General features: G+C 50.9%; 90 protein-coding genes. 62 read left to right on the plus strand and 28 right to left on the minus strand.

Annotated features, from left to right (window positions below; translation table 11 throughout):
• The first annotated feature begins 302 nt into the window (after positions 1-302).
• The gene (locus P1P86_10585) at positions 303-1,157 is read left to right on the plus strand and encodes a hypothetical protein (protein ID MDF1575621.1); all 855 of its coding nucleotides are present in this window, start codon (positions 303-305) and stop codon (positions 1,155-1,157) included.
• Here the strand turns inward: P1P86_10585 and P1P86_10590 are convergent.
• Both P1P86_10590 and P1P86_10595 read right to left on the minus strand, forming a co-directional pair.
• Positions 1,129-1,377: a hypothetical protein gene (locus tag P1P86_10590; GenBank protein ID MDF1575622.1), complete on the minus strand. Its 249-nt coding sequence runs from the start codon at positions 1,375-1,377 to the stop codon at positions 1,129-1,131. The two genes, P1P86_10585 and P1P86_10590, sit on opposite strands and share 29 nt — an antisense overlap.
• A gap of 199 nt (positions 1,378-1,576) precedes the next feature.
• Complete coding sequence (locus P1P86_10595; GenBank protein ID MDF1575623.1) at positions 1,577-3,733, minus strand: elongation factor G; 2,157 nt, start codon at positions 3,731-3,733, stop codon at positions 1,577-1,579.
• A gap of 357 nt (positions 3,734-4,090) precedes the next feature.
• On the opposite strand from P1P86_10595, the gene rpsL reads away from it, so the two are divergent.
• The 36 genes from rpsL (at position 4,091) to P1P86_10775 (ending at position 26,716) form a co-directional block, all read left to right on the plus strand.
• Positions 4,091-4,468, plus strand: a complete 378-nt coding sequence (gene rpsL, locus P1P86_10600; GenBank protein ID MDF1575624.1) for a 30S ribosomal protein S12 — start codon at positions 4,091-4,093, stop codon at positions 4,466-4,468.
• Between the two features lie 49 nt (positions 4,469-4,517).
• On the plus strand, positions 4,518-4,994 hold the full coding sequence (gene rpsG / locus P1P86_10605) for a 30S ribosomal protein S7 (GenBank protein ID MDF1575625.1): 477 nt from the start codon (positions 4,518-4,520) through the stop codon (positions 4,992-4,994).
• A gap of 46 nt (positions 4,995-5,040) precedes the next feature.
• Positions 5,041-7,143 (plus strand): elongation factor G, encoded by a 2,103-nt coding sequence (gene fusA / locus P1P86_10610; protein MDF1575626.1) that lies wholly within the window; start codon positions 5,041-5,043, stop codon positions 7,141-7,143.
• Between the two features lie 11 nt (positions 7,144-7,154).
• Positions 7,155-7,460 carry a 30S ribosomal protein S10 gene (rpsJ, locus tag P1P86_10615; protein ID MDF1575627.1) on the plus strand — a complete coding sequence of 102 codons (306 nt, stop codon included), beginning with the start codon at positions 7,155-7,157 and terminating at the stop codon, positions 7,458-7,460.
• Between the two features lie 21 nt (positions 7,461-7,481).
• Complete coding sequence (gene rplC / locus P1P86_10620; protein ID MDF1575628.1) at positions 7,482-8,099, plus strand: 50S ribosomal protein L3; 618 nt, start codon at positions 7,482-7,484, stop codon at positions 8,097-8,099.
• A complete protein-coding gene (gene rplD, locus P1P86_10625; GenBank protein ID MDF1575629.1) occupies positions 8,099-8,722 on the plus strand; it encodes a 50S ribosomal protein L4 in 624 nt (207 codons plus the stop codon). Before rplC ends, rplD begins: the two co-directional genes overlap by 1 nt.
• Before the next feature lie 12 nt (positions 8,723-8,734).
• Entirely contained in the window at positions 8,735-9,025 is a 291-nt protein-coding gene (gene rplW / locus P1P86_10630) for a 50S ribosomal protein L23 (GenBank protein MDF1575630.1), read from the plus strand.
• Between the two features lie 6 nt (positions 9,026-9,031).
• Positions 9,032-9,865, plus strand: a complete 834-nt coding sequence (gene rplB, locus P1P86_10635; protein MDF1575631.1) for a 50S ribosomal protein L2 — start codon at positions 9,032-9,034, stop codon at positions 9,863-9,865.
• Between the two features lie 7 nt (positions 9,866-9,872).
• On the plus strand, positions 9,873-10,139 hold the full coding sequence (gene rpsS, locus P1P86_10640; protein MDF1575632.1) for a 30S ribosomal protein S19: 267 nt from the start codon (positions 9,873-9,875) through the stop codon (positions 10,137-10,139).
• Positions 10,140-10,157: 18 nt separating this feature from the next.
• Entirely contained in the window at positions 10,158-10,598 is a 441-nt protein-coding gene (rplV, locus tag P1P86_10645) for a 50S ribosomal protein L22 (protein MDF1575633.1), read from the plus strand.
• Entirely contained in the window at positions 10,599-11,324 is a 726-nt protein-coding gene (gene rpsC / locus P1P86_10650) for a 30S ribosomal protein S3 (GenBank protein MDF1575634.1), read from the plus strand.
• Positions 11,325-11,367: 43 nt separating this feature from the next.
• Positions 11,368-11,790 (plus strand): 50S ribosomal protein L16, encoded by a 423-nt coding sequence (gene rplP, locus P1P86_10655; protein ID MDF1575635.1) that lies wholly within the window; start codon positions 11,368-11,370, stop codon positions 11,788-11,790.
• Between the two features lie 35 nt (positions 11,791-11,825).
• Positions 11,826-12,032 carry a 50S ribosomal protein L29 gene (gene rpmC / locus P1P86_10660; GenBank protein ID MDF1575636.1) on the plus strand — a complete coding sequence of 69 codons (207 nt, stop codon included), beginning with the start codon at positions 11,826-11,828 and terminating at the stop codon, positions 12,030-12,032.
• Positions 12,033-12,037: 5 nt separating this feature from the next.
• Positions 12,038-12,298: a 30S ribosomal protein S17 gene (gene rpsQ / locus P1P86_10665; protein ID MDF1575637.1), complete on the plus strand. Its 261-nt coding sequence runs from the start codon at positions 12,038-12,040 to the stop codon at positions 12,296-12,298.
• A 2-nt stretch (positions 12,299-12,300) separates the two neighbouring features.
• Positions 12,301-12,666 (plus strand): 50S ribosomal protein L14, encoded by a 366-nt coding sequence (gene rplN, locus P1P86_10670; protein MDF1575638.1) that lies wholly within the window; start codon positions 12,301-12,303, stop codon positions 12,664-12,666.
• 20 nt (positions 12,667-12,686) lie between these two features.
• Complete coding sequence (rplX, locus tag P1P86_10675) at positions 12,687-13,010, plus strand: 50S ribosomal protein L24 (GenBank protein MDF1575639.1); 324 nt, start codon at positions 12,687-12,689, stop codon at positions 13,008-13,010.
• Positions 13,010-13,570: a 50S ribosomal protein L5 gene (gene rplE, locus P1P86_10680; GenBank protein ID MDF1575640.1), complete on the plus strand. Its 561-nt coding sequence runs from the start codon at positions 13,010-13,012 to the stop codon at positions 13,568-13,570. Before rplX ends, rplE begins: the two co-directional genes overlap by 1 nt.
• A gap of 4 nt (positions 13,571-13,574) precedes the next feature.
• Entirely contained in the window at positions 13,575-13,844 is a 270-nt protein-coding gene (gene rpsN / locus P1P86_10685; GenBank protein ID MDF1575641.1) for a 30S ribosomal protein S14, read from the plus strand.
• Between the two features lie 34 nt (positions 13,845-13,878).
• Positions 13,879-14,274: a 30S ribosomal protein S8 gene (rpsH, locus tag P1P86_10690; GenBank protein MDF1575642.1), complete on the plus strand. Its 396-nt coding sequence runs from the start codon at positions 13,879-13,881 to the stop codon at positions 14,272-14,274.
• Positions 14,275-14,294: 20 nt separating this feature from the next.
• Entirely contained in the window at positions 14,295-14,852 is a 558-nt protein-coding gene (rplF, locus tag P1P86_10695) for a 50S ribosomal protein L6 (GenBank protein MDF1575643.1), read from the plus strand.
• Between the two features lie 50 nt (positions 14,853-14,902).
• Entirely contained in the window at positions 14,903-15,259 is a 357-nt protein-coding gene (gene rplR / locus P1P86_10700; GenBank protein MDF1575644.1) for a 50S ribosomal protein L18, read from the plus strand.
• Positions 15,260-15,267: 8 nt separating this feature from the next.
• Positions 15,268-15,783, plus strand: a complete 516-nt coding sequence (gene rpsE / locus P1P86_10705) for a 30S ribosomal protein S5 (protein MDF1575645.1) — start codon at positions 15,268-15,270, stop codon at positions 15,781-15,783.
• A gap of 12 nt (positions 15,784-15,795) precedes the next feature.
• Complete coding sequence (gene rpmD / locus P1P86_10710) at positions 15,796-15,978, plus strand: 50S ribosomal protein L30 (GenBank protein ID MDF1575646.1); 183 nt, start codon at positions 15,796-15,798, stop codon at positions 15,976-15,978.
• A gap of 22 nt (positions 15,979-16,000) precedes the next feature.
• Positions 16,001-16,447, plus strand: a complete 447-nt coding sequence (rplO, locus tag P1P86_10715; protein MDF1575647.1) for a 50S ribosomal protein L15 — start codon at positions 16,001-16,003, stop codon at positions 16,445-16,447.
• A 24-nt stretch (positions 16,448-16,471) separates the two neighbouring features.
• The gene (gene secY / locus P1P86_10720) at positions 16,472-17,812 is read left to right on the plus strand and encodes a preprotein translocase subunit SecY (protein ID MDF1575648.1); all 1,341 of its coding nucleotides are present in this window, start codon (positions 16,472-16,474) and stop codon (positions 17,810-17,812) included.
• Between the two features lie 19 nt (positions 17,813-17,831).
• On the plus strand, positions 17,832-18,617 hold the full coding sequence (gene map / locus P1P86_10725; GenBank protein MDF1575649.1) for a type I methionyl aminopeptidase: 786 nt from the start codon (positions 17,832-17,834) through the stop codon (positions 18,615-18,617).
• On the plus strand, positions 18,618-18,836 hold the full coding sequence (gene infA, locus P1P86_10730) for a translation initiation factor IF-1 (GenBank protein MDF1575650.1): 219 nt from the start codon (positions 18,618-18,620) through the stop codon (positions 18,834-18,836).
• 6 nt (positions 18,837-18,842) lie between these two features.
• Positions 18,843-18,959, plus strand: a complete 117-nt coding sequence (gene ykgO, locus P1P86_10735) for a type B 50S ribosomal protein L36 (GenBank protein ID MDF1575651.1) — start codon at positions 18,843-18,845, stop codon at positions 18,957-18,959.
• Between the two features lie 27 nt (positions 18,960-18,986).
• Positions 18,987-19,373, plus strand: a complete 387-nt coding sequence (gene rpsM, locus P1P86_10740; protein ID MDF1575652.1) for a 30S ribosomal protein S13 — start codon at positions 18,987-18,989, stop codon at positions 19,371-19,373.
• 13 nt (positions 19,374-19,386) lie between these two features.
• Entirely contained in the window at positions 19,387-19,776 is a 390-nt protein-coding gene (rpsK, locus tag P1P86_10745) for a 30S ribosomal protein S11 (protein ID MDF1575653.1), read from the plus strand.
• Between the two features lie 60 nt (positions 19,777-19,836).
• Entirely contained in the window at positions 19,837-20,445 is a 609-nt protein-coding gene (gene rpsD / locus P1P86_10750; GenBank protein MDF1575654.1) for a 30S ribosomal protein S4, read from the plus strand.
• 16 nt (positions 20,446-20,461) lie between these two features.
• A complete protein-coding gene (locus P1P86_10755) occupies positions 20,462-21,454 on the plus strand; it encodes a DNA-directed RNA polymerase subunit alpha (GenBank protein ID MDF1575655.1) in 993 nt (330 codons plus the stop codon).
• A 5-nt stretch (positions 21,455-21,459) separates the two neighbouring features.
• Positions 21,460-22,149 carry a 50S ribosomal protein L17 gene (rplQ, locus tag P1P86_10760; protein ID MDF1575656.1) on the plus strand — a complete coding sequence of 230 codons (690 nt, stop codon included), beginning with the start codon at positions 21,460-21,462 and terminating at the stop codon, positions 22,147-22,149.
• Between the two features lie 211 nt (positions 22,150-22,360).
• Positions 22,361-23,632 (plus strand): phosphopyruvate hydratase, encoded by a 1,272-nt coding sequence (gene eno / locus P1P86_10765; GenBank protein ID MDF1575657.1) that lies wholly within the window; start codon positions 22,361-22,363, stop codon positions 23,630-23,632.
• A 256-nt stretch (positions 23,633-23,888) separates the two neighbouring features.
• A complete protein-coding gene (locus P1P86_10770) occupies positions 23,889-25,238 on the plus strand; it encodes a citrate (Si)-synthase (protein MDF1575658.1) in 1,350 nt (449 codons plus the stop codon).
• A 662-nt stretch (positions 25,239-25,900) separates the two neighbouring features.
• A complete protein-coding gene (locus P1P86_10775; GenBank protein MDF1575659.1) occupies positions 25,901-26,716 on the plus strand; it encodes a SpoIIE family protein phosphatase in 816 nt (271 codons plus the stop codon).
• On the opposite strand, the gene P1P86_10780 is transcribed toward P1P86_10775, so the two are convergent.
• Positions 26,688-28,391, minus strand: coding sequence for a response regulator (locus tag P1P86_10780; protein MDF1575660.1), 1,704 nt, complete (start codon positions 28,389-28,391; stop codon positions 26,688-26,690). The genes P1P86_10775 and P1P86_10780 overlap by 29 nt on opposite strands.
• A 134-nt stretch (positions 28,392-28,525) precedes the next feature.
• Between P1P86_10780 and P1P86_10785 the strand changes: the two genes are divergently transcribed.
• From P1P86_10785 to hutH, 4 genes are all read left to right on the plus strand, one after another.
• A complete protein-coding gene (locus tag P1P86_10785; GenBank protein ID MDF1575661.1) occupies positions 28,526-29,224 on the plus strand; it encodes a hypothetical protein in 699 nt (232 codons plus the stop codon).
• Between the two features lie 21 nt (positions 29,225-29,245).
• The gene (locus P1P86_10790) at positions 29,246-30,103 is read left to right on the plus strand and encodes a hypothetical protein (protein ID MDF1575662.1); all 858 of its coding nucleotides are present in this window, start codon (positions 29,246-29,248) and stop codon (positions 30,101-30,103) included.
• An 11-nt stretch (positions 30,104-30,114) separates the two neighbouring features.
• Entirely contained in the window at positions 30,115-31,482 is a 1,368-nt protein-coding gene (gene hisS, locus P1P86_10795; protein MDF1575663.1) for a histidine--tRNA ligase, read from the plus strand.
• A gap of 63 nt (positions 31,483-31,545) precedes the next feature.
• Positions 31,546-33,117: a histidine ammonia-lyase gene (hutH, locus tag P1P86_10800; protein MDF1575664.1), complete on the plus strand. Its 1,572-nt coding sequence runs from the start codon at positions 31,546-31,548 to the stop codon at positions 33,115-33,117.
• A 5-nt stretch (positions 33,118-33,122) separates the two neighbouring features.
• On the opposite strand, the gene P1P86_10805 is transcribed toward hutH, so the two are convergent.
• From P1P86_10805 to P1P86_10820, 4 genes are read right to left on the minus strand one after another with little or no spacing between them, the layout of a single operon-like run.
• Entirely contained in the window at positions 33,123-33,659 is a 537-nt protein-coding gene (locus P1P86_10805; protein MDF1575665.1) for a hypothetical protein, read from the minus strand.
• 17 nt (positions 33,660-33,676) lie between these two features.
• Positions 33,677-34,102, minus strand: a complete 426-nt coding sequence (locus tag P1P86_10810) for a hypothetical protein (protein MDF1575666.1) — start codon at positions 34,100-34,102, stop codon at positions 33,677-33,679.
• Positions 34,103-34,151: 49 nt separating this feature from the next.
• Positions 34,152-34,691, minus strand: a complete 540-nt coding sequence (locus P1P86_10815; GenBank protein MDF1575667.1) for an RNA polymerase sigma factor — start codon at positions 34,689-34,691, stop codon at positions 34,152-34,154.
• A gap of 57 nt (positions 34,692-34,748) precedes the next feature.
• Positions 34,749-36,167, minus strand: a complete 1,419-nt coding sequence (locus P1P86_10820) for a VWA domain-containing protein (protein MDF1575668.1) — start codon at positions 36,165-36,167, stop codon at positions 34,749-34,751.
• A gap of 210 nt (positions 36,168-36,377) precedes the next feature.
• Between P1P86_10820 and P1P86_10825 the strand changes: the two genes are divergently transcribed.
• Both P1P86_10825 and P1P86_10830 read left to right on the plus strand, forming a co-directional pair.
• Positions 36,378-38,471, plus strand: a complete 2,094-nt coding sequence (locus P1P86_10825) for a histidine kinase (GenBank protein ID MDF1575669.1) — start codon at positions 36,378-36,380, stop codon at positions 38,469-38,471.
• On the plus strand, positions 38,468-39,217 hold the full coding sequence (locus tag P1P86_10830) for a LytTR family DNA-binding domain-containing protein (protein MDF1575670.1): 750 nt from the start codon (positions 38,468-38,470) through the stop codon (positions 39,215-39,217). The genes P1P86_10825 and P1P86_10830 overlap by 4 nt, the downstream gene beginning before the upstream one ends.
• A 57-nt stretch (positions 39,218-39,274) precedes the next feature.
• Here the strand turns inward: P1P86_10830 and P1P86_10835 are convergent, their stop codons facing one another.
• Both P1P86_10835 and ychF read right to left on the minus strand, forming a co-directional pair.
• Complete coding sequence (locus tag P1P86_10835; GenBank protein ID MDF1575671.1) at positions 39,275-40,843, minus strand: M14 family zinc carboxypeptidase; 1,569 nt, start codon at positions 40,841-40,843, stop codon at positions 39,275-39,277.
• Positions 40,843-41,940, minus strand: coding sequence for a redox-regulated ATPase YchF (gene ychF, locus P1P86_10840; GenBank protein ID MDF1575672.1), 1,098 nt, complete (start codon positions 41,938-41,940; stop codon positions 40,843-40,845). Before ychF ends, P1P86_10835 begins: the two co-directional genes overlap by 1 nt.
• A 104-nt stretch (positions 41,941-42,044) precedes the next feature.
• Between ychF and P1P86_10845 the strand changes: the two genes are divergently transcribed.
• The gene (locus P1P86_10845; protein MDF1575673.1) at positions 42,045-44,084 is read left to right on the plus strand and encodes a transketolase; all 2,040 of its coding nucleotides are present in this window, start codon (positions 42,045-42,047) and stop codon (positions 44,082-44,084) included.
• A 43-nt stretch (positions 44,085-44,127) separates the two neighbouring features.
• Positions 44,128-45,777, plus strand: coding sequence for an alkaline phosphatase family protein (locus P1P86_10850; GenBank protein MDF1575674.1), 1,650 nt, complete (start codon positions 44,128-44,130; stop codon positions 45,775-45,777).
• Here P1P86_10850 and P1P86_10855 read toward each other — a convergent pair.
• The 6 genes from P1P86_10855 to mutY all read right to left on the minus strand — a co-directional run bounded on the left by P1P86_10855 (position 45,770) and on the right by mutY (position 50,929).
• Entirely contained in the window at positions 45,770-46,513 is a 744-nt protein-coding gene (locus P1P86_10855; protein ID MDF1575675.1) for a geranylgeranylglyceryl/heptaprenylglyceryl phosphate synthase, read from the minus strand. The genes P1P86_10850 and P1P86_10855 overlap by 8 nt on opposite strands.
• Positions 46,510-47,097, minus strand: a complete 588-nt coding sequence (locus tag P1P86_10860; GenBank protein ID MDF1575676.1) for a 4'-phosphopantetheinyl transferase superfamily protein — start codon at positions 47,095-47,097, stop codon at positions 46,510-46,512. Before P1P86_10860 ends, P1P86_10855 begins: the two co-directional genes overlap by 4 nt.
• 99 nt (positions 47,098-47,196) lie before the next feature.
• Positions 47,197-47,904, minus strand: a complete 708-nt coding sequence (gene gldD / locus P1P86_10865; GenBank protein MDF1575677.1) for a gliding motility lipoprotein GldD — start codon at positions 47,902-47,904, stop codon at positions 47,197-47,199.
• Between the two features lie 68 nt (positions 47,905-47,972).
• Positions 47,973-49,253, minus strand: coding sequence for a gliding motility-associated protein GldE (gene gldE / locus P1P86_10870; protein ID MDF1575678.1), 1,281 nt, complete (start codon positions 49,251-49,253; stop codon positions 47,973-47,975).
• Positions 49,254-49,294: 41 nt separating this feature from the next.
• Positions 49,295-49,810 carry a single-stranded DNA-binding protein gene (locus P1P86_10875; GenBank protein MDF1575679.1) on the minus strand — a complete coding sequence of 172 codons (516 nt, stop codon included), beginning with the start codon at positions 49,808-49,810 and terminating at the stop codon, positions 49,295-49,297.
• Between the two features lie 30 nt (positions 49,811-49,840).
• Positions 49,841-50,929: an A/G-specific adenine glycosylase gene (mutY, locus tag P1P86_10880; protein ID MDF1575680.1), complete on the minus strand. Its 1,089-nt coding sequence runs from the start codon at positions 50,927-50,929 to the stop codon at positions 49,841-49,843.
• 155 nt (positions 50,930-51,084) lie between these two features.
• Here mutY and P1P86_10885 point away from each other — a divergent pair, with 155 nt between their 5' ends.
• From P1P86_10885 to P1P86_10910, 6 genes are all read left to right on the plus strand, one after another.
• Positions 51,085-51,369, plus strand: coding sequence for an integration host factor subunit beta (locus P1P86_10885; protein ID MDF1575681.1), 285 nt, complete (start codon positions 51,085-51,087; stop codon positions 51,367-51,369).
• Positions 51,370-51,574: 205 nt separating this feature from the next.
• On the plus strand, positions 51,575-53,134 hold the full coding sequence (locus tag P1P86_10890) for an Rne/Rng family ribonuclease (GenBank protein ID MDF1575682.1): 1,560 nt from the start codon (positions 51,575-51,577) through the stop codon (positions 53,132-53,134).
• A gap of 58 nt (positions 53,135-53,192) precedes the next feature.
• Complete coding sequence (locus tag P1P86_10895; protein ID MDF1575683.1) at positions 53,193-55,268, plus strand: cytochrome c biogenesis protein CcdA; 2,076 nt, start codon at positions 53,193-53,195, stop codon at positions 55,266-55,268.
• 25 nt (positions 55,269-55,293) lie between these two features.
• A complete protein-coding gene (locus P1P86_10900) occupies positions 55,294-55,983 on the plus strand; it encodes a response regulator transcription factor (GenBank protein ID MDF1575684.1) in 690 nt (229 codons plus the stop codon).
• 4 nt (positions 55,984-55,987) lie between these two features.
• On the plus strand, positions 55,988-57,739 hold the full coding sequence (locus tag P1P86_10905) for an ATP-binding protein (GenBank protein ID MDF1575685.1): 1,752 nt from the start codon (positions 55,988-55,990) through the stop codon (positions 57,737-57,739).
• A 517-nt stretch (positions 57,740-58,256) separates the two neighbouring features.
• Complete coding sequence (locus P1P86_10910; protein ID MDF1575686.1) at positions 58,257-59,354, plus strand: hypothetical protein; 1,098 nt, start codon at positions 58,257-58,259, stop codon at positions 59,352-59,354.
• Here P1P86_10910 and P1P86_10915 read toward each other — a convergent pair.
• On the minus strand, positions 59,318-59,827 hold the full coding sequence (locus P1P86_10915) for a flavin reductase (protein ID MDF1575687.1): 510 nt from the start codon (positions 59,825-59,827) through the stop codon (positions 59,318-59,320). The two genes, P1P86_10910 and P1P86_10915, sit on opposite strands and share 37 nt — an antisense overlap.
• 38 nt (positions 59,828-59,865) lie before the next feature.
• Complete coding sequence (gene lnt, locus P1P86_10920) at positions 59,866-61,518, minus strand: apolipoprotein N-acyltransferase (GenBank protein MDF1575688.1); 1,653 nt, start codon at positions 61,516-61,518, stop codon at positions 59,866-59,868.
• Positions 61,519-61,677: 159 nt separating this feature from the next.
• Here lnt and P1P86_10925 point away from each other — a divergent pair, with 159 nt between their 5' ends.
• The 3 genes from P1P86_10925 to P1P86_10935 all read left to right on the plus strand — a co-directional run bounded on the left by P1P86_10925 (position 61,678) and on the right by P1P86_10935 (position 65,470).
• The gene (locus P1P86_10925; protein ID MDF1575689.1) at positions 61,678-63,483 is read left to right on the plus strand and encodes a GNAT family N-acetyltransferase; all 1,806 of its coding nucleotides are present in this window, start codon (positions 61,678-61,680) and stop codon (positions 63,481-63,483) included.
• Between the two features lie 61 nt (positions 63,484-63,544).
• Positions 63,545-64,801, plus strand: coding sequence for a dipeptidase (locus P1P86_10930; protein MDF1575690.1), 1,257 nt, complete (start codon positions 63,545-63,547; stop codon positions 64,799-64,801).
• A gap of 24 nt (positions 64,802-64,825) precedes the next feature.
• Positions 64,826-65,470 (plus strand): YdcF family protein, encoded by a 645-nt coding sequence (locus P1P86_10935; protein MDF1575691.1) that lies wholly within the window; start codon positions 64,826-64,828, stop codon positions 65,468-65,470.
• 591 nt (positions 65,471-66,061) lie between these two features.
• On the opposite strand, the gene P1P86_10940 is transcribed toward P1P86_10935, so the two are convergent.
• Positions 66,062-66,661 carry a superoxide dismutase gene (locus P1P86_10940; protein ID MDF1575692.1) on the minus strand — a complete coding sequence of 200 codons (600 nt, stop codon included), beginning with the start codon at positions 66,659-66,661 and terminating at the stop codon, positions 66,062-66,064.
• A 310-nt stretch (positions 66,662-66,971) separates the two neighbouring features.
• Here P1P86_10940 and pruA point away from each other — a divergent pair, with 310 nt between their 5' ends.
• Both pruA and P1P86_10950 read left to right on the plus strand, forming a co-directional pair.
• On the plus strand, positions 66,972-68,603 hold the full coding sequence (pruA, locus tag P1P86_10945) for an L-glutamate gamma-semialdehyde dehydrogenase (protein MDF1575693.1): 1,632 nt from the start codon (positions 66,972-66,974) through the stop codon (positions 68,601-68,603).
• Positions 68,604-68,742: 139 nt separating this feature from the next.
• Complete coding sequence (locus P1P86_10950; protein MDF1575694.1) at positions 68,743-69,072, plus strand: septum formation inhibitor; 330 nt, start codon at positions 68,743-68,745, stop codon at positions 69,070-69,072.
• Positions 69,073-69,081: 9 nt separating this feature from the next.
• On the opposite strand, the gene P1P86_10955 is transcribed toward P1P86_10950, so the two are convergent.
• The 3 genes from P1P86_10955 to P1P86_10965 all read right to left on the minus strand — a co-directional run bounded on the left by P1P86_10955 (position 69,082) and on the right by P1P86_10965 (position 72,399).
• On the minus strand, positions 69,082-70,437 hold the full coding sequence (locus P1P86_10955) for a glycosyltransferase (GenBank protein MDF1575695.1): 1,356 nt from the start codon (positions 70,435-70,437) through the stop codon (positions 69,082-69,084).
• Positions 70,437-71,051, minus strand: a complete 615-nt coding sequence (locus P1P86_10960; GenBank protein ID MDF1575696.1) for an OmpH family outer membrane protein — start codon at positions 71,049-71,051, stop codon at positions 70,437-70,439. The genes P1P86_10955 and P1P86_10960 overlap by 1 nt, the downstream gene beginning before the upstream one ends.
• 331 nt (positions 71,052-71,382) lie before the next feature.
• The gene (locus P1P86_10965) at positions 71,383-72,399 is read right to left on the minus strand and encodes an NAD-dependent epimerase/dehydratase family protein (protein ID MDF1575697.1); all 1,017 of its coding nucleotides are present in this window, start codon (positions 72,397-72,399) and stop codon (positions 71,383-71,385) included.
• Positions 72,400-72,678: 279 nt separating this feature from the next.
• Here P1P86_10965 and P1P86_10970 point away from each other — a divergent pair, with 279 nt between their 5' ends.
• Both P1P86_10970 and P1P86_10975 read left to right on the plus strand, forming a co-directional pair.
• On the plus strand, positions 72,679-72,993 hold the full coding sequence (locus P1P86_10970; GenBank protein MDF1575698.1) for a helix-turn-helix transcriptional regulator: 315 nt from the start codon (positions 72,679-72,681) through the stop codon (positions 72,991-72,993).
• Positions 72,987-74,297 carry a type II toxin-antitoxin system HipA family toxin gene (locus tag P1P86_10975; protein ID MDF1575699.1) on the plus strand — a complete coding sequence of 437 codons (1,311 nt, stop codon included), beginning with the start codon at positions 72,987-72,989 and terminating at the stop codon, positions 74,295-74,297. Before P1P86_10970 ends, P1P86_10975 begins: the two co-directional genes overlap by 7 nt.
• Here P1P86_10975 and P1P86_10980 read toward each other — a convergent pair whose 3' ends face one another.
• Positions 74,298-75,830 (minus strand): sugar transferase, encoded by a 1,533-nt coding sequence (locus P1P86_10980; GenBank protein ID MDF1575700.1) that lies wholly within the window; start codon positions 75,828-75,830, stop codon positions 74,298-74,300.
• A 46-nt stretch (positions 75,831-75,876) separates the two neighbouring features.
• Positions 75,877-76,998, minus strand: a complete 1,122-nt coding sequence (locus tag P1P86_10985; protein ID MDF1575701.1) for a DUF354 domain-containing protein — start codon at positions 76,996-76,998, stop codon at positions 75,877-75,879.
• A gap of 50 nt (positions 76,999-77,048) precedes the next feature.
• Here P1P86_10985 and cysQ point away from each other — a divergent pair, with 50 nt between their 5' ends.
• From cysQ to P1P86_11005, 4 genes are read left to right on the plus strand one after another with little or no spacing between them, the layout of a single operon-like run.
• A complete protein-coding gene (cysQ, locus tag P1P86_10990) occupies positions 77,049-77,843 on the plus strand; it encodes a 3'(2'),5'-bisphosphate nucleotidase CysQ (GenBank protein ID MDF1575702.1) in 795 nt (264 codons plus the stop codon).
• A 56-nt stretch (positions 77,844-77,899) separates the two neighbouring features.
• A complete protein-coding gene (locus P1P86_10995; protein ID MDF1575703.1) occupies positions 77,900-78,457 on the plus strand; it encodes a sigma-70 family RNA polymerase sigma factor in 558 nt (185 codons plus the stop codon).
• Complete coding sequence (locus P1P86_11000; protein MDF1575704.1) at positions 78,450-79,781, plus strand: PKD domain-containing protein; 1,332 nt, start codon at positions 78,450-78,452, stop codon at positions 79,779-79,781. The genes P1P86_10995 and P1P86_11000 overlap by 8 nt, the downstream gene beginning before the upstream one ends.
• A gap of 29 nt (positions 79,782-79,810) precedes the next feature.
• Complete coding sequence (locus P1P86_11005) at positions 79,811-80,863, plus strand: nucleotidyltransferase family protein (GenBank protein ID MDF1575705.1); 1,053 nt, start codon at positions 79,811-79,813, stop codon at positions 80,861-80,863.
• On the opposite strand, the gene cysC is transcribed toward P1P86_11005, so the two are convergent.
• The 5 genes from cysC to P1P86_11030 form a co-directional block, all read right to left on the minus strand.
• Positions 80,864-81,460, minus strand: a complete 597-nt coding sequence (cysC, locus tag P1P86_11010; protein MDF1575706.1) for an adenylyl-sulfate kinase — start codon at positions 81,458-81,460, stop codon at positions 80,864-80,866.
• A 45-nt stretch (positions 81,461-81,505) separates the two neighbouring features.
• Positions 81,506-83,161: a hypothetical protein gene (locus tag P1P86_11015; protein ID MDF1575707.1), complete on the minus strand. Its 1,656-nt coding sequence runs from the start codon at positions 83,159-83,161 to the stop codon at positions 81,506-81,508.
• 7 nt (positions 83,162-83,168) lie between these two features.
• Positions 83,169-84,401: a lactate racemase domain-containing protein gene (locus P1P86_11020; protein ID MDF1575708.1), complete on the minus strand. Its 1,233-nt coding sequence runs from the start codon at positions 84,399-84,401 to the stop codon at positions 83,169-83,171.
• A complete protein-coding gene (locus P1P86_11025; protein ID MDF1575709.1) occupies positions 84,386-85,393 on the minus strand; it encodes a PorP/SprF family type IX secretion system membrane protein in 1,008 nt (335 codons plus the stop codon). Before P1P86_11025 ends, P1P86_11020 begins: the two co-directional genes overlap by 16 nt.
• A gap of 217 nt (positions 85,394-85,610) precedes the next feature.
• Complete coding sequence (locus tag P1P86_11030) at positions 85,611-85,856, minus strand: gliding motility-associated C-terminal domain-containing protein (protein MDF1575710.1); 246 nt, start codon at positions 85,854-85,856, stop codon at positions 85,611-85,613.
• Positions 85,857-86,043 lie beyond the last annotated feature (187 nt).

Genomic DNA, 86,043 nt, shown 5'->3' on the forward strand with positions numbered 1-86,043 from the left:
CCCAGCTTGTTTTTGCCCAAAAATTCCTTGATAATGCTCCAAATCAATTGTTTTTTCATGGTAAAGGATATTTACTAACTAGTTAAAGTATTTTATAGATGCTAAATTAGATATTATTTATCCATTCAAAGATAATTAGTATCCATATATGACATTTTATCATGAATTATGAAGATATTATTTATCCCTGAGTTCTTTTTTATACAGCCCCGGCTACGATAAATCTCCGGTTTACCACATTTACAAATACAAAGGTCACTGCGATACCTGACGAGAATACCGGGAAACCTGCCGTAAACACAATGAAACTGATCAAACCATCAGAGATCTCAGCCAAGATTCTCACATTGCTTGATGAGAGCAATGAAAGAGTCATTCTGGTATCTCCCTATATGAAGATTTCGAAATGGTATAAACTCCTGCATAAGATCAATAGATTGAAAAAGAGAAGGATCCTCACAGAGATATATGTCAGAGAAGATCCTGACAACACAGCCACCTATCGTGACCTGGATCAATTGACATTGCAATATATAAAGATTCCTCACCTGCACAGCAAACTCTACATGAATGAAAAATACGGCATCGTAACTTCCATGAATTTGCTATTGAGCTCAGAAATCAATTCTCTTGAAATTGGATATTTGACGGAAACCCAGACAGAATACAAGGAATTACTTCACTACTATCAAAGATATATTTGCAGCAAACTACAGGTACACAATGATACTTTCGCTGGTCAGTCTGCTGCAGACCTGAAAGAGATGATGTATAACATCAGGGAAAAACTCAAAGAAACAGGGATAAATTCATGGCTCTGGTTTGCGGAAAATACCTTGCATATCTGCACTGGCAGGAATAATTATAAAGTTATGCTCAATGATGGACACCTGAGGATCACAGCTTGTCTGAGCACTGTTCCCGGGGTAAAGCAGCAAAGCATTCAGCGTTCCTTATTGATCTTGAAAAAGATAGGAGATCTAAGCGCCATGAAGATCGAAATGCATGTCGGCCCTCAGCCTGACATTCTGCAATTGTCGGGACAGGCACAGTACGCATTGAAAAGTACTTGTATTACAGGGATCCTGGAAACAGAATCGGTTTATCTGATGGAATCTGTGGTAAGGTTCATTGACGCCTTGGACGACCAGAAATGAAACGAAGCACTAAATAGCTCCTGAAGCCCAACTTGCATAGTACAACATTGTTCTTTCCAGGAAGCGGGAACGGGTGAGAGATCCCGGGCAGAACCCAGGCCAGGATCCCGGGCAGAACCCAGGCCAGGATCCGGGGCAGAACCCTGATCAGTATCCCGGGCAGAGTGCCGCTAAAAGCCGCCCGGGGTGTCCCGATGATGAAAACAGGAAACAGATCCATAGCCTTTAGCCACTCAGATTACAGTTTTTTAGTATGGACTGCAACAGCTTGAGGAATAATACGAAAGGCTAATAAAAGAAAGGGGGCCTACATTGCCCCCTATAATTAATTATGCTTTCTGCTGCGAAATAACCTTTATGTAGGCCCCTGCAATATTTTGCGTAGCAAAAGATTTAAGGGCTGAATAAAGGTTATGAGCTTAATCATCGTCCTGTTCAGCAGCGTAGGCTTTCAGCAGCTCGTCCTGGATCTCTCCCGGTACCTGCGCATACTCGTCAAACTTCATCGAGTACATGGCACGGCCGCTGGTCAGTGAGCTCAGCGCGGTGGAGTATTTGTTCATCTCTGCCAGGGGCACCTTGGCCGTGATCTTTTCAAAACCCTTCTCACTGGCCATTCCCTGTACGATGGCACGGCGTCCCTGCAGGTCGCTCATCACATCACCCATGTAGTCGGAAGGTACCAGCACCTCCACTTCGTAAACCGGCTCCATGATTTTCGGACCGGCCTCTTTAAAGGCTTTACTGAAAGCGTTCCGGCCTGCCAGCATAAAGGAGATCTCATTGGAGTCCACCGGGTGCATTTTGCCGTCATAGACATAGACGCGGATATCACGGGCGTAAGAACCTGTAAGCGGTCCCTCATCCAGTTTCTCCATGATCCCTTTCAGGATAGCGGGGAGGAAACGGGCATCGATCGATCCGCCCACAATACAGTTTACAAACTCCAGTTTACCACCCCAGCTTAACTGGTGGGTGTCCACTCCGCGATTGGCCATTTTATACTCTTTCCCGTTCAGCTTGAACATGGGTTTAGGCTCGCTGCCTTCCGTATAAGGTTCGATGATCATATGCACCTCGCCAAACTGCCCGGAACCTCCCGACTGCTTCTTGTGACGGTAGTCGCTCTGGGCCGCTTTGGTGATGGTCTCCCGGTAGGGAATCCTGGGCGCCACAAATTCGGTCGACACCTTAAAGAGGTTGTCAAGCTGCCACTTAACAATATTGAGGTGGTACTCGCCCTGGCCGGAAAGAATAATCTGTTTCAGCTCCTTGCTGTATTCAATCCGGACGGTAGGATCCTCCTGGTTGATTCTGGTCAGCGCCTCGCCCAGCTTCTCCTCGTCTCCTTCCGTCAGGGTCTTGATGGCGGTCCTGAACTTGGGCTCCGGGAAAGGGATCTTGTCAAACACATAAGATACATTGGGAGAACTTAGTGTATGGTTGGTTTTGGTATTCTTCATCTTCACGGTACAGCCAATATCTCCGGCCGACATGCTGGCAACCTTCTCACGATTTTTGCCCTGGGAGGCAAAGATTTGCGAAAGGCGTTCCTTGTTCCGGGTGGTGTTGTTGGTCAGATCGTCTCCCTCCTTGACAGTGCCCGAAACCACTTTGAAGAAATTGATCTCCCCGATATGAGACTCCACAGCGGTCTTAAAAACAAAGATGGAAGTGGGGCCACCGGCATCACATTTGACCTCGGTCCCGTCCGTGGTCGTAAAAGTCCCCATTTCGTTGGTCGAAGGAGCCACATTGGTCAGGAATTCCATAAAACGTCCCACACCCATGTTGCGTTTGGCCGACATACAGAAAACGGGGAACATGCCTCGTGCAATAACACCGGCAGTGATTCCGGAACGCATCTCATCTTCGGTGAGACCGTCGTTTTCAAAAAAGAGTTCCATCAGCGCCTCATCATTTTCGGCAGCTTTTTCGATCAGTTCGTTACGCAGCTCTTCCGCACGTTCCATTTCTGAATCCGGAATATCAATAACCTCAGGCTTTCCACCCTCTTTGGGATATTTAAATAACTTGAAGAGAATAATATCCACGATAGAGTCAAAATCGGGGCCGGCATTCACCGGGTACTGGGCCAGAACAACATTCGCTCCCAGGCTGTCCTTGATGCTTTCAAAAGCCTTGTCAAAGTTGGCATGATCGTGGTCACACTTATTTACCACCACCACAGCCGGTTTATTAAATTTTTCCAGCCAGCGGCTGTGAATCTCAGTCCCCACCTCGATACCATTCTGGGCGTTGATCAGGATCACGCCCGTATCAGCCACATGCAGGCTGGACACGGTGCCTCCGACGAAATCGTCCGCTCCGGGAACATCAAGAATGTTGATTTTCTTGCCATTATATTCGGTGTACATCACAGAGGAATACATCGAAGTCTGGTTATCCTGTTCGATTTGGTGGAAGTCCGATACGGTATTTTTATGATCCACGTCCCCCCTGCGGTCGATCACACCACCTTCGAAAAGCATGGCCTCTACAAGTGTGGTTTTCCCTGCTCCGGCGTTTCCAAGCAGGGCAATGTTTTTAATCTGGTCGGTCGAGTATGTCTTCATCGGGATATAAATAAAAGGTATTCAGTAAATTATATAAATATTTATGGTAAATCAGCCTGGGAAATAGTGATGCAAAAGTAATAAAATTTTATATCTAAACAACTGATAAAAAAGGAGGAAACTCGTCAAAAATTACGTTTTAAAGGCTGGTTTCTGGAAGGAAGCAGGATGTTCAAAACAGGGGCGTTTAAAAAAATCCGTGGCGGGAGAAATAGCGAAACCCTTGTAAAATATGTAATTCGAAGGGGACCAGGAATATTGGGGAATTATTCATTAAAATATTATTGTTTTTTGAAAATATATTCTACCTTTGCGAACCGAAATTAACGACGTTTATATAATAAAGATCAATACAATATGCCCACGATTCAGCAATTAGTTCGTAAAGGCCGGAAGAAACTGAACGACAAGAGCAAGGCTCCTGCCCTGGATTCATGTCCCCAGAGGCGCGGTGTATGTGTGCGTGTTTACACCACCACGCCCAAGAAGCCAAACTCAGCCATGCGTAAGGTGGCAAGGGTTCGCCTGACCAACCAGAAGGAGGTCAATGCCTATATCCCGGGTGAGGGACACAACCTCCAGGAGCACAGTATTGTGCTGATCCGTGGTGGCAGGGTGAAGGACCTTCCGGGTGTCAGGTATCACCTCATTCGTGGTGCCCTGGATACCTCAGGGGTGGAAGGCCGTACCCAGCGAAGAAGTAAATATGGTACCAAAAGACCCAAGAAGAAATAGTGCACGGCACAAAGTGTACAGTACTCGATAGTATATATATATTATTATAATGAGGAAGACAAAACCAAAGAAGCGAATTTTACTGCCCGATCCAAGATTCCAGGATCCCTATGTAACGCAGTTTGTAAACAATATGATGCTCGACGGTAAGAAGAGCATTGCCTACGATATTTTCTATAAAGCCATGGACCTGGTTGACGCCAGGACCAAGGAAGAAGGGAAAACAGCCCTGGATATTTTCAAGCAGGCGCTGGATAACATCACCCCCCAGGTAGAAGTAAAAAGCCGCAGGGTTGGTGGAGCCACCTTTCAGGTTCCCATGGAAGTAAGAAACGAGCGTAAGACCTCCATTTCCATGAAGAACATGATTCTTTTTGCCCGTAAACGTCCGGGTAAATCGATGGCGGAAAAACTGGCAGCCGAGACCATTGCTGCATATAACAATGAAGGTGGTGCTTATAAGAAAAAAGAAGATACGCACCGCATGGCAGAAGCCAATAAGGCTTTCGCCCATTTTAGGTTCTAAAACAATATTGAAATAGCATTTATTGCAAGGTAAGTGTGTGACACTTATGAGCCCAGATTTAAAACATACTAGGAATATCGGGATCATGGCACACATCGATGCCGGGAAAACTACCACCACAGAACGCGTATTGTTCTATACGGGTATCACCCACCGCATCGGTGAAGTCCATGACGGAGCCGCTACAATGGACTGGATGGTACAGGAGCAAGAGCGCGGTATCACCATTACATCAGCAGCCACAACCACTTTCTGGAAGCACAACGACAAGGAGTTCAAGATTAATATTATTGATACTCCGGGACACGTTGACTTCACTGTAGAGGTGGAACGTTCGTTGCGGGTGCTGGATGGTGCCGTGGCAGTATTCTGTGCCGTCGGGGGTGTTGAGCCTCAGTCGGAGACCGTCTGGCGCCAGGCCGATAAGTACAAAGTTCCCCGTCTGGCCTTTATCAATAAGATGGACCGTGTGGGCTCCGATTTCTTTGGAGTTGTTCAGGAGATCAGCGATAAACTGGGCTCCAACCCCGTACCCATGCAAATCCCCATCGGCTCTGAAGAGAATTTCAGAGGGATCGTCGATTTGATCGAGCGTAAGGCCATCGTCTGGAAAGAGGATGAGACTCTGGGGATGAAATACGAGTACTGCGAGATTCCGGAGGACATGGTTGAAACAGTGGAAGAGTGGAGAGAGAAGCTGGTAGAGGCCGTCTGTGTTTCCGATGATGATCTGCTGAATAAATTCCTGGAAGACAGGGATTCCATCAGTGTGGATGAGTTTATGTCCTATGCCCGCAGGGCGACTATCAATATGAATATCGTTCCGGTCCTGTGTGGATCGGCCTTTAAGAATAAAGGGATCCAGCGAATGCTGGATGCCATCTGTGATCTCCTTCCCAGTCCCATGGATGTGGGTGCTGTCAGGGGAATTGATCCCAGGAACGATCAGGTGATCACCAGGGAACCCAATGATGATGAGCCTCTGACCGGACTGGTGTTCAAGATTGCCACCGATCCTTTCGTAGGACGTCTGGCCTATGTCCGCGTTTACTCCGGGAAACTGCAGGAGGGGGTGATGATTTATAACAACCGTACGGAAAAGAAGGAGCGCATCAGCCGCATCTACCAGATGCATGCCAATAAGCAGAATCCCAAGAAGGAGATCGGAGCCGGAGATATTTGTGCGGTAGTTGGTTTGAAGGAGCTCCGAACAGGAGACAGCATCACTTCGGTGGGCAAACCCATGATTCTGGAAGCCATTGAATTTCCCGAGCCGGTTATTGGAATCGCGATTGAGCCCAAAACCCAGGCCGATATCGATAAGCTGGGCATTGCCCTGAATAAACTGGCAGAGGAGGATCCAACCTTCCAGATCCGCAGTGATGTGGATTCCGGGCAAACCACCATCAACGGCATGGGCGAGTTACACCTGGAGATCCTCATGGACCGTCTGAAGCGCGAGTTCAAGGTGGAATGTAATGTAGGAGCCCCTCAGGTCAATTATAAGGAGGCCCTGACCACCGAGGTGAAGCACCGTGAAGTCTTTAAGAAGCAGACCGGCGGACGTGGCAAGTTTGCCGATATCGAAGTATTTATCGGTCCGGCCGAAGATGGCACCAAGGGACTCGATTTTAAAAATGAGATCAGGGGAGGAAATATCCCCAGGGAGTATGTCCCCTCGGTGGAAAAAGGTTTTACAAATGCCATGTTCAACGGTCCGCTTGCAGGATTCCCCCTGGAGGGAATGAAAGTGCGGCTGACCGATGGCTCCTTTCATTCGGTCGATTCCGATCAACTCTCCTTTGAGATTTGCGCACGCCAGGCCTTTAAGCATGCCGCTGCCAAAGCCGGTCCGGTGATGCTGGAGCCCATCATGTCTGTGGAGGTGGTCACCCCCGAAGAGTATATGGGCGATGTGATCTCGGACCTGAACAAGAGACGCGGACAGGTGGAAGGGATGGATTCCAAGGCAGGAGCCAGGGTCATTAAGGCCAAGGTGCCCCTGTCGGAGCAGTTCGGTTATGTAACCGTGCTCAGGACACTTTCTTCAGGACGGGCCAGTTCCACGATGGAATTCAGCCATTACGAGCAGATGCCACCCAACCTGTCCAGGGAGGTATTAGAAAAAGTAACAGGAAAAAGTTTATAATCAGATAGATAATGAGTCAGAAGATTAGGATTAAATTGAAGTCATACGATCACAACCTCGTTGATAAATCGGCCGAGAAGATTGTAAAGACAGTAAAGTCCACCGGAGCTGTGGTTAGCGGACCCGTTCCACTACCCACCCACAAGCGGGTGTACACAGTGCTGAGGTCTCCCTTCGTAAATAAGAAATCCAGGGAGCAGTTCCAGTTAAGCTCGTTTAAAAGGCTGCTGGATATTTACAGTTCCACTCCCAAGACCATTGATGCACTCATGAAATTGGAGTTGCCCAGTGGAGTGGAAGTAGAAATCAAAGTCTAACACAGCTAAAAACAGAATACGATGCCAGGATTAATTGGTAAGAAAATTGGAATGACTTCCATTTTCGACAAAGACGGAAAAAACATCCCCTGTACGGTGATACAGGCCGGACCCTGCACAGTAACGCAGGTTAAGACCGTTGAGACTGATGGTTATGCTGCAGTTCAGCTGGCTTTTGACGATAAGAAAGTGAAGAATACCCCCAAGGCTGAACAGGGCCATTTTTCTAAGGCAAATGCCACGCCGAAGAAGAAGGTCATTGAACTGAAGGGTTTTGTAAAGAACTGGAAAGCGGGTGACGTAATCACCGTGGACTATTTTCACGATGACATCTGGCTCGATGTATCCGGTTTGTCCAAAGGAAAAGGATTTCAGGGGGTGGTGAAGCGTCACAACTTTGCAGGTGTGAACGATGCCACTCACGGTCAGCATAACCGGATGCGCGCCCCGGGTTCCCTGGGTGCCTCTTCCTACCCGTCCAGGGTATTCAAGGGCATGCGCATGGGAGGCCAGACCGGGAATAAGAAGGTGAAAATTCTTAACCTGCGTGTGATGAAGATTGTTCCCGAGAACAATCTGCTTATTCTGAAAGGTTCTGTTCCCGGATCTAATGGTTCATATTTAATTATAGAGAAGTGATGGAATTAGAGGTAATGAATATATCCGGCGAGAGCACCGGAAAAAAGGTCAAACTGAGCGAGGAGATCTTCGGAATTGAGCCCAATGATCATGCCATCTATTTGGATGTGAAGCAGATCATGAACAATAAGCGCCAGGGTACGCACAAAACAAAGGAGCGTGGTGAGATCCGGGGAAGTCGCAAGAAGATCAAGCGTCAGAAGGGAACCGGTACTGCACGTTTTGGTGATATCAAGAACCCTCTGTTCAGAGGTGGCGGACGTATATTTGGTCCCAGGCCCAGGACTTACGGGGGTAAGCTGAACCGCAAAGTGAAGGAACTGGCCCGCAAATCTGCCCTTGCCTACAAAGTGAAAAACAAGCAAATGATGGTTGTGGAGGACTTCAACCTGGAGACCCCAAAAACCAGTGAATTTGCTGCCATTCGGAAAAACCTGAAACTGGACGACAAAAAGTCGGTTTTCGTCATCAGCGAAAGAAATAATAATGTATATTTGTCGTCGCGAAATTTACGGAATTCAAAAGTCGTAACTCTCACAGAATTAAATACATACGAAATTATGAATGCTTCGGCGCTCTGTTTCGTTGAGAGTTCACTTGACGTTCTGCAAAAGAATGCTTAAAGAGAAGAAGTCATGAATATTTTAATTAAGCCCATAGTAACCGAAAAGATGACCGCCCAGGGGGAGGACTTCAACAGGTATGGTTTCGTTGTAGCGAAAGATGCTAACAAGCTGCAGATCAAGCAAGCAGTGGAAGAACTTTACGAAGTGAAAGTAGCGGAAGTGAACACCATGAGGTATGCCGGAAAGCGCAAGCAACGGTACACAAAGAGTGGCATCTCAGTGGGCAAAACCTCTTCCTATAAAAAGGCAGTGGTTACCCTGGCCGAAGGTGAAGTAATTGATTTTTACAGCAACATTTAAGAAAAGATGGCAATTAAGAAGTATAATCCCACAACCCCGGGCCAGCGATTTAAGGAAATCTCTGCCAATGATGATCTGACCCCGGGCGTTAAGCCGGAGAAATCCCTGCTCAGGCCCATCAAGAAAAGTGGCGGTCGAAACAATACCGGTAAAATGACCATGCGTTATCTGGGTGGCGGTCACAAGAAGAGATATCGCCTGATAGACTTCAAGCGGGACAAGGACAATATGGAGGCTACCGTAAAGAGCATCGAGTATGATCCCAACCGCTCTGCAAGGATTGCGCTGGTAAGCTATGCCGATGGGGAGAAGCGGTACATCCTGGCTCCTGAGAAGCTTCAGGTCGGACAGAAGGTTATATCGGGCGACTCCGTGGCACCCGAACTGGGCAACACACTTACTCTGGCCAATATCCCGCTGGGAACAGATATACACAACATTGAGCTGAAGCCTGGTAAAGGCGGTATGCTTGCAAGAAGTGCCGGCTCTTACGGAACACTAACATCCAGGGATGGGAAATATGCCATCATCAAGCTGCCTTCGGGCGAATCCAGGATGGTCCTCACCAGCTGCCGCGCCACCATTGGGGTTACCTCCAACGGCGACCATGGATTGGAGAAGTCCGGTAAGGCAGGCCGTTCACGCTGGAAGGGACGCCGCCCCCGCGTACGTGGTGTGGCTATGAACCCGGTCGATCACCCCATGGGTGGTGGTGAAGGCCGTGCTTCGGGAGGACATCCCCGTTCCAGGAACGGAATGCCGGCCAAAGGGTTTAAAACCCGTTCCAAGAAGAAGTATTCCGACAGATACATAGTTGAAAAGAGAAAATCAAAAAAATAGATAGAGCATGAGCCGTTCACTGAAAAAAGGACCATTTATCGATTTCAAGCTGGAGAAGCGAGTTCTGGATATGAACGATTCCGGAAAGAAATCAGTGATCAAAACCTGGTCGAGGAGGTCTGTGATTTCTCCAGATTTTGTGGGCCATACCATTGCTGTTCATAACGGAAACAAGTTTATTCCGGTGTATGTAACAGAGAACATGGTAGGGCACAAATTAGGCGAATTTGCACCTACCCGGATGTTCAGGGGTCATGGTGGAAAGCAGCGATAATATTTTAATCCGACAGAAATGGGTGCAAGAAAAAGAAACAGAGCAAATCAATTAAAAGAAGAGAGGCAGAACAAGTATTACGCCGTGCTGCGCAACTGCCCGACTTCTCCGCGGAAAATGAGGCTGGTAACCGATATGATCAAGGGTGTTGAGGTGAACAAGGCGCTGGATATGTTAAAATTCTCTTCCAAAGAGGCATCGGCCAAAGTGGAAAAGCTTCTGCTTTCAGCCATTGCCAACTGGCAGGCTAAGAACGAAGGAGCGAAGATTGAAGAAAGCAATCTGGTGGTGAAAGAGGCCAGGGTGGATGTTTCCCGGACCCTGAAAAGAATCCAGCCTGCCCCGCAGGGAAGAGCTCACAGGATCAAGAAGCGTTCAAATCACGTGACCCTTGTCATTGACAGTCTGAATGCGACAGCTGAACAAGAAGTTGTACAAGAACAAGAAAATCAAGCATAGATGGGACAAAAAGTAAATCCAATAGGTAATCGTCTGGGAATCATAAAAGGATGGGATTCCAACTGGTACGGTGGAAAAGATTATTCTTCCAAGCTTGTTGAGGACAACAAAATCAGGGAATATCTGAATGCCCGTTTGGCCAAAGCCAGCATTTCCAAGATTATCATTGAGCGTACGCTGAAGCTTATCACCGTTACCGTAAACACGGCCCGTCCGGGTATCATCATCGGTAAAGGCGGTCAGGAGGTGGACAAGCTGAAAGAAGAATTGAAGAACATTACCAAGAAGGAGGTTCAGATCAATATCTTCGAAGTAAAACGTCCCGAACTGGATGCCACCATCGTTGCTAACAATATTGCCCGGCAGGTGGAAGGTAAGATCTCCTACCGGAGAGCCATAAAAATGGGGATTGCCTCTACCATGCGCATGGGAGCCGACGGGATCAAGGTCCTGATCAGTGGTCGCCTGGGCGGAGCCGAAATGGCCCGTACCGAGTCTTATAAAGATGGCAGGATTCCGCTTCATACCCTGCGTGCCGATATCGATTACGCACTGGCCGAAGCTCATACCAAAGTGGGGGTGATTGGTATCAAGGTATGGATTTGTAATGGAGAGATTTTTGGAAAGCGCGACCTGAGTCCGAACATTGGTGCCAGCAGCGTGAAACCGAAAGCCGGAGGACGTGCTCCCCGGAAAGACCGTGATAACCGTGACCGGAGGAACTAGAACGGGCCGCAAGAATCAAGTATAATCAGGAAAAACTTATACAATGTTACAACCGAAGAAAACCAAATACCGGAGAATGCAGAAGGGGCGGATGAAAGGAAATGCCCAGAGGGGAAATCAGCTCGCATTCGGTAGTTTTGGGATCAAAGCGATGGAAAGTGCATGGATCACCGGACGCCAGATTGAAGCAGCCCGTCAGGCCATCACCCGCCATATGAAGAGGGAAGGCCAGCTCTGGATCCGTATTTTCCCGGCCAAACCCATTACCAAGAAGCCCGCCGAAGTACGTATGGGTAAAGGAAAGGGTGCTCCCGAAGGATTTGTATATCCTATTACTCCCGGAAGAGTCATATTTGAGCTTGAAGGAGTGTCCTTCGAGGTTGCCAAAGAGGCACTGCGTCTGGGGTCCCAGAAGTTTCCCATTACCACCAAATTTGTGGTGCGCAGGGATTTTGAAGAAGAATAGAAACCGATCAGATATTGAATTCAAAATAGAGAGTGATGAAGAGTTCAGAAATAAAAGAGTTAACAATGCAGGAGCTGCAGGAGCGCCTCGAAAGCGAGGAGACTCTGATGGTACGCATGAAAATGAACCATGCTGTTTCTCCCCTTGATAACCCCAATAAGATTGTTGAGACACGCAGGAACATCGCCAGGTTGAAAACAGAATACAGGGCCAGGCAAATTCAGGAGCAGTCTGAAAAGTAATACATATGGAAACGACAAGAAATACAAGACGCGAGCGTATTGGTGTTGTGGTAAGCAACAGCATGGATAAGTCCATTGTGATCTCTGTGAAGCAGAAATTAAAGCACCCCATATACGGCAAGTTCGTGAATAAGACCTCCAGGTTTATGGCTCACGATGAGGAGAATACCTGTAATGTGGGTGATATGGTGAAGATCAGCGAAACCAGGCCCCTGAGCAAGAACAAGAGATGGAGATTAGTAGAAATTATCGAAAGAGCTAAGTAATCATGGTACAACAAGAGAGCAGACTAGCCGTAGCCGATAACAGTGGAGCCAAAGAGGTTCTTGTTATTCGTATACTTGGAGGAACAAAGAAACGGTATGCATCCATTGGCGACAAAGTGGTCGTTACCGTCAAGAGCGCCATTCCTTCCGGTGAAATTAAAAAAGGAACCGTATCCAAGGCGGTGGTGGTAAGGACCAGGAAGGAAATCAGGCGGAAGGATGGTTCATACATCCGCTTTGACGATAATGCGGTGGTGTTGCTGAACAACGTGGATGAGATGCGCGGAACCCGTATTTTTGGTCCCGTTGCCAGGGAACTCAGGGATCATTATATGAAGATTGTTTCACTGGCTCCTGAAGTATTATAACCTAGTAAATGATCAATCCCATGAATAAGAAATTGCATATTAAAAAGGGTGACCAGGTGATCGTCAACAGTGGCGAGTACAAGGGACAAAAGGGCAGGGTTCTGGATGTGAACCGTGACAAGAACCGGGCCATCGTAGAGGGCGTGAATATGGTGTCGAAGCATACCAAGCCCAATGCCAGCAATCCCCAGGGTGGAATTACCAAGCAGGAAGCTCCTGTTCATATTTCCAACCTGAACCTGGTAGATCCGTCTTCCGGAGGAGCCACCAGGATTGGCAGGAAACTCAATGATAAAAACAAACTGGTGCGTTACGCCAAAAAATCAGGTGAGGAGATCAAGTAATGGAGAAGAAATACATAGCTGGTTTACAGAAGAAATATACCGACGAGATCGTGCCTGCTCTGAAAGAGCAGTTCGGTTATACCTCGGTGATGCAGACCCCGCGCCTTCAGAAGATTGTACTTAACAGTGGTGTCGGACAGGCAATTGCCGATAAGAAACTGATAGAGGTTGCACAGGAAGAGATGACCCTGATTGCAGGGCAGAAGGCCGTGCAAACTATATCCACCAAAGATATCTCGAACTTCAAGCTTCGTCGCGGAATGCCCATCGGGGTGAAGGTGACCCTTCGTCGCGAGCGCATGTACGAGTTCCTGGAGCGACTGATTGTGGTCGCACTTCCCAGGATCCGTGACTTTAAGGGGATATCCTCGAAGTTAGACGGACGCGGCAATTACACCCTGGGGATCACGGAACAGATCATCTTCCCGGAGATTGACCTGGACAAGATCAGCAAGATCATGGGACTTGAGATTACTTTTGTAACCTCGGCAAAAACAGATGAAGAGGGAGCAGCATTGCTCAAAGCATTTGGTATTCCCTTCAAAAACGAAAAAAAATAGAGCAATGGCCAAAGAATCAATGAAAGCTCGCGAAGTGAAGCGTCAGAAACTGGTTGAAAAGTACGCTGAGAAGAGAGCAAAACTGAAAGCTGATGGCGATTACGTGGGACTGAGCAGGTTGCCGCGCAATTCAAATCCCATCAGGCTTCACAACCGCTGTAAACTGACCGGTCGTCCAAAAGGATATATGCGTCAGTTCGGTATCAGCAGGATTACCTTCAGAGAGATGGCTTCCTCAGGATTGATTCCTGGAATTAAAAAAGCCAGCTGGTAGATATTGGTTTAAAGAATTTATAAAGAGAGAAAAAATGACAGATCCGATTGCAGATTATCTGACCCGCATCCGAAATGCTGTAATGGCCAAACACAAAGTGGTGGAGATTCCTGCTTCCAATATGAAGAAGGACATGACCCGCATTCTGTTCGAAAAGGGTTATATCCTGAACTACAAATTTGAAGAGGAAGGTCCTCAGGGAAATATCAAGATTGCCCTGAAGTACAATCCCGATACCAAGGCGAATGCCATCAAGAGTTTGCAGCGCATCAGCAAGCCCGGTTTGAGGAAATACGTAGACAGTACAAACCTTCCCAGGGTACTTAACGGACTGGGTGTAGCGATTATATCCACCTCACAGGGGGTTATGACCGATAAGGAAGCCCGGAGCCTGGGTATCGGCGGCGAGGTCTTAGCATATGTATATTAATTGAATAAGAGAAGAAGCAAATGTCAAGGATAGGAATTTTACCCATCGACCTCCCCGCAGGTGTAAGCGTCGAGATAAACGGCGACAACCTGGTAACTGTGAAAGGACCCAGGGGGGAACTGCAGCAGCAGGTGGATAAAAGTATCACCGTGAAGGTGGAAGAGAACCAGGTGACGCTTTCCAGGAAAACAGAGGAGAAGGACCACAAAGCCAGGCATGGATTATACCGTTCATTGCTGAATAATATGGTCGTGGGGGTATCAGAAGGTTATACCATTCAGCAGGAGCTGGTGGGCGTTGGATACAGGGCCGAAGTGAAAGAGAACAACCGGCTGGAACTGGCGCTCGGGTATTCGCACGATATCATGATACAGCTGCCGCCCGAGGTTAAGGTGGAGGCAAAAACAGAAAGGCGTGCCAATCCGGTTATTACGCTGACCAGCATCGACAAGCAGCTGATCGGTGAGGTTGCTGCCAAGATTCGCTCACTTCGCCCGCCGGAGCCTTATAAGGGCAAGGGTGTGAAATTTGTCGGAGAACAGGTGAGGCGTAAAGCTGGTAAAACAGCTTCGGTCTAGGGCCCCCTTGCCAGGAAAAAGAAAATAAATAGCATAAATACAGTAATAAGATGGCTTTAACTAAAGCAGACAGAAGGCAGAGAATCAAGTACCGGATCCGGAAGCGGCTCGCAGGAAGCGGAGATCGTCCCCGGATGACTGTGTACCGCAGCAATAAGCAAATCTACGTCCAGCTGGTCGATGATGTAACCGGCCAGACGCTGGCATCGGCCTCCTCCAAGGAGAAGGAGATTGCCTCTCAGAAGGTCAACAAGATCGAGCAGGCCAAGCTTGTGGGTAAGCGGATTGCAGAGAAAGCAAAGGAAAAAGGAATTAACACAGTCGTATTCGACCGAAACGGCTATCTGTACCATGGCAGAGTAAAAAATTTAGCTGATGCTGCCAGGGAAAGCGGACTTAAAATATAAATAAAGATATGTCGACAGGTATCAGAAAAGTTAAGACGAGTGACCTCGAGTTAAAGGACCGCCTGGTTAGCATTCAGCGGGTAACCAAGGTAACCAAGGGTGGCCGTACCTTTAGTTTCTCTGCCATTGTGGTAGTGGGTAACGAAGAAGGCATTGTGGGACACGGACTCGGCAAGGCCAATGAAGTAACCACAGCCATTGCCAAGGGTGTGGAAGATGCCAAGAAGAACCTGATCAAGGTGCCCATCATCAACGGAACCATTCCCCACGAGCAGTACGGGAAATATGGCGGAGCCAAGGTATTTATAAAGCCGGCTTCCAGTGGTACAGGGGTGAAGGCAGGTGGTGCCATGCGTGCGGTACTGGAGAGTGTGGGTGTGAAAGATGTACTGGCTAAGAGTAAAGGCTCATCCAATCCGCACAACCTGGTAAAAGCCACCTTTGATGCACTCCTGGAACTGAGGGATGCCAACTCGGTTGCTCAGCAGAGGATGGTTTCTCTGAACAAAGTATTTAACGGATAATTCAATCATACGATGGGAAAAATCAAAGTTACCCAGATAAAAAGTGCCATCAAAAAGCCAGCCAGGCAGAAGCGGACCTTAGAGGCACTCGGTATCAGAAAGCTTCACCAGACCATTGAGGTGGAAGCCACTCCCCAGATCCTGGGAATGGTTCAGAAGGTTCTGCACCTGGTGAAAGTGGAGGAAGTCAAGTAGAAACATATATAGACGAAAGAAAATGGATTTAAGCAACTTAAAACCGGCAAAGGGTTCTACCAGGAATAGGAAAAGGATCGGGCGCGGACAGGGCTCGGGTACTGGCGGTACTTCCACAAAAGGTCATAAAGGACAGAAGTCCCGTTCGGGATACTCCCGCAAGACCGGATTTGAAGGTGGACAGATGCCGCTGCAGCGCAGGGTTCCCAAATTTGGTTTTAAAAATATCAACCGCAAGGAGTTCAAGGGGATTAACATTAGTACCCTTCAGGAGCTGGCCGGTGCACGGAAGATCACTGATATTGATGTGGATCTGCTGGTGGAAGCCGGACTGGTAAGGAAGAACAGCCTTGTGAAGATCCTCGGTAACGGGGAACTGAAAACTAAACTGAATGTAAAAGCCCATGCCTTCTCCAAATCAGCGGTAACGGCCATTGAAGCGGTAAAGGGAACAGTGGAAATTGTCTGATAATCAGATAAATAAAGAAATCGGATGAAAAAGTTTATTGAAACCATAAAGAACATCTGGAAGATTGAGGACCTGCGCTCAAGGATTATCTATACCCTTGGGATCATCCTGATCTATCGCCTGGGGACGCACATTGTTCTCCCGGGGATCGATCCGGTCATTATCTCCGAGCTGGCCGGCAACCGGCAGGGAGGGGCAGGGATTCTCGATCTGCTTAACCTCTTTACAGGCGGGGCCTTTGCAAGAGCCTCGATTTTCGGACTGGGGATCATGCCCTATATCTCCGCATCCATCGTGGTGCAGTTGCTGGGCATCGCTGTTCCTTATTTCCAGAAGTTACAGCGTGAGGGCGAGAGTGGAAGAAGGAAGATCAATCAGATCACCAGGTACCTGACGGTGGCCATTCTGATTCCCCAGGGTTTAAGCTACATCACCAGTCTTCGTTACCAGCTTCCTGCCGAGGCTTTTTCAGAACATTTCTCCCGCATGGCTGCCATGATCATCCTCACCGCAGGAACCATGTTTATCATGTGGCTCGGGGAACGGATTACAGACAAAGGAATCGGAAACGGAATCTCCCTGATCATTATGATCGGGATTATAGCCCGTTTGCCCCAGTCGCTGGGCATGGAGTTTCTTTCACGCCTGGAGCAACAGGGTGGCGGACTGGTCGCCTTTCTGGTAGAGCTGCTTATTATGTTCGTGGTTTTCATGGCTACGATCCTGCTGGTGCAGGGTACGCGGCGGATTCCGGTGCAGTATGCCAAGCGGATTGTGGGTAACAAGCAGTACGGCGGTGTGCGTCAGTATATTCCACTGAAAGTGAATGCAGCGGGTGTGATGCCCATTATCTTTGCCCAGGCATTTATGTTTATTCCCATCACCGTGGCAGGTTTTGCCAAGGCTGATGCAGCATCCGGTTTTGCAGCGGTGTTCAGCAATCCGGTTGGTTTCTGGTATAATTTTACCAATGCCATGCTGATTATCCTCTTCACCTACTTCTATACAGCCATCACTGTGAATCCCACACAGATGGCAGAAGATATGAAAAAGAACGGCGGGTTTATTCCCGGGGTAAAACCGGGTCGCAAGACCGCCGATTTCCTGGATAGTGTGATGTCCAGGATTACCCTTCCGGGTTCATTTTTCCTGGCCGTTGTGGCTATTATGCCTGCCTTCGCTATGATGGGCGGCGTAAACCAGAGTTTTGCCCAGTTTTTCGGCGGAACCTCCCTCCTGATTATGGTGGGTGTGATCCTCGATACCCTGCAGCAGATCGAAAGCCACCTGTTGATGCGTCACTACGACGGATTGACCAAGTCGGGCAGGATCAAGGGCCGGACCGGCAGTGCAGCTGCCATTTAAGAGAGTAGAACGTTCTTTGATGATATTAATAAAGACTGCGGACGAAATTGAGTTATTAAGAGAGAGCAATCAATTGGTTTCCAGGACGCTGGCCGAGCTTGCCAACTTTATCAGGCCGGGAGTGTCCACCGAAAAGCTCGACCAGATTGCAGAAAGCTTTATCCGCGACCACGGTGCAGTCCCCGGATTCCTGGGATACCAGGGTTATCCAAAGACGCTCTGTACCTCGCTGAATTCAGAGGTAGTGCATGGAATTCCTTCAGACAAGGTGATCCTGCAGGAGGGCGATCAGCTTTCGGTCGATTGTGGTGTGATAAAAAACGATTTTTACGGGGACACGGCTTTCAGCTTCGAAGTAGGCGAAGTCAGGGCTGAGATCTGCAGGCTTTTAGAGATAACACGCGAATGCCTCCTGAAGGGAGTCGAGCAGGCTGTGGAAGGAAAGCGTATCGGAGATGTGGGATATGCCATCCAGAACCATGCCGAGAGCAACGGCTACAGTGTAGTCAGGGAGATGGTCGGACACGGTTTGGGTCGTCATTTACATGAGGCCCCTGAAGTGCCCAACTACGGAAGACGGGGAACCGGCCCCAAATTGAAAAAGGGGATGGTGATCTGCATCGAACCCATGATCAATATGGGTCGCAGGCAGATCCGTCAGGAGCCCGACGGATGGACCATTCGCACCGCCGACAAGTTGCCTTCGGCTCACTTTGAATGGGCCGTGGCAGTTGATAAAGGGAAGGCCGATGTACTATCAACCTTCTCGTATATTGATAAGGAGTTAACAAAACAGAGCAAGTAAATGGCAAAACAAGCATCTATTGAGCAGGATGGTGTAATCATCGAAGCATTGTCAAATGCGATGTTCCGGGTGGAGTTGGAAAACGGACACATTATTACTGCTCATATCTCAGGAAAGATGAGAATGCATTACATTAAATTGTTGCCAGGCGATCGTGTCAAAGTGGAAATGTCGCCCTATGATTTGTCAAAAGGAAGGATTTCGTTTAGATATAAATAAGAACTCATGAAGGTAAGAGCATCTGTAAAAAAGCGTAGCGCCGGCTGCAAAATAGTCAGGAGAAAAGGACGCTTGTACGTGATTAATAAGAAAAATCCCAAGTTTAAACAGCGCCAGGGATAAAGATTTTAAAAAAAAACAATACAAAGCATTATGGCTAGAATAGTTGGTGTTGACCTGCCCAAAAACAAAAGAGGTGAAATAAGCCTGACTTACATTTATGGAATTGGTCGCAGCCGTGCGCAATCCATTCTTGATGCTGCAGGCGTCGATCGTAATATCAAAGTGCAGGACTGGAATGATGATCAGATTGCTGCCATCCGGAAAGCGATCAATGAAAACCCGGAAATCAAGGTGGAAGGTGAACTGAGATCCTCCATTCAGCTGAACATTAAACGACTGATGGATATCGGTTCTTACCGGGGTATCCGCCACCGTATTGGCCTTCCCACCCGCGGACAGAGCACGAAGAACAATGCCCGTACCCGGAAGGGAAGAAGAAAGACAGTAGCAAACAAGAAGAAAGCAACCAAATAAGAGTTAAGAGGTTATGGCTAAAAAGACAGGATCGTCAAAAAAGCGAACAGTTAAGGTTGAACCTATAGGGCAGGCGCATATTCACGCCTCCTTTAACAATATCATCATTTCCCTGACCAACAATCAGGGACAGGTGATCTCCTGGGCCTCATCCGGTAAAATGGGTTTCAGGGGTTCCAAGAAAAATACACCCTATGCTGCACAAATGGCAGCGCAGAACTGCGCCAAGGTGGCTTATGACCTGGGGCTGCGAAAGGTGAAAGTATTTGTTAAGGGACCCGGCTCGGGCAGGGAATCGGCCATACGTAACATTCATGCCTCGGGCATCGAAGTGACCGAAATTGTGGATGTAACACCGCTGCCGCACAACGGCTGCCGTCCCGCCAAAAGGCGGAGGGTATAATTCAGCCTTAAGGTATATACCAAGCTGGAGAGGATTATTAACAATTAATCAGATAAATAAATGGCAAGATACAGAGGTCCAAGAACCAAAATTGCTCGTAAATTTTCAGATCCCATCTTTGGGACCGACAAGTCGTTCGAAAAGAAGAACTATCCCCCGGGAATGCACGGGAACAATAAGCGAAGACGCAAAGCATCTGAATATGGTATTCAGTTGAAAGAGAAGCAGAAGGCCAAATATACATATGGGGTGTTGGAGAAGCAGTTCAGGAATATGTTTGAAAAGGCGTCCAGAAGTAAGGGTGTGACCGGCGAGGTGCTCCTTCAGTTGCTGGAATCCAGGCTCGACAACGTGGTTTACAGACTGGGTCTGGCACCCACGCGTGCTGGTGCCCGTCAGCTTGTTACACACAGACATATCACCGTGAACGGTGAGATCGTAAATATTCCTTCTTACACATTAAAGCCAGGAGATACGGTGGGTGTAAGGGAGCGTTCAAAATCCCTGGAGGTGATCACCGATTCACTTTCCACTGCCAGGTACGGTTCGTCATCATGGCTGGAATTTGATGAGGCTGCCATGACCGGAAAATTCCTGAACCGCCCCGAGCGGGAGGAGATTCCCGAGAACCTCAAGGAGCAGCTCATCGTTGAACTTTATTCAAAATAAAATAATCATTCCTATTATGGCCATTTTAGCTTTTCAAAAACCAGATAAGGTCATCATGCTTGAAGCAGATGACAGGTATGGTAAATTTGAGTTCAGACCTCTCGAGCCCGGCTATGGCATTACCGTAGGAAACGCCCTCAGGCGTATTCTGCTCTCTTCCCTGGAAGGGTATGCCATTACCAACATCAAGACCAACGGTGTGGAACATGAATTTTCCACTGTCACTGGTGTGATAGAAGACCTTACAGAAATCATACTGAACCTTAAGCAGATACGCTTCAAGAAACAGATCGATGATGTAAACGATGAAAAGATTGTCGTTACCATTACCGGCCAGGAGGAGTTCAAAGCCGGAGACCTGCAGCGTTTCCTCAGCGGATTCAAAGTGTTGAATCCGGATCTGGTTATCTGCCACATGGAGAAGGATGTGAAACTTCAAATGGAGATTTCCATCAGTAAGGGACGCGGATATGTGCCTGCTGACGAGAACAAACCGACCGAAGCCGAATTCGGACTGATCGCCGTGGACTCCATCTTTACCCCCATTAAGAATGTGAGGTTCGAAATCGAGAACTACCGGGTCGAGCAAAAGACCGACTATGAAAAACTGTTTATAGAGATAGAGACCGACGGATCTATTCATCCCAAGGAAGCCCTGAAGGAGGCGGCAAAAATTCTGATCTACCACTTCATGCTCTTCTCCGACGAGAAGATTACCCTCGATACCGACGAGAAATTTGCCAACGAGGAGTTCGATGAAGAGGTGCTGCATATGCGCCAGCTGCTGAAGGCCAAACTGGTTGACCTGGATCTTTCTGTTCGCGCACTCAACTGCCTGAAAGCAGCCGAGGTGGATACCCTGGGCGACCTGGTGAAATTCAATAAGAACGATCTGCTGAAATTCAGGAACTTTGGAAAGAAGTCCCTCACCGAGCTTGAAGAACTCCTGGTGAACATGAACCTGACCTTCGGCATGGATACAAGTAAATACAAACTGGACAAGGATTAAGAGCAATGAGACATAAGAAGAGTTTTAATCACTTAGGGAGGACGAGTGCACACCGGAAGGCCATGTTATCCAATATGGCAAGTTCGCTGATTATGCACAAGAGGATCGAGACCACAACAGCCAAAGCCAAGGCCCTCAAGAGGTTTATCGAGCCTATGATCACCCGGAGTAAAGACGATACAACCCATTCGCGCAGGGTGGTTTTTAGTTATTTGCAGGATAAAGACGCCGTTGCAGAGCTGTTTCGTGAGGTCTCCCCAAAAGTGGCTGACCGTCCCGGGGGATATACGCGGATCATCAGGCTGGGTACCCGCCTGGGCGATAATGCAGATATGTGCCTGATCGAACTGGTGGATTTCAACGAGAATCTGCTGGCCGAAAAGGTAGGAACCAGGAAGTCTGCAAGCCGTCGTCGTCGCGGAGGAAGCAAGAAGAAAGCGGAAGGAAGCAGTGCTGTTGCAACCGGCGCAGCAAAGACGGAAGTTGCTGATAATGAAGTTGTTAAAGAAGCTGTTGTCGAAGAAGAAGCTGTGGCTGAGGCAGAAGTTGTCGAAGAAGAGGCTGTGGCTGAGGCAGAAGTTGTCGAAGAAGAGACTGTGGCTGAGGCAGAAGTTGTCGATGATGCTGTAACAGAAGAAGACGAGACGGCCGGGGAAGAGGAGCACACCAAAGACGATGACAAAAAAGAAGCATAAAATTAATATGACTTCTTCTTAGAATATCCGGGGATAGAGTACCTTTATACTTTATCCCTTTTTTTTATTTCTCCGGGATATTTTGAGACAGGGAGGCCGGGGAATATCACCGGGCCTGCCTGCCCGTTTGCTACAAAAAAAGTCCGGCTTGCTTAAATACAAACCGGCGAACAAAATAAAAGTCTGATAACCAATAAAAATTTTTTAGATCATGGGACAAATTGTTGATATTCATGCACGTGAAATTCTCGACTCACGCGGAAACCCTACCGTAGAAGTTGAAGTAACCCTTGCCAGCGGTTTTGTAGGCAGGGCAGGAGTTCCTTCAGGAGCCTCCACAGGAGAAAACGAAGCCCTGGAACTGAGGGATGGCGACAAGAGCCGTTACCTGGGTAAGGGAGTTCAGAAAGCTGTCGAAAATGTTAATACGCTGATTGCTAAAGAGCTTGCCGGAATGGATGCCCTTGACCAGGTGGCCATCGATCAGAAAATGATAAGCCTGGACGGGACCAAAACCAAAAGCAAGCTGGGTGCCAACGCCATGCTGGGTGTTTCACTGGCAGTAGCCAAGGCGGCTGCCATGTATCACGATATGCCGCTTTATCGCTATATCGGCGGGACCAATGCCAAACACCTGCCCGTCCCCATGATGAATATTATCAACGGTGGATCCCACTCCGATGCTCCCATTGCATTCCAGGAATTTATGATTCGTCCCATCGGGGCAAGCAGTTTTAAAGAGGGTCTGAGGATGGGTGCCGAGGTTTTTCATGCCTTAAAAAAAGTATTGAAAGACAGAGGTTTAAGTACTGCTGTTGGCGATGAAGGAGGCTTTGCTCCCAAACTGGAAGGAACCGAAGATGCACTGGACAGCATTCTTAAAGCTGTTGAAGCCGCAGGATATAAGCCAGGAAAGGATATCACCATTGCACTCGATTGTGCGGCATCTGAATTTTATGAAAATGGCGTATATAACTATGCCAAATTTGAAGGTGAAGGCGGTGCTAAACGCAACTCGGAAGAGCAGGCTGCCTACCTGGCCGAATTGCTTGACAAATACCCCATCGATTCCATCGAAGATGGCATGGATGAGGCAGACTGGGACGGCTGGGTGATTCAGAACAAACTGATCGGCGATCGCTGCCAGCTGGTGGGTGACGATTTGTTTGTTACCAACGTGGAATACCTCTCCAGGGGCATTGAACTGGATTGTGCCAACTCCATTCTGATTAAGGTGAACCAGATTGGCACGCTCACCGAGACCCTGAATACCATCGAGATGGCGCACAGAGCAGGTTATACAACTGTTACCTCACACCGTTCCGGGGAGACGGAGGACGCCACCATAGCAGATATAGCCGTGGCTACCAACTCGGGTCAGATCAAGACCGGTTCCCTGAGCCGTTCCGACAGGATCGCCAAATACAATCAGCTGCTCCGCATTGAGGAGGAGCTGGGATCAACCGCGATATACGGGTATTAACTGAAGTTTTTCGCGAAGTAAGCAAAACCTGGAGGCTGTATCAAAAGGTACAGCCTCCTTTTCCAGATCGTCCGGGACAGGACGGTCTTTTTTTTTGGAACAAAAGCCAGTCTCTTTTGTCTGAAATAACAGATGCGAGAAGAAAAATAATCCGCCGAAAATTTGCGCGGACCATGTTATTATATTGACATATCTTCATATTTATATTATATTGTGTAACCCTAATTTTTTACTCACCTGATAAAACCTGAATAATATGTCAATCTTAAAAGAGAGGCTCCACCAGAAGATCGAAGAGTGGAGGCCCAGAACCAGAAAATTACTTACAGATTATTGTGATGTGGTGGTAGACCAGGTAACCATTGCGCAGGCCATTGGAGGCATGCGGGGTTTGAAAAGTCTGGTTACAGATATTTCTTACCTGGACCCCCAGGAAGGAATCCGGTACCGCGGATATACGCTGCCGGAGGTATTTGAAAAGCTTCCCAAGCCGCCAAATGCGGAGATGCCTTATGTAGAGGGCCTCTATTTCCTGCTGTTAACGGGCGATATTCCTACCGATAGCGAGGTAGCCGAACTGGTCGATGAATTCAGAAAGCGCCGGATCCTGCCAAGGTATGTGTACGAGGTAATTGATGCCTTCCCCTCCTTTTCACCCCCAATGGCCATCTTCTCCGCGGCTATTCTTACCATGCAGCGTGAATCGTTTTTTGCCAAGAAGTACCAGGGAGGGATCAGTAAGATGGATTACTGGGATCCTACTTTCGAGGATTCCCTGAACCTGCTGGCCAAGCTTCCGGAGGTAGCTTCCTACATTTATGCGAAGCTTTACCGGGATGGCAAACGCATCCAGTCCAATCCCAATCTGGATATGGGAGCCAATTTTGCCCATATGATGGGGATCCCTAAGCCTTACGATGATGTCTCCAGGCTTAATTTCATCATTCATGCCGATCATGAGAGTGGAAATGTCAGTGCTCATACCGGCCACCTGGTAGGAAGCTCCCTGTCGGATATTTACCTGTCCATTTCAGCCATGATCAATGGCCTGGCGGGACCCCTGCATGGACTGGCTAACCAGGAGGTACTCAGGTGGCTGCAGGACCTGGTGGAGAAGATGGACGGCCAGGTTCCCACCGAGGAGGAAATGAAGCAGTTTGTATGGGATACGCTTAATTCGGGTCAGGTGATCCCCGGTTTCGGTCATGCAGTATTGCGTAAGACGGATCCCCGCTACACCCTTCAGCGCGAGTTCTGCCAGACCCACATGAAGGACGACCTCCTTTTTCAGTACACCGATATGTTATACAAGGTGGTGCCACCCATCCTCAAGGAGCAGGGCAAAGCCAAGAACCCGTGGCCCAATGTGGATGCCCAGTCAGGGATCATCCACTGGCACTACGGGATCACGGAATACGAGTTTTACACCGTGCTCTTTGGTATTGGAAGATCCATTGGTATTACGGCCAACCTGATCTGGGACAGGGCCCTGGGTTACCCGCTGGAAAGGCCCAAGTCGGTGACTACCGATATGCTCGAAAAGATGGCCATGGAAGCCAGGGCCGCCAGGGGGGACAAAGCATCCAAAAACTGCAAGGAAGAATAGAGAGACCGGGAACCGTTTCCCGCAAGCTCATAGCATGAACCAGGAGGGTGGCAAAAGGAAACTATTCAGCCACCCTCCTGGCCTTAAAGCGTGTACCAGTCTTGATCCCGGAACCAGTCTTGATCCCGGAACCAGTCTTGATCCCGGAACCAGTCTTCTTTTCTGAGCCAGTCTTCATATATCATAAATTTCATCAAAGCCGGCAAAAGGGCATATCCTGTTTTCGGATTTTTTGCATGTAACAGAGTTGCAACTTTTTAACAAGTATCAGACATGCAATTTTAAATTGCCCATTTCTGATATAATTGTATAATATTGTAATTCAATATGTTATACCGGCATCAAAATATTTGGATAAAAACTAAAATGTAACAAATTTGAAAAATGTAATCCCTTTGTTACACCCGGATTTTGCCAAAACAGACTACCCGGCTTTCAGTCCCTGTGCAGAGCCTACAATGAACACCCGGGGCATAGAATGGCCGCCGCACGCCTCACAGGCCGCCGCACGCCTCACGGGCTGCCGCACGGCTCACGGGCCGCTTCTGATTTCCCCTGTTTTTTATCGGCAACATTTTCATCTGTTTATGTAATAAATTAGATCATTTACATCTATATTTGATCCGTTAATCTTTATAACCAAACTGTTTGTCAAAGTCAACATGGAATGGATTCCCGGAGCCATAGATATCCTCCAAAAGCATTTCATTTTGCTCCTGATTCTCTTTCTGCTGGTAAGTTTTGTGCTGCACATCCTTCTGTTCAGGATAAGGATCAGGAAGTTCCAACAGGATTACCACCGGATGAAGGAGCAGGAGCAGGAGTCGCGGGTAGTCCTGCAGCATCGTAATAAGTTGCGCGACCGGAACAGAAGCTATGAACAGAGCCTTACCTATGCCCAGCGGATCCAGGGTGCCATGTTTTTTACCTCGGGGCAGTTAAAAGCATATTTCCCGGAATCTTTTATTTATCAGAGACCCAAGGAGATTGTAAGTGGTGACTTTAACTGGGCCAGGAGGATCAACGGGAAGATGCTTTTTTCGGTGGCCGATTGTACGGGGCATGGTGTTCCCGGGGCTTTTATGTCGCTGCTTGGACTGGAGTATGCCGGTGCATTTAGTCCGCTTTACATCATCCGGGATCACGAGATCCTGGAGGTGAAGGGCGAGCGGATTATCGTCGGACCCGATTACGGATTGCAGCGGGGATTATTTCAGAACAGGAGCATGGAGATTCAGGAGAATGATATGCTCTACCTGTTTACCGACGGGTACCCGGATCAGTTCGGCGGGCCGGAGGGAAAGAAGTTTAAATACAGGCGTTTCAGGCACCTGCTGATGTCCATTCACCACCTCCCCATGGCTGAACAGTTGCGTAAACTGGAAGAGAGTATGAACGAGTGGATGGGCAACAGAGAGCTTCAAATTGATGACCAGACCATTATGGGTATCAGGCCAGCAAGTTTTTCATCTTCCTGATAAGCAGCTCAGTGGTAAAGGGTTTGGCGATATACTCATCCGCACCCCCGGCCAGGCAGTTCTCCCGGTCCCCCGCCAGGGCATTGGCTGTAACGGCAATAATGGGGACGTGACTATCCCCGGTGGATTCAATTTCCCGGATTTTTTTAGTGGCCATTATACCATCCATCACAGGCATCATGATATCCATCAGGATCAAATCATATTTCTTGAGCCCGAACATTTCCAGGGCCTGTTTCCCGTTTAAGGCCACATCGATCTGGCTGACAGCCTTACTAAGACTGAGCAGCACAATTTTCTGGTTAATCACGTTGTCCTCCACCAGCAGAATCTTGGCATCTTTCAGTGCGATCCCCCGTTTAACGGCTCTCTTTTCAAGTTGCAGGGTATCATGCTTCGGGATGCTGGATTTGGTGGGATCCTTGGTGAAATCCTGGAGAAAGCGGATGCTTGTTCCGTCCGCTACCCGTTCGGCCAGGATGGTACTGTCGATTTCGTGCAAAAGGATATAGGCATTAGCCAGATTGGAGCCGGGATGGGCATTTCCATGGTAAAGCGACCGGATGTACTCCACCAGGGAGCCGCTCTCATCGGTCTCCACATGAAATGCGAACTCCAGCCTGACCTGGCTGGGAGTCTCCTTCAGGGAGCGGATTTCCAGTTTCACCGGATTGCCGGTTACCCGGTAGTCATTGATGCCGTGAATAATATTGACAATCAGGGTACGTAAAAGGCTGGGATCGCCGATAATGTAGTGACCCAGATTATCGCTGCGCGAAATGGATATCTCATCGCCGGTTCCTCCGCCCGATTTCAGAATACTCACAGACTTCTCCAGGACCGAAGTCAGATCAAAGGAGGTGATGCTCTTCTGATAATCCACGATTCCCGAGGAGGCGATTTGAACAATCCTGTTCACATCTTCAATGAGCAGATTGGTGGAAGCCTTCAGGGTTTCCATCAAATCCTTCTGCTCCGAGTTCAGTCTTTCATCGTGTACCAGATTATTGATCAGGGCAATATTGCTGAGCGAGGTTCGAAGCTTGTGGGATAGTTTACCAATAAAGTCATCCTTGTTCACAATGGTCAATTCAGCCTGTTTCCTCGATTCCTGCAGGTTGTTCATCAGTTTACTGTTGATTCTTTCCATATAGACGGCAATCAGAATCACCAGGATATAGGCAAAGTAGAAGACCAGCGAGTTAAGCAAGTCCAGATGAATGGAGCTCTCAAAAAGCCCCAGTGAATTAATGATTATGCTTAGAATGCCCAGTCCAACGGGAACATAGATCCCGTGGCGGCCATTCATACTGACTGCCGCCAGGGGGAAGAGCAGATAGAATGCCAGTACCAGGAGGGAGGATACCCCTTCATTAAAAATGTAGGCATTCAGAAGCACAACCGCAGCCAGAACCAGGGCAAGCAGGCTGCTCAGGTCGATCTTACGGCCAGCGGGCACATAGAGGAACAGGAACAAACCCAGTCCCAAAGAAATTCCATGGACCACCAGGAGTTCATACCGGCTGGAAATTACCGCGTAAATGACGGACACCAGGAGCAGGAACATCAGGATCACATAAAAGAAATTGATCCGCCTGGCCCTGACAGCCAGGGACTGCTCCATCTGTTCATCTACCCGGAGAGAAACAAGTCTTTGTAGAAATTCAAGAAACATACAATTCCAAGATGTGGCTAGTTTTTCCAAAGAAAGTTAAAATATGATCAATCCTGAAAAATATTGGCTCTATTTTTGTGCCTGAAACACATTATAGTTAGTAATTTTGTGTTAATATAGTGAAAGACCGCAATATGAGAAGCTTTGTTTTTTTCATAGTACTGTATTTGTGTCCTTTGCTGCTTGCACAGGAGGGCGGGGAGAGGGAGATGGTTATGTATACTCCGGAGTTTGAGTTTACGGACGGGCTTTTTCCCAACTTTGAGAGTGTAAAAGCAAACAATCCCATTCCTCCGGCGCGCATCGTGACCGATGAGGATCTTGCCGACCGGGCTTTTTATGACAAAATAACAGCGCAGAAGGAGATTATTATCTACGATGACAATGGGGTGAAAACGGTCCTGAAAACGGAGGATATATGGGGGTACAGCCGCAGCGGAATCCTTTACATCAATGTGGGTTCCGCCTTTCACCGCATCAGCTTCATGGGAAGCATTTGTCATTTTGTTGCCACTGTAACCACCTACAATCCAAACTATTACGATCCTTACTATTACAACCCATACTACTCCAGCTCCTACTATTACAACCGCTACTCCATGCCCCAGTCGAATGTGGGAAGCACCGATCTCCGACAGTATCTGCTCGATTTCGAGACGGGCGATGTGTTGGAATATGATACAGAGAGCGTGGAGGTACTGTTGATGAAGGATCCCGAGCTGGCAGATGAGTATCATGCCCTTCGTAAGCGGAAGAAGAAGCAGATGAAGTTCGTTTTCATACGACGGTTTAATGAAAAGCATCCGCTCTATTTTCCGGCCGGCCAATTTTGAACACCTAATCCATAGCAAATAATGAAAAAGTATTATGCCTTCCTGCTACTGTTGATCCCTTTGATGCAGCTGCAGGCTCAAAGAGAGTATCTTCCCAACCAGGAGGACCTGGACCATTTTTATACCACCAAAACCTATGTAGTTTTGGAGAGTAATGCCATTTCGGACTATAACATCGAGATCCAGGATGCGGTGAACAAATTCTGGGATATCACGGAATTTGAGTTTCTCCCGATGAAAGATTTTGCCGGGAAGAGTAAGGATAAGAATGCCTCTTTTCTTTACCTGGCCGGAGTAAGTTTTGAGAAAGACAAATCAAATGCCCGGTACCAGTTCCTCTGTCTTTCCCTTGGAGGAGACCGGGTCTCCATCGATGATCTGAGGGATCTGGCCAATATTCCCATGGGCTACTATGGAGTGGACGGAGATCATTATGCCTACAAGTTGGGGATCATGATCCGCTTCCTCCAGTACCATGTGAGGCTGATTACCGGGAACCAGAGTATTGTCAGCCAGAATATATATAAATACTACAACGAGAATATGGCCGATTTGAGGGGGAAGACCCTTTATCTGGTTGATGAAGAGCTGGACCGGGATGTCAACTCGCTTTCGAAAATCAAAGCCCTCTATCCGGGCGAGGTCAAACTGGTGGACCGCGAGGCCATCAAGGAGCTGATTATGTCTGCGGATAAGAATGCAGTGGTGCTGCATAAGGTTGGACCCGAGGGAAAGAAAATGAATGCCCGGGTTTATAAGATTCTGATCGGGCTCGCAGAAGCCAAGTTTTATTATTTTGATTACCACAAAGTCAATTCAAAAAACCCGGATGCATTTCTGGCCAGCGATTTCAAAAAACTGGCCAGGGCCACCGAATAAAAGAGCAATACATGGCCGATAAACCATCCATTCCCAAAGGAACCCGTGATTTTTCGCCCCTGGAAATGGCCAGGAGGAACTATATATTTGATACCATCCGAAGGATCTTTCTGGTGCATGGCTTTCTTCCCATCGAAACACCGGCCATGGAGAAGCTTTCATCACTTATGGGAAAGTACGGGGATGAAGGAGATAAACTACTGTTCAAGATCCTGAATTCGGGCGATTTTAAAGCGAAACTGCGTCCGGGAGAGCTTGACGAAGTTGCCGGGAGCCTGGCGGGCAAAATTTCGGAGAAGGGACTGCGCTATGACCTGACGGTTCCCTTTGCCCGTTACGTGGTACAGCACCGCAACGAGATCACCTTTCCTTTCAGGCGTTTTCAGATACAGCCCGTGTGGCGGGCCGATCGCCCGCAGAGGGGCCGTTACAGGGAGTTTTACCAGTGCGATGTGGATGTCATCGGCAGTAACTCACTGCTCAATGAATTTGAGCTGATCCAGATCATTGATGAAGTTTTCGGGGCCCTGGGACTAAAGGTGGTGATCAAACTCAATAACCGGAAGGTACTGGCAGGAATTGCTGAGGCCATTGGGGCAACGGAACAAATGAGCGATATCACCGTGGCCATAGATAAGCTTGAAAAGGTCGGGCAGGAGGGGGTTATGAAGGAACTGGAACAGAAGGGCCTGAGCAGGGCTTCCCTGGAGAAGCTCGACCCTCTGTTGAAGACGGAGGGGACGACTCTGGAAAAACTTGCTTTCCTGGAGGAATTCCTGGCAGGATCGGAAAGCGGTCTGGAGGGCCTGGGTGAGGTACGCCTCCTGTTGGATTACCTGAAGAGCGATCCTGTAGGATCCGTGCTTGAATTCGATCTGACCCTGGCCAGGGGCCTGAATTACTACACGGGAAGCATCCTGGAGGTGAAATCGGCCGAGGCTGAGATGGGGAGCATCTGTGGAGGGGGAAGGTATGACGATCTGACCGGTATTTTTGGGCTGGAGGGTGTTTCGGGAGTGGGCGTCTCCTTTGGCGCCGACCGCATCTATGACGTCCTGCTTCAGCTGGACCGCTTCCCGGAACGGGCTGCCCTGGATACACAACTGCTCTTTGTGAACTTCGGAGAAACAACAGTAAAGCACATCCTTCCCATCCTGAGTCTTCTCCGGAAAAACCACATCGCCTCTGAACTTTACCCCGACGAGGCCAAGATGAAAAAGCAGCTCAACTATGCCGACAAACGCCATATTCCCTTTGTGGCACTGGCAGGTGAGCAGGAAATCAGGGAAGGGGTGCTTACTCTTAAGGAAATGGACTCGGGCAGGCAGGAGAGGCTCACCCCGGAGGAGCTGGTAGAAAGATTATCCTCTGCCAAATAACATTTCATATTCCATCACCGGCTCATTTTTTTTTCTGTACTTGGATTTCTAATTCTCAAGGATATGGATAAGGTGCATAAGGATAAGGATAAGGATAAGGTGCATCTGGTAAGCACAGAGGAAATCGGGTGGAAGAAGTTTGAAGAGATCATTTCGGGAGGAACAAAGATTGTCCTGTCGGACGAGGTGATTAAGAAGATCAGGGTCTGCAGGGACTATCTGGATCGGAGGATGGAGCATACGGATGAGATCCTCTACGGGATCAATACCGGCTTCGGCTCCCTCTGCAATAAGATAATATCGGCGGAGAACCTGGGATTGTTGCAGAAGAACCTGGTGATGTCGCATGCCTGCGGGCTTGGGGAGGAGGTCAGTGAGGAGATTACCAGGCTGATGCTCCTTCTGAAAATCCAGTCGCTCTCCTACGGGCACTCCGGAGTTCAGGTGGCCACCGTGGAACGCCTGGCCGATCTCTATAACAACGATATCCTGCCGGTGGTTTATACCTATGGTTCGCTGGGAGCCTCGGGCGACCTGGCTCCCCTGGCCCATATGAGCCTGCCCCTGCTGGGCATGGGTGAAGTGAATGTGAAAGGGAAACGGAGAAAGGCCGCGGAGGTCATAAAAGAGATGGGCTGGGATCCCATTGAACTGAAATCCAAGGAAGGACTGGCCCTGTTGAACGGAACGCAGTTTATGAGTGCCTACGGGGTATACCTTTGTTTAAGAGTCTTTAAGCTCTCCCGGCTGGCCGATATTATCGCAGCCCTGTCGCTGGAGGCCTTCGACGGCAGGATCGAGCCATTCCATGAATTGATTCAGCAGATCCGGCCCCACCAGGGACAGCTGGTCACCGCCCGGAGAATCCGGTGGCTGCTGGAGGGAAGCGAGTTGATCGGCCGTCCCAAGGCCCATGTGCAGGATCCTTACTCCTTCAGATGCATCCCCCAGGTTCACGGAGCTTCCAAGGATTCCATCAACTACGTGGCCTATGTGTTCCGGAATGAGATCAATGCAGTTACCGATAATCCCACCATCTTCCCGGAGGAGGATCTGATCATTTCTGCCGGGAACTTCCATGGTCAGCCCCTGGCCCTGGCCCTGGATAATTTAGCCATCGCCATGAGCGAGATGGGGAATATTTCCGAACGGCGAACCTACCAGCTGGTGAGCGGCTCCCGGGGCCTGCCGCCTTTCCTGGTGGCCAATCCCGGCCTCAATTCCGGATTTATGATTCCCCAGTATACGGCAGCCTCCATGGTTAGTCATAACAAGCAGCTCTGTACCCCCTCATCGGTCGATTCCATTGAATCGTCGCAGGGTCAGGAGGATCATGTCAGTATGGGGGCCAATGCGGCTACCAAAGCCTATCAGGTGATGCTGAACCTGGAACGGATCCTGGCTATTGAACTCTATAATGCAGCTCAGGCCATCGAATTCAGGCGACCTGTGCGCACCAGTCCCTTTATGGAAAATTTCCTGAAAGAGTACAGAAAAGGAGTATCATTTGTGGAGGACGACAAGGTGATGTACCAGGATATCGATCGCAGTGTGAAATTCCTGCAGGAGATTGAACCGGACCTGCCGGAGGACCTGATCATGATGCGCGACTACTCGCCTGAAGATATGCGCTAGGGACCTTAATAGGGACAGGGTAATGACCCCATTGTAAAGGGCTCATTATCTGTTCCTTTATTTCCGGATCCTCCGCCCTGGCTGCGCCTTCCCTGTCCGTCATCGCGTAGTTTATGCAGGAGATGCCGGCGGAAATCCCACTCCACCTTGCCCAGTTTCAAAACCTTTTTGGCCGGCAGGGCATCCAGGAATTTCCCCTGGTAATACTCCCTTTCAAGCTCTAACCGGCTCTCTTTCAGGTTATAAACCTTTCTGAGGGTTTCCAGGATCTCCTTGTCGCTGAGATTGTCCGCATTTTTATGGGCATAGGTCCAGGTATTACGCTCATCCTCAACCAGTTTCATCTTCCGGTTCTGGAAGTCATTATAGAGTGGCCAAAAAGCATTGCTTTCCTTATCGGTCAGTTTCAGCTCTTCCGTGAAGTAGGCCTTTCGTTCCTCGTTAAACTTTTCAATCTGCTCCTTCGACTGGGCAATCAGATTACCTGAAGTGCAAAACAGGAACATGGCGGCGCTAAGAAAATAAAGGATTCTGGTTTTCATAATATTACGTCTTTTCACTATTCAAAAATGAGATCCATTTCCACGTCATTGATGGCCAGGTATTCGATGGCCTGAGAGGCAAATGCTTCCTGCTCATCCAATTCTCCCGACTCTTCTTCCTCCAGAAGTTCATAGAGGAAGCGGTCATCATCCAGGACCTGCATCTGTTCCAGAAGGGCCATATCCGGATAAAGACTCTCTGCTCCGGTGGAGGAGCTGAGCCGAATGATCGAAGAGGTAATCAGGGCCGCGGCCAGCACTGCTGCAGCCGTGGCCATCCAACGGGTGACTGTTCCGATCTTTCGAACCGGAACTCTGGAGGATTCTTCCTCTTTAATTCGCGCATGGAGCCGATCCGAAAAGCTTTCAAAGTACCCTTCAGGCACTTTAAATGGACTTTTCTTCAGCGCTTCCTGCTGCAAATCCGGTTTTTTATGATCCATTTTCATTTCTTATTCAGGTATTGGTTTGACTATGATGGTTGTAAAAGGTTTAATCCTTGTTCAGCATGCTTTCTATCTTTTTAACGGCATGGTGATAAGAAGCTTTCAGGGCACCTACCGAAGTACCCAGTATCTCCGACATAGCTTCATACTTCAGGTTGTCAAAATATTTCATGTTAAATACGATCCGTTGCTTTTCGGGCAGCCTGAGGATCGCCTTTTGTAATTTCAGCTGAATATCATCCCCGTTAAACCAGGGATCGGCTTCCAGCTTATCAAACATCTGCTCCTCCATATCTACCCAGGGGGCAAAGGCCTTCTTCTTTTTCTGTTTCAAAAAGGAGAGGGCCTCATTGGTGGCGATCCGGTAAAGCCAGGTGTACAAACCCGATTCGGAACGGAACGAGCCCAGGGACCGCCATATTTTGACCATGGTGTTCTGCAACACATCATCTGCATCCTCATGGCAAAGCACAATTTTACGGATATGCCAGTAGAGCCGCTCCTGGTATTTGATCACCAGCTGGTTAAAGGCAAGTTCTTCCTTGCCCAGGGTATTAAAGCCTTCGATTATCTCTCGGTCTTCCATTCCGGCATATTCCTTCAGACGATGATTGTTAGATTTGTTTCGGAGTGATGAGTTTAATTAAAAGAATTTAATGGTTTCCGGCTTTCCTTCCCCGACTTTAAAATCCTTGACCATGGAATAAGAGGAAGATTTATGGTCGTCCCTTCGGAACACCACCCGGTAGGAACCGGGCTGAAGGAGATAGGACTGTACCCTGGTTTTCTCCTGAAGGTTCATCACCCAGAGTTGCTCTCCGGAGGTTTTCATCTGGTAGAGGGAACCCACTCCCGGCTGTCCTGTATTGAAAGTGACGTACCCGGGAGCCGGAATCTCCACGGTGGTTGTATTACCCTGGCTGATCTCCAGGTCATGAAGCTCCATAACCGGGAAAACAGGTATCAGCAGGTCATAGGCCCCCACCAGGTATTTCTCCATAGTCCCCATTTCCTGCATATTGATTAACTCCTGATCGCCGGCCCGTTTCACCAGGACTTTTTCACTTTCGTAGGCATCCCCTCTGCGCGTGCGGATATAGAGGTAGCCCTGCGGGGCCTCCACCGAAATGGTATTGTGCCTGCCGGCCACCAGCCTGACACTATCGATCCGTATGGGCGGAATGGTCTGTAATCCGATATCGTAGGTGACCATAGGATTCAGGGAGAGGGTATCCGGATTTCCTTTAGCATTGAGGGTATGGATCATGTAATAATGGATGATTCCTGTATAGCGCTCGTAGAATGTCATATTTACATCCGTCTCGGTGGGCCTCTGCTGACTATCCAGCAGATTCACCTGGGCCGAGGTTGTATTCAGTGCCTGGCTGATTACCTTTTTCAAAGCTTTCCGGTACTCTTCCCGGGTGGGAGTGTCATAATACTCCCCGATGCAGTCAAAGGTTTTCCTGAATCCCGGATCGCTCCCGATCCCGATCACAAAAGGCCTCAGGATAATTCCTTTTTTCTGAAGATCGAGCGAAACCTGGCAGGGATCACCATCGCAGGCTTCTATTCCGTCAGTGATCAGCACGATGATATTCCGGCAGGTTCCGCAGGCAGGAAAATCTTCCGGAGCCTGAGCCAGGGACCAGGCGATGGGAGTGGTACCCTTGGGTTGAATCCTGTTCAGGGTCTCTCTGATTTTGTCGGCATTCAGGCGACCAAAGGGAACCTCCAGCCTGGTATCGCTGCAGTCCTGCGGGGAGACCGGGCTCTGGTGGCCGTAGACCCGCAGGGCCAGTTGCAGATCTTCCTTTTGTTCCAGGGTATCGAGCATTTCAAACAGTATGTCCCGGGCCAGATCAATTTTCAGTTCCCCTTCCCACTGTCCGGACATGCTGTTGGAGGCATCAAAAATAAACAGGATGCGTGAGGTAGGGGCTTCGCCGGCGCTCACCCTTTGCGCATGCAGCAGGCCGGCCTGATCGCTCAGAGGGAGCGCCCAGAGGCAGAGGAGCAGCCAAAAAGCGCTTTTACATAAGGTTCCGGTTCTGTTCTTCATAGCAATAAATCGAGTAATCCCGCCTAAAAGTACGAATTCCGCTTCAGAACTCAGGTGGAGTTACCAACAAAACCTATTCATACAAAAAAACGCCTGGTTCATCCATGAAATCAGGAGCTTGAATAAAAAATCTAACATTTACGCGGTGACAGGTAAAGGAATAAAGATTTTTTAAGTATCTCGCTTCAAACCTTCGGACTAATCTGATTGATGCGAAGAAATACATTGCCTGGCAGCAGGCAGACAGAGTTAATCGGGGCGATGATCCTTGTCGGAGTCTTGTTTTTCATATGGCTCGGAGCCAATGATTTTCGCATCACCCCTTTCAGGCTGGAGGAGATGGGCCAGGTCGTACAGCGAGATATCTGCTCCAGGTTTTATGACCTGTCGGGCGACGGAGTTGCAGAACAGATACATTTCCTTGATTATGGAGATTTCGCAACCATCGAAGTTTATTCCCTGGAAGGACGGCTTCTCTACCTGACAAAACTGGAGGGGAAGTTTCCGCACAAAAGATACTTCCATATTTTCGGCGATCATGACCTGGATGGAAAGGGAGAGAGTTATTGCATTACCCGCTCGGGCGACAGTCTTTTTTTAAACCAGCTGTACAACTTCAGTAATCTGACTTCACAACTTGACAAAATATACCTGGATACAACCATGCAACGGAACGGCGGATATGATTATTCTATGCCTCAGGGTTTGGTTGCAGACCTGGATGGCGATTCCCTAGGGGAGGTAGTATTCGGAATTCATGGAGGATATTCCCTGATCCCCAGAAAGATATTTGTGTATCATCCGGAGACACGGGCCCTGCAGAGTTCAAGAGATATGGGTGTAAGCTATGCTGGATGGTCCATCTTCGATCTGGACCAGGATGGGAAGAGTGAACTGATTACGGGATCCAGATCCACAGAAAATTTCGGACCTGACGAAAATATGATTTTCGGTGATCACCAGGCCGGGATCTTTATTTTCAACAGCGACCTCTCTCTTCGCATATCTTCCCTGCTTTACGAAGAAGGAAGGCCCTATGTGACAGCTTTTCCCATAGTGAGTGGCAAGGATACCCTGCTCTGCTCCCTCCTGCATATGATGGAGGCGGAAGAGCATGATTCCCTCTGTATCTATGATTTGTCATTAAAGCACCTTAAATCCGTTCCGGTTCCAGATAAACTAGAGCTTAGAGTTTACATCTTCGGGGCGGGTGGTGACAGGAATTACTATATGGGAAGAAGCAGCAATCTTTACCGTTTTGATGCAAAAAGGCTGGATATTTCACCCGTAAAAAGAAAGGGTTACCTGTTGAACTCTCGTGAGCAGGATCCCGGTTTTGACCTGCAGTATAAATTTCTCCGGTTTAACAATCAGATTACCCTGGTTGACCAGCACCTGAATAGCTGCAGTAATGAGTTGACCATCCCGGGATCAATCTTGGAGATGAACCTGTATAGTGCTTATGGAGATCAGGAAAGGATTTATGCCCTGCATGATGATAGAGCCCTGACCAGCAAGATGATCAGGCTGTCGTATAGAAACACCTACCCCTTCAGGCTGGTGTTTTATGGTCTGGCTTTTCTTATTTGCGGGATCTTATTCTATGCGATCATTTGGGGGGCTCACTACCTGTATTTGAGAAGAAAGATGTTCGAATACAGGCTACAGCTGGCTGAGCTGAAATCGGTCCATAATCAAATGCACCCTCATTTTACCTTTAACGTTCTCAATGCCATTGGTTCATTCATTTATTCGGAAGAGCGGGATAAGGCCTATCGTTACCTGAACGATGTTTCCGACATGCTGAGAGTGGTCCTGGACACCAGTCATCAGTCCTTATGGAGACTGCAGGATGAACTGGAGTTTATCCGCTTATATATAAAACTGGAGAACGTAAGGTTTTCCGGTAAATTCATTTACCTGGAGGAGATTGACAAAGAGGTGGACCCTGAAAGCCTGGTCCCCAAAATGATGATCCAGACCTTCGTGGAGAATGCCATCCGCCATGGTCTGTCGCAGAAGGAAAAGGAAGGGGAGTTGAAACTGGAGGTAACACGGACAAACAGAAGCCTCCGGATTACTATCGAAGATAACGGAATTGGCAGGATAGAGGCCAGACAGTTTTACAGGAACGGATCCGGAAACGGGATCCGTTTTGTGGAACGCTATATGGAAAACTATAACCGCATATATGGGAAGGGATTTGCAATTCAAATATCGGACATCCTTGACTTTCAAGGTCATATATCTGGTACCCGGGTACATCTGATCCTTCCGCTGCAACTCAAAACCAATGAGGTATGAAAAAGGAAATTGGCATATTAATCGTGGACGATGAGGATCAGGCAAGAAATTTGCTGAGTGCCATGATCGGTGAGATGAAGGGCTTCAGGGTGGCCGGCTCGGCTTCAGGTGTCGATGGGGCTATAAAGATCCTGGCGGTGCAGGCCATTGACGTTATCCTGCTGGATATCCAAATGCCCGGTAAGAACGGATTTATGCTGGTAGAGTTTCTCAGGGAGGCAAGGATTACCCCTGCCATTGTATTTGTTACTGCTTTCGAAAACTATGCCCTGAAGGCCATTAAATCCATGGCTTTCGACTACCTGCTGAAACCGGTTCGTAAAGAAGAGTTATCTGAAACTCTGCTCCGTTTTCAGGATGAGAAAGTAAACTGGGAACTTACGGATTATATAGAGAGTCTATACAAAACACTGGAAACAAAAAGGAAACTGGTATTCTCCGATCACAAAGGCATTTTTATGCTGTCCCCTGGAAAAATAGTCTATTTCGAAGCCGAAGGAAATTACACCTATGCCATGGTAGATTCGGGAGAAAGTTTTTGCATATCCAAAAATATCGGGGCCATTGAAGAAAGTCTTCCCCGCAACTTCATCCGCATCAGCCGCAAACATATTATCAACTTACAATTCCTGACCCGGGTCAATAACAAGAATCATCTTTGCATTTTGGAGGGAGACGATCCGGTGAAACTAACATTTTCCAGGAGCCGCCGCACCGCTCTGGAAGCCCGGCTGCTGGACGTTTAGCCTGAGGATCGGAGCAGTTTAATCGAACCTGATCCGGATCGGAGCTGATCTGGGTTCCTAGCGCTTTAACACGAGCAGTCTCTCCGTCTGCCAATAACTTCCGGTATGCAGGTGCAGCAGGTAGATGCCGGGTTCCAGGTGATCCAGGCGCAGCTCCAGCGGGGATCCGGACCAGGGCAGGGTGTTCCGGTTCAGAATTCGGCCATCCGGAGAGTAAAACATCAGTTCCAGCGGTCCGGGGGGAAGCTGGTCCGCAGCTATCCATATGGCCTGCGTGGCCGGATTGGGATAGATCCGGAACCGCGGCGCCTCTTTCTCAGGGATGGATGTTTCATAGGCATTCAGCTGAATATCCAGGAGGCTTGCCTGGTAGTCGTTTACCGTCACCGCCTGGAGGGTGTCGTTGAAGTAACCCGGAGAGGAGACAAGCAGGTCGTAAACCCCTTCCTTAATCAGCCTGTAGAAATCACCGTGAGTTTCGGAGCTGTACACCACCGAGCTGGTGGTGTCGTGGTCCTCCACCGAGATTCGTGCCTTCAGCGGGGCGCCGCTCTCCCGGTCGCTCACCTTCCCCCGGATCCCGTAGAGGCACTGCGAAATATAGTTGATCAGGGAGCGCCGGTTAATGTCCCAGTGATGTTCCAGTTCTGCCGAGGGCAGAAGAAATTCGTCCGACAGTTCCAGGGTCACCTCCCTGCCTCCCAGGTAGTAATTCACATAGTCCTGACGGGTCCCCAAGGCCACGTACCAGTCCCAGCCGTTGGTGATTCCGTCGTCGGGCCATCCCCACATATAGTCGGGATCCACCGCCATGGCCTCATCAGCATATTCCCTGGAGATAAAACGGTACCAGTTATCATCCACATGCCGTACCGGAGTGTGGTCCCAGGGATAGTTCACCACTTCGGCTCCGTTGTGCAGGTTGGCCGACAGGGTGAAACGGTGCTCCCTCAGGAATTCCATCATATACCTGTTCTCCAGGGCCCGGCCTGTGGTATCATCGGCTTCGCCACTCCCCGGGTTCGGGAAGTCCCGGTTCAGATCGGTTCCGTCCCTGGCGTTGCGCACCGAATTCCGCAGTGAAAGGTTGTTATCCTTGGAAAAGCTGCCATCGGGATTGGCCAGGGGATTGATCCATATCTGCAGTCCATCCACCAGGGTACTTATCTCGCTGTCCGTGCCATAGCCACTGAGCAGAGTGCCGGCAAGGCGCAGCAGCAAAACGAATCCTGCCACTTCGTTGCCGTGCATGGTGGAGCTGTACAGAAAGTTGGCCTCGGCTTCATCCTCTCCCACCCGGTCGCTGATCTTCAGGGCCAGCAGCAGCCTTCCCTCCTGGGAGCGGCCAAAGGTGTCGAGCCTGCAGATTTCCGGGTAGGAGGAGGCAAAGCCCTGCATCATCTCCAGGTACTGGTCGTAGGTGGGATATTTCAGGAAGGTGCGTGCTTCGGTCAGGTCGAGGGCCATATCACTGTCGTCGAAACGGACCGACTTGGTCCATTGTGCATGCCCGGGAGCAACTGCCAGGAGGACCGGGAGGACAAACAGGAGCAGCTTCAGGGAAGCGTTGCGGACCATCCGGCGCCCCATCATACTCCGGCGCCCCATCATACTCCGGCGTCCCATCATACATTAAATCTGATGTGAAGAATATCGGCCTCCTCCACCACGTAGTTTTTTCCTTCCACCGATAATTTGCCCTTATCCTTGCAGGCCTGCTCCGAGCCCAGGGTAATAAAATCTTCATACTTCATCACCTCGGCACGGATAAACCCGCGCTGCAGGTCCGAGTGTATGGCCCCGGCCGCTTCGGGGGCCAGGGCACCCTTCCGGATGGTCCAGGCCCGGATCTCTTTGGGGCCCACGGTGAAAAAGGAAATCAGGTTCAGCATGGAGTAGGCCGATCGTATGAGCTTGCTCACCCCCGGCTCTTCCAGTCCGGCATCGGCCAGGAAGGCTTTGCGGTCTTCCTCGTCCTCCAGTTCGGCAATCTCCGATTCCAGACGGGCCGCCAGCACCAGGATCTCGGCCTTTTCGCCGGCCAGGTATTCCTTTACCTGATCCACATAGGCGTTGCCTGCGATGGCCGCCTCATCTTCCACGTTGCACACATACATAAGCGGCTTGCTGGTCAGCAGAAAGAGGTCTTCAATATATTTACGGTCCGTTTCGCTCACTTCCAGGGTACGGGCATTCTGAAAATCTTCCAGGTGGTCCTTATATCTTGCCAGCACTTCGAGCCCTCTTTGGGCATCCTTATCCCCTGTTTTGGCAATCCTGGCCAGCCGTTCCATCTTTTTTTCCACCGACTCGAGGTCCTTGACCTGCAGTTCCAGGTTGATGGTCTCCATGTCGCGGACCGGGTTCACCGATCCGTCGATATGGGGCAGCTGTTCGTCATCAAAACACCGGATCACCTGAATCAGGGCATCGGTATTCCGGATATCGGAGAGAAACTTGTTGCCCACACCTTCTCCCTGGTTGGCCCCCCTGGCGAGTCCGGGGATATCCACAATTTCGACAGAGGCCGGGATGATCTTTTCAGTGGGCTGGAAATTCTCCAGCTTATAGAGCCTGGGTTCTGGCACATTCACCATTCCAACATTGGACTTACTGGAGGTAAAGGCAAAGCTGGAAGTTTCCACCCTGGTATTGGACATACAGTTGAAGAGTGTGGATTTGCCCACGTTGGCTACCCCGATAATCCCGCATTTTAGTGCCATCTGTGTTAAATTTGGCTCAAAATTAGCAAAAAAGAACCACCACCCGGTGACCTGTTTTAAATATTAATGGGTAATTTTGGGCTTCGTTCTAAAACAGCAAATTCATGAACCTTCAGATTCACAGCCTCGCTTCAGACAACATTCGTATCCTTGCCGCTGCCATGGTGGAAAAGGCCAGATCGGGACACCCGGGTGGAGCCATGGGCGGTGCCGATTTTGCAGAGATGCTTTATTCCAGGTTTCTCCGCTTTGATCCGGACGATGGAGCCTGGCCGCTGAGAGACCGTTTTTTTCTGGATCCCGGGCATATGTCGCCCATGCTCTACGGAATACTGGCGCTCACCGGGCATTATTCCCCGGAGGAGCTTCGCTCTTTCCGGCAGTGGGGAAGTCCCACCCCCGGACACCCCGAAGTGGATGTGAAGCGTGGGGTGGAGAATACCTCCGGACCGCTTGGACAGGGCCATACCATGGCTGTGGGAGCGGCCATTGCGGAGCGCTTCCTGGCTGCCCGCTTCGGGGAGTGGCTTTCCCACAAGACCTATACTTTTATTTCCGACGGGGGCGTTCAGGAAGAGATTTCACAGGGAGCCGGCCGTATAGCGGGTTTCCTGGGCCTGTCGAACCTGATCATGTTTTATGACTCCAACGATATCCAGCTCTCCACCCGGACCGAAGAGGTTTCGGCCGAAGATACTGCCGCCAAGTACAGGGCCTGGAACTGGAGCGTTTGCCTGATCGACGGCAACGATCCTTTCCAAATCTTCCAGGCACTGGAGTCGGCACTGTCCGAAAAGGAGCGTCCCAGCCTGATCATAGGAAAAACCATTATGGGCAAAGGGGCCCTGGATGAGAACGGAAACAGCTTCGAAGGAAAGACCTCCATGCACGGGATGCCATTGTCGGAAGCCGGGGCCTCTTTTGAGAAGACCATCGCCAACCTGGGAGGGGATCCGGAGAATCCTTTCGTGATTTTCGGGGAGGTCCGGGAGGCCTACCATGCGATCCTGGAAGAGAAACGGAAGGAAGCGGCCAAAAAAAGGGCGGAACAGGCGGCCTGGGAAAAAGCCAACCCGGCACTGGCTGAGAAGTACAGGAGCTTCCTGGAGGGAAAGCTCCCGGAGATTGACTTCGCGGCCATCGGGCAGAAGGCCGGGGCACCTACCCGTGGAGCCTCCGGAGCGGTGCTGGCCAGCCTGGCCGGAAAGATCGGGAATATGATCGTGGCTTCGGCCGATCTTTCGAACAGTGACAAAACAGATGGGTATCTGAAAAACACCAGCGCTTTTAAACGTGGCGATTTCAGCGGCTCCTTCCTCCAGGCAGGAGTCAGTGAGCTGACCATGGCCGCCATGGCCAACGGAATGGCCCTGCATGGCGGAGTGATCCCGGTGATCGGGACCTTCTTTGTGTTCAGCGATTATATGAAGCCCGCGGTCCGGATGGCTGCCCTGATGCAGCTGCCTGTAAAATATGTGTGGACCCACGATGCCTTCCGGGTCGGAGAAGATGGTCCCACCCATCAGCCCGTGGAGCAGGAGGCACAGATCCGCCTGCTGGAACATTTGAGAAATCACCATGGCAGGCGCTCCATGCTGGTCCTGCGTCCGGCCGATGCCCTGGAGACCTCGGTAGCCTGGAAAATGGCGCTGGAAAACGAGGCTTCCCCCACGGCACTGATCCTCTCCAGGCAGGGAGTAAAGGATATTCCGGCCCTGCCCGGCTCTGACAGGTACACCGATGCGCTGCAGGCGGAGAAGGGAGCTTATGTGGTGCTGGACTGTAAGGGGACTCCCGATGTGGTGATGGTGGCCTCTGGTTCGGAGGTATCCACCCTTCTGGCGGGAGCAGAACTGCTGATAAAGGATAAAGGACTGAATATAAAAGTGTTATCCCTTATTTCTGAGGGACTCTTCCGCGACCAGCCAGAGGAGTACCAGGAAGAAGTGATTCCCTCAGGAGTTCCGGTGTTTGGACTTACGGCCGGCCTGCCTGTGACCCTTCAGGGACTGGTGGGAGAACATGGAATCGTGTTCGGACTGGAAAGTTTCGGTTATTCCGCACCCTACCAGGTGCTGGACGAAAAGCTGGGCTTTACCGGTGAGAATGTTTGTAAACAGGTGAGTGCCCTGCTGGGGGTGTAAGATGTGGGGGTGTAAGATGCTTGCATTCGAAAAAGACAGGATTATGGAAAGAAGCCGTTTACCCTGGGCAGGAATTTTAGTGCTGATGGCAGTAGGGTCGGTATCGCTGCAGGGACAGAAGATCCCGCCGCAAAAACCCAGGCTGATCGTGGGGATCACGGTTTCGGGAATGCAGTACGACTACCTGTCGGTTTACTGGGACAAGTTTTCGGAGGGCGGATTCAAAAAAATGGCCACCACCGGAGCCAACTGCAAGAATGCCCGGTACAACTATCTGATTACCGATCCGGCAGTGGGTTTTGCGTCCATTGCAACGGGCACCCGGCCCAGCGAACATGGGATTGTATCGGATTACTGGTACCACCGCCTCTCCAATGAGGTCGTCCACAGCATCGGGGACAGCGAACAGACGACCCTGGGAGGATCCTACGGGACCGGAACCTACTCCCCCCGGGCCCTGCACAGCCGCACGCTGTCGGACCAGATCAGGGTGCAGAGCCGTTTCAAATCGCGTTCCATCGGAGTTTCCATGGACCCCGGGGCAGCGGTGCTGATGGCCGGACATGCCGCTTCGGGGGCCTACTGGCTCGATCCCGTGCGTGCCAACTGGGTCACCAGCAGTTATTACATGGACTCTCTTCCCGCCTGGGTGAATGAATTTAATGCCAGGAACTTCCGGGATCTCTATCTGGAACGGACCTGGGAGACCCTTCGTCCCATCGCCGATTACGAAGAAAGCATGCTGGATAATAATCCTTATGAAACAGGGATCCACGGGCAGATTACCTTTCCCTATGATCTGGCCCGGATCAGCTCCGACGGTAAGGGCGGAAAGGACTACAGCATACTGATGAACACCCCCTGGGGGAACACCTATACCAAGGACATGGCCATCGCGGCCATCGTTCACGAAGAGCTTGGTCGGCACGAATACACCGATTTGATCCACATCGGATTTTCGGCTACCAAATACCTGGCCAATCACTACTCCACCTGGTCGGTGGAGACACAGGATATGTACCTGAGGCTGGATGCAGACCTGGCTCATCTGCTTCAATTTCTGGACGAGCAGCTTGGCCTGGAAAATGTCCTGATCTACCTGACCGCTGAAAATGCCCTGGCGGTGGACCCGGACTATCTGGCCGAAAGCCGCATCCCCTCTGGTTTTTTTAACTACCGGACCAGCATCTCGCTTCTGAAATCTTATCTGAATGCCATTTATGGAAGAGGCGACTGGGTCACCTTTTATTATGCCCAGCAGATTTATCTGAATCACCAGCTGATCGAGGACTCCAACCTTTCCCTGGAGGATGTTCAGGATAAGGTGGCCCGGTTTATGGTGCAGATTAACGGGGTCTCCAATGCCCTTCAGGCTTATGTATTGCAGCAGAATTACTTCACCGACGGGGTTTTGAACCGGATACAGAATTCCTATTACCAGAAGCGCTCCGGGGATGTGATCCTCTACCTGACCCCCGGATGGGTGGAGCACAGCAATTTGGGAGACGGGGTCTACCAGGAGTTCAGGTATGCTCCCCACGTACCCCTGATCTTCTATGGCTGGAAGATAAACCGGGTGAGTATCCCCTCCCGGGTGTCTCCCACCGATATCGCCCCTTCCATTGCATCCTTTATGGAGATTTCCATGCCTGATAATGTGACGGGCGAGGTGATCCGGGAGTTGGTTAAGTAAGGCTTTTATTGAAGCTGTCCCTGGATTCGCAGAAGACTTTGATCAGGCCGGGATCTTTCTCCACGGCATTTCCAACCACAATCATATCGGCCCCGGCCCGGAAAAGCTCCAGGGCCGTTTCCGCGGAACGGATCCCGCCACCCACCATCAGGGGAAGTGAAATTCCCTGCCTGACGGCACTGATCATAGTGGGGGCAACAGGCTGGACCGCACCGCTTCCTGCCTCCAGGTAGAGGGCTTTCAGTCCCAGCATCTCTCCGGCCATGGCAGTGGCTACGGCAATATCTGTCTTATCTCCGGGTATAGGCCGGGTGTGGCTCATATACTCCACCGAGCTCGCCGGCCCGTTTTCTATCAGTATATATCCGGTGGGAATCACCTCAATTCCGGTTCTGCGAAGGTGGGGGGCTGCCAGCACGTGGTTTCCGATGAGGAATTCAGGATTGCGTCCGGAGATCAGAGAGAGAAACAGGATTCCGTCTGCCAGCTCCGACAACTGAAAGACATTTCCCGGAAAGATAAAGACCGGCAATCTGGTCCCCAGCTTCAAAGCGGTAATGCTTATGTCAATGGGTTTAAAGAGGATGCTTCCGCCTACCAGCAGAAGGTCGGGCGGATGCAGATTGATCAATTCAATCAACTCCTCCAGACTCCCGTTGTCATACCCGTCGGGGTCCACCAGCAGAGCGATCCGTTTCTTGCTCCTGTCCTTAAGCTCCTGATAGAAACCGTTCATTTCTTGACGCACCAGACCAGGGCGTAATTTTCGTGTTGAAGATACTCCATTTCAAAGCTTTCATCCCCGTTGCCATTCACCACATGGCCTTTCATAAAACCGTGCTCCTCCGGTACGAAAGGCGCGATGGTGATACCGTCCCGGAAGTTGATGTCCTGTTTGTCACAAATCTTGTACAGGGCTTCTTTGGCACACCAGTGCAGGTAGAGGTGAAACTTCGACAGCTCCGGATCCCGGGTGATGGTCTCCCGTTCGTTTATGAATTTATTGGCCACCTTGCTTATCTTTCCGGACATGTACTCCAGGTCGATCCCTACGCGCTGGTCTTTGCTGATCAGCACAGCAGTCAGGTTATTCGAGTGGGAGATGCTGATGTTGTGAGTGTTGCCTCTTACGAAGGGCTTGTTTTCGGAATTATAGAGGATCCGGGTATCTTTCCCGATCATGGTTTTCACCAGTGCACGGACGCTGAGCCATTCAATTTTCCTGCTGATGTTCCTGAAGCTGTCGAGTTTTGTTTTCTCTACTTCAACCAGGTTGACCATGCCGTAGAGTGTATCAAAATCCTCCGTTATCTCCCACACACCTAAATGGCAATCCGGTAATATTTCTGTTTTCAAAAATACTCCCACAATATCTCGGTTAGATCCCCGGAGAGGGGTGACTAAGTTAAACAAATTTGATTAATACTTCCACTCGGTGGTTTCGATCAGATGCAGGATGTCTTCTCTGAGGAATTCTATGACCGGGTTCAGAGAATCGCGGTTGGGCCTGCAGTTGAAATAGAGCGAGCCTCTCAGGAAATGATCGGTACTGTCGGTGATAAAGAACTGGACCGCGGATGCCACATCTCCCTGCAGATCGTAAATCATTCCGAACCGCCTGTGATCCCTCTGGATGAACGGGGTTTCATCGATCCCGTATGCCTTCACCGTATGTTTGTAAACCAGTTCCCGGCTATCGGTAATCAGCTCGTTCAACCGGCCATCCACCGCTACGTAACTCAGGTGGATCTTCCCGTTGAGCTGGGGAACGGAGACATTGATCCATCCATCTGCGGCCCTGGGGCCACTGTCTTTCTCTATCAGGGCATAGTCGGGGATCTCGAAGCGGTAGGCGTCCTGCAAGTCGTACAGATGGTAGGCTTTTTCCGGGTAACTGATCTTCAGGTACCCCATGGGTTTGGGGGTATAGGATTGCTTGCAGGAGGCGGACAGTAGCAGCAGGCAAAGGGCCAGGATCTGCCATCTCCCCGTACCCGGGTTCCTGTCTGTGAGTCCCGCACCTGTCTGTGCTCTGAGTTTCTCTGAAACTCTCCGTCTTTCCGGATCTCTCCGTCTTTCCGGATCTCTCCGTCTTTCCGGATCTCTCCGTCTATAGCTTTTACTCATGCTTTCTCCTCTGCGTATTCGTTCTTCACTGCGTATTCGTTCTTCACTGCGTATTCGTTCTTCTCCGCTTATTCGTTCTTCTCCGGGTTTTTTAAAAATACCTTCACCTCTTTGATCCTTCGCTGGTCCATGGCCATCACGGTGAACTGGATCCCTTTGCAGGGCATCATATCATTCAGGCGCGGAAACCCGCCCTTTAATTCGAGCAGAAGTCCGGCCACCGTCTCCGCATCTCCCTTTACCTCGTCGAAGAGTTCGTCGTCCAGCTCCGTCACCTTATAAAAATCATTCAGCAGTGTTTTCCCGTCAAATATATAGGTGTGGGAATCGATCCTCCTGTAGAACTCTTCCGTGCCGTCCGATTCGTCCGTAATTTCACCCACCACCTCTTCCAGGATATCCTCCATGGTGACGATCCCTTCCGTACCCCCGTATTCATCCACCACAATGGCCAGATGAATCTTTTTCTCCTGGAACTCCTTCAGGAGGTCGTTGATCTTTTTGGTTACGGGAACAAAGAAGGGCTCGCGGATCAGCTTCTGCCAGTTGAACATGTTTTTTTGCCTGATATGGGGCAGAAGGTCCTTCACATACAGGATCCCCTTCAGGTGATCGAAGGTTTCTTCGTAAACCGGAATGCGGGAAAACCCCGATTCGATAAGCACCCGGATCAGGGTGGAGAGATCGGTTTTTAAATCCACAGCCACCACATCGGTCCTTGGTTTCATGATCTCACTCACCTCCAGGTTGCTGAAGCGTACAATTCCCTCCAGCATCTCCTTTTCGTTTTCCACCACATCGGTGGCCAGATCGAGCGCCTCCGACAGGTCCTCCATGGAGATATTCTGCCTCTTTTTGGCCAGCCTGCGGTTCACCAGGGTGGTCGAGCTGACCAGGATAAAGATCAGGGGTTGAAAAATTTTGTCCAGGATCATCAGCGGGCCCGCCATCCGTCTGGCGACCTTCAGGGCAAAGCGGTTGGCATAGACCTTGGGCATGATCTCCCCGAAGAGCAGCAGCAGGAAGGTGATTATGACGACCTGGATAAAAAATCCAAGCAGGGGTGCGTGCGAAAAGTTAAAGATGGAGCTGGTGACAAAGGAGGCAATAATTACAATGCCAACATTAATAAAATTATTGGTAATCAGTATATTAGCCAGAAGCCTCTCGGGCCTTTCCAGCAAATAAAGCACCAGGGTCTCCTTGCGGGAGGGGTGCTCCTTCAGATCAGAGATGTGCATGGGGCCCAGGCTGAAAAAGGCTACTTCCGAACCTGAAATCATGGCCGAGAAGAAAAGCAAAACAGCCACGACCACCATCGCGATGATGGCCTCCGAAGTAAGAGGCATCAGTACCGTTTGAAGCAAAATGACTGAAAAACCTGGTTCCATCAAAACGGAAGATCATCCGGTCCGTTGTCCCCTTCATCAAAAGGATCATCCTCCGGCCCCGTCTCCCGGGAGGGGGAGCGCTCCTGTGCCTGTGGTTTATCCTGGGAGCTTTGAGCTCCGGAAGAAGCCGGGCTTGTTCTTTCTGTGTATCCGCCACTGCCCTGAGTATCCCCGTCTGCATCGTCCGGCTTCCGTCCCAGCAGTTGCATCTGGTCGCCCACAATTTCTGTGATGTATTTCTTGTTCCCGTCGGCATCCTCATAGGAGCGGGTTTTGATCCGTCCCTCAATATAGATCTGGGTCCCTTTCTTCACGTACTTCTCCGCCACCTGTGCCAGTCCCCGCCACAGCACGATGTTGTGCCATTCGGTGGTGGAGACACGCTCACCGGCCTTGTTTTTATAAGTCTCGCTGGTGGCCATGGGAAATTTCGTAATGGCCGTTGATTCATCCAGGTACCTTGTTTCGGGGTCCTTACCCACGTTCCCCACAAGGATTACTTTGTTTACTGACATAGATTGTAATTAAGTATGGATTCAAAGATACTAAATTTTGACTGATTCAAGGTACCTTTGAATCAGCCGGGGTACCGGATATTGATCCAGCTGTCCCACGGGTACAACGATCCAGCCTGCAGGGAGGCCGGCACCGAATGAGGGCAGTTCGACGTGGATAAAACGGGCGTGAATGGTGCGATGCGACAGCTGATGCCGGATCGTGGGGGAGAGCTGCCGGATCGTCGGGGAGAGTTGATTGATTGTGGGGGAGAGCTCCTGAATGCCTGACTCCCCTCCCCGGTAGAGCGCTTCGATTTCCTGCACCATCTCCGAATCGCTCTGCGGGGCCTGGTATTCGGCCAGTGGAAACTGGTAGAGCGACCTCCAGATACCGGAGTCGCCCCGTTTCTCCAGGATGGTTTCCCCCCGGGAGGTCATAATATAGAAATAGAACCAGCGGTTTACCGGCTTTTTTCCCCGGATCTTTACCGGAAACTGTTCCACTGTTCCGCTAAGCCGGGCATGGCAGCGGTCAGAAAGCGGACACTCCTGGCACCGGGGCGATACCGGGGTGCAGAGCAAAGCCCCGAAATCGATCATGGCCTGGTTGTGCTCCCCGGGATCGGAGCCTTCGAGCAGCTCCGTGGCCAGGGCATATATCTGCCTTTCTCCCGCGGGAGTGTTGATGGCTTCCCCGATCCCGTATAGGCGGGCAATAAGCCGGGAGACATTTCCATCGACCGCTGCCAGGGGCTCTTTGTAGCACCAGGAGGCGATGGCCGCCGCGGTATATTTCCCCACCCCCTTCAGAGCCAGTAATCCCTGGTAATCAGCCGGCATAACCCCGTTCATCTCTTCTGCCACCTGCCTGGCTGAAGCATGCATATGGCGTGCGCGGCTGTAGTAGCCCAGTCCCTGCCACAGCCTGAGCACTTCATCCTCCCGGGCCCGGGCCAGGGTTCTTACATCGGGAAACGCTTCCAGAAAATTTTTCAGGTATGGAAGTCCTTGATCCATACGGGTTTGCTGCAGTATTACCTCGGCCACCCAGGTGCGGTAAGGGTCTCTGGTCGAGCGCATGGGAAGGTCTCTGCCATTTTTTTCATACCACCCTCGGATTTTTCCGCCAAATTTCATTACATTCGCCTCCGCAAATTGATAATACTCTTATTTATAGCGTACTAAAATAAAAATTAATTCAAAACAATTTCATATTCACGTAAAAGTATTTATATTTGCAATTCGCAACGTAGAAACTAATGTAAATCATTGATAATTAAAGGTTTTTTAAAATGACTAAAGCAGATATCGTAAACGAGATTTCCAAGAACACGGGAATAGAAAAGGTAACTGTCCAGAAAACTGTAGAAGCTTTCATGGAGACAGTGAAAGACTCACTAAGTAAAGACAAAAATGTATACCTAAGAGGATTTGGAAGTTTCATCGTGAAGAAAAGGGCCAAGAAAACTGCCCGTAATATTTCCAAGAACACGACCATTATTATTCCTGAACACTCCATTCCTGCTTTCAAGCCAGCCAAAACTTTCGTTAGCAAGGTAAAAACCAATGTAAAGTAAAAAAATCCTGAGATGCCAAGCGGAAAAAAAAGAAAAAGACATAAGATGGCTACCCACAAACGTAAGAAGCGTTTGAGGAAAAACAGGCACAAGAAGAGGAAATAGATACGTAACCTCCTTAATGAACTAAACCTAAAGCATCCGGACAGGGCTTTAGGTTTATTTCTGTTTTATAATCAGCTTAATCTTCATAAATGCAGATATTGTGAGCAGTGAATTGGTAATCAACTCTACGAATGAGAGGGTTTCGATTGCTCTACTTGAAGATGGTAAGCTCGTTGAATTAAATGAATCATCGCTTAAGCAGCGCTTTTCGGTAGGAGACATCTACCTGGCCAGGGTAAAGAAGATCATGCCCGGGTTAAATGCTGCATTTATTGATGTGGGTTACGAGAAGGATGCTTTTCTTCACTACCTTGATCTGGGCCCACAATTCAGTTCCCTGAACAAATACCTGGGACAGGTCCTTGACAAGAAGGGACGGCCTATCCCCATCAGTAAATTCAAGCGTCTTCCTGATATTAACAAACACGGGAAGATCAACGAGATTCTCAAGCAGGGGCAATATATCCTTGTACAAATCGCCAAAGAACCCATTTCAACAAAGGGTCCGAGGCTGACTTCCGAAATTTCCATTGCGGGAAGGAACATCGTTTTGATGCCCTTCTCCGATAAAATTTCAATCTCTTCCAAAATCTCCTCCCAGGAGGAGAAAGACCGGCTTAAAAATCTCCTGCAGGCCATCCGGCCGCAGAACTTCGGTATCATCGTGCGTACCGTGGCTGAGGGAAAAAAAGTGGCCGAGCTGGATAATGAATTGCGTAACCTGGTGAAAAAGTGGGAACAGTCGTTCGACCACCTCACCACCAAAGGGATCCCACGCCTGGTTATCAGTGAACTGAGCCGTGAATCGGCGGTAGTCCGCGATCACCTGAACCGAAATTTCGACGGCATCCATATCAGTAACGAAAAGGTGTACGGCGAAATAAAAGACTATATCCGGGAGGTGGCTCCCGAAAAAGAGAAGATCGTCAAGTTATATACGGACAAGGAACCGATCTTCGACAAGCTTGGGGTGCTGAAGCAGATCAAAGCGGCATTTGGAAAAACAGTCTCATTTAAGCAGGGGGCCTACCTGATCATTGAGCATACCGAGGCTCTTCATGTCATTGATGTGAACAGCGGGAACCGTTCCCGTTCATCCAGCGACCAGGAAACCAACGCCGTGGAGGTAAACCTCTCAGCGGCAGATGAAGTAGCCCGCCAGCTCAGGCTGAGGGATATGGGTGGCATTATTGTGGTCGATTTTATCGATATGCACCGGCAGGAGAACAAGCAGAAACTTTTCGACAGGATGAAGGAGGCCATGTCGGCCGATAAGACCAAACACAACATCCTTCCCCTGAGTAAATTCGGCCTGATGCAGATCACCCGTCAGCGTGTGCGCCCGGAGATGCATATCGAAACCGCCGAAAACTGTCCGACCTGCGCGGGAAGCGGAAAAGCTCAACCGCCCATTCTCTTTCCGGAACTGGTCAAGAACGAGCTTTCCCTGCTGATCACCGAGAACCAGAGTAAGAAACTGGATGTGGCCCTGCATCCCTTTGTGGCCACCTACCTGACCAAAGGCTTTAACTCGGAGGAGCGCAAGTGGCGTAAGGAGCTGAAATGCAAGATCAAGATCAACGCGTTGGAATCGCTCCATTTTCTGGAGTACAGGATCTACAACGAACAGGGTGAAGAACTGCGCCGGAAACGGCACTAAGCAGTAAACATTTCGCTTTGAGAATTGTTTAGCATTGGTGATAATAACTAAAGAATTCATGAAGATCAGAACGATACTAACGGGCGTGGCTGTCCTGATGGCCACTTCCGTTTTTGCACAGGTGGAGGATCCGGTAAAATGGACCTTTACCATTCAGAATGTAAACGGGCAGGAGGCCGAACTGGTCTTTTCTGCCGATATCGATCATCCCTGGCACCTCTATTCTGCCCATCTTCCCCCCGGAGGGCCCATCCCCACCAAACCCTGGTACGATGAATCGGACTCCTACAGCCTGGTGGACGATATTATGGAGGTAAGCAAGCCCAAAGTCAAATTTGACGAGGGCTTTCAGATGGAGGTGGGTACCATTGAGAAAAAAGCCGAATTCAGGCAGAAAGTAAAATTTGAAGGTACTGGCACCCGGACCGTAAGCGGCGAGATCGAATACCAGGTGTGCGACGACGAGGTATGTCTGCCTCCGATGTCTGTGCCCTTTACCTTTGAGGTGAACATCGGTGGTGAAGCCGTGGAAGCAGCTGCTGAGGCCCCCGGAGAGCTCGCTGCATCAGAGAGCGGTGAGGACGGCCCGGCGGAAACCCCGGGAGCCGGGACTCCCGGAGAGGACGGCCCGGAGATAAGCTTTGGAGCTGCGGCCGGTGAAGAGGATGGTACTGCCGTGGCAGGGGTTCCCGCCCTGGAAGATGAGCGCTCGCTCTGGCGCTTCTTCTGGCTGGCCTTCGGACTGGGGCTGCTGGCTCTGCTGACCCCCTGTGTCTTCCCCATGATCCCCATGACTGTCAGTTTCTTTATGCAGGGCAGTGCAAGCAAGGCCCGCGGGATTTTCCGGGGACTGGTTTTCGGACTCTCCATTACGGCCATCTACACCCTGCTGGGAGTCATCGTCAGCATTTCCAACGTGGGCCCCAATGCAGCCAATGCGCTGAGCACCCACTGGATTCCCAACCTGATCTTCTTTGCCCTTTTTATTGTATTTGCCTTCTCTTTCTTTGGCATGTTCGAGCTGGTGCTGCCTTCCAGCTGGTCCAACAAGGCCGACAGCCAGGTGGATAAAGGCGGACTGGGGGGAGTCTTCTTCCTGGCCGTGACCACCGTTCTGGTCTCCTTCTCCTGCACCGGTCCCATCGTGGGTGCGCTGCTGGTCGAAGCGGCCGGGGGACTGGCCCTGAAGCCCATCCTGGGAATGTTTGGCTTTGGACTGGCCTTTGCCATTCCCTTCACTCTTTTTGCCATCTTCCCTTCCTGGCTGAAGGGACTGCCCAGGTCGGGTGGCTGGCTCAACGCCGTCAAGGTGGTGCTTGGCTTTATAGTACTGGCTTTCAGTATGAAGTTCCTGATGGCCCTGGATCCCACCAATAAGATACTGACCCGCGAGCTATACCTGGCCGTCTGGATCGTACTCTTCTTTCTGCTGGGTTTGTACCTGCTGGGAAAGATCAAATTTGCCCACGACAGCGACCTGCCGCATGTTTCCGTGCCCCGCCTCCTGCTGAGCGTGGCTTCCTTCACCTTTGTGGTTTACCTCTTCCTGGGACTTTTTGGTTACGAGCTGAAAACCATTTCGCCCCTTCTGCCGGCCAAGTCGCCCAATGGGATCGATCTGACACAGCGGGCGGTCTACAGCGGGACTCCCCTGGCAGCAGCCGATCAGCAGGAAGAGTGCACCCCGGTCAGGCATGCCGGTCTGTTTCATATGCCTTTCGGCCTGACAGGCTTTTACAGCCTGGAAGAAGGACTGGCCTGTGCCAGGGTAAGCGGAAAGCGGGTCCTGATCGATTTCAAGGGTCATTTTTGCTCCAACTGCAAGAGGATGGAAGCGGCTGTATGGTCCGACCCGGAAGTGCTCAGCACCCTGCGGAACGACTTTGTGATCGTGGCTCTCTATACCGACGACCGCACCCGGCTCCCCGAATCGGAGTGGTACACCTCGGAGGTGGACGGGAAGGTTAAAAAAACCATCGGACAGCAGAATATCGACTTTGAAATAGCCAACTTCCGCACCAATACCATCCCGCTCTATGTGATTATGGATGCCGATGGCGAGGTATTGGGCGAGCCCAAAGGCACCGACCTGGATGTGGCGAGCTATCTGAGCTGGCTGAAGGGCACAGGCTGATCCGGATACACAAAAACTGATCCTCATGGAAACGGGCGACTATAAATTACTGATCGTGGACGATGAGGAGGATCTTTGCGAAATTCTCCAGTTCAACCTGGAAGGAGAGGGTTTCCAGGTGGAAGTGGCCTATTCGGCCAGGGAGGCTCTGAAGAAAGATATGGAATCCTTCCATCTTATTCTGCTGGATGTGATGATGGGGGAGATGTCGGGCTTCAAGCTGGCCAAGTTGCTCCGGAAGGAGCGCGGGCTGTCCGTTCCCATCATATTTATTACCGCCAAAGCCGCCGAGGATGAGTTACTGACCGGTTTCAGCCTGGGAGCCGACGACTATATTACAAAACCCTTTTCCATCAAGGAGCTGATTGTCCGGGTAAAAGCCGTCCTGAAGAGGACTTCCCGGGAAAAGCCCGGGGGAAAGTCGTCCGTCACGGTAGATGACCTGGTTCTGAATCTGAAGAAGCGAAAACTAAAGATCAAAAAAGAGGAGATTGAGCTCACCCGGAAGGAGTTTGAAATACTCACCATGCTGGTGAAAGCCGAAGGCCATATTCATTCCAGGGAGGAGATCCTGGAGCGTGTATGGGACGAAGACGTGGTGGTCAGCAAGCGGACCGTGGATGTACATATCACCCACCTGCGGAAAAAAATGGGAAGCTACGGGAAATACATCAAGAACAAACAGGGCTATGGCTATGCCTTTGAAAAAGATTAGTTCCATGAGTTTCAGGCAGCGTTTATTTCTTTCTTTTTCAGCCATTTTTACAGTTTTTACCCTCCTTGTCCTGGTTTTCCAGTACGAGCGCGAGAAGAATTTCAAGAAACTGCAGCTGGAAAGCACCCTGGATAATATCACGGAGATTGCTCATAAATATTTGGAAAACAAAGCGATTACCCGCTCGGGCCAGTATATGCTCATGGACTCTATTCTGGAAATCCTTCCGGCCCGGAACATCCGCCTGACCATGACCGACCGGGGGGGTACCGTGTTGTACGACAGCGAGGTTCCGGATTACAGCTCCATGGAAAACCATTTGAGCCGGACTGAGTTTCAGGAGGCACTGGAATCCGGTTCGGGCGGAAATATCAGAAAATCGACCACCACCGGGAAAAGTTACTACTATTATGCGAAACGTTACCCGGAATACTATATCAGAACCGCAACCCTCTATGATGTGGGGATCAGGGACCTGCTGAATGTGGAGAGTCTGTTCATTTTCTACCTGGCCCTGCTCTTCCTGGCGACCTCCATTGTCCTGTTCTATATGACCCGGAGGTTTTCGGAGACCATTAATAAACTTAAGGATTTTACGATCCGCCTGCGCGGCGGCGAGGAGATCAATGAATCGTTCCAGTTTCCCAAAGATGAACTGGGGATCATTAGCACCCAGATCACATCCTTATACAAGGATTTTAATGATGCACGGAAGAAGCTGGTGATCGAGAAGAACAAATTGTACAGCCATCTGAGCGTCCTAAACGAAGGGATTGCGTTTTTCTCCCCGCAGAAGGAAAAAGTGCTGGCCAACAACCATTTTATACAGAACCTGAACCTGCTGTCGGAAAAGTCGGCCCTTACCGCCGAAAAAATATTCAAGATCCGGGAGTTAAGACCGGTGATAAAGTTTATCGACCGGCACCTGGAGGAATCCAGTATGCTCCAGGAGGACGAGCTTCCACATATGGACATGGATCTGCAAAAGGGCAACCGCTACTTCAATGTGAAGTGCTTCTTTTTCCAGGATAAAAGCTTTGAGATCGTCATCCTGGATACGACCAAACTGGAGAAGCGAAAGCTGATCAAGCAGCAGATGACCTCCAATATTGCCCATGAACTGAAAACGCCTGTGGCCACGGTGATGGGATATCTGGAGAGCATCCAGCATGAAAGCATCACACCTGAAAAGAAAGATTACTTCGTGGAGAAGGCTCATGCCCAGGCTCAGCGCCTCTCGGAACTGATCGATGATCTCTCCACCCTCAACCGGATTGAGGAAGCAGGCGAGTATTATGAGTTAAATCCCGTATCCATAACGCAGGTGGTGGAGGAGGTCCGGGAACAGCTGAGAATGAAACTGGACCAACACCATATCCAGGTACATCTGGATCTTCCCGGGAAACTGGAAATCGAAGGAAACAGATCCCTGCTGTTCTCCATCTTCTATAACCTCTTCGATAACGCGATCAAATACGGGGGCGATCACATCCAGATCTTTCTTTCCAGCTACCTGGAAGATAAAAAGAACTACTACTTCTCCTTTGCCAACACAGGTAAGGGTATCGATGACATCCACCTGAACCGCATCTTTGAAAGGTTTTACAGGATCGACGACGGACGTTCCAGGAAGACCGGCGGGACCGGCCTGGGCCTGGCCATCGTGAAGAACGCCATCCAGCTGCATAACGGCGAGATCTCCGCCAGGAATTACAGGGACGGGGGACTGGAGTTCCTCTTCTCCCTGGAAAAGTAGCGTGGCGGCCCCCGGACAGTTTAGTTTGATCCCCGGAATGTTCATCCAGTCTCCGTACTGTTTTGTTTGGTCCCCGGACAGTTTGGTTTGATCCCCGGACAGTTTGGTTTGGTCTCCGGACAGTTTAGTTTGGTCTCCGGACAGTTTAGTTTGATCCCCTGACTGTTTAGTTTGATCCCCTGACTGTTTAGTTTGATCCCCTGACTGTTTAGTTTGATCCCCTGACTGTTTAGTTTGGTCCCCGGCTTGTTCAGGATTTTGTGAACGGGAGGATCGCATCGGTTTCTTGGAGGGTTTAAAGAGGGTTGGGGGGGTCGTTTCCCAAAATTTGGAGCGAACAAGGCTGTTACATTTTGTGATTATGTTGCATTTCTTATTTTCTTAACCTTTCACGGAGAGTCTTGTAACAGTCACAAATACAATGAGATATAAAACATCAGGCCTGAAATGGCAGATAAATGGGAAGTAATAGTATTAACAGGATATAACCTGGTTGTTACCACCAAAAAACCGGAAAATGAATACCCCCTTTCTTTCCTTCGGGCAGATGTCTGAATTGTTCAACGTGGAGCATGATTGGCTTTTTGAGAAGTTCCTGGGAAAGTTGAATTCGCACAGGCATTTAATACTCACTGCGGATCAGCACTGGGGGATACAGCAATATGTAGAAGAACTGGGATTCCAGCTGGAAGAAAAGCACCGGGATATCCAAATCTGTTATATAGATGTGAGACTGGCTCAGACATCTGCATCCTTTCTCGACCTCTTCCAGACCATGCTCCGTCAAAAATTCCAAGAGGTGGTACAAGTGGAAGAAGTCCCCTCTGGCAGTGTGGCATCGCTCAGGCTGCCCTCTGTCATAGCCCGAAAAAAAAGAATTCGTGTGGGGGTCTTCCTGTCCAATGTCCATTTGTTTCACCGCTTCAGGGATGCAGATTCCTTCCTGAGAATATTCAGACGATATTCCATAAATCAAAAGAATTGCATTTTCTGCCTCTATGGTATTAATACGGTTCATTTCAGGAAACTGGTCCACGCTCCCGGCCCCCTTTCCGGCCTGGGCCAGCTTTTTGAGTTAAGGCACGATCCTGCAAAACACCGGTCTGCCGGCATTAGAAAGCTTTTCCACGAAAACAATAAAAGGATGGGCTATCAAATTTCGATCCTGATGTCCTACATCGTAGACAACCATCCATTCTATCTGAAGCTTTTTGCCTGGCATGTATTGATCAGGACCCGGAACCAGTGTACAATGAAGATCATGGACGTGGCATTGAATGATCTTCTCCTTCATTTTGAGCCTCAATTCCTAAAGACCGTGGAAAAACTAACACCCAGGCAGTTAAATTATTTGCATGCCCTGGTGAAGGAAGGTTCTAAACTCTGTTCTCAGAAAACCATGAAGGCTTACCAGCTTGGATCGTCCGGTCATGTCTCCCGGATTAAACAAAGCCTGGAAAGCAAGGAAATCATTGACACAGGCGGCCATACCACTGTTTTTGCGGATCCTCTTTTCAGAGAATGGCTTAAAAACCGCTATTTCAAATCCGGCTCGCTGCTGCATCCCGGCTCGCTGCATCATCGCCGGAGGACCCCGGTGATCTCCCCCATGTAGAAGCGGTGAAAATCCCCGGCAGCGTAGTGTTTTCGGGCAATCTCCGGAACCAGGAAGTTTTCGGCTTTCAGGTCATCCACGTAGAGTTTGCGGCACTCCATCACCAGCCGGGCCTCCCGGAAGAAGACATTCCCGCTTTCCGTAGCCACGGGAGTCAGTCCGGTCTCGGCGGCCTTATCATGGTCGCGGCCCGAGCGGGAACCGCAGAACTGCAGGGCCTTACGGTATTCCTCGGTAAAAAAGCTCAGGGTGAAGTAGCTGTATTTCTCGGCAAATTCGAAGGTGTAGCGTTGGGGGCGTATCCACCCGATGGCCACCGGCAGGTTCCACATGATGCCCATATGGCCCCAGCTGGCGGTCATGGTGTTGTAGTCCTCCGGGGTGCCGGCGGTAATCAGCATCCAGTCCTTATCCAGCAGTTTGAATACGTTGTCGGTGATCTCTGTGGGTTTGATGGCTGAAAAATCTTGCATGAATTTGTCTGTTTTTCCTGGAAGGGATTTGGTTTTATTCATTTTTTAATATACCGGAACACAAAGCTGTAGAGCAGCAGGATCACGGTCAGCAGGACCGCAATGCGTCCCAGGTAGTCGCCGTGCTTTACATAGAAGGTCAGCCGGTCGTTTTTGTTGAGGGTGCCGCGAAGGCCCGAGCGCTCCCACCATCCGATGCGGGCCAGTTCCACGCCCCGCTGGTCGATCAGCGAGCTGATGCCGGTATTGGCACTGCGGGCTACGCTGCGGCGGGTTTCGATGGCCCTCAGGCGGGCATAGCTGTTGTGCTGGCGGTGGCCCGGAGTGTTTTTCCACCAGCCGTCGTTGGTAATAATAAAGAGGAAATGGGCGCCCGCCTCACTCACGTAGTCGGTCACATATTCGCCAAATACCGACTCCCAGCAAATGACCGGGGCCACCCGGGTACCGTCCCGGGGGGAGGCAAAGGTCTCCCGGAACTCCTGGGTGCCATTGCCCCGCATGGTCCCTCCCAGCTCCACCACCAGATTCTCCAGGAAACTTAGCAGCTCCTTGTGAGGCATTTTTTCGACCCCGGTGACCAGCATGGACTTGTGATACACGGGAATCTCCCCGCTGGCATCCAGCTGGAAGGCCGAGTTAAAATAGTCCCAGCGGTCGGGCCCCTGGCGGTAGGGCCGGCTGGTGGAGGTGAATTCCGAGGGCTCCTTGTAAAGCTTGTAGGTGCTGGCCCCGATCACCAGCTTGGCTTTCGGATAATCTTTCAGGAAAGCCTGCAGCTTCCGGACCTCGGGATGCTGGTCGATCAGTGATAACCACAGGCCCGGACTGTTAATAAAGGTCTCCGGGCCAATGATATATTCGGTCTCCGCGGTCACCAGCGAATCGGCAATTTGCAGCAGGAATTCGGTTTGCTGCTCCTGCGGAATGGCCCCGAACTTCTCAAAGGGATCAATATTGGGTTGCAGCACCACCATCTCGTAGGGGTCCTCCATCTCCTCGTAACTCAGGAAACGAACCAGGGAGATAAGCATGGGGATGACCAGCAGTCCCAGTACCCAGCCGATCCGGGTTCGGTTGGCCGCTATCGAGGCTTTGACTCCCGAAGAGCCTCTGGTACCCAAAGTGCGTTTGGCCAGCCAGCCCTTCACCAGTTTAAAGAAAAAAACATTCATCAACAGCACCCAGAGCGATCCTCCCAGGGCCCCGGTCCACTCGTACCACTGGATCAGAACTACGTCATTGGCAAATCCGTTCCCCAGCACCAGCCAGGGAAAGTTGACCTGGGCCCTCAAATACAGAAATTCGAAGGCCAGCCAGAAGACCACAAAGGCGGCATAGCCCAGCCGGTCGCCCAGCTTTCTGCGCACCCGGTGAAACAGCAGGAAGGTCAGCGTCATGTAACCGCCATTGACGATCACCGAGGCCACGATACCGGTCCAGGTGGCCCAGTAGACCCACCAGGTGGTCAGGATCACAAACAGCCCAAAGGCGAGCATGGCATATCCCGTGACCGAGCCTTTGCGGTCTTTCCGGGCGTGCTTTGCCTTCCGTTTTGCGATCTCCTCCTCCACAAAGAGCAGCGGCACAAAGCCCACCATCAGATAAAAACCGGTCCCCCAGCGAAAGAAGGGAAAGGAGAGCAGGAGGGCCGACAGCAGGGCCAGCAGGAGCAAACGGGAACGTTTCATGAAATGGGCTGCTTTAATAGATTCATGCGTAAAGATAAACTTTCTCTATCTTTGTAACACATTCTGGGTGTATGCCGGGGGCGAATCTTAGGCTTCAGCAATAAATCCCGGGCTCCGGCGATAAACCCTTGGCACCAACTTTATATTAAAACTACGAGATTGAAACTGGTCGAAACAGACGAATTTATTAAAGCCGCGCGTCTGAAAAGAGGGATGGGAGGCGCAAGTGCCGCAAAGGTGCTGATGACTGTGCTGCGTATTAACAAGCTGAACAAGCTTTATGAGGAGATCAGTCACCTCAGGGGCATGGACTTCATCGATGCACTCATCGACAGGTTGAAACTGGACTATGAGATCAGCGGGGAGGAGCTGGCCAAGTTTCCCAAAACCGGGGCCTTTATCACCGTTTCCAACCATCCCTTCGGGGGGATCGACGGGATGCTGCTGGTGAAGGTCCTTTCGGCGGTACGTCCCGACATCAAGGTGATGTCCAACTTTGTGCTCAACAAGATCGAACCGGTGTCGGAATATATGCTGCCGGTGAATCCCTTTGAACGCAGAAAGGAGGCCAAATCCAGCCTGGGCGGCGTGAAGATGGCTCTCGAGCAGCTGCAGAGCGGGGGAGTGCTGGGGATGTTCCCGGCAGGAGAAGTGTCCAGCTACAACGAAGATAATTACGGGATCAGCGACCGGGAATGGCAGTACCCGGCCATGAAGATGATCAAGAAGGCAGAGGTTCCGGTGGTTCCGGTCTATTTCCAGGGTTCCAACTCCCGGCTCTTCCATATCCTTGGGCTCATCCACCCCTCCCTGCGTACCGTTCGCCTTCCTGCCGAAGTATTTAATAAGAAACACAAAAAGATCCGGATCCGCATAGGAAATCCGGTAAGCGTAAAGGAGCAGGAGAGTTTTACCGATATCAGCACCTATGGGCGCTACCTGCGGGCCAAAACCTACGCCCTGGGTTCGGTCCTGGAAGTGAAAAAGTTCTTCAGGCCCCGCATCAACCGGAACAAAAAGCCCGAGGCCATTGCCGAAGCCATCCCCGCAGGGCTCATCCTGGATGAAATCGAGAAGATCCGCGAGGAATATTCCCTCTTTTCCAGCGATCAGTTTGATGTATTCTGCACCCCCAGTACGGAGATCCCGCAGATCATGCAGGAGCTGGGCAGGCTCCGGGAGATCACTTTCCGCGAGGTGGGCGAGGGAACCAACCGCTCCGTGGACCTGGATGAGTACGACCTCTACTACAACCAGCTCTTTGTCTGGGATAACCAGGAAAACAAGATTGTCGGGGCCTACCGGGTGGGAAAGGGCGAGGAGATCCTGCGGCGTTACGGGGTCAAGGGCTTCTACCTGCAGAGCCTCTTCCGGATGAACCGCCGTTTCCATCCCACACTCAGGCAGTCGCTGGAGCTGGGGCGTTCCTTTATCATCAAGGAGTACCAGCGCCGGCCCATGCCGCTCTTCCTGCTCTGGAAAGGGATCCTTTACTTCCTGCTGAAGCACAGCGAGTACCGCTACCTGATCGGTCCGGTCAGTATCAGCAACTACTTCTCGCAGTTTTCACGCGGACTTATCATGCAGTATATCCGTGCCCATCACTTCGACCGGAAGCTTGCGCGTTATGTGAGGCCACGTACCCGCTACAATGTCCCCGGTTTCAACGTGGACGAGGAGGTCATCCTGGAGAACACCGACGATTTGAACAAGTTTGACCGTTTAATCAAAGAGGTGGAGCCCAACGACTATTCCATGCCCATCCTGCTCAAGCGCTACCTGAAACTCAACGGACGCATCATCGGCTTCAACCTGGATCCCAAGTTTAACGATGCCCTTGACGGCTTGCTGGTGCTCGACCTGTATGATGTGCCCATGGAGACCATTGCCTCTCTCTCCAAAGAGATCAACGACGATTCCATCCTGGAGCGTTTCATGGCCGGGAAAAATGATCCTCTCCTGTAATTCAGCTTTGATTTATCCGCTTTTTTGGCTTATTTGCGTCTTCATTTAATCCCGTTTTTTCATGCGAACATGGATCCCCCTGCTGGTCACAGTCCTGGTTCTTACAGGCTGTGCCGATTCTGAAACCAGACTGGTAAAAAAAGCCGCCCGTATTCATGAGGCGGCTTATACGGTTGACAGCCATACCGACACCCCCCTGCGGCTGAACCGGATGGGTTACGATTTTGGAGTGCGGAACGATCCCCGCGAGACCCGCAGCAAGATCGACCTGCCCAGGATGAAGGAGGGCGGCATGGACGGGATCTGGTTCGCCGTCTTTGTGGGGCAGGGCGAGCGCAGCCCGGAAGGCAACCGGAGGGCCATGGAAGAGGCCCTGGAGATCACGAAGCAGATCTACCAAACCGTGGAAAAGTACCCGGCTGACCTGGAGGTGGCCACCCGCTCCGGCGATCTGGCCCGGATCGCCAAAAAAGGGAAACATGCCATCTACATAGGCCTGGAGAACGGCTATCCCCTGGGCAACAGGCCCGAGCTGCTGGATCATTATTACCAGAAAGGGATCCGCTATGTGACCCTGGTGCACAGCCAAAACAACGATCTTTGCGACTCGTCCACCGACAGCCTGGAACACGGCGGTCTCTCCCCCCTGGGCGAAGAAGTGGTGCTACGCATGAACGACCTGGGGATGCTGATTGATGTTTCGCACGCATCCGACAACACTTTTTACGATGTTCTGGAGAAGAGCCGTACCCCCGTCATTGCCTCCCACTCCTGTGCCCGGGAGCTATGCGACAATCCCCGGAACCTGAGCGATAAGATGCTGCTGAAGCTGAAGGAGAATGGCGGGGTGATCCAGCTGTGCATTCTAAGCGCCTATTTGAAAACGCCTGCTCCGAATCCGGAGCGCGACTCGGCCCGGGACGCGGTTCGGGAGAAGCACGGAGACTATAACCGGCTGGATAATGCGGCCAGGGAGGCTTTTCTGGAAGACTGGTATGCCGTGAACAGGGAGTTCCCCCAGGAGCTGGCCACCGTGAGCGATGCGGTGGACCATATCGACCATATCGTGGAACTGATCGGCATTGATCATGTGGGGATCGGCACCGATTTCGACGGGGGAGGGGGACTGGAAGACTGTTTTGATGTTAGCCAGATGGGGAACATCACCCTGGAACTGGTACGCCGGGGCTACAGTGCGGAAGAGATTAAGAAGATCTGGGGCGGAAACCTCACCCGGGTATTTAAGGAAGTGGAGGCGGCCGCAATCCTCTCCGGGGAGGCCACCTCTGAGGCGGCCACCTCTGAGGCGGCCATATAACCGGGTTTTAATGCATAAAGAGTTGTGAAACGCCGGATCTACATACTGATTTTTTTAGTCATTCTGCTAGTCCTGGCCGTGGGAGGCTGCCGGAAGGCGGGCACCTGGCTGGTGAAAGAAGATATTCCCCGGCAGGCCGATGTGATGGTGATGCTCACGGGTCGTATTGCAGACCGGGTATTGAAGGTGGCGGACCTGTACAAGGACCAGGTAGCCGCTAAGGTGTGGATTGTCAGGGAAGATATGGGAGCCGACAGGGAGCTCGAAAAGCGGGGTGTAGAGTTAATCAGGGAAAGTACCCGGGCACGGAATGCCCTGGTGGTCCTGGGAATTCCGCCTGAGAATATCCTGATCCTGCCTGGCGATGCCTCTTCCACGCAAATGGAAGCTCAGATTATCAGGGATTTCCTGCAAACACAAAACGGTGTCGGCAGCGTGCTGCTGGTTACATCAAGTTCGCACACCCGCCGGGCCTACCAAATTTTCAAAGCGGCATTCAGATCCATGGAAAATGAGCCGGAACTGTTTTGCAGTCCCAGCAGCTACTCCGGATTTAATTCCGGGAATTGGTGGAAAAGCCGCGAAGACATTCAGGAAGTGGTATTTGAGTACCTGAAAATGGCCAATTTCTTTTTATTCGAAAAAAGGAAACTCAGGATTCAGGAATAAACAAGCAGGCAGTATTAAAAGTTGCTTTTTCTTCTTTGCCGGCCTGAAATGGTCGCTCTACCTTCAGGCAGTCTCACTATTCTCAGGGTTTTTCTTGATTGCTATGAGCAAATTATGAATACAGGGTAGTCTGTTTTGGCAAAATCCGGGTGTAACAAAGGGGTTACATTTTTCAAATTTGTTACATTTCAGTTTTTATCCAAATATTTTGACATCTTTATAAGGTATTGAAATACAATATTATACAATTATTTTAGAAATGGGAAAATTAGAATTGCATGTCTGATACTTGTTGAGAAGTTGCAACTCTGTTACATGCAAAAAACCCGAAAAGAGGGTATGCTCTGTTCGCCAGCTTTGAAGGCTATACTCGTAAGTAAAGCTGCAAATATTAGCTGAGCTGAGCTCGCAAGCCCTGTCTGAGCTCGCAAGCCCTGTCTGAGCTCGCAAGCCCTGTCTGAGCTCGCAAGCCCTGTCTGAGCTCGCAAGCCCGGTTTACGTAATAAAGATTTTATGCGACGAGTGGGTACAAATGTAAGAGGCTGTACCTTTTGATACAGCCTCCTTGTTAACAAGTAACGATCAGTAAATTTATTTGAAACGCCTGGCAACCTCTTCCCAGTTGATCACGTTCCAGAAGGCCTCAATATAGTCGGGCCTGCGATTCTGGTAGTTCAGGTAATAGGCATGTTCCCATACATCAATAGTGAGTACGGGGGTTCCTTTTACCTCGGTCAGGTCCATTAAGGGATTGTCCTGATTGGGCGTGGAGGATACTTCCAGGGAGCCGTCGGCCTTTTTGACCAGCCAGGCCCAGCCGGAGCCAAAACGGGTGGCGGCGGCCGTACTGAATTTTGTTTTAAAATCTGCAAAGGATCCGAAAGCGCTGTGGATGGCTTCCAGCAGTTCACCGGCGGGCTCTCCGCCTCCGTTGGGACCCATCACGGACCAGTAAAGATTGTGGTTGTAAAAACCGCCACCGTTGTTCCTGACAGCGACAGGATGTGCAGACATTCCGGCAAAGATATCTTCGATGGATTTGCCTTCCAGGGAAGTCCCCTCCACGGCTTTATTCAGGTTGGCGGTATAAGCCGCATGATGCTTCGAATGGTGGATCTCCATGGTTCTGGCATCGATATGGGGCTCCAGTGCATTATAGTCGTAACTTAAATCGGGTAATTTGAATGACATTGTATCCGGGGTTTTAATGATTAAACATAATAACTATTCAGACTCAGTATAAATAACACGCCAGAGCGGGTTTTGTTCATATTTTTTTTGCCTCCGGGTTCTGTTTGCCCGGCATCAGAATTCAATTTCTGCTGTGCAACATTCCGGAGGTAGCCCTTTTTATTTAAAACATGATAAAATCCACATTTTTTGTAGGTTAAAAGCATTTTCTTGCCTTATTATCTGCTGTAGAATATGTGGCAGAATGAGCGGGAAGGAGGTATCTTAGCCGCCGGAAAAAGTGAGTCATTTTTAAAATAAACGGAAGATTATGTCAAAAGGGTTTTTTAAAGTTCCTGTACCCGTGAACGAGCGGGTAAGAAACTATGCTCCGGGCACCAGGGAGCGCGCCGATTTAAAGAAGGAAATTGAAAGGCTGAGGTCACAGGTCCTGGACATCCCTATGATTATAGGAGGTAAGGAGGTCCGGACCGGCAAGCTGGTTTCCATTCATCCTCCCCACGAGACCAGTCACCTGCTTGGCCATTACCACAAGGGTGATGCCAGCCACGTGCAGATGGCCATTAAAGCTGCCCTGGAAGCTAAAGAAAAATGGGCAGCCCTGTCCTGGGAGCATCGCGCAGCGATCTTTCTCAAAGCAGCCGATCTGATCGCCGGACCCTACGGGGACACGGTGAATGCGGCCACCATGCTCGGCCAGTCGAAGAATGTCATGCAGGCCGAGATCGACAGTGCCTGCGAAATGGCCGATTTTCTGCGCTTCAATGTGAAGTACATGTGCGAGATCTACGAACAGCAGCCCATCTCCTCGGAAGGGATCTGGAACCGGGTGGAACAGCGTCCGCTGGAAGGATTTGTCTTTGCCCTCACCCCCTTCAATTTCACCTCCATAGCCGGCAACCTGCCCTCTGCACCAGCCATGATGGGAAATACCGTGGTATGGAAATGTTCCAATACCCAGGTTTATTCAGCCAAGGTACTGATGGATGCCTTTATGGAGGCCGGAGTACCCGCCGGTGTGATCAACCTGATGTTTGTTTCCGGACCCGTTGCCGGAAACGAGATCTTCTCCCATGCCGACTTTGCCGGGATCCATTTCACCGGTTCCACCGAAGTTTTCCAGAACATATGGAAAACCATCGGGAACAACATTCACAAGTACAAATCATACCCGCGCATTGTGGGTGAAACCGGGGGGAAGGACTTTATTTTCGCCCATCCCACGGCCGACACCGAAGCGCTGGTTGTGGCCATGGTCCGCGGTGCCTTTGAGTATCAGGGACAGAAATGTTCGGCAGCTTCCAGGGCCTATATACCGGAAAGCCTGTGGTCCGAGGTGAAAATGCAGATGGAGAATATGGTCCGGGGAATCAAAATGGGTCCGCCCGAAGACTTTATCAATTTCTTTAATGCCGTTATTGATGAAAGCACCTTTGAAAAACTGTCCGCTTATATCGACCGGGCCAAAAAAGATAAGGATGCGGATGTGATCATCGGGGGCGGCTATGATAAAACGGTAGGCTACTTTATTGAGCCGACCGTAATTCAGGCCCACGATCCAAAATACGTGACCATGGAAGAAGAGCTTTTCGGGCCCATCCTGACCATCTATGTCTATAAGGATGAGGAGATCGACGAAACCCTCGAGATACTGAATGACACTTCCATTTATGCGCTTACCGGAGCAATATTCTCCCAGGACCGCTACGTGATTGAAGATCTGACCAACAGGCTATCCGACTGTGCGGGCAACTTCTACATCAACGACAAGCCCACCGGTGCCGTGGTGGGTCAGCAGCCCTTCGGAGGAGCCCGCGGATCGGGAACCAACGACAAGGCAGGATCCATGATCAATTTGTTGCGCTGGGTGTCTCCCAGGACCATCAAGGAGAACTTTGTTCCCCCGAAAGACTACCGCTACCCCTTTATGGAGGAGGAGTAGATTATGGAGGAGGAGCAGGTTCTGGAGGAGGAACAGGTTCGCTTCCATTTCCGGCTTTTCTAAGCGCCTCACGCAGAATAGGTAAGTCCTGTTGAAAAAGGATCTGATATCTGTGTCCCTTTTTCATTAAATTTGAGCGATGAAAAAGTTCTTACGGAAGATATGGCCCTTGCTCAGGAACAAGTATATCCTGACCATTGCTGTTTTTGCCGTCTGGATGCTTTTCTTTGACCAGAACAACATAGTCGACCGCCTCCGGATGGGATCAGAGATCAGGCAGCTGGAGATGGACAGGGAGTACTACCTGGAACAGATCCGGCAGGACTCGTCACGTCTGCAGGAACTGACCACCAACAGAGAAAACCTGGAAAAATATGCCCGCGAACAGTTTCTGATGAAAAGAAGCGACGAGGATGTTTTCCTGGTGATCGAGCAGAAGGAAGAGAAGAAGGGGCGGAAAAGGAAGTAGTCCTTTGGATCATCTCAGATCCAGCATCCTGTAAATCTGCAGGAGCTTTCTCAGGTCCGGTCCCACCGACGGGATCCCCCTGCCTTCGGGATCCATTTTCTGCAGCAGTTCAGAGGCTGCCGGCCCGATCTCCAGATCGGGATATCCGCGTTCCCTGGCATAGTGCAGGAATTTCATGATCCGGAACATGGAGAACCAGCGCCAGAAACGTTTCCTGAAGGCGGGAGCCGAGGCACTGTTGTGGCGTATCTCTGACAGGGCCCCTTCAAACCCCTGTTCTTCGAGGAAGCTCCCCAGCGGTTCCGGCCAGGGTCCGGCGAGCTTTTCGGGCGATCCGCTCTCATCAAAGAGTCGGCTCAGCATTACGAAGGGATCCGGATTGTAAGTCATCAAAGGCTCTTCGCTCAAAGAAAGCCGCCTGACGGCCGGTCCCGTTCCGAAGGGCACCCGGTCGGAAGGCCGGGGCGAAGGGGTGATGCAGGTCGTGTTGCACTGGCTGAAACGCCCCCTCCGGGCTACCTTCTGTATAAAATAGAAATCCTCGCCCCCCTGGCGCCGGTTCATGCCGCCTTCCATGCAGTAAATGTCCGAGCGGACCGCAAAGGACGATCCCACCGTATGGTAGGCAAAGGGGTAGCCCGTAAACCGCACCGACTGGAGGTAGTAGCGCAGATGAAGCTCATATTGTGTAATGGCCCTGTAAACCGCGGGGGGGAATTCCTCACCCTCCAGGGGGTGTTCGAAGCGTATGGAACAACCCTCGGGTTCGGATCCACTCTCTGGTCCACGGCCTGATCCACTCCATGGTCCACTCTCTGGTCCACGGCCTGATCCACTCCATGGTCCACCTCCTTCAAAGTGTGTTACCAGGGCCTCCAGGTAGTTGGGCCGGACCAGGGCATCGGCATCCATGGAGGCGATAATTCCTTCCGGGCGCCCAAGCGCACTAAAGCGGCGCGACGCCTCATCCATCAGGATCTTCCGGGCGCTTCCCACTCCGGCCTCCTTCCGGCTGAATGAGTGATCGAGCCGGACAAAAAAAGCGATGCAGGGATGGGGATGCGCCACGATCCAGGCACGGGTGGCCTCCAGGGTGGCCTGGTTCTGTTCCAGGACAGCCGGGGGAGCGTCCGAAGGGGCATTGATCAGGATCAGCACCTCGGCCCGGAATCCGGATCCGTCAGGATCGGTGCCTTCCCGGCCGGCCCCACAGGTGCATTGAAACAAAGAATCCAGGCATCTTTCGAGCCCGGATTCATTGTAAACGGGTAATATGACGGATATCTGAAGGCGGGGATGGGGTTCCGGTTCAATCAGCGCCTCACGCAAACCGGCCTTCAGCAGGTATGCATCGGCAAAGCCCATTATTCCAGTTCGGTTCCCTGCTGGTACCTGGCGTTCAGGCCTTCCACCACCCGGGCGGTAATATCGAAAGGTTTTGCTCCATAAATCAGGTTGCCCCCGAAGGAGTAGGAGTATACATAGCTATATCCCTGTTCTACGCTCAGCTGGGCCACATAGGTCTCAATCATATCGAGCATCTGGCGGTTCTTCACCAGACCTTCTTCCTGTATCTGGGTCATGTACTGGTTCTGAAGGACCTGCAGATTCTGCTCTTCCGTTTGCAGTTGCTGCTGAAGCTGTTCGGCCTCGGTACGGGTAACCAGCCCTTTCTGAATCTTGTACTGGGCATCCTGGACACTCTGGTAGAAAGTCTCGGTGCGGCCTGCAAAGTCAGATTCCAGTTCGGTCTGCTTCTGGGTCAGATCCTGCTGATAATCGTAGTAGAGATCCCATTGTGCCATCACAGAATCCATATTGAAATAGGCGATGCTGATATCCCCCGGATTAGCTGCCAGGGCTGAAGTTGCAGAATCATCTCCTTTGGTTTTTTTCACATTTCCGGAGAAGTGGAAAATGAACAACACAATTACCGCTGCTCCCAGAATCACATTAATTACAATGTTTGCAATTTTCATTGTCTTCTTTTTAACTGATTATTTGTTTGTTATCGGGCAACAAATATAGTGGAAAAGTTTAATAATCGGGACATTTTTTTCGGGAAGTACAGGCTGATATAAACCGCCTTAAAACATATATAAGCAGATCAGTGTTAGCATCCAATCCCCCTCCCGGTCTTTAGGGGTTTATACACAGTTTTCAGGGAGGGGGGTTGCATGCTTCTCTGTGGGGGCGTGCTTCTCTGTGGGGGCGTGCTTCCCTGTGGGGGGCGTGTTTCCCTGTGGGGCTTCATGCTTCTCTCCGGAGGGCGTACTTCCCTGTGGGGGTATGCTTCCCCGGGGTCACCCGCTACGGAAACTCTTTCCGGTAGTGCTCCGCCACCCCGGCAATCACCTGCTCCAGGGGGGTAAAGTCCATCCCGAGGGCCTCTTTGACCTTGTCCGATGAAAAGCGGACCTCTCCAAAGGCGGCCCGGACATGCTCGGTGGTGATCAGGAGGGAACCCCTGAAAACAGAGGCGATGAAGTCCAGCCGGACCAGCATTCTGAGCAGGGATGGGGTGACCTCCCTGAACTCTCCGGTTTTCCCCAGGGCCTGTGCGATTTTCCCGAAAACCTGCTGGTAGGAGTAGTTCCCTTCGCTCAGAATAAAGCGTTCGCCCGATATATCCGACTCCATCAGGCGGATCATGGCCGACACCACATCAGAGATTCCCACATAGCCGGTAACTCCCGGCGCCGCGTATTTCAGTCCCCCGTCCACCCGGCTGAACATGGAGGAGCTGCCGCGGTCCCAGAAGCCGGGACCCAGGATAATGGCAGGATTCACAATCACCGCGTTCAGGCCTTCTTCTATTCCCCGCCACACTTCCATCTCCGAGCGAAACTTGGAAAGGGCATAGCCGGTTCCGGTTTTGCTGTGGGCCCAGATCAGCGACTCGGTGGCCGGAGAACCCTCGGCGGGCCTGCCAATGGCCGAAGTGGAGGAGACGTGCAGCAGCTTTTGCACCCCGGCTGCCAGGCAGGCAGCAACCACACTGGAAGTGCTGTCGGTGTTGAAGCGGATCATCTTCTGACGGTCGCGGGGCTGAAAGGAGACCATCCCCGCACAGTGATAGACCTGCTGCACCCCTTCCAAAACCTCCGTCATATCCACCTGGTTCAGCAGATCGGCATCGATCCAACGGATGCGCCCCCATAGCTCTTCAAGCTCGCCGGCATTGGCGCAGTGATAACCAAACACCCGCCGGACCTCCTCCAGACCGGAAGAGGGGCGTTTCAGCGCCACGATCTCTTTCTGCTCCCTGGCCAGGCTAAGCAGCAGGTGCGATCCAAGAAGTCCCGTTCCCCCGGTAAGCAGTATCATCTCAGAAATGAATTTGAACGAAGATAAGCATATTCTGGCAGTGTAGGTTGAATGCAGGCGTAAGCTGCACCGGGAACCAAGTAAACATCTTATTATATAAGCTGGAAACAACGAATGAAAAATCATGCAATAATTATCAATATAGACCTTAGTGAATGAAAAATCATGCATAGATATCTTGTATATCTGGCTATAATGCGATATATTTGAATGAATATTCACGCATTAAATCATAATAGTAGCATTATGCATGAAAAATCATACATAGATTGGCACTCAATGAGTGATAAGGCATTCATGAAAACCATAGGAACATTTATTCAACATCACAGACTGAATCAAAACAGATCACAAAATGAGGTGGCAGTAGCGGCAGGGATAAGCCGGTCCACACTCAGCCTTCTGGAGAGGGGTGAAAATGTTTCGCTGAGCAGTCTGATCCAGGTGCTGCGTATCCTTGATTTGCTGTATATCATGGACGTATTCAGTGTCAGGGAGGAGATCAGCCCGGTTGAGTATGCAAAACTTCAAAAAAACAGAAGACTGCGTGCCCGGAGTAAAAATGATCATTCAAACAACGACCCGGTATGGTAGATGTAGCAGAAATAAAAATCTGGGGAGAATTTGCAGGAGCTGTACGCTGGGATAAGAACAATCAGTTGGCCAGTTTTCAATATGATGACAAATTTCTCGGGAAAGGGTACGACCTGTCCCCCATTAAAATGCCGGTCCGGGATGGATCCCGTATTTATAGTTTCCCGGAATTGAGGAAGTCAAAGGATGAACAAACATCCGCATTTAACGGACTTCCTGGTTTGCTGGCAGACTCTTTACCTGATAAATACGGGAATCAACTCATTAATGTCTGGCTGGCTCAGAATGGCCGGCCACCTGACAGTATGAATCCGGTGGAGAAGCTGTGTTTTATTGGGGCAAGAGGCATGGGTGCCCTGGAATTTGAACCAGGCCGTTTCAAGGCAGGTAAACGGACCTTCCCTGTGGAGATAAAGAGTCTGGTTGAGATCGCACAAAGAATGCTGTCTGAACGTGAGGGATTCGAAGTGAATCTGCCTGAAGATGAACAGAAGGCAGTCAGTGAGATATTGAAAATAGGTACCTCGGCCGGGGGGGGCAGGCCAAAGGCGCTTATAGCCTTCAATAAAAATAGCGGAGAAGTGCGGTCCGGACAAACGGTAGCTCCCAAAGGATTCGACCACTGGTTGATCAAGCTGGATGGAGTCAGCGATGTACAGTTTGGATCGAGTCACGGGTTTGGCCGGGTGGAATATGCGTATTACCGGATGGCAAAGGACTGCCAGATACAGATGATGGATTCTGAATTATTGGAGGAACACGGACGTGCTCACTTTATGACCAGACGATTCGACAGAGAAGGGACCGGTACAAAACACCATGTGCATACCTGGAGCGGGATTCAACATTTTGATTACAATAATTTATATGCATACAGCTATGAACAGCTTTTCCAAACGATGCGACAGTTAAAAATGACTTACCCGGAAGCCGAACAAATGTTTCGAAGAATGGTATTCAATGTTTTGGCAAGCAATAATGATGATCATGCCAAGAACTTTTCTTTCCTGCTAAAACAAAACGGACACTGGGAGCTGGCACCGGCCTACGATCTTTGCTATTCCTATGATCCTGAAAATGTCTGGGTAAGCCAGCATACACTTAGTATCAATGGTAAACACCGTGGGATCAACCGGAACGACTTGATGACTGTAGCCACGATCAACAATATCAAGGGAGGAGGAAACATCATCAGTGAAATTCAGGAGCTTGTTTGTTCCTGGGAGAAATATGCCAAAGAAGCAGAAGTTTTATCAAAACTTCGCACTGATATTACAAAGACACTGGCGGCATTTCAGTTTTAACTACGCCGACCGTGCTTTTTTAAAAACAATGTTGTAGAAGGCCTTCCAGAAATAGCGCCACTGGGTGCGCAGGGGGTGCTTTTCAAAAGCCTCCACGTAGCGCAGCTCCGAGGCCTGGATTTCCTCCAGGGTTTCGGGCATATCGGCGTAGTACGGGGGGATCAGTCCGGGCCGGTATTTGATCCGCTTTTCCTGCAGCTCTTTGGAATACAGGTTGTAATAATGCAAACTCAGCGGGCGCACCCCGATGATTTTCAGATCGCCCCGGAACAGGTTGATCAGCATGGGCAGTTCATCGAGCCACAGTTTGCGCATAAAAGCCCGGGTACCGGCCACCCGGAAGTCATTCTTAAACTTACCCCCGTTTTCCAGGTTGTTCCGCTGGTGCACATAATCCTGCAGGTACTCGGCATAGGGATACATGGTGCGCAATTTATACACCTTGATCATCCTGCCCCCTTTACCCACGCGACGCAGGGAGATAAAAGGCCCGTACGTGGGGTTGGGATCAAAGGCAGGCTCCTTGATCCGCCGGCAGATAAAAAAGTAGAGTCCGTTCACCACACTCTCCTCATTCACCTCAAAACCGCAGGCATAGAGCCGGCCCAGGATCTCGGGATGCGTAAATACCCGGTTCTGTCCCCGGGTAAGAAAGAAGTAGAGCCGGCTGGTCAGTTTAAATTTCGGGAATACCCGTTTGATGATATAGTCGCCCGTATAGGCTAATCTGTTAAGGACCGGCGGGTATTTCCGCAGGATCCTGCTTCTCCGCATATCGGAAGTCTCCGCGCAGCAGATAAACTTCCCTCCCCGGGGCAGTTTACTGTTGACCGATTCAAAGAACATATTCAGGTCCCTGATATCATTGATCCGGCGGATATTGACAATGGTTTCGTAGAAATTATCCGGTTGCCGGAGGATATTAAAGCGCGTCAGGGTGGCCGTGATCAGCGTTTTTATATCATTCAGATCCACGTGCTGTTCGATATATCGCTGTGCCAGCTCTCCGCACTCCTCCACAATGGCTTCCCGCAGGGTTCCCACATTCAGGTGAATATCGCTGTGGGTCACCGTGGCATCCAGCTTCCGCAAATCGCCCGCAGTAGGAGGCTTTTCAATAAAGGCTCTTGCCGCATCATATTCCGTGGAGACCAGGAGATAGGTGTAAATGGTAAAGAAAAAGATCTCCAGGGCTGTGGCCACCCCAAAGGTGCCGAGGACCATCATCCGTGAGAAGAAGGTGGTGTTAAAGGCGTAGATGATGAAAGAGACCCCGGCCAGGGTCACCAGGTTGGGGGCGATCAGGTTGCGAAACAGGAAGGAGGGCCGCTCTTTCCGGGTGATGTGATATTTTTTAAAATAGAAGGAGAAGATGACCCAGAGGGAGAGCATCACCGCAAAGCCAATGATATACCTGTGCGAGAGGTAGGAGACCATCACAGGCTTCAGACTGGCCATAAAGATGAACGATCCGGCCAGGATGATCAGGTCCAGGACAATAAGTCCGGTTCTTGGCTTCTTTCTGGTTGACATTCCGTTCTGAAAGTACAAAGATTTCGCTAATATCCACGACTATTTTTCAACCATGAAGGCTTGCAGGTCTCACTTCTCCCGAGCCTGAATCTCCCGGGGGAGAATCCATAAAGCCCGATACATGTTCCGGATCCCTCTCCAGAATGCGGGCACTTTCGGGGAGATATTCCACAAACCAGCTCATAAAGGCCGTCATATCCAGCTTTTCACTCAGCAGCCTTTTTCGCCCTTCCCGGAACCGGCCGGACGGAAGATCCCCCGCCAGGACCAAATCCAGCTGCGAAAAAGAGGACTCCAGCTCGTCCGGGTGAAAGTAAAAAAGCAAACCATAAGCTTCCAGCTCCGTGATATAGGCAAATTTCTCCGCACTCACGAACACGGCAGGGATCCCCAACACCGCGGCTTCGGCGGCCATGGTGGCACTGTTGCCCCAGAATGCTTTGCAGCCGGATAGTTCCCTGTGGATCCGGACGGGATCGGCCACCCGGATCGATTTATTTTCCGGGGGAGGCAGGTTTGTCTCCGAGGAGAGAAGTACCCGATGGTCCCGGCTCAGCTCCTGCATTTTCTGAAATACCGCCTCCGTATCCAGTCCCGAGGCCCTGGTATGATGGATGGAATCGGTTCTTGTGATCCGGAAAAAAATGCCCTTAGATCCCTTCGCCGCCTGAAACAGGCGGGGGTGCAGATAGGCCAGCTCCTTTAAGACAGGAAGGCGAAAATGGTAGTGGTGAAACTGGTGCGGATAGTTGGCCGGGGAGAGCAGATACGTGGATCTTTTGAGCAGGGGTAACAGCCTGGGATTGTTATCGGTATCGTCAAAAGTTATGCAGGGGATGCCGAGTAAACGGGAGACGAGAACCAGGTAGGGCGATGAGAGACTGATGGCCATGCCCGGCCGGAACCTGAGCAGGGCCATCAACAGAATCACCAGGATCCACAGGGCATAGAGGTATTTCCCCAACAGAGTGTGCTTTCCCCGGCCCCTGCTGGTATAGGCGATTCCGGCATCTTCCAGTAAGAGATGAAGGCACTCCTTATCCCTGGCCATGACCCGGAAGGCATGGCCCTGATCCTGCAGGTGGCCGATCAGGTGCTTGAAGAAGTGAAAATCGGCCGGGTGGTTCAGATCAAAGAAGATCCTTTTCTGAGTGTGGCGCTTTTTCATACCTGGCATTGTTGAGAACAAACTTATCGATTCTTTTTATCTTTACAGGAATGAAAAAGAACTATTCCACAGCCATCCGGGCTGCCCTGGAGGCAGGCAGGGCCATTATGGAGGTTTACGGGGAGGAAGATTTTGAAGTAGCGTTCAAAGAAGACCAGTCGCCACTGACCCGGGCCGACCAGCAGGCCCACTCCATCATCATGGAACTGCTGGCACCAACTCAGATCCCCGTACTAAGCGAAGAGGGAGCTCAGATTCCCTATTCGGAGCGCAGCTCCTGGAAACGTTTCTGGCTGGTGGATCCGCTGGATGGCACCAAAGAATTTATAAAGCGCAATGATGAGTTCACCGTGAACATTGCCCTGGTGGTGGAGGGGAAGGCCAGTTTCGGGGTGGTTTTCGCTCCCGCCATCGGGGAGCTCTATACAGGCATTCCGGGCAGGGGGGCCTACCGTTGCCGGAACGAGAAGAACTTTAACCAGCCCCTCGATTACCTGTTGCAGTTTGCCAGTACGCTTCCGCTGGAAGAACCCGAAAAGAAACTGTTCCGGGTAGTGGCCAGCCGTTCCCACTTTAACGAAGAAACCAGGAACTATGTGGAAGCGATCGATACCGGGGGAAAAGAGATCAGCCTGGTGAACAGGGGTAGTTCCCTGAAGCTTTGTATGGTGGCTACCGGTGAAGCTGAGCTCTATCCCCGGCTGGGTCCCACCATGGAGTGGGATACCGCTGCCGCACATGCCGTGGTAAAGGCCGCGGGAAAAAATGTCTGTCGCTTCGACAACGGAGAGGAACTGGAGTACAACAAGCAGAACCTTCTGAACCCATATTTCGTAGTAAAATAGTGTATTCCGGTGCAACCATGTTTCCGGAACAGCGGTCAACTAAAGTGAAACCATCCATGAATGGTGAGAAGGAAATACTTGCTGGATGTAGAAAGGGGAAGCAGTCTGCTCAATGGGACCTGTATGAGCGCTATTCCCGCCTGCTTCTGGCCGTATGTAACCGCTATGCCAAAAGCATGGATGAGGCGGAGGATATTCTGCAGGAGGGTTTTGTAAAGATCTTTCTGAATATCAAGGAGTTTAAGGGAGATGGGCCGTTGTTGGCGTGGATGCGCCGGATCATGATCAATACCGCCATCACCCATTATCATAAGATGCGAAAACACCGCTACCACGATGACCTGGCGGAAGTGAGTGAGTCGAGGTTCGAGAACAAAGACTGGGGCGAAGCGGAGTTTACCGAAGAGGAACTGTTCAGCGTCATTCAGCAGATGCCGGACGGGTACAGGCAGGTGTTTAACCTCTATGCCCTTGAGGGATACAAGCACAGGGAGATCGCTGAGATAATGAACATTGATGAAAATACCAGTAAGTCACAGTACAGCAGGGGCCGAAGGTGGTTGCAGGAAAGATTGTTAAGACTGAAAGAAGAGCGAAGAAAAAAAGATGAGTAAGAAACTCCGGATAGAAGATCTGCTGCAAAGCAGCCTGGAGGGAGCCGAACTGACGCCCTCGCCCGAATCGTGGAGGGCTATTCAGCATAAGCTGCGCTGGCCGCAGTTTCTGCGCTTCCGTCCCGGCAGCTTCAACATCTACTATGCCGGCGCCCTTCTGCTGGCTGCAGGCGCTGTGGTATTGCTTCTGGCCGGCCTGAAAAGCAGGACCGGAACAGAGCTGCCGGAGGAGCACCTCCCCGTGCTTGTTCCTGCAGAAGAAACAGCAGGGGACAGACAGGCAGAAATCCCTCGGGAAGAGAGCCACAATATGGGCCCTGCAGGCACGGACCCGGATACTTCTTCCCGGGCCTCTCAGGCAGAAGAGGATCCTGCTCAGCCGGAGGAGAGTCCGGACCCGGTCGCCAGAGTAGAAGAGAAAGTCCCGGAAGCACTCCAAAAAAGCGGGGTACTGGCAGAAACGGCATCCTTCGATCCGGCCCCTCTGAGTTATTTCACCACCTCGATCCAAACCGGCTGTGCCCCGCTGACGGTTCAGTTTACGAACCAGAGTGTCCATGCCACCTCTTTTTACTGGGATTTTGGGACCGGGGAGACAAGCCGGGAAGAGAATCCCGTGTACGAATTTAAAAAAGCGGGACGCTACCTGGTGAGCCTGACTTCCGATAAGGATGGAACTTACCCGGCCGTATCACGCAGCCTGGTGGAGGTTCTGGAATCGCCGGTCGCCGACTTCCGGATCGAGGAGGGGATGGAAGGGATCGATAACCATGTTGTGCTGAACCTGGTAAATTACTCCTCCGATGCTTCCGCATTTGCCTGGAACCTGGTGGATAAGGAGAGCGCCGACTGCAGCCGCTGGTCGTCGGTAGAATACCAGCCCACCCTTCAGCTGAATACCATTACCCCCGATTCCCGGGCCGTGAAGCTGGAGGTGATCAATGAAAATGGCTGCAGCGATACAGCCGTTCAGCCACTGCCCCTGGTGGTTCAGAGCTCCGAAACCCGGATCAAGTTTGCAACGGCTTTCAGTCCCAATCCTTCGGGACCCGGTGATGGCAGCTTTGCCCCGGGTTCCAGGCGGATCGATTTGTTCCATCCGATTTATATCGAGGTTCCTGTGGAGTACCGCATGCGGATTTATACCCGGCGGGGTGAGCTGATCTTCGAAACCCGGGAGGTGTACCGGGGTTGGGACGGCTATCTGCACCAGGAGGCGGCTCCGGCCGATGTATATGTCTGGATGGTCGATGGCAGGTGGGCCGACGGGGAGCCCTTCAGCATGCATGGCGACGTCACTCTGATCCGGAACAGCTACTGGTAATTGCGCAGGAATGCTATTTTTGTAGGACTGTGTACCGGCCGAGACCCTCCAAAGAACAGCAACTCCTCTTTGATCTTCTGAAAGGAGCCCCTCCCGCCACCCTGGAGGGAATTGATACGACCGTACTGTTCGATCTCTTCCGGAGGCACCGCCTGTTTCCCCTTGCAGGTGATCTTTTGCCCCTGATGGAGGAGAAGGAACGCGAGCGCTGGAAACAGGCTAAACGGCTGGGCTCGGTGAAGAGCCTTGGACTGGTGACGCGCCTGTTTGAAAGCCTGGATATGCTCGAATCAGAGGGGATAAATGCCTTGCCCCTGAAGGGACCTGTTCTGGCACAGGCCCTTTATGGCGATCTCAGTCAGCGTCATATGAGGGACCTGGACCTGCTGGTCAGTGAAAAAGACCTGCATAAAGCCCTGGAGGTCCTGCAGGCTTCCGGATATGCACAAAAATTTCCCGGGAAAGTACTCACCGAAAAACAATGGAAGATTTATCTCAGACAACAATATGATGTGGCCCTGGTACATCAGGGACAGGGGATTATTCTGGAACTGCATACACGGATTGCCTATCCGGAACTGCTGGGTCGCATGGAGCAGTTGATTACCGGGGAGACCGCAGCCATTGAATTAGCCGGGCGATCTGTACCTTGCATGACGCTGGAGGGATGCTTTCTTTACCTGGCCATCCATGGAGCCCATCATCTCTTCTTCCGTCTGTTCTGGTTGCGCGATCTGGCAGAAGCCTTAAACAAATGGGACCTGGATCAGCAAAGGATTTTGGAAAATGCCCGGCTGATGGGCGCAGAGAGAATGCTTGGGGTGGGACTAAAGCTGGCGGCTTCTTTTTTCGGAGCCAGGATCCCCGGGGAATACCAGGAATTTCTTGAGGAAAATACGGTCATCCTGAACCGGCTTGAAGAACGTTGCCATCGTGCCATTCTCGATCCCCGTTTCTATGGCAGAAGGAGCCGCCGGAATGTATTGTTGTTTTCCATGAAAATAAAAGCGGGATGGACCCACAAATGGCATACCCTGAGCTCGGTGTATTGGAGGTGGCGTGTCCGTAAATTTGTACGCTGATCAGAGCGTAATCCGGTCGATGATGGTGCGGAAGATCAGGTCCACCGAATCCTTGATGGAAGTGACGGAGGTATCGATTACCAGGTCGGGATTTTTCGGAATCTCAAAAGGGGAGGAGATGCCTGTGAAATCCTTGATCTCCCCGGCACGTGCCCGTTTGTAAAGGCCTTTGGTATCGCGTTGTTCGCAGACTTCCAGGGGAGGATTCAGAAAGATCTCGATAAAGTCTTCCTTCCCGATGATGTCCCGGGCCATCTTCCGGATCTCTTCGGTGGGACTGATAAAGGAGCAGAGGGTAATCATCCCGGTATTGATCAGGAGCTTGGAGACTTCTGCAATGCGCCTGATGTTCTCCAGGCGGTCCTCTGCGCTGAATCCCAGGTTGTTATTAATACCAATGCGGATGTTATCCCCGTCCAGCACCTGGCAGAAGAACCTGCGGAAGAAAAGTTCCTTTTCCAGGTTGGCCGACAGGGTGGTTTTCCCGGAGCCTGAAAGCCCGGTAAACCAGATGACCCTGGCACTCTGCCGGAGGATCTCCTCTTTTACTTTGCGGTCGTAGATGCGGTCAAATACGGGATAGATATTTTCTGCCATTGGTCTGTGTCATAGTTTAATTAAAGATAATTATAATGGTGGTTTTTAAAAGCCATAATTCAGTCCAATCCGGAAGGTGCCGGTTTCCCCGTGGTACTCCTCCGGGGTCCAGCGATCCAGGTACTCCAGCTCGCCACTCACATTTCTCCATTCATAGCCCAGCCTCATATATAGATCATTGAGCAGCTGGCAGGTAGCCAGGAGGCCCAGGTGAACCGATTCCCAAACGATGGGATCAAAGGATGTAATTCCCTGGCGGGGCATGGTACCCAGTGCCGTATGGTCGGGCCCTTTTTCGGAGTGTTTGTAGTAGGCTTTGATATTCAGGGTGCGGACCGGCCGGAATTCCATTCCCAGGTATAACTGCCGGGCATTATCTTCCAGGTAGTGCCCCAGGTTATACTGGTTCGATTCAAAGGTAGTGGTGAGGATGTTATGCATAAAAGTAAGCGCATTGCTCCAGGTATATTCGGCGCTGATCCGGGTATTGGATAAAAGGGTAGAGGCTGCTCCCAGTTTGTAGGACACAAAATTATGTTCCCCGCTGTGGAAGATCCGGTCCACAGCCACCTCATCCAGGAAGACTGTTCCATAGAGGTGCAGGTGCTTCAGATTGCGGGAGGATGCCGAAAGGAACAGCTGGGAATTCATGTTATCGATCCGGGCGTTCAGGGTGTGATCAATGGCTTTGTAGAAGGCCACCGGCAGGAGGAAGGCGGCATGAGGGTGGCGGTAGTCGTAGATCACGGAATTCCCGACAGACAGCTGCAGGCCGGTGGCCGGTGTAAAAGTAAAGATATTGGCCGCCAGGTATTTCGAATGATACACCTCCCGGAAATCAGTCCCATAGGCCGTGGAGGTGGTAAAAGAGAGCGTGGAATCGACCACCTCGGAGATCAGCGAGCCATGCACATAGGTGAACCGGAACCAGGGTGCCGGGTCCATGGCCAGCTCCAGTCGCGGGAAGGCGGGCGTGCGCCCCGAAAAGATATTGGCCCCGGCATTGTTTTCCCCCCAGGCAAACTGCCCCAAAATCAGTCCCACGTGTCCCCAGTCCCAGCCATAGCTGATCCCGGCACGCAGTTCCCAGTAGTCCCTTTTCCCTTCTGAAAATATTTTGATGTTTGATCCTCCGATGCGCTGGTTCTGAAAGTCCCGGGCGGTGAGTTCGGTCGACTCGTGATTATCGCGCAGGGAGGCCCAGATGCCAAAGCGGCCGATGGTGGAGGAGGCCTCCACCCCGTTCCACCAGTGGTAGAAAGAGCCATTCCGCTTGGTCCGCAGATCCCCCCCCAGGATGGGATTGATGCTCATCCGGAACAGGGAGTCCCGGTAATAAAAAGCATCAAAGCGTTTCTTCTGGTCCAGCCAAAGCCAGCGGCTTCCGGAAGTACCGGCTTCCCCGGGCGGCAGATCTTTTTGATAGTCCCTCAGGTAGAAATCCAGTTCGGATTGCTGCCGCCGGTTCAGCTCGCTCCGGGAGGAGTCGGCCGCCAAGAGCATTTCAGCAATGTCCAGCCTGCCGTAGGGTTTGACCAGCGAATGCAGGTCGATCACCTTCTGGGTGGCCAGCTCATCCAGGAAGAGGTAGATCCCCTGATTGGAGATATGGGTGCTCAGGTATTGCGCCCGGACAGGGGAGGCTGCCAGCACCAGGCAGCCAATCAGCATCCATCCGGTATATGTATTCTTCCATCTCATGCTTGTACTATCTGTATAACATTCCGGCATTTTCAAGCAGGGCCACCGAACCGCTCTCCGAGTCGACGATTGCCTGAACTTCTTCCGGGGTGCTTTTTTTGGCACCCATCAGGCGAACTTCCTTCTCGCCAAGCAAGGTGAGCATCCGGATGTCGATCCGTTCCGACTTCTCCAGCATGGAAAGGGCGGTTCCGGCATTGTTTTCATAGCTAACGCTGAGCCGGTCGAAAATAGTCTGCCGGTCGCCCCATCTGAACAAATCCATCAGCTCCGGATTCCCGGTGCCGTCGCGGCACTCTGCAAAGACGATCAATGTTCCTCCCTTTTTCACAAAGGAGGCCGCATGGTGGATCGATTTATGGGCCTGGATAAAGTTAATATCTTTTGGGTATCCCCCGGCACTGGCGATCACCAGATCGAAGTTCCCCTTTTCCGCCGACCTGAAATACTGGTCGTACTTCCGGCACACCTCCCTGAAATCCTTATAGTTTTTACCGGCATGGAGCTCGCAAACCTGCTTCCGGCTGTTCAGGATGGCATGGATCTCCAGGCGTGGGGGCAGCATGCCGTTGATCTCCTCCAGGTCCAGGGCCAGGGGATTGTGATCCAGTTCTCCCGGCCGGCATCCGGCGGCCAGGCTGCGGTTTTGGAAGTCCACGAAGAGGCGGTGATTTTCCAGGATCGATTCATAGGCCGCCAGGCCCGGAAAGAGCAGTTTTCGTCCCCCGCCGTAGCCGGCGAAATAGTGGTGCAGGATGGCCCCGAAGCTGATCAGCAAATCGTGCCGGAGCAGCTCCCCGGAAATCCGCACGCTGGTTCCGCGCGAGGTGGTCCCCAGGCTTTCGAAGTTCTCCGTGTCCCTGCTGTGATGATGCACAAAGCGGAACTGCCGGTAGGTCTGCCCATAGCTCTCCAGGCACTCCGCATCAGACTGGGGCGGATGGGTCCCGTAGGCAATGTAGAAGGTAATCCGGGAAGGGGAGAGGCCTGCATCGAGCAGGCAGGAGCTTAGTACCGGCAGGTAGCCGGGATACTGGCAGAGCCGGGTCTTATCGGCCACGACGATCCCGGCACTGGACACGGAGTTGTGTTTCAGGGGCAGGTGGGTGGAAAGCAGCTCCCTGAAGGAGTCCGGACTGCAGCTTACCGGAGGCTCCTGATGGCTTAGGCGGGTTATCTCCCGGTTCAGTCGCACAGAGATCTCCCGGGAGCCGTATTTCAGGTCTAGAACTCGGGACATGGAACCATTCTTGGCCTCTCCCGGTTGCGCCTGGTCTTGAATTCGTAGGTAATGGAGACCTCGTGGGCGCCTCCGGTTGAGGAGACCAGGTTGGAGATGGTGAAATCGTAGCTGTAACCCACCCGGAGCTGATCCATTTTATATCCCACCAGGAAGGCCATGGCATCGCCCCGGGGATCTTTCTGGTATTGCTCGTCGCTTCCGCCCTTGAGGAAAGGGATCCCCCGGTACCAGAAACCCAGCATCAGAGGTGCCTTGAGCCAGTAGAGTCCGAGCACCATCTGGTTATATACATCCTGGTGCTGGAAGTAGGCGGCCAGGGACAGCGTTTCGTCAATGGGATTGGTCAGGCGCCCCTTCTTCACGATCTGGTATCCTCCAAAAATGGTGAATTTCATGGGCAGGAGGGCCTCGTTGTTGTACAAACCGTAATTGGGCTGCAGCAGGTGGTCCACGGTAAAGCCTCCCCAGGCCCGGTCGCTGTAACCGATCAGAGAGGCGGAAAAATCCACATCGGGCTTGTAGGCATCAGTGGGGGGCTGTTCGATGGTCCCCCCGCCGGTCCCCCCGGAGGAGAGCTGGTCGTTCCAGACCAGTTTCCAGTAATCGAGCCCCATCTGGGTGTAATTGAAATGAATTCCCGGACGGAGATGAAACTCCCGGTTCACCTGGATATCGTAGGAGTAGAGGATCCCTGCATTGAGGATCCCCAGGTCGCCTGTTCCGGCCACATCGCGCATGATCAGAACGCCCACGCCACTGTTGAAATTCTCAAAGAAATGGTCGTAGGCAAAGCTGTAGGAGACAAAAACATTGTTGAGTTCGGGCCACTGGTTGCGGTAAACGGCAGAAACCCGGTCGCCCTCGGTGGCTCCTGCAAAGGAGGGGGCCAGGTAGAGGGGATTGGCATAGAACTGGGTGAATTGCGGATCCTGACCCTTAGCCAGAGTAAATGCCACCACCAAACCTATAACCAGTGCGAATCTTCTCACTAATGAGGGCTTCTAGATAAACGAATAATACTAATGGATACGTTGAATCCGTGAATAGGTTTCATGTTCTAAAAATCAGGGGGTATTTTAACACGACGTGGTTATTTACTTCGTAAACAATCCCAGGTCGTTAATTAAAACACCCCCTGATTTTAATAATCCAGGCTGTTTCTAAAATCCCCCCTGTTCTTACTATTCACCTTCCCCTGATTTTAAACTACTGGGGCCGTTTCCATAAGAGGGTGATGTCGCCCGCCAGGGAGTCGGGGGAGCCGTTCTTATAGACCAGGGTGACCTTCCACAGATAGACGCCCTGTGCGGCCAGGGTGCCCTTGATATAGCCATCCCATCCGATGTTAATGTCGTGGCTCTGGAAGATCAGCTCGCCCCAGCGGTTGTATATGTAGAGATGGTATTCCTCCACCTGCTTGTTTACTCCCGGGAAGAAGATGCTGTTGGCCACGTTCGATTGAAGTCTTTGAACTCTTAGTCTTAGTTAATGAGCCATCAAGAGAAACGCACAGGATTCTATAGTTCGATATGAATGATTACTAAAAGACAATCCTAGCCTGGATTATTCATAAATAAAAGGGAATTGTTCATTGAAAATGCTGAAAAGTCAGTAAATTCAAGTTGTTCAGAACAACCCC

It is taken from the genome of Bacteroidales bacterium, assembly GCA_029210725.1.
Classification (GTDB): Bacteria; Bacteroidota; Bacteroidia; order Bacteroidales.

Coding starts and splice junctions, on each gene's coding strand:
- rplE (MDF1575640.1), top strand. CDS start 13,010: ATGGAGAAGAAATACATAGCTGGTTTACAGAAGAAATATACCGACGAG.
- P1P86_11000 (MDF1575704.1), top strand. CDS start 78,450: ATGAGTAAGAAACTCCGGATAGAAGATCTGCTGCAAAGCAGCCTGGAG.
- gldE (MDF1575678.1), bottom strand. CDS start 49,253: ATGCCTCTTACTTCGGAGGCCATCATCGCGATGGTGGTCGTGGCTGTT.
- infA (MDF1575650.1), top strand. CDS start 18,618: ATGGCAAAACAAGCATCTATTGAGCAGGATGGTGTAATCATCGAAGCA.
- rplB (MDF1575631.1), top strand. CDS start 9,032: ATGGCAATTAAGAAGTATAATCCCACAACCCCGGGCCAGCGATTTAAG.
- P1P86_10910 (MDF1575686.1), top strand. CDS start 58,257: ATGAATACCCCCTTTCTTTCCTTCGGGCAGATGTCTGAATTGTTCAAC.
- cysQ (MDF1575702.1), top strand. CDS start 77,049: ATGAAAAAGAACTATTCCACAGCCATCCGGGCTGCCCTGGAGGCAGGC.
- rpsS (MDF1575632.1), top strand. CDS start 9,873: ATGAGCCGTTCACTGAAAAAAGGACCATTTATCGATTTCAAGCTGGAG.
- rpmD (MDF1575646.1), top strand. CDS start 15,796: ATGGGAAAAATCAAAGTTACCCAGATAAAAAGTGCCATCAAAAAGCCA.
- rplR (MDF1575644.1), top strand. CDS start 14,903: ATGGCTTTAACTAAAGCAGACAGAAGGCAGAGAATCAAGTACCGGATC.
- P1P86_10875 (MDF1575679.1), bottom strand. CDS start 49,810: ATGTCAGTAAACAAAGTAATCCTTGTGGGGAACGTGGGTAAGGACCCC.
- P1P86_10785 (MDF1575661.1), top strand. CDS start 28,526: ATGAGAAGCTTTGTTTTTTTCATAGTACTGTATTTGTGTCCTTTGCTG.
- rplF (MDF1575643.1), top strand. CDS start 14,295: ATGTCAAGGATAGGAATTTTACCCATCGACCTCCCCGCAGGTGTAAGC.
- P1P86_11015 (MDF1575707.1), bottom strand. CDS start 83,161: ATGAGATGGAAGAATACATATACCGGATGGATGCTGATTGGCTGCCTG.
- gldD (MDF1575677.1), bottom strand. CDS start 47,904: ATGAGTAAAAGCTATAGACGGAGAGATCCGGAAAGACGGAGAGATCCG.
- P1P86_10980 (MDF1575700.1), bottom strand. CDS start 75,830: ATGTCAACCAGAAAGAAGCCAAGAACCGGACTTATTGTCCTGGACCTG.
- P1P86_10955 (MDF1575695.1), bottom strand. CDS start 70,437: ATGGGCTTTGCCGATGCATACCTGCTGAAGGCCGGTTTGCGTGAGGCG.
- secY (MDF1575648.1), top strand. CDS start 16,472: ATGAAAAAGTTTATTGAAACCATAAAGAACATCTGGAAGATTGAGGAC.
- P1P86_10985 (MDF1575701.1), bottom strand. CDS start 76,998: ATGAAAAAGCGCCACACTCAGAAAAGGATCTTCTTTGATCTGAACCAC.
- P1P86_10775 (MDF1575659.1), top strand. CDS start 25,901: ATGGAATGGATTCCCGGAGCCATAGATATCCTCCAAAAGCATTTCATT.
- rplX (MDF1575639.1), top strand. CDS start 12,687: ATGAATAAGAAATTGCATATTAAAAAGGGTGACCAGGTGATCGTCAAC.
- rpsL (MDF1575624.1), top strand. CDS start 4,091: ATGCCCACGATTCAGCAATTAGTTCGTAAAGGCCGGAAGAAACTGAAC.
- rpmC (MDF1575636.1), top strand. CDS start 11,826: ATGAAGAGTTCAGAAATAAAAGAGTTAACAATGCAGGAGCTGCAGGAG.
- rplN (MDF1575638.1), top strand. CDS start 12,301: ATGGTACAACAAGAGAGCAGACTAGCCGTAGCCGATAACAGTGGAGCC.
- P1P86_10790 (MDF1575662.1), top strand. CDS start 29,246: ATGAAAAAGTATTATGCCTTCCTGCTACTGTTGATCCCTTTGATGCAG.
- P1P86_11020 (MDF1575708.1), bottom strand. CDS start 84,401: ATGTCCCGAGTTCTAGACCTGAAATACGGCTCCCGGGAGATCTCTGTG.
- P1P86_10850 (MDF1575674.1), top strand. CDS start 44,128: ATGGAAAGAAGCCGTTTACCCTGGGCAGGAATTTTAGTGCTGATGGCA.
- rplP (MDF1575635.1), top strand. CDS start 11,368: ATGTTACAACCGAAGAAAACCAAATACCGGAGAATGCAGAAGGGGCGG.
- P1P86_10805 (MDF1575665.1), bottom strand. CDS start 33,659: ATGAAAACCAGAATCCTTTATTTTCTTAGCGCCGCCATGTTCCTGTTT.
- P1P86_10770 (MDF1575658.1), top strand. CDS start 23,889: ATGTCAATCTTAAAAGAGAGGCTCCACCAGAAGATCGAAGAGTGGAGG.
- P1P86_10830 (MDF1575670.1), top strand. CDS start 38,468: ATGAAAAAGGAAATTGGCATATTAATCGTGGACGATGAGGATCAGGCA.
- ykgO (MDF1575651.1), top strand. CDS start 18,843: ATGAAGGTAAGAGCATCTGTAAAAAAGCGTAGCGCCGGCTGCAAAATA.
- P1P86_10845 (MDF1575673.1), top strand. CDS start 42,045: ATGAACCTTCAGATTCACAGCCTCGCTTCAGACAACATTCGTATCCTT.
- P1P86_10895 (MDF1575683.1), top strand. CDS start 53,193: ATGAAGATCAGAACGATACTAACGGGCGTGGCTGTCCTGATGGCCACT.
- P1P86_10820 (MDF1575668.1), bottom strand. CDS start 36,167: ATGAAGAACAGAACCGGAACCTTATGTAAAAGCGCTTTTTGGCTGCTC.
- P1P86_10825 (MDF1575669.1), top strand. CDS start 36,378: ATGCGAAGAAATACATTGCCTGGCAGCAGGCAGACAGAGTTAATCGGG.
- rplW (MDF1575630.1), top strand. CDS start 8,735: ATGAATATTTTAATTAAGCCCATAGTAACCGAAAAGATGACCGCCCAG.
- rpsJ (MDF1575627.1), top strand. CDS start 7,155: ATGAGTCAGAAGATTAGGATTAAATTGAAGTCATACGATCACAACCTC.
- P1P86_10970 (MDF1575698.1), top strand. CDS start 72,679: ATGAGTGATAAGGCATTCATGAAAACCATAGGAACATTTATTCAACAT.
- rplV (MDF1575633.1), top strand. CDS start 10,158: ATGGGTGCAAGAAAAAGAAACAGAGCAAATCAATTAAAAGAAGAGAGG.
- rpsH (MDF1575642.1), top strand. CDS start 13,879: ATGACAGATCCGATTGCAGATTATCTGACCCGCATCCGAAATGCTGTA.
- rpsQ (MDF1575637.1), top strand. CDS start 12,038: ATGGAAACGACAAGAAATACAAGACGCGAGCGTATTGGTGTTGTGGTA.
- P1P86_10940 (MDF1575692.1), bottom strand. CDS start 66,661: ATGTCATTCAAATTACCCGATTTAAGTTACGACTATAATGCACTGGAG.
- fusA (MDF1575626.1), top strand. CDS start 5,041: ATGAGCCCAGATTTAAAACATACTAGGAATATCGGGATCATGGCACAC.
- P1P86_10855 (MDF1575675.1), bottom strand. CDS start 46,513: ATGAACGGTTTCTATCAGGAGCTTAAGGACAGGAGCAAGAAACGGATC.
- rpsD (MDF1575654.1), top strand. CDS start 19,837: ATGGCAAGATACAGAGGTCCAAGAACCAAAATTGCTCGTAAATTTTCA.
- lnt (MDF1575688.1), bottom strand. CDS start 61,518: ATGAAACGTTCCCGTTTGCTCCTGCTGGCCCTGCTGTCGGCCCTCCTG.
- map (MDF1575649.1), top strand. CDS start 17,832: ATGATATTAATAAAGACTGCGGACGAAATTGAGTTATTAAGAGAGAGC.
- ychF (MDF1575672.1), bottom strand. CDS start 41,940: ATGGCACTAAAATGCGGGATTATCGGGGTAGCCAACGTGGGCAAATCC.
- rpsN (MDF1575641.1), top strand. CDS start 13,575: ATGGCCAAAGAATCAATGAAAGCTCGCGAAGTGAAGCGTCAGAAACTG.
- P1P86_10755 (MDF1575655.1), top strand. CDS start 20,462: ATGGCCATTTTAGCTTTTCAAAAACCAGATAAGGTCATCATGCTTGAA.
- cysC (MDF1575706.1), bottom strand. CDS start 81,460: ATGGCAGAAAATATCTATCCCGTATTTGACCGCATCTACGACCGCAAA.
- pruA (MDF1575693.1), top strand. CDS start 66,972: ATGTCAAAAGGGTTTTTTAAAGTTCCTGTACCCGTGAACGAGCGGGTA.
- eno (MDF1575657.1), top strand. CDS start 22,361: ATGGGACAAATTGTTGATATTCATGCACGTGAAATTCTCGACTCACGC.
- P1P86_10965 (MDF1575697.1), bottom strand. CDS start 72,399: ATGATACTGCTTACCGGGGGAACGGGACTTCTTGGATCGCACCTGCTG.
- rplD (MDF1575629.1), top strand. CDS start 8,099: ATGGAATTAGAGGTAATGAATATATCCGGCGAGAGCACCGGAAAAAAG.
- P1P86_10915 (MDF1575687.1), bottom strand. CDS start 59,827: ATGCAAGATTTTTCAGCCATCAAACCCACAGAGATCACCGACAACGTA.
- P1P86_10995 (MDF1575703.1), top strand. CDS start 77,900: ATGAATGGTGAGAAGGAAATACTTGCTGGATGTAGAAAGGGGAAGCAG.
- P1P86_10780 (MDF1575660.1), bottom strand. CDS start 28,391: ATGTTTCTTGAATTTCTACAAAGACTTGTTTCTCTCCGGGTAGATGAA.
- P1P86_10815 (MDF1575667.1), bottom strand. CDS start 34,691: ATGGAAGACCGAGAGATAATCGAAGGCTTTAATACCCTGGGCAAGGAA.
- P1P86_10900 (MDF1575684.1), top strand. CDS start 55,294: ATGGAAACGGGCGACTATAAATTACTGATCGTGGACGATGAGGAGGAT.
- P1P86_10585 (MDF1575621.1), top strand. CDS start 303: ATGAAACTGATCAAACCATCAGAGATCTCAGCCAAGATTCTCACATTG.
- P1P86_10930 (MDF1575690.1), top strand. CDS start 63,545: ATGCGAACATGGATCCCCCTGCTGGTCACAGTCCTGGTTCTTACAGGC.
- rplC (MDF1575628.1), top strand. CDS start 7,482: ATGCCAGGATTAATTGGTAAGAAAATTGGAATGACTTCCATTTTCGAC.
- P1P86_10950 (MDF1575694.1), top strand. CDS start 68,743: ATGAAAAAGTTCTTACGGAAGATATGGCCCTTGCTCAGGAACAAGTAT.
- rplQ (MDF1575656.1), top strand. CDS start 21,460: ATGAGACATAAGAAGAGTTTTAATCACTTAGGGAGGACGAGTGCACAC.
- rpsG (MDF1575625.1), top strand. CDS start 4,518: ATGAGGAAGACAAAACCAAAGAAGCGAATTTTACTGCCCGATCCAAGA.
- P1P86_10975 (MDF1575699.1), top strand. CDS start 72,987: ATGGTAGATGTAGCAGAAATAAAAATCTGGGGAGAATTTGCAGGAGCT.
- hutH (MDF1575664.1), top strand. CDS start 31,546: ATGGATAAGGTGCATAAGGATAAGGATAAGGATAAGGTGCATCTGGTA.
- hisS (MDF1575663.1), top strand. CDS start 30,115: ATGGCCGATAAACCATCCATTCCCAAAGGAACCCGTGATTTTTCGCCC.
- P1P86_10885 (MDF1575681.1), top strand. CDS start 51,085: ATGACTAAAGCAGATATCGTAAACGAGATTTCCAAGAACACGGGAATA.
- P1P86_10960 (MDF1575696.1), bottom strand. CDS start 71,051: ATGAAAATTGCAAACATTGTAATTAATGTGATTCTGGGAGCAGCGGTA.
- P1P86_10595 (MDF1575623.1), bottom strand. CDS start 3,733: ATGAAGACATACTCGACCGACCAGATTAAAAACATTGCCCTGCTTGGA.
- P1P86_10835 (MDF1575671.1), bottom strand. CDS start 40,843: ATGGGACGCCGGAGTATGATGGGGCGCCGGAGTATGATGGGGCGCCGG.
- rpsE (MDF1575645.1), top strand. CDS start 15,268: ATGTCGACAGGTATCAGAAAAGTTAAGACGAGTGACCTCGAGTTAAAG.
- mutY (MDF1575680.1), bottom strand. CDS start 50,929: ATGAAATTTGGCGGAAAAATCCGAGGGTGGTATGAAAAAAATGGCAGA.
- P1P86_10590 (MDF1575622.1), bottom strand. CDS start 1,377: ATGGATCTGTTTCCTGTTTTCATCATCGGGACACCCCGGGCGGCTTTT.
- rpsK (MDF1575653.1), top strand. CDS start 19,387: ATGGCTAAAAAGACAGGATCGTCAAAAAAGCGAACAGTTAAGGTTGAA.
- rpsC (MDF1575634.1), top strand. CDS start 10,599: ATGGGACAAAAAGTAAATCCAATAGGTAATCGTCTGGGAATCATAAAA.
- P1P86_10810 (MDF1575666.1), bottom strand. CDS start 34,102: ATGGATCATAAAAAACCGGATTTGCAGCAGGAAGCGCTGAAGAAAAGT.
- P1P86_10905 (MDF1575685.1), top strand. CDS start 55,988: ATGAGTTTCAGGCAGCGTTTATTTCTTTCTTTTTCAGCCATTTTTACA.
- rplO (MDF1575647.1), top strand. CDS start 16,001: ATGGATTTAAGCAACTTAAAACCGGCAAAGGGTTCTACCAGGAATAGG.